Genomic DNA, 115,343 nt, shown 5'->3' on the forward strand with positions numbered 1-115,343 from the left:
CTGACCATCTGGACGAGCGGGTCGTCCTCTTGGGCATAGAGGAAAATCAAGCCATCCACACGCTTGCCCATGACCATCTGAGAGATGGCTTCCATGCGTTCTTCCTCATTTTTCCCAGTGGCAATCTGGATGGCGTAGTGATGCTCAGCTGCAGCTTGGGCAATGCCCCGAAAGACCGATGGGAAAAAAGGATTTTGGTAAAAAATATCCGAATCATCAGGCAACACTAGACCGATGACCTGCGTGTAGCTGCTGACCAGACTTCTGGCATTGAGATTGGGGTGGTAGTTGAGCTCCTTCATCGCCTTGCGGACCCGTTTTTTAGTCTCCTCGCTAATGCTGGACTTATTTTGCACCACACGGGTGACCGTTGAGGGAGAAACCCCAGCTACTTTAGCAACATCTTTGATGGTAACACGCATAAAAACCTCCTAATGACCCGATTTCTCATCGCGGAACTGAGTTTTGTAAAATAAAATCACGAGATACAGGACAAATAAAATATTTTGACAGGTGACCATAGTGGTCATTGGTTGTCCTAATAGACCCAAAATAAGGGCAATCAGGGTTGGTACTCCTAAGCAATTGAGAGTAAAGTGGTAGCATTCCTTGACAGTTTGAAAAGAAAACAGTTTCGATTTTTTAGTCAAGTAAAGGAAAAAAGTTGCCCCAAAAACTATGATAAAAAAGTTTAAGGATAATAAAAAGGCAGATAGTCCCATTAAAAAGAGACTGACGGTCAAACGATTTTGCTGAAACCAGTCTTGGTTAATCGCCTCTACCAAACTTTCCTTACTTTTTATGGCTTGGTTATCAATCGCTTGATAGGAGAGATTGGCCAAGCGTTTTCCTGCTTGACTGATGATGAGCTGCTCAGGTTCAAAGGCCAGTGTTAGATTTTGTCCTAGCTGAGTGTTCTCTTTTCCAATATGGACATCGCCTGCAGGGCTCGTATGCTTACCTGAATTTCCTGTGTAATGTAGCTGATGATTGGCAATTTCTGTATGCTGTACAAAATCTTGCAGAACATCGTCCGTTAAAGGTTCAAAAACTTCTTCAATAAAGGTTGTAAGCGGATAAGACGTTCGATCAGCATGCTGAATGGATAGCGGAATGAGCATCAGTGCAATCAAAAAGACACTCGTAAAGAATAGTTGAAACCAGCTGAAAGATTTACGATTGGCAAAAGGGCGACGAAAACCCCAGATATTTGCAAAATAAGAAAACGGGTAAGGAAGCATAGGCGTACTTTCTAATGTGAATGTAGTGTCAAGGAGGTTCGCAGATGAATGCTAGGAGAGAAGTCTGTTTTAAGTATAGTGAATGGAGAGAGGAATAGGACAAGGCAAGGGGCTGCAGAGAAAACCAGCGTTCATCAAAATGACTGAACGATGTTCAAATCCTTATGCAATTCACTATAAAAAACAGGGTGGGACAAGATTATCCCTTGTCGCCACCACTTGTTAAGCCTGATACAAAGTTCTTTTGTAGGAAGAAGAATAAAATACAGATTGGAAGAGCGGTAAGGATAGCTCCAGCCGCAAAGAAAGCGATTTTGAGGTTTTTCACATCGCTGACAAACGTTCTAAGCCCAACGGCTACTGTGTAGTATTCTTTTTCACGCAGTAAGAAACTGGATAAGATATAATCTCCGAAAGGTCCCATGAAGGCCCATAGAGCCTGTACGGCAATCATCGGACGCACGAGTGGCAAGACGATTTGCCAGAAACGTCTGAAATGACCAGCTCCATCTAGCTTTGCAGATTCGTCAAGAGAAATCGGAACGGTGTCAAAGTAGCCTTTCATCAACCAAGCATTCATCGGAATTCCTCCACCAACGTAAATCAGGATAAGAAACCAACTATGATTGAGGGCATTGAGCATGAGTGCCATCACAAAGAAGGCTGTCAAAGCTGCCATGGTTGGCACCATTTGAATAATTAAGAAGAAGACCAGACTTTGTTTTCTTGCCAGAAAATTGTATCGGCTGTAAGCGTAACCAGCTAATACTACTATACTGGTTTGGACAATCATTGTCAAGAAGGCAATGATGAGGGTGTTTAGATACCAAGTCCCATAGAGGGTTTCAGAAAAGAGTTTACTAAAATTATCCAAGCTAAAATTGATATTAGTGTCCAGTTTAAAGGCCACGACGTTCCCTGTTTTAAAGGCCGATAAAATGGTAATCAAAATGGGATAGAGGATGATGACAGATAAAGCAACTAAGTAAAAGTAAGTCAAAAAATGACTGAAGCGACGTTTTAATTTAACAGAATTCATCTTATACATCCTCCATTTCAAAAGCGTGTAATTTCTTGAAGGCAATCATGGAAATGGAAATGACAATGAGAGAGATAATCAAGGTTACAGCTGCTGCCATAGAGTATTGCGGAGCTGTTCCTGTTGTTAGACGATAGATCCATGAAATCAAGATATCCGTTGAACCAGCTCCTCCTCCGACACTACCAGGACCACCCCCATTAAAGAGGTACATAATAGAGAAATTATTAAAGTTAAAGGTGTATTGGCTGATGAGTGTTGGTGCTGCAACAGCGAGAATCATTGGGAAGGTAATATTGCGGAATTTTTGCCATGCATTTGCCCCGTCGATATAAGCTGCTTCGTAAAGATCATTTGGAATGGATTGCAAAATACCAAGGGTCAACACATAGATATAAGGAAATCCTAACCAACCTTGCATCATAATCAGAGCTACCTTGGTCCAAGTGGGATCTGTTTTCCAAGGAATGATATGCCCGTTTAGGAATGGTAAGACCTTACCCAGTAGTGGGATAACCTGAGTATTGATAGCTCCGATACTGTCATTAAACATATTGCTAAATGTCAAGATGGTAATAAAAGCCGGTACAGCCCAAGGAAGAAGGAAGATAACCCCAAATATGCGTTTTCCTTTTATGAAAGGTTGATTGGCCACGATAGCGGTAAAGATACCAATGACGATTTGTACCGTTGAGGCAGCAAGTGCCCAAATGATTGTCCAAGAAAGAACAGAGCCAAAGGCACTGCGGAAGGTACTTAAACGCCAAATATTGGAAAAGTTGCTAAAGCCAACCCAATCCAAGAGCTTGGTCGGTGGCAGGTGCTTAAAGTCATAATTCGTAAAAGCGATGAGGAGTGTCACCACCACTGGAAAGATGATGGCAGCTGTCATAGCGATGTAAGAAGGAATGATGAGGAGATATGGAAAACCATTGCTGTAAATTTCCTTCCCCATATCTGAAAGAGTGATAGGGACTTTGAACCCATCATTCCATCGTTTGGCAACTATGTAGGCATCTTTTAGATTTAAGGCGTAAAAAATGCCATAAACTACCACTAAAATCAAATGGAAAGAACCGCGGATCAACATAAATAAGGAATTGTCGCGAAACGGTCGTGTTCCCAAGGTTATTAGCCCCGCTAGTTCTGGGGCTGCAATAGCGACTAGGTAAATCAGAAAAACGAGTGTGACACCAAGGAAAATCAGCCCTTTTGCCCTTTGTTTATTATAGATTTGTCCAAGTCCTGGAATGAAGGAGAGCCATAATGCTTTGTTTGGATTTTGTTGTGTCGTCATAAAAATCTCCTTTGGGAAATCTTGATGAGCCTTAAAAGGCAATCATCAAGAGAGATAAGCAAGATAAAGAGAAGACCCGACTGGGAGTGCCTATCGAGTCTCATCTGCTATCTACCATCCTAGCGGTTAGTCAGGATTATTTGTCACCAAATTTTTGTTCAATGGTGTCTTTAATCAATTTAACAGCATCTTCAGCAGCAGTTTTAGCATCTTTTTTACCACTGACAGCATCAAAGAGCATTGTTTTTGCTGGATCCCAAATGGTACTCATTTCAGAGATATTTGGCATTGGATGAGCAGCCTTGAATTGTTGAATAACAGCACTAGTTAGCTCATCATTTTTACCTTCTGCATAGGTACGAGCTTCTGTATTTGCTGGGATTTCATTTGTCGCATCATAAAAAGCTTTTTGTTGTTCAGTTGTTGTCAAGAATGAGACAAATTTTTGAGCTAATTCTGGATTTTGGCTGCCTGCAGGGATGACCCAAGCTTTTCCTCCGCCAAAGGCTTCATAATTTTTACCATTTGGAAGAGTTGGGATGGTTGCTACTCCATAGTTAATTTTTGCATCCTTAAAGGCAGAAGCCTTCCAAGGCCCATCAATAATCGCAGCCGTTTTTCCTTCTTGGAATTGAGTTTGGATTAAGTTTCCTGCACCTTCAGCATCTTGCATTCCTTTTGGCCATTTTTCGTACCAAGTTTTAGCGTATTCGACACCTTTAATGGAGCCTTCGTTAGCAAGACCGACATCTTTAGGATCTTTTCCGTTATCTCCAAAGACATAGCCTCCATTACCAGCTAAGAGTCCGTAAGTATAGTAGAAGTTTGTCCAGTCTGCAAGAAAGGCAGTGGTTTTTCCATTTTCTCCTGCAAAGTTGTATTTACTATCTTTTGCAAGTTCCTCAACTTCTGCGAATGTTTTTGGTGCTTCAGAAATCAAATCCTTATTATAGTACATTACCAAAGTTTCAATAACAGCAGGAGCACCGTAAGTAGTTCCACCGACGGTTACGAGAGATTTCGTTGTATCATCCGCCATTCCTTCTTTTTCTAGCTTAACTTCAGCTAGTTGACCGTCTGTTCCAAGGCTACCTACACGGTCGTATGGAGACATCATCACATCGGGTGCCTTGCCGGATTGATTATCAAGCGAAAGGTTTTCTAGGCCGGTTAACTGATCTCCAGTTTTGATTGTTACCTTTGCACCACTTTCTTTTTCGAATGCTGCCGCTGCTTTTTCAGCGTATGCCTTGTACTGTTCTTCAACGTAGAAAGTCAGACTTTTGCCGTCACCTCCAGCATTATCAGTGGATTTTCCTCCACAAGCAACTAGCATCAAGCTAGCCAAACCAACAGTTCCAAGAACTGCAGCACTTCTAAACAATCTATGTTTCATGAATGTATTCCTCCTAAAGAAAATATAAGAAATGAGAGTAGTTTACGCAAACGTTTTCTTAAACTATAATCAGTATAGCAAAAAAAGAAAACGGTTGCAAGGATTTTTTGAAAAATTTTTTAAAAAAGTTTAGAAGCATTTTCTAGTGTATTTTATAGTTGAAAAACATAGAAAAAACATAGGTTTCTTAAAAAATTTGGAAAAAATTATAAAAACGGTTGCACTTCTCCCTGTTTTGAGATATAATCAAATCAACGCAAACGTTTTCATGAAAATCAAACGCTTGTTGAATAGACTACTATTGAGGTGATGATATGAAAAAACGACAAAGTGGCGTTCTCATGCACATTTCTTCCCTTCCAGGGAAATATGGGATTGGCTCTTTTGGCAAAAGTGCCTACGAATTTGTGGACTTTCTAGTGCGGACCAAGCAACGCTATTGGCAGATTTTGCCCTTAGGGACGACGAGCTATGGAGACTCTCCCTACCAGTCTTTCTCAGCTTTTGCGGGAAATACGCATTTTATCGATTTTGACCTCTTGATTGAGGCAGGACTGTTGACAGGAGAAGACTTGGCAGGCCGTGATTTTGGGGACAATCCTCATCAGGTAGATTATGCCAAAGTCTTTGAAGAAAGACGGCCGATTTTGGAGAAAGCCGTTCAAAACTTCCTATCCAGAGGAGACTTGGCAGACTATGAGCGTTTTGTCGCTGATAACCATGCTTGGTTAGAGGTATTCGCGGAATACATGGCCATTAAAGAGCATTTTGGCTTATTGGCTTGGACCGAGTGGCCAGACGAGGCAGCTCGCAGACGCGATACCGCTGCACTGGATGCCTACCGCAGAGATTTGGCAGACAAGCTGACCTATCACCGTGTTACCCAATATTTCTTCTTTAGCCAATGGCTGGCCTTGAAAGCCTATGCCAATGAGCGTCAGATTGAGATTGTGGGAGATATGCCGATTTATGTGGCGGCAGATAGCTGCGAAGTCTGGTCCCAGCCTCAATTTTTCAAAACAGATGAGGTCGGTCGTCCGACCGCTGTCGCAGGCTGTCCACCAGATGAATTTTCTGCCACAGGTCAGCTTTGGGGCAATCCAATCTACGACTGGAAGGCCATGGATGAAGATGGCTACCGCTGGTGGATTGACCGCTTGCGGGAAAGCTTTAAGATTTATGACGTGGTGCGTATTGACCATTTCCGTGGCTTTGAGTCTTATTGGGAAATTCCAGCGGATTCGGATGTGGCTTCGACTGGTAAATGGGTCAAGGGTCCAGACTATGCCCTCTTTAAGGCTGTAAAAGAAGCCTTAGGAGATTTGAACATCATCGCAGAAGACCTCGGCTTTATGACCAATGAAGTCATTGAATTGCGGGAAAAAACAGGCTTCCCAGGGATGAAAGTTACCCAATTTGCCTATAATCCAGACGATGAAAGCATCGATAGCCCACACCTAGCACCGAATAACTCGGTCATCTACACAGGTACTCATGATAATAATACCGTGATGGGCTGGTACAAGGATGAGATTGATGATAAGACCCGTTCCTACATGGCACTTTACACCAATCGAAAAGAGTACGAAACAGTGCCTCATGCTATGCTTCGCACCATTTTTAGCTCCGTCAGCTACATGGCCATTGCGACCATGCAGGATTTATTGGAGTTAGATGGCTCTGCTCGCATGAATTTGCCATCTACGATTGGTGGCAACTGGGCATGGCGGATGACAGCAGACCAATTAACCCCAGAGATTGAGGCAGAGTTGCTCAGCTTGACTACGACCTACCGTCGGATCAACGAAGGCATCTCAAACAACTAAAAAAATGGGAGAAACTATGTCAAACTTACAAGAATACATAAAAAAGCAGTATCATAAAGACTTAGCGACTTGTAGCAATGAAGAGCTGTATGTGGCTCTGCTAAACTACACCAAGGATTACAGTGCCACCAAGCCTGTCCATGACAGCAAGAAAAAACTATATTACATCTCGGCAGAATTTTTAATCGGAAAACTCTTGTCCAACAACCTCATCAACCTTGGCTTGTATGAGGCAATCAAGCAAGAACTTGCTGCGGCAGGCAAGGATTTATTAGCCGTGGAAGAAGTAGAGTTAGAACCTTCCCTTGGTAATGGGGGCTTGGGGCGTCTAGCAGCTTGCTTTTTAGATTCGATTGCGACCCTTGGTTTAAATGGCGATGGCATTGGCTTGAACTATCATTTTGGGCTTTTCCACCAAGTATTGCAAAACAACCAACAAACCACGGTGCCTAATTTCTGGCTGTCTGAGCAAAATTGGCTGCTGAAGTCAGAGAAATCCTACCAAGTGCCCTTTGCCAACTTTACATTGACGTCAACCTTGTACGATATTGATGTACCAGGTTATAAGACCGAAAAGAAAAATCGCCTACGCTTATTTGACCTTGATTCAGTGGATGCGGGTATTATTCATGATGGGATTGACTTTGATAAGACAGATATTGCACATAACTTGACCCTCTTTCTCTATCCAGACGATAGTGACCGTCAAGGGGAATTGCTCCGCATTTTCCAACAGTATTTCATGGTGTCAAACGGTGCCCAGTTGATTTTAGAAGAAGCACTTGAAAAGGGAAGTAATCTTCATGACTTGGCAGACTATGCCGTTATTCAAATCAATGACACACACCCATCGCTTGTCATTCCAGAAATGATTCGCTTACTGACAGAGCGTGGGATTGAGTTTGAAGAGGCGGTTCAGATTGTCAAGCAAATGACAGCCTATACCAACCATACGATTTTGGCAGAAGCACTTGAGAAGTGGCCGATGGATTTCTTGGAAGAAGTCGTACCGCACTTAGTGCCGATTATTCGGGAGTTGGACCGCCGCGTCAAAGAAACTTATAGCGATGCTTCTGTGCAAATCATTGATGAGTATAACCGCGTGCACATGGCCCACATGGATATCCACTACGGTTACAGTGTCAACGGAGTTGCAGCTCTTCATACAGAAATCTTGAAACATTCTGAACTCAAGGCTTTCTATGATATTTACCCTGAGAAATTTAACAATAAAACCAATGGCATTACCTTCCGCCGCTGGCTCATGCATATCAATCCTCGTCTGTCTAGCTATATCGATGGCTTGATTGGACGAGATTGGCATCATGACGCAACGAAATTGGAAGAGTTGCTGAGCTTTGCTGGTAAGAGCGAGGTCAAAGCAGAGCTGGAAAACATTAAGGCCCACAACAAACGCAAGCTCGTTCGCCATCTGAAAGAGCACCAGCATGTGGACATCAATCCAAACTCCATCTTTGATATCCAAATCAAGCGACTGCACGAGTACAAGCGTCAGCAGATGAATGCACTCTACGTCATCTATAAATATCTGGACATCAAGGCAGGCCATATCCCAGCCCGCCCAGTGACCGTTTTCTTTGGCGGAAAAGCGGCACCAGCTTACACCATTGCTCAAGATATCATTCACTTGATTCTGTGCTTGTCTGAGGTTATCGCCAATGACCCAGACGTAGCTCCACACTTGCAGGTCGTGATGGTTGAAAACTACAATGTAACTGCGGCTAGTTTCCTCATTGCTGCTGGAGACATCTCAGAGCAGATTTCCCTTGCTTCCAAAGAGGCGTCTGGCACTGGAAATATGAAATTCATGCTAAATGGTGCCTTGACTTTGGGAACATCAGACGGAGCCAATGTAGAAATTCACGAATTAGTCGGCGATGAGAATATTTATATCTTCGGGGAAGATAGTGAAACCATTATCCAGCACTATGCTAAGAGTGATTACATTTCACGCGATTACTACGAACGCGAAGCAATTAAACCTTTAGTAGACTTCATCGTGAGTGATCCCCTCAAGGCTGTTGGCCAAGTTGAACGCTTGGAACGCTTGTACGATGAATTGCTCCATAAGGACTGGTTTATGACCTTGATTGACCTAGAAACCTACATCGCAACTAAAGAACACATGCTCCAAGATTATGAAGATAGGGACAGTTGGTTGGAGAAAGTCTTAGTCAATATCGCTAAAGCAGGTTTCTTCTCAGCCGATCGCACCATCGCCCAATATAATGAAGACATTTGGCATTTGGGAGAATGATAGGGACAACCAGCATGGATAACAATAGCAAGTTTTTAAAAGCTTGCTATTTTAATATAATTGGTTTATAATACAATCAGATATTTCATAGAAATGGAGGCAAGTTTTATGAAAAAGAAACCGATTTATTTGTATGTGTTGCTCGCGATGTCTAGTCTACTCACGTTGTGGGGTGCTCTAGGTCAGTTTACAACCACACCAGATAGCGTGATAGGCGTTATCAAGGAATCCTATCAAAAGCAGAATATCCCCGAGACGCAGGTGGAGGAGTTTCTAAAGCTTTTTCGCAAGACCACAGAGTTTGACTTGAATACAGCCCATAAAGTGTTTGTAGTGGTGAGTTTGCTCTTACTCTTTGTCGCCCTATTTCTGCTGATTAAAAAGCGTCTTTTGCAGGCCAATTTGACCTACCTTGGTTATTTGCTTCTCAAAATACTCTTTATGATCTATAATTTTGTCGGCAAAAATGCCCTTATTCGTTCCGTTCAAACCAGTAATTCAGCACTCATCGAAGGAACTATTCAGCTCAATCGCATGAGTTCTATCATAGGAATTGTGTTTGTTTTCATTCCGATTAGCTTGGTTCTCTATAAGTTATGGCGGCAGCAAAAGGCAGTGGAAGAATAGCTCGTTTATAATAGGAATAGCCATAGTAAATAATTGACAAAAAACATCTATCGCTTTAGAATTTTAAGAGTGATAGATGTTTTTGTTATAGAATGGAGAAAAGATGAACATATCCCTTGTATATATTAGCCTTAGTGGCAATACAGAGAGTTTTGTAAAGCGGTTAGCGACTTATTTAGAAACCAAGCACCCAGATGTTGAAATCGAACGAGTGAATATTAAAGAGATGGTCAAGTATGACCAGCCTTTTTACCACATGACAACTCCCTTTGTCGCCTTTTTACCGACCTATCTCGAGGGTGGCAATGGGCTAGACAATGGAGATGTGGAAATTTTGACCAATGATTTGGGGCGTTTTATCGCTTTTGAGCAGAATTATGAGCATTGTTTGGGGATTGTCGGTTCGGGCAATCGCAACTTTAACCACCAGTACTGCCTAACAGCCAAGCAGTATGCCGAACGCTTTGGCTTTCCAGTCCTTGATACCTTTGAATTACGCGGCATGCAAGACGATATCAAACGCATTGGGCAAAGGATTGAAACCTTGTATGGCTTGGTGTGAGAAAACACCTAAAAAAGAGCAGGAAACTGCTCTTTTTTAGTATGAGACTTGTTCGGAAAGCTTCAATTTTGAAATACAAGCAGTTCAAAAACTCATTCCTACTGTCGGGGTTGATGCACTATAACAATTAAAATCTGACTAGGCAAGGAAATCACAGGTAGAACTAGAGTTCCGCAAGGTGAGCTAGCGACATCAGATTGACGAGTATAAGATTACCTAAGCGAGTTTCTGAACCAATCTATTACATTTTCTCTGGTGCTTCTACGCCAAGTAAGCGGAGAGCTTCTTTGAGAACGACACCTGTTGCATAGCTGAGGGCTAGGCGGCTCTCTCTTTCTGGACTGTCATCCAAAATCCGTGTGTGAGCATAGTATTTATTGAAACTTTGAGCCAAATTGATGGCAAATTTTGCTACTAGAGATGGGTCATAGTTATCTGCAGCCCGTTCCACAATGCGAGAGAAATCTTGCAAGAGTTTGATGATTTCCCAGCTTTCTGCATCGCTCAATTGGTAGTGAGCGTCTGGATTTGGTGTAAAGGCAGCCTTGCGAAGGATGGATTGGATCCGTGCATGGGCATACTGGATATAAGGCCCGGTTTCTCCTTCAAAGGATACCATGGCTTCAAGGTCAAAGTCGTATCCATTTCTACGGTCTGTTTTTAAATCGTAGAATTTAATCGCACCGACACCAACGGCTTGAGCAACGGCTTCTTTCTGTTCAAGGTCTGGATTTTTGGCTTCGATTTGATTTTTCGCACGTTCTACTGCTTCTGCAATCGTTGGTTCAAGCAGGATAATATTTCCCTTACGAGTAGAGAGTTTTTGCTTGTTCTTTGTTACCAAGCCAAACTCGACGTGTACCATATCATCGCTCCAGTCAAATCCCATTTCTTTCAAAACAGCTTTCAATTGGCGGAAGTGGTTAGATTGCTCTTGACCAACAGCATAAATGCTCTTTGCAAAATCAAAAGTGCGTTTACGGAACATCGCTGTGGCGATGTCACGAGTGATGTAGAGGGTCGTACCGTCTGATTTTTTGATCATCGCTGGTGGAAGATTGTAACCTTCTAAATCAACGATGCTAGCTCCTTTAGACTCGTGAAGCAAGCCCTTGTCCTCAAGAATTTGAATACCTTCATCCATCTTGTCATTGTAAAAGGCTTCTCCATGGTAGTGGTCAAAAGTAATGCCTAATTGATCGTAGATACGGTTAAATTCGACCAAACTTTCATCGCGGAACCATTGCCACAACTCAGTCGCTTCCTTGTCGCCGTCTTCTAATTTTTTAAACCAGAGGCGGGCTTCATCGTCTAGTTCTGGATTGGTTTCGACTTCAGCATTGATATGAACATAGAGTTTGAGCAATTCATCGATTGGGTTGGCTTCAACAGCAGCCTTGTCTCCCCATAATTTGTAAGCTGTAATCAAAAGACCAAATTGTTTTCCCCAGTCTCCCAAGTGATTGACCTTGACAGTGTGGTAGCCAAGTTTTTTGAAGATGTTTGATAGGGCATCTCCGATAACCGTTGAACGTAAGTGACCAACAGAGAATGGTTTGGCAATGTTTGGACTAGATAGGTCGATAACCACATTTTGCCCTTGGCCGACATTGCTATATCCGTAGTTGTCTTGTTCAGCGATGACTTGGTGCAAGACCGTATCAGAAATCACGCCTTTATCGAGGAAGAAGTTGACATAAGGACCTGTTGCTACGACTTTTTCAAAGTTTGTCGCGTCAATCTTTTCAGCAATATCCGCTGCAATCATTTGCGGTGCCTTGCGCTCTACCTTTGCCAGTGAAAAGGCAGGAAAAGCAATGTCTCCCAAATCTGAGCTTTTTGGCTGTTCCAAAAGATTGGCAATCGCTGTCAAGTCAAGGCTTGGAATGACGTTTGCCAACGCCTCTGCCACCATTTGTTTATTATCCATAGGATTCTCCTTTATGATCTATCTATCTTTCTTACTATTTTATCACAAGTTGGTGAAAAGAACCAATTTTTTTGGTATAATTGGAGTATAAATATACACATAATGAGGGTGAAATGAAAAAAAGCAAGCGTCATGAGTTAATCAAGCGAATGATTAAGGAAGAACAGTTGGGAACTCAAAAGGAAATCCAAGATCGCTTGGAGGCACAAGGAATTGTTGTGACCCAGACGACATTATCGCGAGATTTGCGGGAGATTGGTCTGACCAAGATGAAAAAAGACTCCAAGGTCTATTATGTCTTGGCGGATGAAACCGCCAAGATTGATTTGGTGGAATTTCTTTCCTACCATTTACAAGGAGTGGCACGGGCAGAATTTACCCTGGTCCTTCACACACGTTTGGGAGAGGCGGCCGTCCTTGCCAATGTGGTCGATGAAAATCGAGATGACTATGTTTTGGGCACGCTAGCAGGGGCAAATACCCTACTCTTGATTTGCCGAGATGTCGCAGCAGCCAAGCAAATGGAGGAACGCCTGCTGGAAAAAATGCAAGAACGATGAAACGAGCATGGGAGTGGGGCTCAATCGTGATTTCGAAGAAATCGATTTTCCTCACTTCTTTATTTCTAGGTTAGAAATAGAGCTAGCGAAATGTTCGCTAGCCTCTTCTACTAGAATGCTGATTTATCAGCGTTTTGCAAAGCAGACAACTATTGCGTCAAACTGTTAAAACTATAGAAGAAGCGAGGCTGGACACGTTTATCTCGGCCTCTCTCTATGTTTATAGATGGATTAGAACTAAAAAATGACAGAGAGGATGAGTATGGCAACAGAAAAAATTTCACCGGGGATGCAGCAGTATTTAGGGATTAAGAAGGATTATCCAGATGCCTTCCTTCTTTTTCGCATGGGAGATTTTTATGAATTATTTTATGAGGATGCGATTAATGCGGCTCAGATTTTAGAGATTTCGCTGACCAGTCGCAATAAGAATGCGGAAAATCCAATCCCGATGGCGGGGGTTCCTTATCATTCGGCTCAGCAGTATATTGATACCTTGGTAGAGTCAGGCTATAAGGTTGCCATTGCTGAGCAAGTCGAGGAACCGCAAAAGGCAGTGGGGGTGGTAAAGCGGGAGGTCGTGCAGGTCATCACTCCTGGAACGGTCGTGGATTCGAGCAAGCCAGATAGTCAAAATAACTTTTTAGTAGCCTTGGATAAAGAAGAAAGTCAGTACGGCTTGTCCTATATGGATGTGGCAACAGGGGAGTTTCAGGTGACGACCTTGACAGACTTTTCTATGGTCTGCGGTGAAATTCGCAATCTCCGTGCCAGAGAAATCGTGTTAGGCTATGCTCTGTCAGAAACAGAAGAGACGATTTTAGCACAGCAAATGAATCTTCTGCTCTCGCAGGTGGCAAGCGTCCTAGACGATGCTCGTTTATTAGGGGAGCAGTTGACGCCTCTTGAATATCAGACGGCTGGAAAATTGTTGGAGTATGTGCATCGAACTCAGATGCGTGAATTAAGCCATCTGAAAAAGGTTCATCATTACGAAATTCGTGATTTTTTGCAGATGGATTTTGCGACGAAAAGCAGTCTGGATTTGACGGAGAATGCACGGACAGGCAAAAAACATGGCAGTCTTTACTGGCTTTTAGACGAAACGAAAACAGCGATGGGAACGCGGCTCTTGCGGACTTGGATTCAGAATCCCTTGATTGATAAGGAGCGGATTTCCCATAGACAGGATGTGGTGCAGGTCTTTTTGGAGAATTTCTTTGAGCGTAGTGATTTGGCTGAAAGTCTTAAAGGTGTGTATGACATTGAACGTTTAGCCAGTCGAGTTTCTTTTGGAAAGACCAGTCCCAAAGATTTGTTACAGCTGGCTGCGACCTTGGGAAATGTTCCTCAGATCAAGTCGATCTTAGAAGGGTTGAGCAGTCCTATTCTTGCTCTGTTGATTGAACGCCTAGACCCCATTCCAGAGCTAGAAAGTTTAATCAGCTCTGCCATTTCCCCTGACGCACAAGCTAGTATCACGGATGGTAATATCATCCAGACGGGCTTTGATGAGCTTTTGGATAAGTATCGTGTGGTTTTACGAGATGGGACCAGCTGGATTGCGGAGTTAGAGGCTAGAGAGCGAGAAGAAAGCGGGATTACGAATCTTAAAATTGATTATAATAAAAAAGATGGCTACTATTTCCATGTGACGAACTCACAAATTGGCAATGTGCCAGCGCATTTCTTCCGCAAGGCAACGCTGAAAAATTCTGAGCGTTACGGAACCGAAGAGCTCGCTCGGATTGAAGGGGAGATGTTAGAGGCGCGTGAGAAATCCGCGAACTTGGAATACGAGATTTTCATGCGAATTCGCGCAGAGGTCGGAAAATACATCGGGCGGCTGCAAAAATTAGCCCAGACCCTGGCAACGGTCGATGTGTTGCAAGGTTTTGCAACGGTTGCTGAAAAACAGCAGTTGGTACGACCTGAGTTCACACAGAAATCTGCTATCAGCATTGCCAAAGGACGCCATGCAGTGGTGGAGAAGGTCATGGGAGCCCAGACCTATATCCCGAATAGTCTATCTATGGAGGAAGGGACCAATATTCAACTGATTACAGGGCCGAATATGAGTGGGAAATCCACCTATATGCGGCAGTTAGCTATGATTGCAGTCATGGCACAGATGGGCTCTTATGTGCCAGCAGAGCGGGCAGTTTTGCCGATTTTTGATGCGATTTTTACCCGAATTGGTGCAGCAGACGACCTCGTCAGTGGCCAGTCCACCTTTATGGTTGAGATGATGGAGGCCAACCATGCCATTCGTCATGCAACAGAGCATTCCCTCATTCTCTTTGACGAGTTGGGGAGGGGGACAGCGACCTATGATGGCATGGCCTTGGCGCAAGCTATTATTGAATACATCCATGATCGGACGGGTGCCAAAACCCTTTTTGCGACCCACTACCACGAGTTGACAGACTTATCTGCAAGACTGTCGCATTTGGAAAATGTCCATGTTGCCACCTTAGAAAAAGATGGTCAAGTCACCTTTTTGCATAAAATCGAGCAGGGACCAGCGGACAAGTCTTACGGAATTCATGTAGCGAAGATTGCTGGTATGCCAGATGAGCTCCTTGAGCGGGCGGACCATATTCTCACCCAGCTGGAAAATCAAGACAGAAAACAGCCAGAGCTTCTTGACCAAGCGGAAATCCATGAGCAAATAACCTTGTTTGAGGAAGCAAAACCAAGTGATGCAATTGCTGAAAAACTAGGTAATTTAGACATCTACAACATGACTCCACTGGATGTGGTGCGAGCAGTGGAGCGTCTGCAGCAAGAATTAAAACAAAGTTAAAACAGTTTTATCAGTTAAAATCCCTCTGGCTTGCATTCCACAACCAGAGGGATTTTGTGTCTAGGAGGTGATGAACCTTTTGAGAATAAAAGCAGCAACGGATTTCCTGTGGGAAAGAACCTAGCTATCATTTTTTGTCGTTGTTGCTTGCTTGAACTTTGCGGTATCCTTTGTTATAAAAAACACACCAAATAAGGATCTAAACCAATGCAAAGGTGGGAAATAGAACAAGTAAAGTCAGCCCATAGCGGGTCAGTGTCATTCTTAGTACGCTCCAATTTTTCTGAAAGATACGACTGCGAATACAAAAGAGGAAATCCAACCAAGAAAACGGTTACGGATGCCATATTCTCCAATAGGTGAAAAAGGGCTGAATAGATAAGACGGTAGTTCAAGTCCTATGAAAAAATAGAACTGTGAAAAGTTTCTGTTTGATCATAAATCTAGAGCTTTCCCTGATGTGAGATAACAAGGAGAAGAAAAAGGAGGATCTCCATCGTCAAAAAGATTTTTATCAGTCCATTTCTGGTAAAAGAGCGAGCGAATTTTCTCATGATCGCTTATTTCTGACTGAGAGATGTATAAGAAAGTTTTGGAGGGCACCTCCGTCAATGGATAAATACGTTTTTCCAGCCGATAAGATTTATCTTTTGTTTTGGTGCTAACGACCTTGTCTTTTGCAGCGATGTGAAAAATACCTTTGAGCTCTAAGACATGAATGTCCTGTTTTTGTAACATATAAATCCATATTGTCCCTGATTGACCTCAAGCTCTCCAGTTGCTAGCTACAGCAGGAATGGGAAGATAGTGCCAATCTTATCCCCAGGATGAGCCCCTAAACTCATCGCTCACAAGTGCTCTCCTTTTTTAAGAAATCGCTTTTTTCTTGAAAAATAAGCGAATTTTCCTATCTGCTCGGTTGTAGACTTCTTGTAGAATGCTGAAAGAAGTGCTATACTGTATATAGATAAAAACGCTTTAAAAAAGCGGGATTGCTCATGGCCTTATGGACGGTAAAAGCATTGGTAGAAAAGAAGTTAGTGCCAGAGTTGATCGATGAAAAGTCACTTCGCAGAAGTGATAGTCCTAGGAGAATTTCCTAGCTTAATCCAAGATGGGCAAGCTCTTTCAAAGGCTGACTTGCTAAGAGAGCTTGCGAGCGTTCTCGATATGACCTATCTAAATGGTGACGGCCAAGAGGTGCAATCTCGGGTCTTTGAGCTAGGAGGTATTCAGGAATGTCTAGCAAAGCTTGCTCTTCTTGAGCCAGTCGCAGAACTTTATGAATTCTTCTACTTTTTTGACAAAAAGGTGTCCAAAGAGGAATTTTTAGAACGGTACTTTTTTGATGATTTAGAAGGAGGCTGTTATGGATAAACGCAAAGATTGGTTGGCGATAGTTGCCTTGTTGCTAGCCCTTACCTATTTTCTTTTTCTTTTGATGCAGGGACCTTTATTGCAAGGGTTGGTTGTTCATATTAGTTTTCAGTATTTTCTCTATCAACTGCTACGATATTGGCTAAAAAAGAGAAATTGCAAGACTTATTGGAAATGGTTTTATCGGATTTTTCCCCTTTACATTTTTGGAACGCTAGGACTACACTTGTTTTTCTATCAGGATGCGGACAAATTGGGAGCCTTACTGCTGTGGTATCTGGCATTTCCATTTGTGATGTTTTATGATTGGACAAAGGAGAATGAGAAATGATGGAAAAAAGTCAAAGATTGGCAGGATAGTGGATATCTGGTCGGGTTTACTGTGATTTTTGACGAGTAGTAGGTTTTACAATCGTTATCCGCGTGTCTCACCCTTCGAAATTTTTCCGATATGCGTGGTAGTGTTTGGTGTGTCTGAAAAAGAAGTGCTTCGTGAAAAGATAGGGACTATCCTTGTGGAAAATTTTTTATCGATTTATCGGCTTCTGCTTCTTTTTACATTTAGTGATGGCAGTTGTAGTGGAAAAAGACAGAGGATTTTGCTTTCTTTATCGTTTGCCCTTTGTCTTGATGTTAGTGAGGCTGCATGCTGATGATGCAAAAGGAGGAAAAAGATGAAAAAAATCTGGTTGATTTTGGGAACTATGTTTATGGTGTTGGTGGCTATTCTTACACCGATTGGTATCTATGCCAGTTGGAAGACAGGCGAGCTAGATTTGAGAAAGGCTTCTTTTATTTTTCAAATCTACTATCTGTCCTATATTTATTTTCAACATCTAGGGCGTTATTTGGCCGAAAAAAGTGGTCGAGTGACAGTTCTTCGTTGGATTTATGTCGTGCATGCGGTGCTGGGATTTGTTCTTTATGGGCTTAGCATGTATGTGATTGGAAAAGTGGGATTGACCTTTTCGCTTGGATTGGGGACAATGCTGATTATCATCCTCATGTTGTTGGCAACCATGAATACACTTAAAATAAAAGACTAGATGGTCCAGTTTCTGCTGGGCCTTTCGTTTATGGTATAATAGAAGCGTTAGAAAAAGAGGCTATTTTCCATTTTTAACAAGCAAGTAGTGCTCTTTTTGATAAAAGCGTCTAGATAGACCTATTATGTCATCCTTTAGAAAGGGTAAAAATAAAAATTATGGCAACTATTATCGAATTACCGGAAGTCCTTGCCAATCAAATTGCAGCTGGGGAGGTCATTGAGCGACCTGCCAGTGTCGTCAAGGAATTGGTGGAAAATTCTATCGATGCCGGTAGCCGACAGATTACAGTAGAGATTGAAGAAGCCGGGCTTAAAAAAATTCAAATCACAGATAACGGAGAAGGGATTGAACATAGCCAGGTGGAGCTTGCCCTTCGTCGGCATGCGACGAGTAAAATCAAAAATCAAGCCGATTTATTTCGGATTCGGACCCTTGGTTTTCGCGGAGAGGCCCTGCCCTCCATTGCCTCAGTTAGTCTCCTGACTATTTTGACGGCTACGGAGATGGGCAGTCATGGGACAAAACTAATCGCACGTGGAGGTCATATTGAATCTTGCGAGCCTGCGACGAGTCCTGTCGGGACAAAGATGACAGTAGAAAATCTTTTTTTCAACACCCCAGCCCGCCTGAAATACATCAAGAGCCAGCAGGCAGAGTTATCGCATATTGTTGATGTGATGAATCGGCTAAGTTTGGCTCATCCAGAGGTGGCCTTCACCCTGATTCATGAGGGACGTGAACTCATGCGAACAGCAGGAACAGGCAATCTCAGACAAGCGATTGCTGGGATTTATGGGCTTGTTACCGCTAAAAAAATGATTGAAATTTCCACTGCGGATTTGGACTTTGAAGTCAGTGGGTTTGTCAGCCTTCCAGAGCTTACCAGAGCCAATCGTAACTATATTACCTTGCTGATCAATGGACGTTATATCAAAAATTTCTTGCTCAATCGAGCCATTTTAGAAGGTTATGGAAGCAAGCTTATGGTGGGACGTTTCCCGCTTGCGGTTGTCAACATTCAGATTGACCCTTATTTAGCCGATGTCAATGTTCATCCAACCAAGCAAGAGGTTCGAATTTCAAAGGAAAAGGAATTGATGACGCTGATTTCAAGTGCGATTGCAGCGAGTTTAAAAGAACAAGATTTAATTCCAGACGCCTTAGAAAATCTCGCCAAATCAACGATTAAGCGAGTTCAAAAACCAGAACAGACCACGCTTCCCCTAAAAGAGAATCGCCTTTACTATGACAAGGAACGCTCAGATTTCTTCTATCAACCAGAAGTGGCAGAAGAATCACTTGGTTTACAAAAAGTTGACGAAAGAAGCAAGGAAGTTGACGATGTTGACAATAAGGTTGACAAACCTCTTTCCATCAAATTTGCTGAGCGAAAATCCCCCAACTATGAGCAACTAGACCATCCAGAGTTGGACCAAGCAAGCATTGAAAAAGCCGTTGTCAAGCTGAGCGAAGAAGAGACTTCTACCTTTCCTGAATTGGAATTTTTTGGTCAGATGCACGGGACCTATCTGTTTGCACAAGGCAAAGAAGGACTGTATATCATTGATCAACATGCAGCTCAGGAGCGGGTCAAGTACGAATACTACCGCGAAAAAATTGGCGATGTGGATAGTAGTCAACAGCAGCTCTTAGTTCCTTATTTGTTTGAATTTCCTGCAGATGATAGAATTCGGCTGGAAGAGCGTCTGCCCTTACTAGAAGAAGTTGGAATTTTCCTAGAACGCTACGGAGAAAATCAGTTTATCCTTCGAGAACATCCGATTTGGTTTAAGGAAGAAGAGATTGAGACAGGGGTCTATGAAATGTGTGACATGCTTTTGTTGACCAAGGAGGTATCGATTAAGAAATATCGGGCTGAGTTGGCTATCATGATGAGCTGTAAACGTTCAATCAAGGCCAACCATGCCTTGGATGATCATTCTGCTAGAGATTTGATTTATCAGTTGTCCCAATGTGATAATCCCTATAATTGCCCTCACGGTCGCCCAGTCTTGGTGCAATTTAGCAAATCCGATATGGAAAAAATGTTTCGACGGATTCAAGAAAATCATACGAGCCTTCGGGAGTTAGGCAAGTATTAGAAAGTCAGGGAATGATTATGAAAGAGTTTTTTGCTCTGCCTAAGCAGATTCAAATTCGCGAAGGTTTTAAATTTTTAACGGCCATGTTAGGCAATACCATTTTTCCTTTTATGGCTCTCTATTATTCCCATTATTTCGGAAATTTCTGGACAGGAATTTTGCTCATTGTCACCCAGCTTGTCAACTTCGTGTCAACCTTGTACGGTGGACACTTGACAGACTCTTTGGGGAGAAAAAAGGTGACGGACTTTGGAAATCTAGGGGTTTGTTTAGGCTTTGTGATGGTTGTTTTGGCCAATATTCCTCACCATGTCTTTCCTTTATTGACTTTCTGGGGGTTTTTGGTAGTTGAAGCCATGCACCATTTTTCTCAGCCTGCTTATGAAGCTATGTTGATTGATTTGACGGATGAGAGTAATCGGAAGTTTGTTTACACGATTAGTTATTGGCTGGTGAATATTGCTGTTATGCTGGGAGCGGGTTTAGCTGGGTTATTCTATGAAAGTCACTTTTTTGAGTTAGTACTTGCCATGGCCTTGCTGTATCTGCTGATCTTTTACTATATGTGGAAACACTTTGAGGAAACGCAGCCTACGGATGCTATCTTTTCACACGGAACGGGTGTCTGGGATATTTTTCAAAATTACGGAGACATCCTAAAAGACAGGGTCTTTCTCATGTATGTGGCAGGTTGCGTTGGTTCGGCGTGTATTTGGTTGCAAATTGACACTTGGTTGCCCATTCACTATGCCCAAAATTTTCAAGTGACAAGCTTGTTTGGAGTGACCATCACAGGACCTAAAATGCTGAGTTTATCCGTCTTTATCAATACGTTTATGATCGTCTTTCTCATGACGCACGTTAGCAAATGGACCAAGAAACTGCCTGTTTTACCTCAATATATCATAGGTTTTTTGACCTTTGCGACGGGTATTTTTCTAGCCATGCAGTTTCGAACTTTGCTAGGAATTGCCTTGGCTGCTGTTTTATACACGATTGGAGAAATGCTTCAAGTACCTGCTAGTCAACTGCTTCGGATTGAGATGATGGATGAGGACAAGCTAGGTTCGTATTCTGGCTTTCTGGCTCTGGCCCAGCCCTTGGGAAATATCTTAGCCGGTATGATGGTCTCTTTGACTGCCCTAACAGGTCCGCTTGGTCTTCAAATCAGTTTTCTTATCATTGTCGAAATCAGTCTAAGCATGATTATCAAAGCAGAAAAATTGCATAGAAAGTAAGGAAAATGTACGAATATTTTAAAGGAATTATTACAAAAATTACCGCCAAATACATCGTGATAGAAGTAGGAGGCATTGGCTATTTGCTGAATGTAGCCAATCCCTATGCCTACTCGGACAAGCTTCAAGAAAGTCTAAAAGTGTATGTTCATCAAGTGGTACGAGAGGATGCAGAGACGCTTTATGGCTTTTCCTCAGAAGAAGAAAAGGAGTTGTTTTTAAGTCTTATCTCGGTGTCAGGGATTGGTCCAACGTCGGCTTTGGCTATTATTGCAGCAGATGACAATGAAGGCTTGGTGCGTGCTATTGATGAGAAAAATATCACTTATCTGACTAAATTTCCCAAGATTGGCAAGAAAACGGCTCAGCAGATGGTCTTGGACTTGGAAGGAAAAGTTTCAAGTGTAGCAGGAAAGAGTGAGAAACAGGCAGCTCCTCAGCTGGATGAGAATCAAGCCTTGGAAGAAGCTATGGAAGCCATGCTAGCACTAGGTTATAAGGCAGCTGAACTCAAGAAAATCAAGAAATTCTTTGAAGGAACGACGGATACGGCTGAAAATTACATCAAATCAGCCCTTAAAATGCTAATGAAATAGGAGTAAAAGCCATGAAACGATGCGGTTGGGTTAAGGAAGACAATCCCTTGTATGTCGCCTATCACGATGAGGAGTGGGGACGACCGGTCAAAGATGATCATGTGTTATTTGAACTTTTGTGTCTGGAAACTTATCAGGCAGGCTTATCTTGGGAGATGGTTCTTAATAAACGAGAAGCCTTTCGTCAAGCTTTTCATGCTTATGATGTTGACAAGCTTGTCAACATGACGGACAGTGAGCTGGAACAACTACTTGAAAATCCAGCTATTATCCGTCACAGGGCTAAGATTTTTGCGACACGACAAAATGCACGAGCCTTTCGAAAAGTTCAGGAGGAGTATGGAGCCTTTGCAGATTATCTCTGGTCTTGGGTGGATTTTACACCGATTGACAATCGTGTAAAGGACTATCGTGAAGTGCCTAGCAAGACAGCTTTGTCAGAGCGGTTATCAAAAGATTTGAAAAAACGAGGATTTACTTTCGTAGGTCCTGTCTGTGTCTATTCCTATCTTCAGGCGGCAGGGCTTGTAAATGATCATGAAGTGGATTGCTTTTGTAAAGGAGACTCTCATGAATGAAATAACTGTAAAACCCTTGGTCGCTCTAGCGCAGAACACCCATATTGAAACGGAGCGCCTCTTGCTACGGCCCATGACAGTGGCTGATTTGGAGGATTATCATGCTTTTACATCTGATGATAAGCTCTTGAAGTATAATTATCATGCGCATAAGGATAAGCGGGAAAGTTTGGAAGGTCTCGTCATGTACAATATGGCAAGTCCCCTTGGTCGTTATGCAATAGAGTTAAAAGAAACTCAACGGATGATTGGAAATATTGTCCTCTATTTGAACGAAGAGCAAGATGTAGCAAGCATTGGCTATACCTTGCATGCCGCCTACCATCATCGAGGTTATGCGACAGAAGCCGCCTTAGCCTTGAAGGATTTGGTGTGGGAAATAGCAGCCATCAAAACCTTAGTGGCTCACTGTGATTCTAGAAATACAGCTAGTGAGAAGGTGATGAAAAGGATCGGTATGACCTTCGTCAAGGCGCGCAAAGGAGCGACAAACCTGCGTGGCGAAGTTGTCACGATGCTCGATTATGAAATTAGAAAGCCTGGTTAAAGAAATTGGCAGGAAAAATCATTTTTTTACGAATAAGCATGTAGGAGGTTGTATGAAGGCAGAAATTATTGCGGTTGGAACTGAGATCCTGACCGGACAAATCGTCAATACCAATGCTCAATTTTTGTCGGAAAAGCTCGCAGGAATTGGGGTAGATGTGTATTTCCAAACGGCAGTGGGAGATAATGAACAACGGCTCTTGTCCGTCTTAGAAATTGCCCAAAAGCGAAGTGATTTGGTGATTTTAACAGGTGGTTTGGGGCCGACGGAGGATGATTTGACCAAGCAAACCTTGGCACGTTTTCTAGGTCGAGATTTGGTCTTTGAAGCATCAGCTGTTGAGAAATTGGATGCCTTCTTTGCCGAACGGCCGCCTAGTGCTCGCACGCCTAACAATGAGCGTCAGGCTCAAATTATCGCTGGGAGTACCCCGCTACAAAATCACACGGGTCTTGCTGTTGGAGGATTGATCCAAGTAGAGGGTGTGACCTATGTCGTCCTACCGGGTCCTCCGAGCGAACTAAAACCAATGGTGGTCAAGGAACTCTTGCCACTTCTCGACCAAGGCGAGCAATTGTATTCACGGGTTCTTCGCTTTTTTGGGATTGGGGAAAGTCGTTTGGTGACCATTTTAGCCGATTTGATTGACCAGCAGACGGATCCAACCTTGGCTCCTTATGCGAAAGTCGGAGAAGTGACTCTTCGGTTGTCCACCAAATCTAAGACACATGCCCTTGCCCAAGAAAAACTCAATCAGCTTGAACAGAAGATTCTTGCCAATGAAGAAGTCGCTGCCTGCCTTTACGGTTATGGCGAGGAGAATTCTCTCTTGCAGGTGACCGTAGAACTCCTGAAAGAAAGAAAGTTAACCATCACAGCTGCTGAAAGCTTGACAGCTGGGCTTTTTCAGGCCAATCTCGCGGATCAAGCTGGGATTTCCCAGATTTTCAAGGGTGGTTTTGTCACCTACAGTTTGGAAGAAAAGAGCAAGATGTTAGGTATTCCTAAAGAGGACTTGGAAAAGCATGGGGTTGTATCTGCTTTTACGGCTGAGAAAATGGCAGAGCAGGCTAGAAAGCTGACCGATAGCACCCTTGGTGTGAGCTTGACAGGAGTTGCTGGGCCAGATAGCCTAGAAGGACATCCTCCAGGGACAGTCTTTATTGGCTTGTCTTCGAGTAAGGCAAGGCAAGCTTATTTGGTCAGTGCCAGAGGGAGAAGTCGGCAAGATATTCGCCAAATCGCAGTCTTACACGCCTTAAACCTCGTACGGAAAACTTTATTAAATGCTGATGATTTGGTATAATAGAAGAGTTATGCAAGAAAAGGAGGCCAATGATGGCAAAGAAACAAAAAAAGTTAGAAGAAATCACCAAAAAATTTGGGGATGAACGAAAGAAAGCCTTAGACGATGCTCTAAAGACAATCGAAAAAGACTTTGGAAAAGGCGCGATTATGCGTCTTGGAGAGAGGGCAGAGCAGAAAGTGCAAGTCATGAGCTCAGGAAGTTTGGCTCTAGACATTGCTCTTGGTGCTGGAGGGTATCCAAAAGGTCGGATTATCGAGATTTACGGACCGGAATCTTCTGGTAAGACCACGGTTGCCCTACATGCTGTTGCCCAGGCTCAAAAAGAGGGAGGAATTGCGGCCTTCATCGATGCTGAGCATGCACTTGATCCAGCTTATGCCCAAGCACTTGGGGTTAATATTGATGAGTTGTTGCTGTCTCAGCCAGACTCTGGAGAGCAAGGTTTAGAAATTGCGGATAAGCTGATTTCGTCTGGAGCTATTGATTTGCTGGTTGTTGACTCAGTGGCAGCCTTGGTGCCTCGTTCAGAGATTGATGGTGATATTGGCGACAATCACGTTGGTTTGCAGGCACGGATGATGAGCCAAGCCATGCGTAAACTCTCTGCTTCTATCAATAAAACCAAGACCATTGCCATCTTTATCAACCAATTGCGGGAAAAAGTTGGGGTCATGTTTGGAAATCCAGAAACAACTCCTGGCGGACGTGCCCTTAAATTCTATGCTTCTGTGCGTTTAGATGTTCGTGGAAATACTCAAATCAAGGGTTCTGGTGCTGAAAAAGATGTCAATGTCGGTAAAGAAACCAAGATCAAGGTTGTGAAAAACAAGATTGCTCCGCCATTTAAGGAAGCTTTGGTAGAAATCATGTACGGAGAAGGGATTTCACAGACTGGGGAGCTGATTAAGATTGCCTCAGATCTTGAGATTATCAAAAAGTCTGGTGCTTGGTATTCTTATAAAGATGATAAAATTGGGCAAGGCTCGGAAAATGCCAAGAAATATTTGGCAGAACATCCAGAAGTGTTTGAAGAAATTGACCGCCTAGTTCGAGAGCATTATGGTATGCCAATAGGAGCAGAGCAGCCAGCAGAAAATGCTCCAGAGGCAGAAGAAAAGGACAAAAAATCTAAAAAAGCAGGCAAAAAAGACAAGGAAACCGTTGAAGAGGTAGCCGATACCGAAGAAATCACCCTTGAATTGGATGATGCGATTGAAATTGAAGACTAAGAACCTGTATTCACAGCTCAGCAATTCTATTCAGAGCTTATTTTTCGCTACTCATCGTTGCTTTTTTTCGAAATCCAGTCAGTATTCCTTCAAAAAGCTCCTTGATTATCGTAAAATAAGCTCCCGATTAGAATGACTTCGCTTATGAATTGCCATATATTTTTTAGAAAATGAGAAACAGATATTGCCTAAAAACACTCAAAAGCACAATATCTAGTAAAATTTACTCCAACAGACACAATAAATAGTAAAAAAATCCATAAAAAGTCAAAATAATTTCAAAAATAGGTCGCAAGACGGATAGGATTTGTGGTATAATTGTAGTATAGTATTGTTAGCGTGTAGCGAAAGGAGTACTTACATGATTACAATTTATACGGTCTCAAGTTGCACTAGCTGTAAAAAAGCAAAGACTTGGCTAAATGCCCATCAGTTGACTTACAAAGAACAAAATCTCGGAAAAGAGGGAATTACGAAGGAAGAATTACTGGATATCCTCACTAAGACAGAAAATGGGGTAGCCAGTATCGTTTCTTCGAAAAACCGGTACGCCAAGAGTCTTGGCGTTGATATCGAGGATTTAAGCGTGAACGAGGTGATTGATTTAATCATGGAAATGCCTCGTATTTTGAAGAGTCCGATTTTGGTGGATGACAAGCGTCTCCAAGTCGGCTACAAAGAGGACGATATTCGTGCCTTTTTACCACGTGCGGTGCGGAATGTTGAAAATGCGGAAGCTCGTCTTCGAGCAGCTCTATAATAGAGGGATGGTTGTGTTGTTTCGTCTAGCAAAGATTGGGCGAAATGGCAGAGCCATTTTTTGTGCTTTTGTAGTGTAAATTTTCCAAAAAAGGAAAGAAATATGTTAAAATAGGAGGTAAGAAAGGTGTCACGTATATGAAAAAAACAATCGTATTATTAGGTGTTGCTGCACTTGTTTTGACAGGCTGTGGCCAGAAGAAAGAAGCAGCCAAAGAGGGAACGAATAAAGAGCCCCTTAGTACGACCTTGCCTGTATTTGAAAATGCTGAAAAAAGTGCTGTGGTTACGAAAACATTAACCTTCCCTAAAAGTGCAGAAGGAGTTGAGCAAAAGCAGGTTGTAACGTATCAGGATAAGCAATTTTTGGAATTGGTCATCGAGCAAATCACACCAGCCAATGAGGATATCAAAAAAGCTATTGCTGAGATTGGTATTCCAGAAACCCAAAAACTGCTAGACGAATCTCTCGGAAAGGACGAAGCATTTACCAAGGCTAAGGAGTTGCCTGGTTTTTCAGCTACCATTGAGATTATCAATGACAATCAGCTTAAGCGGGTAAACAAGCTCGACTTTAAAACCTTAGATATTGACAAGGCGAGTCAGCTAGAGCTCTTGAAGGGCTTGAATTTGAAAGAGTTTATCAAGATTCCACCAGCAGATTACATTACCAATCAAGTGGCTGGTGGAGCGACTGTTACAGACAACTAATTTCTTGTCGGACGCTCCTTGTAGCTCTTGGATAGAACACCGTTGATTTTAGAGACTGAGCATGGGTGCTCGGTTTCTTTTTTTCTACGAGAAATCTTCACAATTGGGGCTGAAAAGTGCAGAAAATACACTCTTTAGTTTGTGAAAGTGCTGTGAATATGCTATAATGGAGGTATTCTAATGAAAGAGGGTGTAATTGTGGGATTTACAGATGAAACAGTACGGTTTAATCTTGATGATTCAAACAAAAAAGAGATTAGTGAAACCTTGACCGATGTCTATACTTCTTTGAATGATAAGGGTTATAACCCGATCAATCAAATCGTAGGATATGTACTCAGTGGCGATCCTGCCTACGTTCCTCGCTATAATAATGCACGAAATCAAATTCGGAAGTATGAGCGTGACGAGATTGTAGAAGAATTGGTGCGCTACTATCTGAAAGGACAAGGGATTGATCTGTAATGAGAATTATGGGACTCGATGTCGGCTCAAAGACGGTTGGTGTAGCAATCAGTGATCCGCTTGGTTTTACAGCCCAAGGCTTAGAAATCATTGCCATTGACGAAGAAAAGGGCGAATTTGGCTTTGACCGCCTGGCAGAGTTGGTCAAAGAGTATCAGGTTGACCGCTTTGTGGTAGGCCTTCCGAAAAATATGAACAATACCAGCGGCCCGCGCGTGGAAGCTAGTCAAGCTTACGGCCAGAGATTGATAGATGTTTTTCAACTGCCGGTTGACTACCAAGATGAGCGTTTGACCACAGTGGCAGCTGAACGGATGTTGATTGAGCAAGCAGATATTAGTCGCAACAAGCGTAAGAAGGTGATTGATAAATTGGCTGCTCAGTTGATTTTGCAAAATTATTTAGATAGAAATTTTTAAAGACATTAAGGAGATACAATGGCACACGATCATAATCATGACCATAATCACGAAGAACGTGAATTGATTACTTTGGTAGATGAGCAAGGAAATGAAACCTTGTTTGAAATCTTGTTGACGATTGATGGAAAAGAAGAATTCGGCAAAAACTATGTTCTTCTCATTCCAGCCAATGGTGAAGAAGATGAAAATGGTGAAGTAGAAATTCAAGCCTATTCATTCATTGAAAACGAAGATGGAACAGAAGGCGAATTGCAACCAATCCCAGAAGACTCAGAAGACGAATGGAATATGATTGAAGAAGTCTTTAACAGCTTTATGGAGGAGTAAAATAGCCCAGTGGGCTATTTTAGCCCTGTCCTAAGGAATTCTCCAGGACAGGAATGAAGGATGTTTTTAGCCTCGCTTTTGGAAATGAAATAAAGCGAGAAGTCCAGTGGGCTATTTTAGCCTTGTCCCAAGCAATTCTCCAGGGCAGGAATGAAGGATGTTTTTAGCCTCGCTTTTGGAAATGAAATAAAGCGAGAGGCCCAGTGGGCTATTTTAACCCTGTCCCAAGTAATTCTCAAGGGCAGAAGCTTTCTGATGGAGAGTTTTAGTCTTGCTTTTTTAAGAGCAGGGTGAAACAGTCTGGCAGATTTGTTACGCGAGTAACTTTAGGACAAAATAAAGAATACGAGGAGCGGAAGTTGATGTTAGCTAACCAAACTTTATCGCTCTTTTTTTGAAAGGAAAATCCATGAAAGAGATAGAAGATTGGCTATACAGCCGTGTGGGCTTGAATTTTCGCAAAGGGTTAGAGAGAGTTCAAGAAGCTCGTTTGCTACTGGGAAAGCCAGATGAAGCCTACCCAATTATTCATGTGACAGGGACTAATGGCAAAGGCTCGACTATTGCTTTTTTGCGTTCCTTGCTGATGGCTCATGGTCAAAAGGTGGGAACATTTACTTCTCCACATATAGTCACTATCCGTGATAGGATTTGCGTGGATGGGGAGCCGATTTCAGAAGCCGATTTTGTGAGATTGGTCCAGCAAGTAGAGGAGATGGAAGAAACTCTACGCCAAAGTCAGGATTCCTTGTCTTTTTTTGAAATTCTAACGCTTATGGGCTTCTTGTATTTTAAGGAGCAGGAAGTGGATGTGGTTCTACTAGAGGTGGGAATCGGTGGACTTCTCGATACCACTAACATCGTGACAGGAGAGATTTCTGTGATTAGCTCGATTGGGCTAGATCATCAAGAGACTCTGGGAAATTCCATAGAGGAAATTGCAGAGCAGAAGGCAGGGATTTTTAAGGCTGCTAAAATGGCCTTGATTGGGCCTTTGCCTAGTGTTGCTCGGGCTGTCTGTCAGGAGATTGCCCAAGATTTATCAACAGAATTACGGATGTATGGGGAAGATTTTCAGCTATCAGAAGGTTTCTTTAGGAATAAAGAGCGAGCGATAGCTATTCCTAGACTGGGTTTGCAAGGAGAGCATCAGAAAGAAAATGCCGCCCTAGCCATAGAGGCTTTTCTCGCTTTTATGGATAAGCGAAATTTGCCTATCCTTGTGGAGCAGATGGCACCTGCCCTAGAAGAAACGCGATGGGCGGGACGTTTGGAATTCATAGAACCTAATATTTATCTGGATGGTGCCCATAATCTCGCTGCGATGGAACGGCTCAGTCAGGTCATTTCCACCTATCCACAGGACACTGTAAGTATCCTTTTTGGTGCACTGAAGCGGAAAGATTATCAGGCGATGTTGGACTATTTGCAGGAAAGATTTCCACAGGCGGATTTGTACTTGACTAGCTTTGGGGATAGTGGCTCCTTGGGAGAGGGAGATGTGGCAGGTATTTCCTTTCTCCCTTCTTATCAATCATTTTTAGAGGAATTTCAAGAAGAAAAGCAAAAAACCTTGTTTGTCGTAGGTTCTCTGTATTTTGTAGCTGAAGTCCGGGCGTATTTGCTAGAAAAGCAAAAAAATTGACGGGACTAAAGTGGAATAGGTATAATAGAAAGGAGCATGTATCGGAATGTGCTCCAGAAAGGATATAACCATGAAATTAACCAAACGTACATTTGCAATCCTAGCTTCTTTAGCAGGTGTGTTGCTCCTTGCCGCTTGCTCGAATCAAGCAGCACCTGCAGCACCTGCCAATCAAGCTAACTCTTCTATGACAGCGACATCTTCTAGTGCCATGTCCACAACAGAATCCTCGGCAGCAAGCTCATCTAGTCAGGCAGCTCCTCAAACGACGGAGCTAGGTGGCACTTACAAAGGCATGGATGAGGGAGATGACATTACTTTAGTCATTACAGGTAATACAGGCACTTGGACTCAGGTAGAGCCTGACGGGGAGCAAGAAATCAAACAAGTCAGCATTGATGCAACGAACCAACGCATCGTCATCGGAGATGATGTAGAGCGCTATTTGGTCAATGGAAATCAACTGACTATCGAAGATTTGGACCAAGATTACGAACGAGATACGGTTGTTTTAACCAAACAATAAACCGTCACAGAAGGTGGCCAGTGAGAGAGGAAGACCAAAATTGTGAACAGCAAGAGAGGTTTCCTCTTTTTTGCTTGAAAACAGGAGATGATTTTCAAAAATAACTTGCTTTCTGTGCATTTCCTCGTTATACTAGAAGTTATAGTTATTTATGCATGTTCATACTATTGAAAAGGATTGAAGGAGGGAACGATGAATTTTCGGAAATTTCGGTTGCTGATGTCTAAATATGGCTTTAGTATCATCATTATGCTAGCAGAGCTGGCTCTGACTTTTTGGCTCTTCTTTCTTTTGGGACGTTTGACGCCGATTTTATGGATTGTTCTCGTGTTCCTGATGAGTGTGGCAACGGTTTTAGCCATTGTCAATCGCTCCATGGCACCTGAAAGTAAGGTTACTTGGCTCTTGGTCTCCTTTACTCCTGTCATTGGTCCTCTTCTTTATATCATGTTTAGCGAGCGACGTTTGTCAAAGACCGAGTTAAAGCAGCTTGAAAATCTTAACAAGATGAAGTTTCGAGAGGACAATAGTAAGCACCTGCGACAAACATTAAAAGAAGAAAACAAGTCTGCCTATGGGATTATCAAATCGCTCTTAGCCATGGATCATAATGCGGATGTTTATGATGGGACAGATGCCCAGTACTTTGATTTGGGTGAGGAGATGTTCGCATCGATCTTGGAGGATTTGAAACGAGCGGAAAAGTTTATCTTTTTGGAATATTATATCGTCGAAGAAGGCTTGATGTGGGATAGTATGCTCGAGATTTTGAAGGAAAAAGCTGCCCAAGGGGTAGAGGTCAAAATGCTCTATGATGATATTGGCTGTATGGCAACTCTTGCTGGAGACTATCCCAAGAGATTGCGAGCGATGGGTATTAGCACCCATAAGTTTAACAAGGTAATTCCCCGTATGACAGTGGCTTATAACAATCGGGATCACCGCAAGATTTTAGTCATTGATGGCCAAGTCGCCTATACTGGTGGCATCAATCTTGCCGACGAATACATCAATCATATCGAGCGATTCGGCCACTGGAAAGATGGAGGGGTCCGCTTGAACGGTCGGGCAGTGAAGGCGATGACGCGACTGTTTCTCATAAATTGGTACATCAACCGTGGAGAAATCACGGATTTTGATAAATACCATCTGGATAATCAAGCAGGGGAAGGTCAGGGGCTCTATATCCCCTACGGCAGTGGTCCTAAGCCCATGTACAAAGCTCAGGTCGGAAAAAAAGTCTACCAAAATCTTATCAGTCAAGCCACGGATTATGTCTATATTACCAGTCCTTACTGGATTATTGACTATGATTTGACGGAAGATATTAAAAATGCAGCCATGCGAGGGGTCGATGTGCGGATTGTCACTCCTTATATTCCAGATAAGCGTTTAATTCAACTGATTACAAGAGGGGCTTATCCTGATTTGCTAGAGGCGGGGGTACGGATTTTTGAATACAGTCCTGGCTTTATCCATAGTAAGCATGTGGTCGTAGATGATGAATTTGCGGTTGTTGGCACGATTAACTTTGATTACCGAAGCTTGGTGCACCATTATGAGAATGCGGTTCTCATGTATAAAAGTCCTGCCATGGAAGACCTGAAGGCAGATTTTGCAACGATTTTTGCAGTTTCAGAAGAAATCTATCCACATACCATCCAAACGAGTTGGTATCAGCGTTTGATGAAAGATATTGTGCAATTATTTGCCCCGATGTTGTAACCACAAGGCCGAATGAAGAGGTTGGGAAAGAAATCCAGCCTCTTTTCTTATAATAAGCTTGTTTGGGAACCTTTTTGGATCACAAGCAGTTTATACTCGTCAACAATCAACATCTGACATTCTTTCCTCACCTTGCTGAACTCTAGTTCTACCTGCAGTTTCGTTGCCTAGTCAAGTATTAAAAGCCCATTCCTATCACTTGGTTTATACTTATCCAAAGTCAAAGTTAGCATTTTTGCGACTTTCTTAGATGGTTCGGACGTAAACGACCTATTTTTTATGACTGTACGTTTCATCTGCTAAACACTCATCCTATTTGACTTACTTCACCAACTTTATTTTGTGGCAAAAATAAATAGGTTTATAGCAGAAACCTATTTTTAAAAAGTATACAAGTATTAAAATGAACTCATCGAGTTTTCAGACAAGTCTATTTTTTAGCTTGAGCGAATTGGATGCTATACCCAATGAAAATCAAAATTAGCATCTTGTTGCTTTCTTAGATGGTTTGGACGTAAACGACCTGTGTTCTATGACTATTCATCTTATTTACTGGAAAAGTATCCTGTTTAACTCATTTAGTTCTCTACATTCCAAGACCAAAATAAATATGTCTAGATAAAAAGGCTATTTTTGACATTAAATGAGTATTAGAGGATTTGTTCGTTCTATTTGGTCATGTGCTGAAATCCAGGATAAACATTAGTGCAGAAGGTTGAGTGACCAGTATGGGAATGATGTTAAAAACCGATAGCTTCAGATTTCTTCTTTTTCTTTTTTACGAATAAGCTAGAAAAGGGGGATTTGAGATGACAAATGAGGAGCGGGAGTTTTTGAAACAGTATCAAGAGCAGGAATTTCATTCTTTTTACGAGGTGGAGCGGTATGCCCTTCTAGTCCAGAAAATGGGGAAAGATACTCCGTCGGCTACATAGCGAGATGCTAGGTTATTCGAGCCTGTTTTGATTTGACTAGTCCGAGTACTTCGCTGATAGATTACATGCTCCATGTGAGAGCATACTATTCATCAACAATCAACATCTGACATTCTTACCTCACCTTGCTGAACTCTAGTTCTATCTGCGATTTTTAGGACACAAGCTACGCTAGTTTTATTGAACATCTTGAGGCTGGGTCCAAAGTCCCTGCTTCCATTATTTTTGTAGCTTTAACAGTTTGACGTAGTAGCTGTCTGGTCTGTAGAACGTTGATAAATCAACATTCTAGTAGAAGAGGTTAGCGAAATGCTCGCTAGCTCTATTTCTAACCTTCCACAATGCTCAATTGTGAAAGCTAGTCAACCTTGCGAGGGTGGGAGTAAACGAATCCAGTTGAGTAGTTTAGGCCGAACCTAGAAATAAAGAAGTGAGGTAAATAGATTTCTACGAAATCACGATTGCGTCCACTCCCCCTAGTCAGATGTTGATGTTTATAGAGCATAAACTTACTGAGCGAGAAGGGAGATGTAAAAACAGGCTGACAGAAAGTCTTGTTTTTGATATACTAGAGAAGAATAAATCAAGGAGTCTCTGAATGCAAGATAAGGTTTTAGATGAGTTGCAGCTTGAGCAACCAAAACAAGAAGAGCAAGAGTCAAAATGGAGAGAGCCAGTGTCTGTTCCATTCTTTCTACCCCTTTTATGGAGTGCCGTTCTCAGTTGCCTAAGCGTGGTGAATCCTTTTTTAACATCCTTAGCAACGAATCTTCAGTCCCAAAATTTATATACTGGCTGGGCTATGGCACAAGGCGATGTCATCTATGGACGCATTTATGGAACAAGTGGTCTGTTCTATTACCTTCTCAATTGGGCTTCACAGCTGGTTTTTGGAAATCTCCTCTTAGCAGTAGCACAGTTTGTTGCCCTGTTTCTGTCAGGTAGACTTCTGTTTAAAATAGCTTATCAGCTTACTCATGAAAACGATTCTGCCAAGCAAATGGTGCATATTTTCTACTTATTAACCTTTGCTTTGGGCTTGGGTGGTGTTTATGCTAGCCTCTTTGCTTTTCCGCTAGTATTTGCAGGGCTTTATTTCTTACTTCAGTATGTAATGGGTGAGATAGAGGATCATTTCTTTATTGCCTTTGGAGGCCTTCTTGCTCTGCTCTTTTTAGTAGAGCCTTTGGCAGGTTTCTTGTTTGCGACGTTGACCTTTTTGGTGTTATTGGTTTACAATATTTGGACGAAAAAGAAGGCACGTGGACTGTACCAATGGCTAGCTGCGGTTTTAGGATTTTCGCTTGTGTTTTATCCCTTGGGCTATATCACCGTGTGGAATGGGACCTTTGGTCTTGCCATTAGCCAGATTAGCTATCCTTTTGAAAGTCTAGCCTTTGGCCAGCATGTTTGGCAGCATGGGTTGCTTTATGGTGGCTTAGTTCTTGGTTTGGGATTTGTTTTATCGATTGGCCATTCTTTTATGGCTTCTAAGCAAGAGTTTGAAATTATCTTACAAGTGCTATCCAGTCTTGCTGTGGTGGGGGTCTTCCTCTTTTCAGTTTTTTTGCCTGAAACAGGAGCCTACCATCTCTTGCCAGCACTTCCCTTTGCAATGGTGCTCCTTCTTCTCTGGTTAGGTAAAGCGGGTCAAGAAAAAAGAGGGCGTCATAGCGGCCCTGTGGAGGAGACACCTTCGATTTTTAGTGCTTATTTTAAGAAGAGTTTCTTTCTACCGATCCTTGCCCTGCTGTATTTGGTGGTTTATCCTGTTGCTAATCACTATGCCTTTGATTCGGAGGAAATCGAGGAGCGAGGTACGGCAGCTGCCTATATTAAAAAGGAAGCGAAAAAAGGTGAGCGGATTTACGCTTGGGACAAGACCGCTAGTCTTTACCAAGCCAGTGGGCACCTAGCAGCTAGTCCCCTTCTAACCCCTAGCCTGTATGGCGATACAGCAGAAAATAAACTGATCTTAGCACATTCGATCACGCAGAATCATCCAACCTATATCTTAGTTCATCGAGAGGTTCCTCTTTTAGATGATGTGAAGAAGGAACTGAAGGAATCCTATCAAAAAGTGGATGTGAAGATGACGCATTTTACCCTTTATCAACTAAAATAAAAATCAATATCTTGTGTCTTTTTGATTAAATTGACACAAGATGTTGATTTTTTTTCTTAGAGTGTTATAATGGAGGTGTAGATTGGAGGAGTTTATGATTTCCTTAGACGAACACGAAATACATGATTTATCGCCCTTGCTTGTCTTGAAGCGAGATGGGCGTTCGGTGACTTTTGATGAGCAAAAGATTTTTTTAGCTCTTAATCGTGCTAATGCTGAGCTAGAGCAACCTTGTTCACAGGCGGTTCTTGAACACATTGTAGAAGCTGTACTCGAAGAAATTGGTCGCCGTTTTCATCAGGATATTCAAATTTATGAAATTCAGACCATTGTTGAACAAGAATTGCTAAAGGCACACTTGTATGAATTGGCAGAGGTCTATATTCAGTATCGGACCAGACGTGATTTTGAGCGTCATCAGGCGATGGACATTAATTTTTCCATTGAAAAACTCTTGAAAAAAGACCAAACGGTCGTCAATGAAAATGCCAATAAGGATAGCGAGGTTTTTAATACCCAACGTGATTTGACAGCAGGAATTGTGGGGAAATCAATTGGGCTCAAGCTCTTGCCAGCTCATGTGGCAAATGCCCACCAAAAAGGGGATATTCATTTCCACGATTTAGATTACAGTCCCTATACACCGATGACCAACTGCTGTTTGATTGATTTTAAGGGAATGTTGGCCAATGGCTTTAAAATTGGCAATGCTGAAGTGGAAAGTCCCAAGTCTATTCAGACAGCGACAGCTCAGATTTCGCAAATTATCGCGAATGTCGCCTCAAGTCAGTATGGTGGTTGTACAGCAGATCGGGTAGATGAGTTGTTAGCACCGTATGCAGAATTGAATTATCAGAAGCATTTAAAGGATGCAAGAGAGTGGGTATTACCTGAAAAGCAGGAAGAATATGCGCGTGAAAAGACTAAAAAAGATATCTACGATGCCATGCAGTCCTTGGAATATGAGATTAACACCCTCTTTACCTCAAATGGGCAGACACCGTTTACTTCTCTAGGATTTGGCTTGGGGACTTCTTGGTTTGAACGAGAAATTCAACAGGCTATTTTACAAATTCGAATAAAAGGCTTAGGGAGCGAAGAGCGGACGGCTATTTTTCCAAAGTTGATTTTTACCTTGAAACGTGGTTTGAACCTAGAAGAAGGAAGTCCAAACTATGACATCAAGCTCTTAGCCTTAGAGTGTGCAATCAAGCGCATGTATCCTGATGTTTTATCTTATGATAAGATTAAGGAATTGACGGGTTCTTTCAAAGCGCCGATGGGCTGTCGCTCGTTCTTGCAGGGCTGGTTGGATGAAAATGGGGAAGAAGTCAATTCTGGTCGCATGAATCTTGGCGTGGTCACGCTCAATCTACCGCGGATTGCGATGGAGTCTGGTGGTGATATGGACACGTTTTGGGCTATTTTTGAGGAACGAATGGCGATTGCTAAGGATGCCTTAGTTTATCGCTTACACCGTGTCATGGAGGCACGGACAGCCAATGCCCCTATTCTGTACCAATACGGAGCTTTTGGGCAACGTTTGGGCAAAGACGATGAAGTCGGGCAGCTGTTTATCAAACGTAGAGCGACCATTTCCTTGGGCTATATCGGTCTTTATGAAGTTGCTACGGTCTTCTATGGCAGTGAATGGGAAGGAAATCCAGCTGCGAAAGAGTTCACGCTTGACATTATTCGTGTCATGAAAGAGTGTGTCGGTACTTGGTCGGATGAATACGATGTTCATTTTTCAATCTATTCAACGCCATCTGAGAGTTTGACTGATCGTTTTTGTCGCTTGGATCGGGAAAAATTTGGCTTGGTCAAGGATATTACGGATAAGGAATATTACACCAATTCTTTCCATTATGATGTTCGGAAAAACCCAACGCCATTTGAAAAATTAGAATTTGAAAAGGCTTATCCAGAGGCAGGTGCGACAGGTGGATTTATCCACTATTGTGAATATCCTGTTTTGCAACAAAATCCTAAGGCTTTGGAAGCTGTGTGGGACTTTGCCTATGATCGTGTGGGTTATTTGGGGACCAATACACCGATTGATCGCTGCTATGAATGCCATTTTGAGGGAGATTTCACACCGACGGAGCGAGGCTTTGAGTGCCCAAATTGTGGCAACAGGGATCCTAAAACAGTTGATGTGGTTAAGAGAACCTGTGGTTATTTAGGAAATCCGCAGGCAAGACCTATGGTAAATGGCCGGCACAAGGAAATTGCTGCGCGTGTGAAACACATGAATGGCTCAACAATCAATAGAGAAGGAGAAAAAGATGGGGAAATACCAGCTAGATGACAAGGGAAAGGCCCTTGTTGAACGCTACCATGAAAAACAGTCGAAAGGTGGCACGACTAAAAAAGACAAGGTTGCCCAGTTACGGGAACAGTTTTTGAAAAAACAAGAGAAATAATAACAGAGGAGGGGCTAAAGCCCTTCTTGTATTATACTACCCTAAAAATGAAAATCTGACGTCGTTGCCTCACCTTGCTGAACGCTCGTTCTACCTATAGTTTTGTTACCTAGTCAGATTTTGATTTTTAGAGAGCTTAAGGAGGAGAGTGATGGAATTAAGACGACCAACCTTAGCAGATAAGGATACAATTTTAGAGATGATTGAGGAGTTTCGTCAGAATAATAGTCCCACGGATGGATTTTTTGCTGGGGAGAATTTTGCCTATGAAGAGTGGCTAGAAACCAATACTAATGCGGAAAGGGGATTAGGAATTCCAGAGGGATTTGTGCCGTTTATTCAGTATGTCTCCTTTGATGGGCATGGTCGAGCGTTGGGCTTTCTAAACCTTCGCTTACGGCTCAATGACAAACTTCTGCAACATGGTGGCCATATTGGCTATTGCATTCGTCCTAGCGAGCGTGGAAAAGGCTATGCCAAGGAGCAGCTACGCTTGGGTTTGCTAGAAGCGAAAGCCAAGGCTATTTCTCGTGTACTTCTGACTTGCCATGTGGACAATGAAGCAAGTCGCCGTACCATTCTTTCACAAGGTGGTCAGTTGGAAAATCAAGTAGATGGGACGGAACGGTATTGGATTGACCTAGAAAGGGAGTAGGCCATGGAGTTAAGACGACCAATTTTACAAGACAAGCAAGATTTTTTAGATATGCAAGTAGAATTTGAGCGATTTGGCTCACGGATGAGTGGTAATATTTACGCTTGGCAGAAGGCAGATGGTAATTTTGAAAAGTGGCTTGACTTGCTGCACCAACAAGAAACGAGGGATGTATTAGAAAGTGGGCTTGGTCCATTTGTCCTTTATTTATCCTACGAGGGTAATCGTCTGCTCGGCTTATTAGCTCTTAGGACAACGAATACCCCTACGGTACTGAGTGAATATGGCCATATTGGCTACTGCATTCGTCCTAGCGAACGCGGGAAAGGCTATGCCAAGGAGCAGCTACGTTTGGGCTTGATAGAAGCGAAGGCTAAGGCTATTTCTCGTGTACTTCTGACCTGCCACGTGGACAATGAAGCAAGTCGCCGTACCATTCTTTCACAAGGTGGTCAGTTGGAAAGTCAGATTGGGGAAACGGAACGGTATTGGATTGAGTTGGAGAAAGCATGAATCATCCCAAACCACAAGAGTGGAAAAGTGAAGAATTAAGTCAAGGACGAATTATCGACTATAAGGCCTTTAATTTTGTGGATGGCGAGGGGGTGCGCAATTCCCTCTATGTTGCTGGCTGCATGTTTCATTGCGAGGGCTGCTATAATGTGGCAACCTGGTCTTTTAAGGCTGGCATTCCTTATACAAAGGAGTTGGAGGAGCAGATAATGCAGGACCTTGCCCAGCCCTACGTACAGGGCTTGACCTTGCTAGGTGGTGAGCCCTTTCTCAATACGGGGATTCTTCTTCCCTTGGTCAAGCGGATTCGCAAAGAATTACCTGAAAAGGATATTTGGTCTTGGACGGGCTATACTTGGGAAGAAATGATGCTAGAAACACCAGATAAGCTAGAATTACTCAGCTATATCGACATTCTAGTCGATGGCCGATATGATCGGACCAAGCGCAATCTCATGTTGCAATTTCGTGGTTCGTCTAATCAACGGATTATTGATGTCCAAAAATCCCTAAGAGAGCAGCAGGTGGTGATTTGGGAGAAATTGCAAGACGGGACCAACCACTATGAACAGGTAGTGAGAGACACATAGGGGTGGAAATCAAAATCCACCTCTATTTTTATAAGTGTATAAGGAAGTATTTGTCAGATGCTTATACCCAATGAAAATCAAAATTAGCATCTTGATGCTTTCTTAGATGGTTTGGATGTAAACCACCTGTGTTCTATGACTATCCATCTTATTTACTGGAAAAGTATCCTGTTTAACTCATTTAGTTCTCTACACTTCAAACCCAAAATAAATATGTTTAGATAAAAAGGCTATTTTTGAAATTAAATGAGTATTAGGAACACGAAGGGATACCGCTATGTAGCTATGTTTATTTTTTAGCCAACACGGAACGAGTGAGTTCGTTTGATAAAAAATGATAAAATATACAGATGGTGTGAAAATATATCCTGAAAACGTTATTATTGATGGATTAAACCTACTTTAACTTGACATAATAGGTTTAAGGGCGTAGAATTAAAGTGAGATATTTTGTACAAAAGGATTAAAAAATCATGAGTCATAAAAAAGGGATGCGATTATCAAAAAAATCAAGGCGCTATCGGGTTATAAATAGTGCGCTTTTGCTGTTATTGCTAGCGATGGCAGCCTGGCTTATTTTTGTGATGTTCCGCTACCAGCTCTTGGCCTTTCAGTATGTTAATGTCATCTTGACAGCGGTGGCAGTCATCTTAGCCCTTCTATTTTTGATCTTGATTGTAAAAAATAAATGGCGTCTATTTACGACGATTAGTTTACTTCTTTTATTAGTCGTCAATGCTGGCTCGATTTATGCAGTGAAATCAATTTTAAATCTTTCTGAAGGTCTTCAAAATAATGCGGATTACTCAGAGTATGAGATGAGTATTGTTGTGCCGGCTGACAGTGAGATTACAGATGTTAGCCAACTGACAACAGTTCTTGCGCCGACAGGAAATGATTCTGAAAATATTACCAAGTTGGTGGATAACTTATCGCAGATGAAGCAAGTCCACCCTACAGTGGAGACGGCTCCGTCCTATGTGGCAGCCTATGAAAGCTTGAGTAAGGGTGAGGCACCTGCCATGGTCTTGAACAGTGTTTTTGAGAACATCATTGAAAGCGACAATCCAGACTTTGCTTCAAAAATCAAAAAACTTTATACCTATAAAATTACGAAAAAAGTGGAGGCAGCTCCTAGTCAGGTAGAAGGGGATGTCTTTAACATCTATGTCAGCGGGATTGATACCTATGGACCGATTTCGTCAGTCTCACGTTCGGATGTCAATATCATCATGACGGTCAATCGCAAGACCAAGAAAGTGTTGCTGACCACCACTCCGCGAGATGCTTATGTGCCAATCGCAGATGGGGGTAATAACCAAAATGACAAGCTGACCCACGCAGGGATTTATGGGGTTGAATCTTCCATTCACACACTTGAAAATCTCTATGGGATTAACATGAGCTACTATGTCCGCTTGAATTTCACCTCTTTCTTAAAATTGATTGACCTAGTTGGCGGGGTGGATGTTTATAATGACCAAGAATTTACAAGTCTACATGGGAAGCACCATTTCCCAGTGGGAGATGTTCACCTGAATTCCGATCAAGCACTGGGCTTTGTCCGCGAACGTTATTCGCTACAAGGTGGGGACAATGACCGTGGGAAAAACCAAGAAAAGGTCATTGCAGCCTTAATTAAGAAATTGACTTCAACGGATGCCCTTCGAAACTATCAAGGAATTCTTTCAGGTTTGGAAGACTCCGTACAGACCAATATGAGCTTTGAAACCATGATCGGTCTTATCAATGCGCAGCTGGAGTCTGGTCAAAGCTATACCGTTCATTCGCAAGCCTTGACAGGCCAAGGAACGATGGGCTTGCCATCTTATGCTATGCCTGGAGCTAATCTGTATGTCATGGAAGTCAACCAAGACAGCCTAGCGAGTGCCAAAGCTGCTATCCAAGAGGTCATGGAAGGAAAGTAAAGACATGATTGATATTCATTCTCATATCATCTTTGATGTCGATGATGGACCGAAAAATCAAGCAGATACTAAGGCATTGTTAGAAGAAAGCTATCGCCAAGGGGTGCGGACGATTGTTTCCACATCTCACAGACGCAAGGGGATGTTTGAGACACCAGAAGAGAAAATCGCCGCTAACTTTGCACAGGTCAAAGCCATTGCCAAAGAAGTGGCCGATGATTTGACCATTCTATATGGAGCAGAAATCTACTATAGTAGTGATGTCCTTGAAAAGTTAGAGCAAAAACGCATCCCAACCCTTGGTCAGACAGGCTATGCCCTGATTGAGTTTAGCATGAGCACCCCTTACAAGGAGATTCATGCTGCACTTGGGAAAATCCAGCGTCTAGGAATCACGCCTGTCGTGGCACATATCGAACGCTATCATTGTTTGGAAAATGATGAGAAAAAGGTCCGTGACTTGATCAATATGGGCTGCTATATGCAAATCAATAGTTCCAGTGTTTTGAAACCCAAGCTCTTTGGAGATAAGTACAAATTTATGAAAAAGCGGGCGCAATTTTTCCTGGAGCATGACTTGGTGCACTTTGTGGCTAGCGACATGCACAATCTAGACAGTCGTCCCCCTTATATGCAGGAAGCTTATCAAATCATCACCAAAAAATATGGCAAATCTTATGCTCGTAAACTCTTTAAAGAGAATCAAGAGCTGTTACTCGCAGACGAAATTATTTAGGAGAAACTATGAATAACCAAGCAAATCAAACCGTTGAAATTGATGTGTTGTCCCTCATCAAAACCTTGTGGAAGCGAAAATTTTTGATTGTCGTTACAGCCTTCGTGGTCGCTATCTTAGCACTAGGCTATAGCATGTTTGTCGCAAAGCCTAAGTATGACAGTACGACCCGCATCTATGTGGTCAATCGCCAGCAAGAGGGCAATACCCTGACCAACCAAGACCTCCAAGCAGGTGCTTACTTGGTAAAGGACTACAAAGAAATCATCCTATCCCAAGATGTGTTGAGCCGTGTTGCGGAGGAATTAAAATTACAAGAGGGAACAGAGGGGTTAGCGAGTAAAATCAAGGTAGTCGTTCCTGTGGATACCCGTATCGTATCAATTACCGTGACAGATGATAGTCCTGAGGAAGCGGCTCATATCGCCAATACTCTTCGTCAAGCTGCGGCTGAAAAGATTATCGACACAACCAAGGTCTCTGATGTAACAACGCTTGAAGAAGCCTCTGTGCCGACAGCCCCATCTTCACCAAATGTTAAACGAAATGTTGTCCTTGGCTTCTTGGCTGGTGGTGTTGTCATGTCTTTGGTGGTTCTAGTGGTTGAGATTTTAGATGATCGCGTGAAAAGACCAGAAGATATCGAAGAAGTGATGGGCTTGAGCCTTCTAGGCGTTGTACCAGATATTGAAAAAGTAAAATAGGGGAAGATTATGCCGACATTAGAATTAACGAAAGCAAAATTAGCTTCACAAAAGAAGGTCGAAGAGTATTACAATGCCCTTCGCACTAATATCCAGCTAAGTGGTGAAAATATCAAAACGATTGCTTTGACTTCTGTTCAACCAGGGGAAGGCAAGTCAACGACGTCAATGAACCTAGCGATTTCTTTTGCGCGTGCGGGTTATCGGACGCTGTTAGTCGATGCAGATATTCGAAACTCTGTCATGCTAGGAGGAGTTTTAAAGACACGTTCCAGCATTACAGGCTTGACGGACTATCTATCTGGAAATGCAGACTTGTCTAATGGCTTATGTGATACCAATGTGGAGAATCTCTTTGTCATTGATTCTGGTCAGACCTCTCCAAATCCAACGGGATTACTACAAAGCAAGAACTTTGCGACTATGCTTGAGGTCTTGGAGCAACATTACGATTACATCATTGTAGATACACCGCCAGTTGGTCTGGTGATTGATGCCGTAATTATCGCTCAAAAGTGCGATGCGAGTCTCCTTGTGACACAGGCAGGAAGCATTAAACGAAAAGCCATCCAAAAGGCAGTCGAGCAGTTAGAAAGCACAGGCACACCCTTCCTTGGCGTGGTCTTAAATAGATATGACTTGCAAGTCGATAAGTACGGTTCCTACGGTGCTTATGGCAATTATGGAAATTACGGGAAGCAGAAAAAATAGGAGATGGTTGTATGGGGGATAGGAGAGAATTTCAACAGTTAGTATTGGTTTTAATCCAGCTAGTTGTTGTCTTACTTATCGCGAGTGTTATCAGTATGATTTCGCATACCGATTTGACGCGAAGTGGCATTGTCATTTTATCCTTTTTACATATCGTCGCTTTTTACCTCAGTAGTTATAGCGAAAAAATTCTTCGAAGAGGGTATTTAGAAGAGTTTGTTCAAACCTTGAGATACAGCAGTTGTTATGCGATTCTAACGACTTTTGTGTCTTTCATGCTCAAGGATAACTTTTCTATTTCTCGGCGTGGTGTCCTGTATTTTATCGCAGCAAACCTGATAGGGCAATACATCCTTAATACCTTCATCAAACACTATTACCGCGAGTTGTATCCACGGTTAAAAAGTAGTCGAAAGATGCTGGTCGTAACGATTTTGGACCGTGCAGATGCCACCTTACATCGCTTGATGACTTCCCCAGCTTTCAATGGCACTATTGTCGCTATTTCTACCGTAGATAGCATCGCTTATAGAAATCCAGACATTCCCTTTGTCGTAAAAGAGCAGTTGCTTTCCTATGCTACAAAATCAGTGGTTGATGAGGTTTTGATCAATCTTCCAAGTGGCTATCCGATTCGGGATTATATTGCCCAATTTGAAAATATGGGAATTCAGGTGAATGTTGTCTTAAATGCCTTTAATTTTTATCCTGGAGAGAAAAAATTGCGTGAGGTCGGTGATTTTAATGTCGTGACTTTTTCGACCAATTTTTACAAACCAAGCCATATTTTCGCAAAGCGCCTGCTTGATATTTTAGGAAGCCTAGCAGGGCTTTTCCTGTGTGGAATTGCTTATCTTTGTCTCGCTTCCAAAATCAAGAAGGATGGCGGACCCGCTATTTTCAAACAAGAGCGTGTAGGGCAAAATGGCAGAATTTTTGATTTTTATAAGTTTCGCTCGATGTATATGGATGCCGAAGAGCGGAAAAAAGAGCTGATGGCGCATAATACTATGACGGGTGGGATGTTTAAAATGGATGATGATCCGCGGATTACTCCGATTGGTCAGTTTATCAGAAAGACTAGTCTAGATGAATTGCCTCAGTTTTACAATGTGTTAAAAGGGGACATGAGCCTAGTAGGAACACGACCCCCAACGAAGGATGAGTATGAGCACTACACTCCTGACCAAAAGCGCCGCTTAAGCTTCAAACCAGGGATTACAGGTCTCTGGCAGGTCAGTGGGCGTAGTGAGATTACAGATTTTGAGGAAGTTGTGAAACTAGATTTGGAATACATTGATGGCTGGACCATCTGGTCGGATATTAAGATATTACTAAAAACACTCAAGGTAGTGATGATGAAAGATGGAGCTAAGTAAGATGAAAATAGAAAGTTAGGTATGCAATGAATCGATATAGTTCAGTTCGAGTAAATTTTATTATGAATTTTATTCTAACGATTTCTAACTTTATTTTTCCCCTAATTACTTTTCCTTATGCTTCTAGAATCTTAGGAGCAAGCGGTGTAGGGACAGTTACATTTGCAACCTCAATCATTGCTTATTTTTCTATGATAGGAATGATGGGGATTCCTACTTATGGAATTCGAGCTTGTGCTAAGATTAGAGATGATAGAGAAGCCTTGAATAAAACAGTTCAAGAAATTGTGGTATTAAATTCCATTGTAATGTCGCTTGCGCTAATACTATTCTTCATGGTGGTTTTTGCTGTTCCTAAATTAGCAAATGAAAAATTACTATATCTATATATGTCATCTACTCTACTTTTTAATGTATTAGGAGTAGATTGGCTGTATAAAGCCTTGGAGAAGTATTCGTATATCACACTTCGTTCCTTGATTTTTAAAATTTTATCACTGATTCTATTATATTTAGCAGTTAAAACCTCGGATGATTATATAGCTTACGGGGTTATCACAGTCTTTGCTGGAGTCGGTTCTAATTTTTTAAATTTTATCAATTTACGCCGAATAATTGATTTAAAACCGGCTAAAGAATTGAATGTGAAGCAACATATTCGTCCGACGCTGACTTTTTTTCTACTGACAGTATCAACGACGATTTATACAAATGTAGATACGACGATGATAGGATTTTTAAAAGGTGACATTGAAGTTGGTTACTATTCAGCAGCGGTGAAGGTAAAGCAAATATTGGTTAGTGTAGTCACATCATTAGGAACCGTCTTGCTCCCAAGATTGTCATTTTATTATGAGCAAAAGAGATTTCAGGAGTTTAAAGTTTTAGTTCAAAAAGCTTTCACGTTTGTCTTGATTTTATCGCTACCTTTGACAGTTTATTTTATCCTGATGGCTAAAGAAAGTATTTTATTTTTGTCAGGAAATATTTTTTTACAAGCTGTATTACCTATGCAGTTAATTTTGCCGACGGTTATCTTTATCGGCTTGTCTAATCTTATGGGAATTCAAATTTTAGTCCCCATGAACAAGGAAAGATTGGTGGTTCAGTCTACAATAGTTGGTGCAGGACTTGATTTTCTTATCAATTGCTTTACGATTCCGCTATTTGGTGCAGCAGGTGCAGCAGTGGCAGGAAGTTTAGCTGAATGTTCGGTAGTTCTCGTTCAAATTTATTTTTTAAGAGATTTAATCATTCCGATGTTTAAATCAATTCCCTTGTGGAAGATATTGATGAGTATCATTATCTCTATTCTTATCACAACTGGGGTAAAAATGAATTTATCAGTAGGAACTTTTTTAACACTTGTATGTACAGCAGCTGTCTTTTTTACAACATATGGCAGTATGTTATTAGTATTAAAGGAAAAGTTTGTCTTGAGTATTAGTCACGCTGTTTTAGAAAAATTGAAGTAGGGTAGTATGTATGAAGAATTATGATTATTTAGTGGTAGGAGCAGGTCTTTTTGGTGCAGTATTTGCGCATGAAGCAGCTTTAGCAGGAAAAAAAGTAAAGGTGATTGAAAAGCGACATCATATTGCTGGAAATATCTTTACCAAGGAAGAAGAAGGTATCCAAGTACATCAATATGGTGCGCATATCTTTCATACCTCTGATAAGGAGCTGTGGGACTACGTCAATCAATTTGCGGAGTTTAATCGCTATACCAACACACCAATTGCTAACTATAAGGGAGAGATTTATAACCTACCTTTTAACATGAATACCTTTCATAAACTTTGGGGAGTGGTGACGCCCGAAGAAGCACAAGCCAAGATTGATGAGCAACGTGCGATTCTAGGCGGAAAGACACCAGAAAACTTGGAAGAACAGGCAATTTCTTTAGTTGGTACAGATATTTATGAAAAGCTGATTAAGGATTATACAGAAAAGCAATGGGGCAAGTCTTGTAAGGATTTACCAGCCTTTATCATCCGTCGTTTGCCAGTACGCTTGACCTACGATAATAACTATTTTAACGATACTTATCAAGGAATTCCAATTGGCGGTTACACACAGATTGTTGAGAAAATGTTTGCTCATGAGAATATTGATGTGGAAGTAAATGTTGACTTCTTTGCCAATAAAGAAGCATATCTAGCAGAGTTTCCCAAGATTGTCTTTACAGGGATGATTGATGAATTCTTTGATTATGAGCTAGGGGAGTTGGAATATCGGAGTCTTCATTTTGAAACAGAGACGCTTGATATGCCAAACTACCAAGGCAATGCAGTGGTGAACTATACAGATAGTGAAACACCTTATACACGAATTATCGAGCATAAGCATTTTGAGTTTGGAACGCAGGATAAGACGATTATCACGAGAGAGCATTCTAAGACTTGGAAACGGGGGGATGAGCCTTACTATCCAGTGAATAACGATCGTAATAATCACTTGTATAAGGCTTATAAAGAGCTAGCTGAACAGCAAGATAAGGTCATCTTCGGTGGACGCTTGGGGCATTATCGCTATTATGATATGCATCAGGTGATTGCAGCCGCTTTGCAGTGTGTACGGAGTGAAGTGAAATAATGTACAAAATTAGAATAAATTCTTTTCTATACTACTTTGCATTTTCTATTTGGATTTTTATCAACTTACTCTATACAACACGATTATCAGTTAATTTTAGCAGTCAATTGAATTGGGTTGTTTCTGGAATTACCTATTTAACTTTTTTATTACTGGTTACAAAGATTGTTGTAGAGAATAAAGTTCGAATATATTTTATCATTGGTATTGGAATTATTTTTCCAGTGATATTTATAATTGGCTTACAATCTGGTAAGTTGATGACTTTTATTAATCTCCTATTGTTGATTTGTTGTATACGAGATGTTAATTTGAAGTTAGTTGTTAAGATCCATGTGATTATTAGCTCGTTTATATTAATATTTACTCAAATACTGCTAATGTTGGGATATACATATGATGTTACTGTTGCAAATTCTACTGGGCAAGTTTTTCACTATATGGGTTATAGATATTTGAGTTATCCTCCAAACATACTTTTTCATATGGTTTGTGGACTTATTTATATAAGAGGAAGTAAAATTAAATATTTTGAGTTGATAGTTTTACTGCTTATTAATTATTTTTATTATCTTAAAACAGATGTGATAAGTGCGTTTTTCTTCACTATTTTAGTGATTCTATCTAGTGTATTTATTAAGATAAATAAAATAAATTTTTCATATTCTAATAGAATAATACTATTTTTAGAAAGATATTTAATTCCTATAGAGACATTGCTAGTTTATTTATTATCAAAGTGGTACAGTTCAGGTAACTATTTTTTTATAGTTCTAGATAAGTTTCTTTCTAATAGAGTGCGTTTAGGAAGTGATGCTCTCCAATTATACGGTGTGTCTATTTTTGGGAATAGAATTATTTGGAACACTCAGGATGTAGATGGCATATATAGAGGTAGGTATTTATTTGTAGACTCTTCTTTTTTGAATATATTAATAAATTATGGTTTGATAGCTATGTTTCTTATTATAATAGGTTATTACATTTTAAGTTGGTGTAACTACTATCGAACTATTTACTTTTCTGTAGCATTTATTGCTATAATTTTGCATTCTATGTGGGATCCACAATTTATTAATATATGGTACAATCCATTTCTCCCATTTTTAGGAATTTATTTTGTACAAAATGAGGTAGATAAATCAAGTGTACTGAGTGAGAGAGGATAATCTAATGAAGAGTTTATATATCATAGGCTCAAAAGGTATTCCAGCTAAATATGGTGGATTTGAAACCTTTGTCGAAAAACTAACCGAATATCAAAAAACATCAGATATCAAGTATTATGTTGCTTGCATGCGAGAAAATTCTTTGAAATCAAATATCTCTGAAGATTTTTTTGAACATAACGGAGCGACTTGTTTCAATATTGATGTACCAAATATCGGACCTGCACGAGCAATTGCCTATGATTTATTGGCTTTGAAAAAAGCGATTGCTATATCAAAGGAAAATCAAGACGAGCAACCGATATTTTATATTCTAGCTTGTCGAATTGGACCATTCATCCATTATTTTAAGAAACAGATTCATAAGATGGGAGGACAATTACTTGTCAATCCAGATGGGCATGAATGGCTCAGAGAAAAATGGTCTCGCCCTGTTCGTAGGTATTGGAAAATCTCCGAAAGTTTGATGGTGAAACATGCGGATTTATTGGTATGTGATAGCAAGAATATTGAAAAATATATCCAAAATGACTATAAAAAACATTCACCAAAAACAACCTACATTGCTTACGGAACGGAACTGGAAACCTCAAAACTATCATCTAGTGATGATAAGGTAAGGAGATGGTTCTCAGAAAAAGGAATTGTAGAAAATGAATATTATCTGGTAGTTGGACGATTTGTACCTGAAAATAACTATGAATCCATGTTGCGTGAGTTTATGAAATCAAACTCAAGGAAAGATTTTGTACTGATTACCAATGTTGAGAAAAATGCTTTTTATGAAAAATTAAAAGCAGAGACGGGATTTGACAAAGATAGCAGAGTGAAATTTGTTGGAACTGTTTATGACCAAGAACTGTTAAAATATATCCGTGAGCATGCTTTTGGATATTTCCATGGGCATGAAGTTGGCGGGACAAATCCCTCCTTATTAGAGGCATTATCATCAACTAAATTAAATATTTTGCTTGATGTTGGCTTTAACCGTGAGGTTGGAGCAGACGGAGCAATTTATTGGGAAAAAGATAATCTTCATCAGGTGATTGATGAGAGTGAGAAACTATCTGCATTAGAAATTCAGAAAATGGACGTTTTATCAACTGAGCAAGTTAAGGAACGATTTACTTGGGATTTTATTGTTGATGAGTATGAGAAAATGTTTTATGAGAGAAGATAGCAATGAGAGTATTAATACAAAGTAGAGCTAATTTTAACGAAATGCCTGGCGGAGATACTATTCAAATATTGAAAACTAAAGAACAGTTAGAGAAATTAGGTGTAGAGGTTGATATTAGTTTAGAGTTAGAGCCAGATTTGTCTAATTACGATCTAGTTCACTTAACAAATATTACGAGAATACATGAGACATATATTCAAATGAAGAATGCCAAAAGTCAAGGTAAGCCAGTTGCTCTATCTACTATTTTTTGGCCTATGGAAGAATTTGAACAGAAAGGTCAACATGGTCTTAGAAAATTATTATCTCGCTATCTAAATATTGATAATATTGAGAGATTAAAAATATTGGCACGAGGTTTGAAAAATTGGGGTATTTGGGATAAATCGACTGTGAACTTATTAACAGTTGGATATACTGATATGCAGAAATTCGTTATTGAGAATACAGATATTTTTCTTCCAAATGCTGAACTTGAGATGCAAATGCTCAACAAAGTATTTGGAGTACAGAAAAAAAATTACATTGTTGTCCCTAATGCTATAGATAAAGATATTGTAGAAAAGTATCGTGATGTGCAGGACACTGAATTTGAAGAATATAAAGATGCAATTATTTGTGTTGGTCGAATTGAAGCAAGGAAAAATCAATTAGCTTTATTGCAAGCTCTCCAAGATACAGATTATAAAGTAATATTAGTTGGTAAAGTGTCGGATAATTTTAAAAAATATTTTGAGAGTATCAAAGATATTGTAGATAAAAATGAAAATTTTTTCTATATAGAAAGTATACCAAATGATAAACTTTATAAATTGTTTAAACTATGTCGTGTTAGTGTACTTCCAAGTTGGTTAGATACTCCAGGATTAGTTAGTTTAGAGGCTGCTGCTATGGGTTGTAGCTTGGCGGTCAGCCACATAGGCACGACTGTGGAATATTTTGGTGAGGAAGCTTTTTACTGTTCACCTGATGATATAGAGAGTATAAAGAGAGCAGTAGATCAAGCTTATAATAAACGAGATAATTCTGTTTTGCAGAACAAGATTTTAACCTCATATACTTGGGAAGAGGCGGCTAAAGGGACTCTAGAAGCTTATAAAAAAATAACACAAAAGATATAATTGTACAACAAAACTATTATTTTTTAACCAAAATGTGTTGTTTTATAAAAATCTATTAGAAAGATATAATAGAAATTTTTTCTATATGTATAGTGAAAAATGAAGATACAGATAGTTGTTGATAATGAGTGTCATCAGAAACATGAAGAATATTATAAAACCTTTGCTTCTGATGTAGATGTTATTTATACTGATTATGAAGATTCACTTATTCGAAAAGTCAGAAATTACAGCATAGTAGGCAGTTTTTTATATCATGTATTGATGTGGAAAAAATCGATGAACTATGCTAAAAAAATTATAAAAACAGAAGGAGACAATGTTCTTTGTATCAATCCGTTAGTTGGATTGTTTTTGGGATTATTCAATAGAGGTCATAAAAACATTGTCCTAGCTGGTTTTTTATTTGAGCCAAAAAAGAATAAGCTTTATTACTCTTTAAGAAAAATTTTGGTAAATCTTTCTTTAAAAAATATAAAAGATATAGTTGTTTACAGTGAAAGGGAGGTATCATACTATGCAAGAATCTTCCCAAAATATAAACAGAAGTTTAAATTTATTCACTATGGTTTAGATTATACTGATGAAAAAACTTATGAAGGTTTTTTACCAAATGAATTTGTGTTTTCAGGCGGAGGTAGTAATAGAGATTATGATACATTGATAAAAGCTTATGAACTTTCTTATTTATCTGAGCCACTAATCATTGCAAATCAGCCATGGCGTATTCCTAAAACTGACGATTCACGTATAGAAATTCTTTCAGATGTAGTACTTGAAACTTTTGGAGATGTTTTGGGAAATTCAAAGATGTTAGTATTGTCTCTAAAAGATGTTGAGTTATCAGCGGGGCATATGGTTATGTTACAAGGTATGAGTCTGGGTGTTCCCATAATTGTTAACGATATTCCAGCTGTTCGTGACTATGTAGATGAGTCTATGGTCACATTTTATCAATCCGGAGATATTTTACAGTTAAAAAACTTATTGGAAAAGTTTGATCCTAATTCTATTGAGATAAGGAAGAAGGCGGATAATGCTAAATCTCAATACTGGAAAAAATATACGTCACGTGGTCTAATGGATCGTTTGGTTGCGTTGTTGAATTTATAAAAAATTTATCATCCAAAAATAATATGTTCGTGTTTGTCATCGGAGGAGAAAAATTCTAATGAAAAAAATCATGTTAGTATTTGGTACACGTCCTGAAGCAATTAAGATGTGTCCGTTAGTTAAAGAGTTAGAAAAGAATGAATATTTTCAAACAATTGTCTGTGTAACTGGACAACATCGTGAAATGCTACAACAAGTATTGGATGTTTTTGATGTAAAGCCTGACTATGATTTAGAAATCATGAAAGAAGAACAGACTTTATTTAGTATTACAACTAGTATTTTAGAAAAGTTAAAACCAATACTAGAACTTGAAAGACCAGATATTGTTCTTGTTCATGGAGATACATCCACGACATTCGCTACATCATTAGCCGCTTTTTATTTAGGTATCAAGGTGGGACACGTAGAGGCAGGTTTAAGAACCTATAATTTACAAAGTCCATTTCCTGAGGAATTCAATCGTCAAGCAGTATCTATTGTCTCTGAATTTAATTTTGCTCCTACAATTCAAGCTAAGAAAAATTTGCTTCGAGAAGGGAAAAAAGAATCGTCAATTTATGTTACAGGCAATACTGCTATTGATGCATTGAAGACGACTGTTAAAGAAGGATATCGGCATGAAATTTTAGATAAGTTAGGGAACTCTAGAATTATTTTATTAACAGCACATAGACGAGAAAATCTAGGAATTCCAATGGAGAATATGTTTAAAGCAATTAAACGTGTTTTGGATGAACACGATGATATCTATGTTATCTATCCGATTCATAAAAATCCATTAGTCAGAGGAACAGCTAATAAAATTTTAGGAAAAACAGATCGTTTATTATTAATTGAGCCCTTGGAAGTCCTAGATTTCCATAATTTCTTAAATAGAAGTTATTTGATTTTGACAGATTCTGGAGGTATTCAAGAAGAAGCTCCATCTTTAGGTAAGCCCGTCTTAGTAATGAGAGATACAACAGAACGTCCGGAGGGAGTAGAGGCAGGGACTTTAAAACTGGTAGGTACAGATGAAGAAAATATTTATAATGAGTTTACGCAACTACTCACAGTATCTGAAGAGTATGAAAAAATGAGTCAAGCAAGTAATCCGTATGGAGATGGAACTGCAAGCCAGCAAATTGTAAAAATTCTTCAAGAAAAATTATAAGTTAGTGAGAGAGAATGACTAGAATTGATTTTGTAGTAACATGGGTAGATGGGAACGACCCAATTTGGCAAAAAAACAGAGATAGTTACAAAGATGTCGTTAGTAAGGAATTAAATACGGATTCCCGCTATCGAGATTGGCAACTTATGAAATATTGGTTTAGAAGTGTTGAACGCTATGCACCGTGGGTGAATAAGATATTTTTTATCACGGAAGGTCATTTACCAGATTGGTTAAATACTGAACATCCTAAATTGGTTGTTGTAAAGCATAGTGACTATATTGATGGAGATTATTTACCAACATTTAATTCAAATGTGATTGAGTTAAATATTCACAAAATAAAAGATTTGTCAGAAAATTTTGTTTTATTTAATGATGATACGTTTGTTAATGGAGCGATAAAAGAAGAAGATTTTTTCATTGATGGAATTCCTAGAGATATTGGTATTTTTAGCCCACAAGTACCGAGTAGAGAGGGAATTGGTTTTATTTCATTGAATAATGTTGGAATTATAAATGATTATTATACCTCAAGAGCGGTATTACGGCAGAATTTTTTCAAGTATTTTAGAATAGACTATTCTAAACATCTGTTAAAAAATATAGTGGTTTTACCTTGGAAACCAATATTGGGATTTTATGATCATCACCTTCCTGTATCCTATAAAAAATCTACATTTGAAATGTTGTGGGAATTAGAGACTACTATACTAAAAAGTACAAGTGCTAATCGTTTTAGAACACGTGAAGATGTTAATCATTGGTTAATGAGGTATTGGCAACTTTGCAGTGGTGACTTTATGCCACGTACTGTAAAATTTGGTCGATCTTATAACATTGATTCTGATATGTCTAAAATTTGTTTAGATATACAGTTTCAGAAACATAAATTAGTATGCTTGAATGATGGAGATAAGGTGGTTGATTTTGAAGAAAAACGAGAGAAGTTAACATCGATATTTGAGTCTAGATATCCCGATAAATCTTTGTTTGAAATTTAGTAATTATTATGCGTGATATGTTTTATTGAAGTGGTATGTTGAGAAGATGAAATATTATTTAAAAGAGATTATTCAAAATAATTTCAATGAGAGAAATGCTGGAAGTAAGGCTCGCATAGATACGGACCATATTCTTGAGGCATTAGGTTATCAACCGTTAGAATCTTTCTTAGAAATTGCTACATCAAATTCTAAGTTATTGAAACTTACGAGTCAATTTTATAAGTATCAAGAGTTACAAACAGTTTTTTCAGAGATACAGGTTGGTGATGAGGTAGTTTTACAAATGCCGATTCAAAAGCAAACTTTACTATTGGCTAATTGTATTAGACATTTAAAGAAAAGAAATATAAAGATAACAATTCTTATTCATGATTTAGAGGCTATTCGAAAAATGACTATGGATAGTATTTCTTTTACAACTAAAATTCAAATTAGTCTTTCTGAATTGAAGATTCTTAAAATTGCTGATAAGGTGATTGCACACAATTACCGCATGAAAGAAAAATTGGTAGAGTTGGGAATTTCTGAAGATAAGATTGTAGAACTGGAAATATTTGATTACCTATTGCCTGAGATTACAAAATTAAAGAAAGCCCAAAAAAACAATCCGATTGTAATAGCAGGAAATCTAGATCCTGAAAAAGTAGGCTATATTGCCTCTTTACCTCAGAATATTGATTATAATCTTTATGGTGTGGGATTTACAAGTGACGTGAAGAATCCTAGAATAAATTATTTTGGTTCTTATTTACCAAACGAGTTACCCAGTCACCTTGAAGGAAGCTTTGGTCTGGTTTGGGATGGTGATAGTGCAACAACATGTTCAGGTCCTTTTGGGAACTATCTACGATATAACAATTCTCATAAAGCTTCGCTCTATCTGGCTTCAGGTCTTCCATTAATTGTTTGGGAAGCATCGGCGTTAGCAGCGTTTGTGAAACGATATCATTGTGGTATCTGTGTGAATTCTTTAACAGATATCGCTGATGAGCTAGCTTCGTTGACAGATGAAAGATTCGAGATTTTACTTCAAAATACATCTCATCTGGGAGATTTAGTGAAAAAAGGTTATTTTTTGACTAAATCTCTGGATAAATAGTGTTGTTATTAGTTTAATCAAAAAATTTTTTATCTATTTACTTGCAAAAATGATAAATTCATGGTATATATATATAACTTTTTAAGGAGATACAAATGAAAAAAATTAAAGGTTTGCTTGCTGCAACTGCCGCAGTAGCTTCTATTGCTGGTGTATCACATCTCGATGTTCAGGCGGATGAACTGAAATCTGACATGGAAGGACAAGTTTCAAATGAGACGTGTCAAGATAAAGTTTCATCATTAAAAGATAAATTAGATATGGCACAGAAAGATTTGCAAATTGCAAGCTCTGATGTTGCAACCGCTCAGTCACAGTATAATCAAGTTGTAGATTCTCATGCGAAAGAGTTGGCCGAAGAAAAAAATTTAAAAGAAGAAGTTGAGAAGTTATCTGAACAAGAGAGAACTTCCATAGGTACTGTAGAAAAGGCTCAGAAAGACTATGATGCAAATATCCATTCTGATGAAGACCTAGAAAAAGCAACGGCTGAACAAGAAAAAGCTAAGCAGGGAGTTTCAGATGCTCAAGCTAATCTAGATACGAGAGTATCTGATTTGGCTAACAAACAAAAAGTATATGAAAAAGCCGACACAGCTAAACAAGAGGCTACAACTAAGGAATCTGAAATTCAAAATTTGTTGAAAAAGGCTCAGGAGGAAAAGAATAAGGCAGATAATGCTTTGAACGCAGCGTTATTAAGTAATGCAAGTGGAGCGACGCTAGATAAATTAAAACAAGATGTAACTAATGCGAATGAAGCGTTAAAACAAGCAGACAAAGCGGTTCAAGCGAAAAAAGAGGAGATTGCTAAACTTGCTCCATCTTATGATGTGTCAGATGCGAATATTCGATTATCGAAAGCATATATGGATTTACTGAAGAAACGTACGGAGGATTTGCATTTAACGGATCGTTCAAAGAAGACTCAAGCAGGATTATCTATCAAGTTTGATCAATGGGATGCAGATAAAAAAGCTACCGTTATTTCAGGTATAACCAAAGATTCCACCTCAAGTGAGTATGTAAAAGTTATTAATGATTTAGTTAAGCAAGCTAAGATTGATGAAGCTAATAATATTTATGATACAAGTAAAGATACTAGACCAGTGGACTTTAGCTCTTTGACTAAGGAACAAAAAGAAGAGATTAACTTTTTTGCCTTAGAGCTTTTGAATCAGATTAGAGCACAGTTTGGTACGAGGGAGTTGAAAGCTACCAAGGGAATGTTTGACTTTGCTCAGGGAGTTGTCGGGAAATTGAAATATAGGCCTTCTAGAGATGAGCATGGAAGATACTTAGGAGGTGTTTATAAAGAGCTTAATGAAGAAGCAGGAAAGGTTGGTTTAAGGGTACATCCAAATCCTGAAAAACAAGCGTATCATGATACTGTAGGAGTAGGTGCTTTATATAATAAAGATATCCTCCCCACAACTGCTCCATACACGATGGGAGATTTGAAAGGCTTAGTTTATAAAGGGATTAAGTTTATGCTATTCAATAGGGTATGGGACGAGCTTGACAGAGATGCGTATCGGGCGTTTGAACGCGCTATGGATATCGCTGGATTAATATCGCATAAACAAACTACAGATATGGCTGCAACGGCTGTACATATTATGGTTAATCCTAATCCTGTGGATAAGGAGGTCTATACAGTTGTGGTTCACACCCTCTTGGCTGGAGATGATTATATTGATACCCCAGATAATTACATATGGAAAGATGTTAACGGCGACGGTCTTAAGCAAAGAAATTCGGAATTTTTTGAAAAAGATAAGAGCCAGCAAAAGTTTGATACGACTGCTTTGATAAATGATCCATCTCAAAGGACTAAGCTTGCTAATGACTTAAATGGATTAGAGAAAAAGCGTAACCAAGCAATGGCGGATTTAAATACAGCTCGGACAGCTTTGGCGAACGTGACAACAGTCGATATTCCTAGTTTGCAAAAAGCTGTTATGGAAGCAGATAAAAACGTAGCAACATATCAAACTCAATTATCAGCTACTAGTCAAGATTTAGTAAGAAAAATGCAAGATTTAACATTAGCTACTACAGATTTACAAAAGGCTAAAAAAGCTAAATCAGATGCAGAAGGAGATTTAGCTACTGCAAAGGCTGATTTGGATAAAATCGAGAAGAAATATGGACGAATTTTGAATTCTATTCAGAAACTTAAAGAAGCTAAAGATAATTTGCAAGATATTCAAGATAATTTAAGAAATAAAAAGGCTGATTTGAATAAGATTAGTCTCCAAGTACAGGAATTGGTGACTAAAGTGAATAAGGCTAAGGCTTATCTTGATGAAGTTACAGCTAAACATGATCGCTTGAGTGAAATTTATAAACAAGCTTTGGGAGCTTATCAAGCTTCTAAGGCAGAATGTGATCAAAAAATCCCAGGTGGTAATCAACCAAATGGAGTTTTATTAAAACCTCAAAAACCTATAGGTGGCTCAGTACGTCCTACTTATGGTTCGATTTCTAGCTACGTAGGTTTGAAACCAACTCATATTCGTCATTCAGTAGCGGTATCAACGGAATCAACATCAAAAAATCATAGTAATAAAACGTTACCAACTACGGGTTCAAAAGAGTTGAATTTAGCTACGCTAGGTCTAGCGATGTTGAGTATGGTAGGTTTTGTAAATAGAAAAAAAGATGAGAAATAATTTTTCTAGTTTCTGAATAATGAAAAAGTAGCCTCAATTCTGGTGGATTGAAGGGAAGCTAACATCTAGAGAGGACCAGCTTGGTCTTCTCTTTTTTGATGTTTAAGGCAATCAAAATCCGCTTTTTGAAGTTTTCAAAGTTCCGTAACCGCCCCATAACGAGGTGTCTATGATATTTTCCACGCCTCTAGTATACTGTTATCAGAAAACAGAACTGGAGGCTATTTTGATGTCACAACCTATTGTTCCCTTGAAAACACCACAATCTCGTCGATTTCCTCATAAATCCAGAAATGATCTGGTAATGAAAATGCGTATTGGAAAAGTTGAACTAAGCTTGTTCCAATCTCTTCATCAAGAAACACTTGAAACTATTTTAGATAAGGTACTTACTTATGAGCATCCAACTCAGTGATTTAGGGCAGGTCTATCTGGTTTGTGGCAAAACCGATATGAGACAGGGGATTGATTCGCTGGCTTATCTGGTAAAAAGTCAGTTCAACCTTGATCCCTTTTCTGGTCAAGTTTTTCTCTTCTGTGGCGGCCGCAAAGACCGGTTCAAAGCTCTTTACTGGGATGGACAAGGTTTCTGGTTGCTTTACAAGCGATTTGAAAATGGCAAACTCACTTGGCCTAATGATGAACATGAGGTAAAAGCCCTAACTTCCGAGCAAGTAGACTGGCTGATGAAGGGATTTTCGATAAGTCCTAAAATAAAATCTACAAAAAGTCGTGATTTCTATTGAAATCATGGCTTTTCTTTCGGTATAATAAAGAAAAATGGAGGGTGAGACTATGAAAGAGCTATTAGCCATTATTAAACAACAAGCAGCTGTTAACCAACAACTCACAAATGAACTTGCTCTCCTTCGTGAACAAGTAGCTTATCTGACACAAAAGCTTTATGGCAAGTCATCAGAGAAGGTTGTGTATCAACCTGGTCAGCTCAGCTTATTCGGTGAGGAAAGCCTACCTGAAGAAGAATCTGACTTGCCCAGTTGAAACTGAGACTATTACCTATAGACACAAGAAGGCTAAAGGCGTTCGTCAGGCTGTTTTCAGTCAGTTTACTCCAGAGATGGTTCATCATGAACTAAAAGGCGAAGACTGCACTTGTCCAGACTGTCACGGTCAGTTGACAGAGATTGGCTCAACCGTCCAACGGCAAGAATTGGTCTTCATCCCTGCACAATTGAAGCGGATTGACCATGTCCAACATGCCTATAAATGTCAAGCATGTAGCCAGAAGAATCTTAACGATAAGATTATCAAAGCTCCTGTTCCTAAGGCTCCTTTGGCACATAGCCTAGGGTCAGCCTCCATTATTGCCCACACCATTCACCAGAAATTCAATCTCAAGGTCCCCAACTACCGCCAAGAAGAGGATTGGAACAAGCTTGGCTTGCCAATCACACGGAAGGAAATCGCCAACTGGCACATCAAGTCTAGTCAGTATTATTTCGAGCCGATTTATGACCTTCTGCACGAGAAATTACTAGAACAACCTGTTCTCCATGCGGATGAGACTTCTTACAGGGTCTTAGAAAGTGATAGCCAGTTGACCTTCTACTGGACCTTCTTATCTGGCAAGCATGAAGAACAGGGCATCACTCTTTATCATCACGATAAAGGGCGGAGTGGCTTGGTTGTGAAGGAGTTTCTTAGAGACTATAATGGCTATGTCCATTGTGACATGTGGTCTGCCTATAGGCAGTTAGAACGAGCTCAGCTAGTTGGTTGTTGGGCTCATGTCAGAAGATCTTCTTCGAGGCGACGCCTAAAAAGGCAGACAGGACTTCCTTGGGTGCTAAGGGATTAGCCTATTGCGACCGCTTATTTGCTTTGGAGAATGACTGGGTTGACCTCTCTACTGAAGAGCGACTACATAAACGCCAGGCAGAGTTAGCCCCTTTGATGGACGAGTTCTTCAACTGGTGCCGCAATCAATCTATTTTACCTGGATCAAAACTTGGTCGTGCGATAGAATATAGCCTTAAATATGAAGAACTATTCAAGGCAGTTCTTCAAGATAGCCGCTTGGTTCTATCCAATAATGTAGCAGAACGCGCTATTAAGTCCTTGGTCATGGGTAGGAGTGAAAGAGTCCAGTGGACTCTTTCAGCCTGAGCTTAAAAATACAAAAGTGAAGGTGGTTGTTTTCCCAAAGTTTTGAGGGAGCTAAAGCAACTGCCATTATCCTGAGTTTACTGGAGACAGCTAAGAGGCATGGTCTTGATTCAGAGAAATACATCACTTATCTTCTGGAACATCTTCCAAACGAGGATTCACTCGAAAAAAAGGAGGTTCTAGAGGCTTATTTACCGTGGACTGAACGAATTCAGAACAACTGCAAATAGAAGAAGTTCCAGAGTCAAGCAAGACTTTGGAACTTTTTCAATATACCTCGTTATGGAGCGGTTACTTAGAATCAAGAAAACTATTCTTGATAAAGAAATTACTGGATATATTTTTAAGTAAATTTTCTATTCCCAAATAGCTAAGAACTGGCAGAGCCATCTCCTTTAAACCATATTTTTTCGACGAATAGTTTTCTAGAAATTCTAAATAATTAATGAGTTGCTCTTTATTGATGCCTTGACCTTCTAAATTTTTCTTTAAAATCCAAATGACCTTGTCAACTTCGAACATAGATGCAGTATTTTTATTGATTACAACCCCATTTCCCCTTTTTTTATACCATTTATTGTATTCTCTATCAATAATTTGAAAAGTAACAGAATCACCATATTTTTTAGTAGCATTCTGTTTTAATTTGAAATATCTTAATACTATACAAAAAGCCAATATTGTTGAAATTACTTGGATCATTTTCCCTCCTTGTAGTCATTCTATAAATTTATTTAATCCCATCATAATATCCGGTAATTTGACACCATTCTCCAAAAGCAAAACAGTCTTCTCTATAGATATATCAGCAATCTTTATGAAGCAATTTTTTAAGTTCAAAAGGTTCGTTTTATAGAATATTTTTTCTTCCGTCATATCTAGCTTTTGAACTGTGATAATCTTTTTAGCTTTTTTAGTAAACATCTGCTGGTTTTAAATTAATATGTGATATGCATAGTAGACTCCTCCTTAAAGCTATTATATCATTTTTAACTATGTTTGCATAGTTATATAGATAAAAATTATATAGGTGCTTTTGGACTAATCTGCAAGTTATAGCATACAGACGGACAACTGTCAAAACTGTTTAATTCTTTCGATAAATATTTCTTTCTCAATTTTTGAGAGCATTTCATATCTCCGTATTTATTTTTCATTAGCAATATACTGGAAGATTGTGAATTACGGTAGTTCCTCCTATTGTGGGATAGTTATTGATGATTTAGTTAAAATATTTTAAAAATACAATACTAAAATACATTGTTTTTGATGGAACGGATATAATTTTATATTATTTTTCACTTTCAGTCCTACTTATCTTTTTATGTGAAGTTTTAATTATCAAATATCGACTTTGATTGTTATTAAAAGATTGCTTATTTCATTATTGACAAAAACTAATTTTTGTCAATAATGAGAATGTCTCCTGTCTTTATTATGAACAAAATTCCCAATTTATTAATAATATTTCATATCCAAGATAGGAAAATTCTAATCCTGTATTTATTTCGTTGAATGTTTGTTGTCGCATGACATTTAAAAATCAAAAAACTCATCAACAATAATGTGTTTGGAAGGACGTTTAACAATTTTTGATAGATATCCAACATGTTCTAATTCTTCGATGCTTCTTTTTATACTTCGTTGTGAAAATTCGGAATGCTTTAGGAGGTCTAAAATATCATTATCGGTTAGATTATTTTCTGTATCTGGCATAAATAGCTGGGATTGGAGGAGGAGATATATGATATGTTTTTGCACTTCTGTGAGTGATAGATTCGACAATTTATCATGATAATACTCTAATAGTTCTATCTTTTGAGCTAATGTAGCAATAATTTCATGCTGTCCTTTGGTAATATATTTTAAGAGTGTATAGACAAAGGAAGTACCATCAGCTCTATTTAGTATATTTCCGGTATCTGAAAAAGCTTTGTAATAGCTTGATTTTGCTTCGTTTATTTTTTTAGAAATAATAAGTCCTGAAAATGGGTCTAATTTTCTAGAAAGGTAGTTTGCCAGGATATAGCGTCCAATTCGTCCATTTCCATCATAGAAGGGATGAATATTTTCAAAAAAATAATGTCCAAGTGTCGCCTTAATAAGAAAAGGTACGTTTTCGTCATTGATAAAATCAATCCAGCTTTGCAACATTTCTATTATTTTATCTTCTTTGCCAGGAGGGATATGTTCAATTTTCCCACTTTGATTATTGACAATAGATACGGTGTCTTTTCGGAACAATTTTCCATCTATTTCGTCCTCTCTATCAATTTCACCGTGAGTTAGTTTGTCATAGATTTCACGAATTTCTTCGATAGAAGCAATATGTAAGAAATCACCATTTAGAATATCTAAATACATTCTGACAGTGGAGACATACTTAGCGTTTTTCTTTTTATGTAGTGCTTCTATTGCTAACGCTATATCTTTCCTGGTTGTATGAATTCCCTCTATTTGGTTGGTAGAGATAATAGCAGTGTATAGGTGCTCTTGATAAAATTGTTTATGGGCTACTTCTGGTAATTTTGTTGCTAAATCTGAGATTTTTGTGGAATTTAAGATAATATTTTGCATCATCATAAGAATGTCTAGAAGAGGCATGACAAACAATGGATATTGATTTGACGCAAAACTCTCTTTCTTCATCAAATAAGGAAACATACTTGTTTTTATTGTTCCGATACTGTTTAACCGTTTAAAATATTCTTCCTCATAGCTGGAATAATCTTGATAATAAATACTTTTTAAGTTTTTATAATTCATTGCAAAATATCCTTTTTGGTAATAATTAAAAGACTTTTTTGTTTCATTATTGACAAAAACTGAGTTTTGTCAATAATGAAAATGTCTTCTATCTCTATTATGAACAAAATTCTCCATTTGTCAATAATGAGAGGTCAAAAGAGAGCAAGAAGCGTCTGGGATAGGATATTCTCTGCTGAAGAGCCTGCGACTGAAACCATCGTCACCGAGCCAGCTCCAGAAAGTGGAGGTTTTGTTTCTTCAGAAACGACAGAATAAGGAAGGTTAGCAGGATGGCTTGTACAGAACTCCACTGATACTAGGAATGTTGGATCGATGGAGGATTAAAAAGCTATTTGATAATGGATGTAGGGCCTGAAAATTGTTAAACTATGATAAATACAGAAAGAGTACTTAGTTCGACTAAGTGCTTTTTTACTCGAGAAATAAAGAAAAACAAAATAGTTTCAAGAATTACTAATTAGTGATAAAATAATTTTAACAAAAGAAAAGGAGTGATAATATGGTTAAATTAGGTATTTCTACGTTTGGAGAGACAACTCCGCTTGAAAAGACAGGGCAGGCAGTGAGCCATGCAGAACGGATATGGAACTTGGTAGAGGAGATTGAATTGGCAGACCAGGTTGGACTGGATGTTTATGCGATTGGGGAGCACCATCGAGAGGATTTTGCAGTTTCTGCACCGGAAATTGTATTGGCTGCAGGGGCGGTGAACACCAAGCAGATTCGTTTGTCTAGTGCTGTAACGGTCCTGTCATCGATTGACCCAGTTCGAGTTTATCAGCAGTATGCGACGATTGATGCCTTGTCCAATGGTCGTGCAGAAATCATGGCAGGACGTGGTTCTTTTGTTGAATCCTTTCCTTTGTTTGGTTATGACTTGAACGACTACGAAGAACTATTTGATGAAAAGTTGGACATGCTTCTTGCGATTAAAAATGATACTCTGCTCAATTGGACGGGGCGGCATACGCAAAGTGTGGCGAATCGACCAGTCTATCCAAGGGCTATTCAAAAAGATTTCCCGATTAAAATTGCAACAGGAGGAAATCCAGTATCAACGCAGAAAATTGCAGAATTGGGTTTGCCGATTGTTTACGCAATTATCGGAGGAAATCCTCGTTATTTTAAACCTTTAGTTGAGATGTACCGAAAGATCGGTCGGCTGAAAGGACATGATAGGACCAAAATGACCGTTGAGGCTCATTCATGGGGATGGATTGCAGAAGATAAGGATAAGGCAGAGCGGGACTATTTTTACCCTACCAAGCAGTTGGTAGATGCGATTAGTAAGGATCGGCCTTTTTGGAAACCATTGACCTATGATGCTTACTTGAAGAGTGTCGGTGAGGATGGTGCGATGTTCGTCGGCGATCCTGATACGGTGGCTAATAAAATCATTCGAGTGGTAGAGGAGTTAGGACTGGATAGTTTTATGCTCCATCTTCCAGTGGGGTCTATGCCGCATGAGGATACCTTGAAAGCTATTCGACTGTATGGCGAACAAGTCGCACCGAAGGTTCGTTCCTATTTTGCAGGTCAGAAATAATAGCTATTTTCAACAAAATAATCAACAAAGCTAGTTGACACAGAGTGCTGTTTATGGTATGATGATAGACGGTACTTTTTACTTTTGGTCTCTCAAAAGTGTACAGAGACGTGCTGACAAATAGTTGCAAAGTACACACGGATAGGGGCTGTCACCAAGCGCTCTATCATCCAAAAATAAAAAAATACAGGAGAATGTAGATGCCTACAATTAACCAATTGGTTCGCAAACCGCGTAAATCAAAAGTAGAAAAATCTAAATCACCAGCATTGAACGTTGGTTACAATAGTCTTAAACGTGTTCCTACTCGTGAAAACTCACCACAAAAACGTGGTGTTGCAACTCGTGTTGGAACAATGACACCTAAAAAACCAAACTCAGCCCTTCGTAAATTTGCCCGTGTGCGTTTGAGCAACTTGATCGAAGTAACTGCTTATATCCCAGGTATCGGACACAACTTACAAGAGCACAGTGTTGTGCTTCTTCGTGGTGGACGTGTAAAAGACCTTCCAGGGGTACGTTACCATATCGTTCGTGGTGCACTTGATACAGCAGGTGTAAATGATCGTAAACAAGGCCGTTCTAAATACGGTACAAAACGTCCAAAAGGGTAAGAAAGGGGATAAAGATAAATGAGTCGTAAAAACCAAGCGCCTAAGCGCGAAGTATTGCCAGATCCGCTTTACAATTCAAAATTAGTAACACGCTTGATTAACCGCGTTATGCTTGACGGAAAACGTGGTACAGCAGCGTCTATCGTTTACGGAGCTTTTGAGCAAATCAAAGAAGCTACTGGAAATGATGCACTTGAAGTATTTGAAACAGCAATGGAAAACATCATGCCTGTACTTGAAGTACGTGCCCGCCGTGTTGGTGGATCTAACTACCAAGTCCCAGTTGAGGTTCGTCCAGAACGTCGTACAACTCTTGGACTTCGTTGGTTGGTAACAATCGCTCGCAACCGTGGTGAGCATACGATGATTGACCGCCTTGCAAAAGAAATCATGGATGCAGCAAACAACACAGGTGCAGCTGTTAAGAAACGTGAAGATACTCACCGTATGGCAGAAGCAAACCGTGCATTTGCACACTTCCGTTGGTAATCTAAGATGTGAGGACGTTAAGAAAGTTCAAGGAAAAATAGAAAATCTTTGCAGAACGCTTGAGCGTTCAAGAAGATTTGTCTTTTTTCCAAAACTTTTAGTCCGAACTCAATTACATTGAGATACAGAGATGTAGGAAACAATGAAAAATAGGAAAACTAACAACGAAGCTTCAGCTTCTAGGAAGTTTTGTCCCTACTAAAGGGAGCCACATCTGTAATTAGCTAAAGCTAAAACAGTTGCGTCTCTTTTGGGCAGACATTTGTAGCCTGAGTTCAATTAAATAAGAACAGTATCTTTTTACCACTTTACAAAAAAGCATTTGAGAACGGGTAGGTCCTGCCTATCCGTTCTTTTCTAAAATATGCTATAATAAGATGTAACTAAATTTAACTAAAATAGGAGAACATAATGGCACGCGAATTTTCACTAGAAAAAACTCGTAATATTGGTATCATGGCCCACGTCGATGCCGGTAAAACAACAACAACAGAGCGTATTCTTTACTACACTGGTAAAATCCACAAAATCGGTGAAACACACGAAGGTGCGTCACAAATGGACTGGATGGAGCAAGAACAAGAACGTGGGATCACGATCACCTCTGCTGCGACAACTGCACAATGGAACAACCACCGCGTAAATATCATCGACACACCAGGACACGTGGACTTCACTATCGAAGTACAACGTTCTCTTCGTGTATTGGATGGTGCGGTAACCGTTCTTGACTCACAATCAGGGGTTGAGCCACAAACTGAAACAGTTTGGCGTCAAGCAACTGAGTACGGAGTTCCTCGTATCGTATTCGCCAACAAAATGGATAAAATCGGTGCTGACTTCCTTTACTCAGTAGGTACACTTCATGACCGTTTGCAAGCAAATGCTCATCCAATCCAATTGCCAATCGGTGCAGAAGATGATTTCCGTGGAATTATTGACTTGATCAAGATGAAAGCCGAAATCTATACAAATGACCTTGGTACAGACATTCTTGAAGAAGATATTCCAGCTGAATACCTTGACCAAGCACAAGAATACCGTGAAAAATTGGTGGAAGCAGTTGCGGAAACTGATGAAGATTTGATGATGAAATACCTTGAAGGTGAAGAAATCACAAACGAAGAATTGAAAGCAGCAATCCGTAAAGCGACTATCAACGTTGAATTCTTCCCAGTGTTGTGTGGTTCTGCCTTTAAGAACAAAGGTGTTCAATTGATGCTTGATGCAGTTATTGACTACCTTCCAAGTCCAGTTGATATCCCAGCCATCAAAGGGATCAACCCAGATACAGATGCTGAAGAAGAGCGTCCAGCTTCAGATGATGAGCCATTTGCAGCCCTTGCCTTCAAGATTATGACTGACCCATTCGTAGGTCGTTTGACTTTCTTCCGTGTGTACTCAGGTGTCCTTAACTCAGGTTCATACGTAATGAATACTTCTAAAGGCAAACGTGAACGTATCGGACGTATCCTTCAAATGCATGCTAACAGCCGTCAAGAAATTGAAACAGTTTACTCTGGAGATATCGCTGCTGCCGTTGGGTTGAAAGATACAACAACTGGTGACTCATTGACTGATGAGAAAGCAAAAGTTATCCTTGAGTCAATCAACGTTCCAGAACCAGTTATCCAATTGATGGTTGAGCCAAAATCAAAAGCAGACCAAGACAAGATGGGTGTTGCCCTTTCTAAATTGGCTGAAGAAGATCCAACATTCCGCGTTGAAACAAACGTTGAAACTGGTGAAACAGTTATCTCAGGTATGGGTGAGCTTCACTTGGATGTCCTTGTTGACCGTATGCGTCGTGAATTTAAGGTTGAAGCAAACGTAGGTGCGCCTCAAGTATCTTACCGTGAAACATTCCGTGCTTCAACTCAAGCTCGTGGATTCTTCAAACGTCAATCAGGTGGTAAAGGTCAATTCGGTGATGTTTGGATTGAATTTACGCCAAATGAAGAAGGAAAAGGATTCGAGTTTGAAAATGCGATCGTCGGTGGTGTGGTTCCACGTGAATTCATCCCAGCGGTTGAAAAAGGTTTGGTGGAATCAATGGCAAACGGTGTTCTTGCTGGATACCCAATCGTTGACGTGAAAGCAAAACTTTACGATGGTTCATACCACGATGTCGACTCATCTGAAACAGCCTTTAAAGTTGCAGCCTCTCTTGCCCTTAAAGAAGCAGCGAAAACAGCACAACCTGCTATCCTTGAGCCAATGATGCTTGTAACGATCACAGTTCCAGAAGAAAACCTTGGAGATGTTATGGGGCACGTAACAGCTCGTCGTGGACGTGTAGATGGTATGGAAGCACACGGAAACAGCCAAATCGTGCGTGCTTATGTACCACTTGCTGAAATGTTCGGTTATGCAACAGTTCTTCGTTCTGCTTCTCAAGGACGCGGTACCTTCATGATGGTATTTGACCACTATGAAGATGTTCCTAAGTCTGTACAAGAAGAAATTATTAAAAAACACAACGGTGAAGCTTAATCCCTTCCCGTAGCACCTGCCTAATGGCGGGTGCTTTTTGTCAGTTCATTGATTTGGGGGACGAGAAATATGGCGGGTTGCTGCTTTAGAAATACTCATACCCAATGAAAATCAAAATTAGCATCTTGATATTTTCTTAGATGGTTTGGATGTAAACTATCTGTGTTCTATGATTATTCATCTTATTTACTGGAAAAGTATCCTGTTTAACTCATTTAGTTCTCTACATTTTTAACCTAAAATAAATATGTTTGAATAAAATGGCTATTTTTGAAATGAGTATAAAACTACTGAGACAATTTATGTTTAGGATAAAAAATCGCAACAATTTTTCAAAAAAATAAAACTTTTTACGAATAGATAGGTAGGAAGAAATTTGTCAACAAATATGCTTTAAGAAAATGGCTACTGGTGGATTTTCCCTAAAAGGTATGCTATAATATAATTTAGAAATATTTTGATGAAATCATTAGGAGATTTATAGATGCGTAAAAAAATGTATAAAGTCAAGAAAAGATGGGTAGTTGCTTCGATTGCCATTGCGGGTATTTTAGGGCATTCCAATATGGCAGCGGCTGATACAGATAGTATCAATACCCAACCTATGACAGATGCTAATGCTACAGAGGTGAAAGCAATGGATGCATCATCTAGGATTCCAGATGAGGTATTATCTCTAGACGAGGAGGCTACTTTTGAAGCTGTTTCAGCATCGACAGCTGCAATCTCAGAAAGCAAGCCTGCAGTATCAGCGCCAGCACCTGTTACAGAAACTAGACCAGCGCCATCAGTAGTAGGTCAGCCGATTCCAGATGAACTTGTATCTACCTCGAAGCCCTCAGAAACGAAGCCAGTTGACCACCAGCCGTCAAATCCTGTAAGTCAACCAGTTGTTTCAACTCCAGTGGCTAAGCCAGTGTCTACTACTCCAGCAGAAAAACCAGTAGAAGCTAAGCCGACATCTCCAGCTCAAACCTTGTTGCCATCATCAGGTAGCTACACTTTCAAAAAGCGTACAGGTGTAAAAAACGAAGCTAAATTAAGCAGTCCAGACTTGGCTACCTATGAGATGGGTCAGCGTGTGAATTATGACCGTACTGTGACTTCCGAAGGCTATCAATGGTTGAGCTACATTTCATACAGTGGCGTTCGTCGCTATGTACCAGCCTTGAAATTACAAGAAATGGCTAAGCCGGTGGCAAGTCAGCCGGTATCTACCGCGAAACCAACGGCAACAAAACCAGCTGACCACCAGCCGACTACTCCCGTAGCTCAGCCAGTCGTTTCAACTCCAGCGGCTAAGCCAGTATCTACTAGCCCAGTTGTAAAACCAGCAGATACTAAACCAGCACTTCCAAGTCAAACCTTGTTGCCATCATCAGGTAGCTACACATTCAAAGAACGTACAGGAGTTAAAAACGAAGCTAAATTAAGCAGTCCAGACTTGGCTACCTACGAGGTGGGTCAGCGTGTGAATTATGACCGTACTGTAACTTCTGAAGGTTACCAATGGTTGAGCTATATTTCATACAGCGGAACTCGCCGTTATGTACCAGCCTTGAAATTGCAAGAAATGGTCAAGCCAGTAGAGGCTAAACCAGTGTCAAGTCAGACTGCTGCAAGTAAACCGGTATCCACCGCGAAACCAACGGCAACAAAACCAGCTGACAAACAGCCGACCACTCCTGTAGCTCAGCCAGTCGTTTCAACTCCAGCGGTTAAACCAGTGGCAAGTCAGCCTGCTGCAAGTAAACCGGTGTCCACCGCGAAACCGTCAGAAACGAAGCCAGCTGACAAACAGCCGACCACTCCTGTAACTCAGCCAGTCGTTTCAACTCCAGCAGTGAAGCCAGTGTCTGCTACTCCAGCAGAAAAACCAGTAGAGACTAAGCCGACCACTCCTGTAGCTCAACCAGTTGTTTCAACTCCAGCGGCTAAGCCTGTATCAACTACTCCAGCAGTAAAACCAGCAGATACTAAGCCAGTCTCTTCAAGTCAAACCTTGTTGCCATCATCAGGTAGCTACACTTTCAAAGAACGTACAGGTGTAAAAAACGAAGCGAAATTAAGCAGTCCAGACTTGGCTACCTATGAGGTGGGTCAGCGTGTGAATTATGACCGTACTGTGACTTCTGAAGGCTACCAATGGTTGAGCTACATTTCATACAGCGGAACTCGCCGTTATATACCAGCCTTGAAATTGCAAGAAATGGCTACGCCGTCAGAAGCACAGCCAATCTCTAAACCAGTGTCAAATCAGCCAGCTCCAAGTCAGCCGGTACCTACCACGAAACCGTCAGAAACGAAGCCAGCTGTAAAACCAGCAGATACTAAGCCAGTCTCTTCAAGTCAAACCTTGTTGCCATCATCAGGTAGCTACACTTTCAAAGAACGTACAGGAGTTAAAAACGAAGCGAAATTAAGCAGTCCAGACTTGACTACCTATGAGGTGGGTCAGCGTGTAAATTATGACCGTACTGTGACTTCTGAAGGTTACCAATGGTTGAGCTACATTTCATACAGCGGAGCTCGCCGTTATGTGCCAGCCTTGAAATTGCAGGAAGCGGCTAAGCCGTCAGAATCCCAGCCAGTTTCTAAGCCTGCGACTGTGGCAAAACCTGCGGAAAGTAAGCCAGTAGCTACTACTCCGTATTATTCTCAACGTGATGGTCGTTGGGCAGGTCGGGTTTATGGCATTGGAAATATGGATCAATTAGGTTGTGTTCCAACTGCTCTTGCCATGGTCTTTTCTAGTGTAACTGGGAAAGCAGTCTTGCCGACTGAAGTGGCAGACTATCTGTATCATCAAACAAATGAATTTAATAAGGTCAATTATGGAACGACTAGTCGCGGAATTATTAAGGCAGCAGAGAATTGGAATGTAACCGCAAACGCTCTTCATTCAACTGGTATGATTGCGAATGCTTTAGCTGCTGGTCACCATGTACTGGGAGCGGTTGGAACTAGTGTTTTTGCTAGTTATCCAATAACCCATGAACTCGTTTTCCAAGGTTATTCTAATGGTAAAACTTATGTCAGAGATCCTTATAATGCAAGAAATAATGGCTGGTATTCTTTAGATTATCTCTTTACCCATAGAAGTTTCGATCCGATTGACAATACAGAAGGAACGCCGTTCTTTGTGATTAAGAAGTAGGAAACTAGTCTAATCGAAACCCTATTTGAAAAAGGTGAAGTTCTTTCGCATTCGGATCGGATAGAAATATAAATAAAAAGGTTCTATAATTTTATGGTGGGGAGTTCCTGCTAATAAGATTATAGAACCTTTTTTGAGTACGGCAGATACTCTCTCAGTAAACGGAATGAACAGTAATGAAAAAATAGGTAGTTTATGTCTGAGCTATCTAAGAAAGTCGCAAAATTGTTAACTTTGATTTTTATTGAGTATTAGAAAAAGTTCATTCTGTTGGTCATTTTCTTAATGTTTACCCATGGGTTTTTACCCAGTACTTTTTCAGGAAAGGTCTTTTTGAGAAATAAAATGGGATTTTAAGGTCTGTACATGAGCTTTTGCATTTTTAAATAAGAGAAGTTGTACAATAGGTTTAGACGATTTTAACGAATAGACATTAGGTGAATGATGTAAACGCTTTAATTCTTGTAAATGACTTGATAATTTAGCTCTAAAGCGTTATCATAGGAGTGAAGAACAAAATGGAGGAAAGATATGACACATATTACATTTGATTATTCAAAGGTCTTAGATAAATTTGTAGCACCACATGAAGTGGACTACATGCAAACACAGGTTACCGCAGCAGATGAGCTCTTGCGAAAAGGGACTGGTGCAGGAAGTGATTTCTTGGGTTGGTTAGACCTTCCTGAGAATTATGACAAGGAAGAATTCGATCGCATTTTGCAAGCGGCAGAGCAAATCAAATCAGATAGTGATGTCTTGGTGGTGATTGGAATTGGAGGCTCTTACCTTGGAGCTAAGGCAGCGATTGATTTCTTAAATCATCACTTTGCAAATTTGCAAACAAAAGAAGAGCGTAAGGCACCGCAAATCCTATATGCTGGGAACTCTATTTCATCTACCTATTTGGCTGATTTGGTGGAGTATGTCTCTGACAAGGAATTCTCTGTTAATGTCATTTCTAAATCAGGAACAACGACAGAACCAGCGATTGCCTTTCGTGTGTTCAAAGAATTATTGATTAAGAAATATGGCCAAGAAGAAGCAAATAAACGGATTTACGCGACAACAGACCGTGAAAAAGGAGCTGTGAAGGTTGAAGCAGATGCAAATGGCTGGGAAACCTTTGTTGTTCCAGATGATATCGGCGGACGTTTCTCTGTCTTGACAGCCGTGGGCTTACTTCCTATCGCAGCTTCAGGGGCTGATATCAAAGCCTTGATGGATGGTGCAAATGCTGCTCGTAAGGACTACACATCTGATAAAATTGCTGAAAACGAAGCTTACCAATACGCAGCTCTTCGTAATATCCTGTACAGAAAAGGATATGCGACAGAAATTTTGGTGAACTACGAACCATCTCTTCAATACTTTAGTGAATGGTGGAAACAATTGGCTGGAGAATCAGAAGGAAAAGACCAAAAAGGGATCTATCCAACTTCTGCAAACTTTTCAACGGACTTGCATTCGCTTGGACAATTCATCCAAGAAGGAGCTCGTATTATGTTTGAAACGGTTGTCCGTGTTGATCAACCGCGTAAAAACGTGATCATTCCTGAATTTGAAGAAGATTTGGATGGACTTGGCTATATCCAAGGAAAAGATGTGGATTTTGTGAATAAAAAAGCAACAGATGGTGTGCTTCTTGCCCATACAGACGGGGATGTTCCAAATATGTTTGTGACTCTTCCAAAACAAGACGAATTCACACTTGGCTATGCGATTTATTTCTTTGAGTTAGCTATCGCTCTTTCTGGCTATTTGAATGCCATCAATCCATTTGACCAACCAGGAGTAGAGGCTTACAAGAAAAATATGTTTGCCCTTCTTGGCAAACCAGGCTTTGAGGAATTGAGTAAAGAATTGAACGCTCGTTTATAAGCAGACTGTCAACGACTTCCGTGAGGAGGTCGTTTTTTGAAGGGTTTGTTAGATTTACCATATTAATTGCACAGAATTCCCTTATCATGGAAATGGGGAGCAGTTAAAAAGGCTGTTGTTCTTGGATTTAGATAGAGGTGAATTTGCTACATCATAAATAGGACGGCGTTGTGAAAATATCGGAAAATTTTTCTTTCATTTTTCAAAAGTTTTTGGTAAAATAATTCAATGAATCAGTATCAGAAACGTATTTTCACAGGAATTTTCTATGCTTTATTTTCTGGAGTCATCTGGGGAATTTGTGGTATTTTAGGGGAGTATTTTTTTAATCACTATCAGGTTTCTTCCGGCTGGATTACCTCGACTCGTTTAGTCATTGCGGGAGTTTGTGTGCTCCTGCTATCTGCTCGTCAAAATGGAATGGCTATTTTTGACATTTGGAAGGATAAGGGGAACTACTTGCCTTTTTTGGCCTATGCAATTTTAGGGGTCTTTTCAGTTCAATTCTTCTTTTATCTCTGCATTGAATCTTCAAACGCTGCAACAGCAACGATTTTGCAGTTTATCAGCCCTGTTTTTATCCTTGTTTATAATCACTTGATGAAACGGCAAAGAGCCTCTAAATTGGCTGTTTGCTATATTGCCTTAGCCATGTTAGGGGTGACTTTGATGGCGACAAAGGGCGATTTTTCTAGTCTTGCAATCACTCCTTTTGCCCTAGCGACAGGGCTACTCAGCGCAGTAGCGGTCGGTTTTAATGTTATCTTGCCTCAACGGTTCGCAAAGCGCTATGGCTTTATCAATACAGTTGGTTGGGGGATGCTTCTAGCAGGTCTTTTGAGCAATACCTTGTACCCAGTTACGCGCCTAACCTTTTCTTTAGACTGGGTGAGTGTTATTATTATCTTAACGATTGCTTTATTTGGAACAGCCCTCTCTTTTTTAGTTTCGATGAAGGCGGCGTCTCTCGTTTCTCCGTTGATTGTCTCTGTGATTGGTGCGAGCGAGCCCTTGTCTTCTGCTTTGCTAAGTGTTCTATTTTTAGGCTTACAGATGGACTGGCTGTTAGTCACGGCGATGTTCTTGGTTGTAGTACCGATGGTTTTTCTTTCGATTGAAGAATCAAAAAGTGGTCAAAAAATCCATTAGAAAGTTAGGTTTTGCCTAGCTTTTTTTATTCAGGTAGGAAAAACCTTGCTCTTATTGGTTTTTTTGAAAAATATGGTATAATAGAGTTAATTTTGATAGATGGAGTTGAGTTTTGAGGAAAAGTTATCGCGTCAAGAGAGAAAAAGATTTCAATGCGATTTTCAAGGAAGGACAAAACTTCGCAAATCGGAAGTTTGTTGTTTATAGATTAGAAAATCACCAGGCTCATTTTCGGACAGGACTGTCGGTGAGTAAAAAATTAGGCAATGCAGTGGTGCGAAATCGCATCAAACGCAGGATTCGGCATGTTTTAATTGAGCATCGCAGCTATATGAAAGCGCTTGATTTTGTGGTGATTGCACGTAAGGGGGTAGAAGAGTTGACCTATCAAGAATTGGAAACGAATTTACTCCATGTATTAAAACTAGCAAAAATTTATCAGGAAGGTCATGATTGTGAAAAAGAAACGTAGCCTGTTGGGACTTGTACTGCTATCTCTCTTGTTTCTAACAGCTTGTGGAACGAGCGATGTTACAGCAAGTACACCAGACGCTTGGGGGAAATTTGTCTATTTCTTTGCAGAAATGATTCGCATTCTATCTTTTAATGGTAGTACTGGAATTGGGATTATTCTGTTTACCTTGGTCATTCGCACGGTTCTCTTGCCAGTTTTCCAACTACAAATCAATGCTTCTCGGAAAATGCAGGAGATTCAGCCGCAAATGAAGGCGCTCCAAGAAAAATATCCTGGACGAGATATGGAAAGTCGGACACGGTTGGAAGAGGAACGTCAGCGTTTGTTTAAGGAAGAAGGGGTGAAACCTTCGGCTGCCATGTGGCCGATCTTAATCCAAATGCCCGTTCTTTTGGCCTTGTTCAATGCTCTGACAAGAGTGGATTTCCTGCAACAAGGACATTTTCTGTGGCTGAATTTAGCTGAAAAAGATCCCTACTTTATCCTGCCAATTCTAGCAGCTGGGTTTACCTTTTTAAGTACTTGGCTCAGCAATAAGGGCTTGGTGGAAAAGAATGGTCTAACCACAGGAATGATGGTTGTAATGCCTGTTATCATCTTTATCTTTACCTTGCAGGTGGCTAGTGGTGTGGCTCTTTACTGGAGTACATCGAATGCCTATCAAGTTTTTCAGACTTTGATTTTAAGTAATCCCTTCAAGATGATTGCAGAAAGACAGGCAAAAGAAGAAGCGGAACGGGAGTTAGTTGCTAAGAAAAAACGTGCCATGAAAAAAGCACAGAAAAAGAAAAAGTAAAGGAGGACTCTTGCTATGGTAGTATTTACAGGAGCGAGTGTCGAAGAGGCCATCCAGAATGGTCTGCGTGAATTGGATATCCCACGGATGAAGGCGCATATTAAGGTCATCTCTCGTGAGAAAAAGGGCTTTTTAGGCTTATTTGGTAAAAAAGATGCCCAAGTCGATGTAGAGCCAATCAGTGAAATCACTGTTGTTAAGGCAAATCAAAAGGCTGTTAAGGGAGTTCCAGAGGAAATCAATGCACAAAATGAGCCTGTTAAAAGTGTGAGTGAAGCGACAGTCGATTTGGGACGTGTGGTTGAAGCCATCAAAAAAATCGAAGAAGAGGGTGAAGAAATTTCAGATGACGTTAAAACTGAAATTTTAAAACATGAAAAAGAACCGACTACAATTTTAGAGGAAACAGGAACGATGGATCTGTTTATCGAAAAAGTAGAAAGTCGTGAAACGGTTAATCTTGAAGATACCAATGTGATTTCTTTTGAACGTGCGATTGAAAAACGCAAAGAGCAGTCTATGGCTGAAGAATTGGGGATTGAAGTAGAAGAAGTTCCTGAAACAGATATTGAAGAGGTCGTTGAAAAAGTGACGGCTTATGTACAGACGATTGTCGATGAGATGGATGTCGAAGCGACCATTAGCAGTGAGAACAATCGCCGTAGTATCAATATGCAGATTGATACCAATGAACCTGGGCGGATTATTGGCTATCATGGCAAGGTCTTGAAAGCTCTCCAATTGCTAGCGCAGAACTACCTCTACAATCAATATACGAAGAGTTTCTACATTTCCATTAATGTCAATGATTATGTGGAACATCGGGCAGAGGTCTTGCAAAGCTATGCACAAAAATTAGCCGATCGCGTCTTGGAAGAGCGTCGTAGCCAACAGACGGATCCCATGTCGAATAATGAACGTAAAATTATTCACCGCATTGTTTCTCGGATTGATGGCGTAACGAGTTATTCTGAAGGTGATGAACCTAATCGCTATGTGGTGGTCGATATTGACAGAGATTAGTAAGGACTGAGAAGAATTTCTTCTCAGTTTGTCTTTTATAGTGGATGGAAAAAGGAATGGGACAAGGCAAGGAGCTGTAGATAAAACTGGGGTTCATCACAGCGATTTAACGATGTTCGTACCTGTATTTAATTCACTATATAGAGAGGAGAAAGCATGTTTCAAGCGTTAGAAGCCTTTTTACAGCATCAAGGAGAGAAGTATATCTCGCCTCAAAAAGCAGGAGAACTGGCAACTTATATGGAGAATTTGAAAGCAAAGGGACAGGCAGCTAGAAAAGAATTTCAAGCCCTGTCCAAAACTTTTCAGGCAATGGAACCTCAGTTGACTATGTTACAGACCAGTCAATGGATGAATCAGGCACAGATATTGCGTCCGCATTTTTGGACTTACTTTCAAGCAGAGGGAACGGAGAGCGAGCCCATGTTTGCCCTACGTTTGTATGGCACACCTGAAGATTTTGGGGTTTCAGTAGAGGTGAGCTTTCTGGAGAGAAAAAGAGACGATGAAAGCTTGAGGAAGCAAAATCGTGTGCTCGAACGTCCGCTTGTTTCACCTGTTTATTATGTGGTCCAAGGAGTGGATGCGGTAGAGAACTGGTCTGGAACAGAAGAGAATCGTCATCGCTTGAGAGAGTTGATCCTGCAAGGAGTAGTCAGAAAAGTGTTGCTAAGGGAGAATATATCTCTTAAAGGAAGGGCAGACCAAAGAACGGTTTTACAGGATTTGGCAAAAGCCTATGACCATCTAGAACCTTTTTATCAGTTGACTCGCCAGAAATCTTGAGCAGATACTTAAAAAAATGCTGGAACTGTGATATAATGAGAGGGATTGAAAAACACAGGAGAGAAACATGACAAAACCTATTCGTGTGCGTTACGCACCAAGTCCAACAGGGCTATTACATATCGGAAATGCGCGGACGGCGCTCTTTAACTATTTGTATGCTCGTCACCATGGCGGAACCTTTTTGATTCGGATTGAAGACACGGATCGTAAGCGCCATGTCGAAGACGGGGAGCGTTCGCAGCTGGAAAATCTACGGTGGTTGGGAATTGATTGGGATGAAAGTCCAGAAACCCACGAACAATACCGTCAGTCAGAGCGTCTTGAGATTTACCAACAATATGTCGATGAGTTGTTGGAAAAAGGCTTGGCCTATAAGTCTTATGTTACTGAAGAAGAATTAGCGGCTGAGCGTGAGCGTCAAGAAGCAGCTGGTGAAACGCCGCGTTATATCAATGAGTATCTTGGTATGTCAGATGAAGAAAAAGCGGCTTACGTTGCAGAACGTGAGGCGGCAGGGATTGTGCCGACCGTTCGTCTAGCTGTAGATGAAGCTGGTATCTACAAATGGACAGATATGGTCAAGGGTGAGATTGAATTTGAGGGTGGTAACATCGGTGGCGACTGGGTTATCCAGAAAAAAGATGGTTATCCAACCTATAACTTTGCTGTTGTGATTGACGATCACTTGATGGCGATTTCCCACGTTATCCGTGGGGATGACCATATTGCCAATACCCCTAAACAGCTCATGGTCTATGAGGCCCTTGGCTGGGAAGCACCAGCATTTGGTCACATGACTTTAATTATCAATTCTGAAACGGGTAAAAAGTTGTCTAAGCGTGATACCAATACGCTTCAGTTTATCGAAGATTACCGCAAGAAAGGCTACCTACCAGAAGCTGTCTTTAACTTTATTGCCCTTCTTGGTTGGAATCCTGGTGGAGAGGATGAAATCTTCTCTCGTGAGGAATTGATTCAGCTCTTTGATGAAAACCGTCTCAGCAAGTCTCCAGCAGCCTTTGACCAAAAGAAACTGGACTGGATGAGCAATGACTACATCAAGAATGCCGATTTTGCAACGATTTTTGAACTGGCTAAACCATTCTTGGCAGAGGCAGGTCGTTTGACAGATAAGGCTGAAAAATTGGTGGAATTATACAAACCACAAATGAAGGCAGCTGATGAAATTGTGCCATTGACCGATCTTTTCTTTGAAGATTTTCCAGCTTTGACAGAGGCTGAAAAAGAAGTCATGGCAGGAGAAACCGTACCGACAGTTCTGACAGCTTTCAAGGAAAAATTAGAAGCCATGACCGAGGAAGACTTCAAATCTGAAAACATCTTCCCACAAATCAAAGCGGTTCAAAAGGAAACAGGTATCAAGGGGAAAAACCTCTTTATGCCAATCCGTATCGCTGTTTCAGGCGAGATGCACGGACCAGAACTGCCAGATACCATTTATCTACTCGGTCGTGAAAAATCAATCCAGCATTTGGACAATATGCTGGCAGCTATTGGAAAATAAACAGATGCAAGTCTAGAAATCAATTCTAGGCTTGTTTGCCTATTGTCGGTCTTGGGACGGATTTTCGAAAAAAGTAAGCGAATTCTCTTGACTATTTTTGACCAAATGATATAATAAAACCATAGAAATTAGCACTCACCTAGAAAGAGTGCTAAACGAATTCTTGGAGGTAAGATATGCTAAAACCATTGAACGATCATGTGGTCGTAAAAGTAGCAGAAAAAGAAGAACAAACTGTTGGAGGCTTCGTCCTTGCGGGAAATAGCCGTGAGGCGACTAAGGTTGCTGAAGTCCTTGCAGTAGGACAAGGGATCCGTACCTTAACGGGCGAATTAGTCCCATCAAGTGTCAAAGCTGGGGACAAGGTTGTCCTTGAAGACCACGCAGGAATTGAAGTCAAAGATGGCGAAGAGAAGGTCTTGCTCGTTCGCGAGGCAGAAATTTTAGCAATTGTAGAGTAAGAAAGGGAAAAAGATGGCAAAAGAGATTAAATTTTCATCAGATGCCCGCACGAGCATGGTGCGTGGAGTTGATATTTTAGCAGATACAGTCAAAGTAACCTTGGGACCAAAGGGTCGTAATGTCGTGCTTGAAAAAGCATTTGGTTCACCCCTTATCACCAATGACGGTGTGACTATTGCCAAGGAAATCGAACTGGAAGACCATTTTGAAAATATGGGTGCTAAATTGGTATCCGAAGTAGCCTCTAAAACCAATGATATCGCTGGTGACGGAACAACCACTGCAACAGTTTTAACTCAGGCAATTGTCCGTGAAGGGATTAAAAACGTGACCGCAGGTGCAAATCCAATCGGTATTCGCCGTGGGATTGAAGTGGCGGTCAGTGCAGCTGTAGAAGCTCTTAAAGCGAATTCAGTTCCTGTTGCCAATAAAGAAGCCATTGCCCAAGTTGCGGCTGTATCTTCTCGTAGCGAAAAAGTGGGTGAATACATCAGTGAAGCCATGGAAAAAGTGGGCAAAGATGGCGTTATCACCATTGAAGAGTCCAAAGGGATGGAAACAGAGCTGGATGTCGTAGAAGGTATGCAATTTGACCGCGGTTATTTGTCTCAATACATGGTGACTGATAATGAAAAAATGGTGGCAGACCTTGATAATCCATATATCTTAATTACAGATAAGAAGATTTCAAATATTCAAGAAATCTTGCCATTGTTGGAAAGCATTCTCCAAACGAGCCGTCCGCTCTTGATTATCGCAGATGATGTGGACGGCGAAGCTCTTCCGACCCTTGTCTTGAATAAGATTCGTGGAACTTTCAATGTTGTAGCTGTAAAAGCACCAGGATTTGGTGACCGTCGCAAGGCTATGCTGGAAGATATTGCAATCTTGACAGGTGGTACAGTTATCACTGATGATTTAGGTCTTGAATTGAAAGACGCAACCATTGAAGCACTTGGTCAGGCTTCTAAAGTAACAGTTGATAAAGACACAACCGTTATTGTAGAAGGTGCGGGCGATGCGACAACGATTCGCAACCGTATCGGCATCATCAAAGCACAAATCGAAACAACAACCTCTGATTTTGACCGTGAGAAATTACAAGAACGCTTGGCGAAATTGTCAGGTGGTGTGGCAGTCATTAAAGTCGGTGCTGCGACAGAGACTGAGTTGAAAGAAATGAAACTCCGCATTGAAGATGCTCTCAATGCCACTCGTGCAGCTGTTGAAGAAGGAATTGTAGCCGGTGGTGGAACAGCCTTTGTCAATGTTATTGATGCTGTAGCGAGCCTTGAGGTGGAAGGTGATGAAGCGACAGGACGCAATATTGTCCTTCGAGCTTTGGAAGAGCCAGTTCGTCAAATTGCTTTGAATGCAGGTTTTGAAGGCTCTATCGTGATTGACCGCTTGAAGCATTCAGAAGCTGGAACAGGCTTTAATGCAGCAACAGGCGAGTGGGTCAACATGATTGAAGCAGGGATTATTGACCCCGTTAAAGTAACGCGTTCTGCCCTTCAAAATGCAGCCAGCGTTGCCAGCCTTATCTTGACAACAGAAGCAGTTGTCGCAAACAAACCAGAACCAGCTGCTCCAGCTCCAGCAATGGACCCAAGCATGATGGGCGGTATGATGTAATAATCAACTCTCGTAGAAGCTATTCTGCGAGAGTTTTTGCATACTAATACTTATCAAAAATCAAAGTCTGACGTTGTTATACTTATTTAATTTCAAAAATAGTCATTTTATCTGAAGATATTTATTTTAGTCTTAAAATGCAGAGGACTAAATGAGTTAAATAGGATACTCTTTCAGTACATGGAATAGACAGTAATAAAAAAATAAGTGGCTTATGTCTGAACCATCTAAGAGAGTAGTAAAAATGCTAACTTTGATTTTCATTGAGTATTAACTCACCTTGCTACACTCTAGTTCTACCTGCGGTTTCATTGCCTAGTCAGATGTTGATGTTTATAAAGTATTGCTTACGGATAGAACGGAAGCTAGAATGGCGTAATGCGACTTTCTTATACTTAACAAAAATCAAATTCTGATGTATAATAGTCCTATGAACGCTACACAAGAACAAATCACAGAACTCAAATCAGCTCTCAAGGTAAACACCTCTCTGCCTATCACAAACGGATTCAAGCGGTCTATTTACGCTCTCAAAAGTTGACCTACAAGGCCATTTCTGACTTAATCGGTTTATCTCATGATACGATTTGGCGTTTGGTGAAAAAATATGAACAAGAAGGCCTCTCTGCCCTTACCCATGATGCACGAGGGGGTCGTCATCGTTCTTATCTTACTTACGAAGAAGAAAAAGCATTCTTAGAAGAACAGTTTGTTGGTAGTGCTTCAGGACAATTTGTCACTATTGCAGAAATGCACGAGGCTTACCAAACTAAAATTGGGAAACAAACAACGCGAGAAGGGTTTTATGCACTGTTGAAGCGTCACGGTTGGCGCAAAGTAACACCAGGACCTGAACACCCTAAAAAAGCAGATGCCAAAACGATTTTGGCGTCTAAAAATAAAATCTACCTTCAAGAAGACGAGAAAGCGCTTTAAAAATAGTAGAGGTTACCAGAAGGTCAGACTCATGTATCAAGATGAAGCAGGATTCGGACGGATTAGTAAAATTGGGAAGTCTTGGGTGCCAAAAGGAGTACGACCTCATGTTCACAGCCACTATATTCGAGAATATCGCTACTGCTATGGAGCTGTCGATGCCCATACAGGGGAATCTTTCTTTATCATTGCTGGGGGATGTAACACCGATTGGATGAATGAATTTTTAAGACAACTGTCTCAAGCCTACCCTAATGACTATATCTTACTCGTGATGGATAACGCCGTATGGCATAAATCACGAACGTTAGAGAAACCTACCAACATTGGCTTTGAGTTCATTCCACCTTATACGCCTGAGATGAATCCCATTGAACAAGTCTGGGCTGAGATTCGTAAGAGAGGTTTCAAGAATAAGGCCTTTAAGACGCTAGACGATGTCATTAACAAGCTGCAAGAGGTGATTCAATGTCTGCATTGGTCTGTGTTAAAACCCATTGTTCATAGAAATTGGCTCTTTTCAGATTTTGATGTTAAATGAGTATTAGATACTTTAGATGTAAATTCCTTCGATCACAGATCAGTTCATTTACTGAAAACACACCCTATTTAATTTGATTTGTAAATATATTTTTGTTGTAAAAATAAAAAGATATAGAGGAAATGGGATGGGTGAGTTTGGGGTAAAAAGATTTTCACGTTAGAAATTCTATAATTTCATATCGTATCTTTTGTAACCGCCCCATAACCAGGTGTCTATGATATTTTCCACGCCTCTAGTATACTGTTATCAGAAAACAGAACTGGAGGCTATTTTGATGTCACAACCTATTATTCCCTTGAAAACACCACAATCTCGTCGATTTCCTCATAAATCCAGAAATGATCTGGTAATGAAAATGCGTATTGGAAAAGTTGAACTAAGCTTGTTCCAATCTCTTCATAAAGAAACACTGGAAACTATTTTAGATAAGGTATTGCTCTATGACCATTCAACTCAGTGATTTAGGGCAGGTCTATCTGGTTTGTGGCAAAACCGATATGCGTCAAGGGATTGATTCGCTGGCTTATCTTGTTAAACGTCAATTTGAATTAGATTCCTTTTCTGGTCAAGTTTTTCTTTTCTGTGGTGGTCGCAAAGACCGTTTCAAGGCCCTTTATTGGGATGGACAAGGTTTCTGGTTGCTTTACAAGCGATTTGAAAACGGCAAACTCACTTGGCCTAATGATGAACATGAGGTCAAAGCCCTCACTTCCGAGCAAGTAGACTGGCTGATGAAGGGATTTTCGATAAGCCCTAAAATAAAATCTACAAAAAGTCGTGATTTCTATTGAAATCATGGCTTTCTTTTCGGTATAATAAAGAAAACTGGAGGGCAAAACTATGGAAGAGTTATTAGCCATTATTAAACAACAGGCTTCTACAATTGATAACCTGACCAATGAGTTGACCCTCCTTCGTGAACAGGTGGCTTATCTGACACAAAAGCTCTATGGCAAGTCATCAGAAAAGGTTGTGCATCAAACTGGTCAGCTCAGCTTATTCGGTGAGGAAAGCCTACCTGAAGAAGACGCTGACTTACCCAGGTGATACAGAAACGATTACCTATCAACGCAAGAAAACTAAGGGAGTTCGTCAGGCTGTTTTCAGTCAGTTTACTCCAGAGATGGTTCATCATGAACTAAAAGGCGAAGACTGCACTTGTCCAGACTGTCACGGTCAGTTGACAGAGATTGGCTCAACCGTCCAACGGCAAGAATTGGTCTTCATCCCTGCACAATTGAAGCGGATTGACCATGTCCAACACGCTTACAAGTGCCAGAACTGTAGCGAGAAGAATTTTAACGATAAGATTATCAAGACTCCTGTTCCTAAGGCTCCTTTGGCCCATAGCTTGGGGTCAGCCTCCATTATTGCCCACACCATTCACCAGAAATTCAATCTCAAGGTACCGAACTACCGCCAGGAAGAGGATTGGAACAAGCTTGGCTTGCCAATCACACGGAAGGAAATCGCCAACTGGCACATCAAGTCTAGTCAGTATTATTTCGAGCCGATTTATGACCTTCTGCACGAGAAATTACTAGAACAGCCTGTTCTCCATGCGGATGAGACTTCTTACAGGGTCTTGGAAAATGATAGCCAGTTGACCTATTATTGGACCTTCCTGTCTGGCAAGCATGAAGAACAGGGAATCACTCTTTATCATCACGATAAAGGGCGGAGTGGCTTGGTTGTGAAGGAGTTTCTTAGAGACTATAATGGCTATGTCCATTGTGACATGTTACGGCAGTAACTTGGAACTTCAGTTCCTTAGTTCTGCCTATGCGATAGCAGTCCAAGCTTGAGGAACGAAGTGAGGATAAGCTTGGTTAACTGCGAACCGCTGAGTGCCTATAGACAGTTAGACAAAGCTCAGCTAGTTGGTTGTTGGGCTCATGTCAGAAGAAAGTTCTTCGAGGCCACTCCTAAAAAGGCAGACAAGACTTCCTTGGGTGCCAAGGGATTAGCCTATTGCGACCGCTTATTTGCCTTGGAGAATGACTGGGTTGACCTCTCTACTGAAGAGCGACTACATAAACGCCAGGCAGAGTTAGCCCCTTTGATGGACGAGTTCTTCAACTGGTGCCGCAATCAATCTATTTTACCTGGATCAAAACTTGGTCGTGCGATAGAGTATAGCCTTAAGTATGAGGAACTATTCAAGGCAGTTCTTCAAGATGGTCGCTTGGTTCTATCCAATAATGTAGCAGAACGGGCCATTAAGTCCTTGGTCATTGGACGGAAAAATTGGCTGTTTTCTCAAAGTTTTGAGGGAGCCAAGTCAACAGCTATCATTCTGAGTTTATTGGAAACAGCTAAGAGGCATGGTCTTGATTCAGAGAAATACATCACTTATCTTCTAGAACATCTTCCAAACGAGGAGTCACTCGCCAAAAAGGAAGTTCTAGAGGCTTATTTACCGTGGGCTGAAAAAATTCAGAATAACTGCAAATAGAAAAAGTTCCAGAGTCAAGCAAGACTTTGGAACTTTTTCAATATATCTGGTTATTGGGCGGTTACTATCTTTTACTAATAATATATACAAAAAAGCGAACAAAGAGAGAGTTTTAAGATTTTAACTCTTCCTTTGTTCGTTTTTGATTTGTAGAATTGGACTTTTATCCCAGCTTTTTGCTAGTCAATTTTTTCAACGTAAAGTTGCTTGGCAATGTTGCTGCTGATTTGTAACTCCTTTTCACCCGTTTGGATAGAATAAAGCTCGGTGAAGGGATCATATTGTGTCAAAAGGATAGTGTCTCCGAGTTTCAAATCTTGTTTTTCAAGGTAACGAAGTAGCTCGAATTCATCGTGAACCCGTGTCAATTGATAGGTTCCTATTTGGCGTGCAGCATCAAGCGTTTGGGCATATTGCTCTACTAAAATGCTTCCTTTTTCTGGGATCGTTCCCCCATGTGGGCACATGGTAGGATAATCAAGAAATTGATTCAGTCGTTCGACAAAAAGGTCGGAGATGGTGTGCTCTAAGACTTCGGCCTCATCGTGGATTTGGTCGGTTGTGTAACCGAGCTTATCCAGCAGAAAAACCTCAATCAAGCGGTGTTTACGGTAGAGATCAGACACCAAGCGAAGACCTAAGTTGGTCATGAGATAGCCGGCCTTGCTGTCTTTGATGATCAAGCCTTCTTCAATCATGCGTTTGACCATTTCGGTCACAGCTGGAGGGGAAACTTGCATCCGAGCAGCGATTTCTTTATTGGTAATCTTAGCTGTATGAACACTAATCTCATAAATGCATTTTAGGTAGTCTTCTTTATTTGGGGTCATCTGTCTCTCTTCCTGTGGATAATTCTTTAGAAAAGAGTGTTTCCTTTCCTAAAGTTGTTGAAGGGCATGCAGTGCAGCCTCGTAGTTGGGCTCTGAATTGATATTTTCCAGATACTCGACATAGGTAATCTTGTTGTTTTCGTCTAGGACGAGGATGGCGCGGGCCAAGAGGTGCCATTCATTCATAAGAAGGCCATAGGTTTCTCCAAAAGAATGGTCGAAATAATCCGATAAAAGCACAGCCTTGTCCAAGCCTGCAGCACCACACCAACGTTTTTGGGCAAAAGGTAGATCCATGGAAATGGTAATCACGACCGTATCTTCCTTTTCAGATAGCTCTTGATTAAAGCGGCGTGTTTGAGTGGAGCAAATCCCTGTATCAATCGAAGGGACAATGCTCAAGACTTTTTTCTTGCCTGCAAAGTCAGATAAGGAAATTTTTTCCAATTCTGGGTTAATCAGAGTAAAGTCAAGAGCAGTGTCGCCGACTTGTAGTTGCTGGGTTGCAAAGGTAACTGGTTGTCCGAGAAAAGTTGTCATAGGATACTCCTTTTTCTTTCTATTGTAGGAAAATTTTGACAACATTGCGAATGATTTGTTTTTTATTTTGCTAAGCCTTCTGCGATTTTGTCCAAATTCCATTTCATCATGGCGTAGTAGCTGTCTCCTTCTTCCCCTTCTTCAGCGATAGAGTCTGTGAAGATTTTTTCATAAATCGGGATATTAGTATCTTTTGAGACAGTTTTCATTGGACGATCATCGACACTGCTTTCAACAAATAGGGAAGAAACCTTAGTTTGGCGTAGTTTTTCTACTAAACTCTTGATTTGGTCAGGAGTGCCTTCTTCTTCCGTATTGATTTCCCAAATGTAAGCAGATGGGACTTGGTAAGCTTTAGAGAAGTATTTGAAACAACCTTCACTAGTGACAATCATTTTCTTTTCAGCAGGAATGTTGTTGAATTTTTCTTTTGCTTCCTTGTCGAGAGTGCTGAGTTTTTCAAGATAGGCAGCTAAGTTTTTCTCGTAGGTTTCCTTGTTGTCAGGGTCTTTGGCAATCAATTGTTTGGCAATATTTTGGGCATACATCATCCCGTTTTCTAGGTTCAACCAAGCATGTGGGTCTTCCTTGCCTTTTTCATTTTGTCCTTCAAGGTAGATGACTTCAATGCCATCACTCACAGCAAAATAATCTTTGTTTTCTGTTTTCTTAGCATTTTGGACTAATTTTGTGAACCAAGCATTTCCACCGGTTTCAAGGTTAATACCGTTGTAGAAAATAAGGTCTGCTTGTGATGTCTTTTTCACATCTTCAGGCAAGGGTTCGTATTCGTGTGGGTCTTGCCCGACAGGTACGATACTGTGCAAATCAATTTTATCACCTGCGATATTTTTGGTCATATCGGCAATGATGGAATTAGTGGTGACAACCTTTAATTTGCCGTGTTCAGTTGTTTTGTTGCTACTGCTTGAGCAAGCTGCAAGCCCAAAAATTGCAAAGATTGCAAGGGCTAAGATAGAGAGTTTTTTCATTCTGTTCTCCTTATGAATGAGACGACTTTTTGATAGAGCGTATCAAGATTCCCTGTTTTGGGGCAAAGAGAAAGCTTATCAAAAAGAAAGTGGCTGAAGTCAGCACGATACTGGAACCTGCGGCAATATTAAAACTATATCCGATAAAGAGTCCAACAATAGAAGCAAGGGCTCCCAAGGTGGAGGATAGGAAAATCATGGTTTTAAGACTATTTGCATAGAGATAAGCAGTAGCGGCTGGAGTAATCAGCATGGCGACAATGAGAATGGTTCCGACACTTTGCATGGCTGTGACCGAAACCAAGGTCAGCAAAATCATGAGCAAATAATGGTATGCATTAACAGGCATGCCCATGGACTTTGCAAGTAAGGGGTCAAAAGAGGTTATCAAGAGTGGCTTAAAGAAGATGAGAATGATTAGAAGAACGACAATGGCGACGCCAATTGTAATCCATTTATCCACATCTTGTACGGCCAAGATATTCCCAAATAAAATATGGAATAAATCAGTCGAGCTATTGGCGACACCGATGAGAATGACCCCTAGAGCCAAAAAAGCTGAGAAGGTAATCCCGATAGCGGTATCGCTCTTGATAATACTATTTCCCTTGATATACGTAATCATGACCGATGCGAGAAGGCCAAAGGCTATCGCACCGATGAAAAAGTTAATGCCTAAGATATAAGAAAGGGCAACGCCTGGTAAAACGGCATGAGAAATCGCATCTCCCATGAGCGACAAGCCCCGTAAGATAATAAAACAACCAACCGCTCCAGCGACAATACCAATAACAATGGCTGTTATCATCGCATTTTGCAGAAAGTGAAAGCTATGCAAGCCATCGATAAATTCTTGAATCATTTTGCTTCATCCTCCATTAGTATCACATGGTTGCCATAGGCTACTTGGAGATTCTTCTTGGTGAAGGTAGTCTCTGTTTCTCCAAAGGCAATGAGTTTACGGTTTAGAAGAAGCACGTGGTCAAAATAGTGTTTGACCTTGTCCAAGTCATGGTGGACAATCAAAATGGTTTTTCCGTCTGCCTTGAGTTGTTGAAGCGTTTTCATAATAATTTCTTCGCTGACAGAATCAATTCCTATGAAGGGTTCATCTAGAAAGATGTAATCTGCCTCTTGCACCAAGCAACGTGCGATGAGAACGCGTTGGAATTGCCCCCCAGAAAGCTCACTAATTTGACGGTCGGCGTACTCTTTTAAGCCAACTAAATCAAGAGCTGTTTCGACCTTTTTCCAGTGGCTTGCTTTCAGGCGTTCAAAAAATGTAATTTTAGGATAAAGACCTAGTGATACACATTCTTTGACGGTAATCGGAAAGGTAAAGTCAATCGCAGCTTTCTGCTCAACATAGGCAATTTTGCCACGCTGCTTCCGAATATCCTTGCCGTTTAGAATGGTTTTTCCGTCATGGTCAATAATATGGAGCATGGCCTTCAATAAAGTTGATTTCCCCGCTCCATTTGGCCCTAAAATTCCAGTAATAGTCGGACCTTGGATCCGTAAATTGATTGTGTCCAGCGCTAAGACCTGATGGTAGCGGACACTAAGTTGTTCTATTTCGATCATCATTCATACCTCGTATATTTTTTAATATACCTTAATTTAAAAATTAAGTCAAGTTAATTTTTAAGAAAAATAACATTTTTTTCAATTTTAACAGGCAGAAAGTGAGGTATGTAAGCATTTTCTGCTTTTTGGGTGCAAATCAGGTAAAATGTGAGGAAATATCTGCAAATTTTCCTGCTTTTTGCTATCATAATAGATAGAAAAAAGAAAAGAGGTAACACATGGTACGGTTACAAGATGATTTTTATGAAGCGATTAATGGTAGTTGGGCAGAAACAGCCGTTATTCCGAATGACAAGCCTGTAACAGGTGGTTTTATCGATTTGCATGATGAGATTGAGGACTTGATGCTGTCAACAACAGCCAAGTGGTTAAAAGGTGAAGAAGTGCCTGAAGACAGCGTGCTTCAAAACTTTATCAAATACCACCGCTTAGCAGCAGACCATGAAAAAAGAGAAGCACTTGGGATTACTCCAGCCCTTCCCTTAATTGAAGAGTACAAAAATCTCCAGTCTTTTGCAGACTTTGTGGAAAAAATGGCTGCATTTGAATTGGCTGGAAAACCAAATGGTCTGCCGTTTGGCATTGCACCTGACTTCATGGATGCTAAGACCAATGTCCTATGGGCAGGTGAGCCAGGCACGATCTTACCAGATACGACCTACTATGCAGAAGATCACCCACAAAAAGCAGAGTTATTGGCTCTTTGGCGTCAGTCAGAGACAGATGTGCTTCGCAAATTTGACTTTTCAGAGGAAGAAATTACGGATTTATTAGATAAAGTGGAAGAGTTGGACGCGCGTGTGGCAAAAATCGTTCTTTCAAACGAAGACAAGGCGGAGTATTTCAAACTCTATCATCCCTATGCATTTACGGATTTTGCAGCACTTGTTCCAACGCTTCCGTTAGACAGTTTCTTTAGGCAGGTCATTGGTCAAGTCCCAGACAAGATTATTGTGGAAAATCCTCGTTTCTGGGAAGTTGCCAAGGATTTTTACTGCGAAGAGAATTGGGAATATTTAAAAGCGAGCTTGCTTGTCAATGCAGTTGGTTCGGTAACAGCTTACGTGACAGATGAAATCAGGGTCTTGTCAGGAGCTTATGTGCGCGCCTTATCAGGTACGCCAGAGGCACAAAATAAGGAAAAAGCAGCTTTTTATTTGGCTCAAGCTCCGTTTGACCAAGCCTTGGGCTTATGGTATGCAGGAGAAAAATTCTCACCGGAAGCCAAAGCTGATGTGGAGCACAAGGTTGCTACCATGATTGAGGTTTATAAAGAGCGTTTGGCAGCCAATGATTGGTTGACAGAAGAAACCAAGCGACAAGCCATTGTCAAACTTGGAGTCATCAAACCCTATATCGGTTACCCTGAGAAATTGCCAGAGCGATATTATGACAAGGTTATTGATGAGAATCTTTCTCTCCTTGAAAATGCCCAGTTCTTGAAAGAGTTATCTATCAAGTATTCATGGAGCAAATGGAATCAGCCTGTGGACGATAGTGAATGGGGTATGCCAGCCCACATGGTCAATGCCTACTACAGTCCACAGCAAAACAAAATCGTCTTTCCAGCAGCCATTTTACAAGCACCTTTCTATTCATTGGAGCAAACGTCCTCTGAAAACTATGGCGGAATTGGTGCAGTGATTGCCCACGAAATTTCGCATGCTTTTGATACCAATGGGGCTTCCTTTGATGAAAATGGGAGCTTGAAAAACTGGTGGACTGAGGAAGATTATGCAGCCTTCAAAGAAAAAACGCAAAAAGTCGTCGATCTTTTTGAGGGACAAGATTCTTATGGGGCTAAGGTGAATGGGAAATTGACAGTATCTGAAAATGTGGCAGACCTGGGCGGACTTGCCGCAGCACTCGAGGCTGCAAAACGCGATGAGGATTTCTCATCAGAAGAATTCTTCACTAACTGGGGGCGTATCTGGCGCATGAAGGCACGGACAGAGTATATGCAGTTGTTGGCAAGTGTTGACGTTCACGGACCTGCTAAATTGCGTGTCAATCTCCAAGTACCAAACTTCGCAGAATTCTTTGAAACCTTTGAAGTGACAGAAGAAGACCGCATGTGGCGTAAACCAGAAGACCGCGTGGTTATTTGGTAAAAACATCTTTAAATAGCAAAAATGCATACAATCAAGTTCTAGAAGACACTGATTGTATGCGTTTTTACTATTTGCCTAGCTTCGTTTTAGATAGAGATAATTTCCCAGAGCAAGTAAGCTCAATGCGAGACTGGACAGGAAATAAATGAGTGGGGTTGGCTGAATGGGTTCTGCTGAGATGACGTCCCAAATTGGCTCTAAAATGAAAATCAGGCTGATAGCGATGAAGAAACGATAGCGGAGCTTGGTTTTCATTTTGCGGTTGAGAACTAGCGGAAAAGTAAAGAAATTAACGAAAGGTGAGAAATGCAAGGTTGGCTGTATATGTGGAAAGATGAGCATGGTTAGGGCAAGAGCTCCACATAACAAGGCGTTTAGCAGGCAGAAGTGTTCCCAATAGTAAAACAATTCTTTTTTCATGGTGATAGTCTCCTTGGCTTTTAAAAGTAGCTACTGGCTAGAAAAGTAAAGGTTGAGATGTCGGTGAGAGGAGATGGTAGTCAACGTGGCCGGGCAACTTTATAGCAGGACACTTTTCTCTTTAGTATATCGCTTTCAAGAGTGGAAATCAAGAAAATCCTGAATTTTATCTCTCGTCTCCTATCGCAAATGCTCTACAAAATGGTATAATAGGAATATCATACAAAATTGGAGAGAAATAGCTATGAGTTTTTACAATCATGGAGCGATTGAGCCTAAGTGGCAAAAATACTGGGCAGAACACCATACCTTTAAGACAGGTACAGATAAAGAAAAACCAAATTTCTATGCCCTTGATATGTTTCCGTATCCGAGTGGAGCTGGTCTTCACGTTGGCCACCCAGAAGGCTATACAGCCACAGACATTTTAAGCCGCTATAAGCGTGCCCAAGGCTACAATGTCCTTCACCCAATGGGGTGGGATGCTTTCGGTCTACCTGCTGAGCAATACGCTATGGATACAGGAAATGATCCAGCAGAATTTACGGCACAAAATATTGCCAATTTCAAACGCCAAATCAATGCGCTTGGCTTTTCCTACGATTGGGATCGTGAGGTCAATACAACAGATCCAGGTTACTACAAGTGGACCCAATGGATTTTCACGAAATTGTACGAAAAAGGCTTGGCTTACGAGGCTGAAGTGCCTGTTAACTGGGTTGAAGAGTTGGGAACGGCTATTGCCAATGAAGAAGTCTTGCCTGATGGGACTTCTGAGCGTGGGGGCTATCCTGTCGTTCGAAAACCCATGCGCCAATGGATGCTAAAAATTACAGCCTATGCAGAGCGCCTTTTGACCGACTTGGAAGATTTGGACTGGCCAGAGTCCATTAAAGATATGCAGCGTAACTGGATTGGAAAATCAACAGGAGCAAATGTGACCTTTACCATTAAAGGTACGGATCAGACTTTCACTGTCTTTACCACTCGTCCAGATACTCTTTTTGGTGCAACCTTTGCGGTTCTTGCACCTGAGCATGAACTGGTAGACCTGATTACGACAGCTGAACAGGCTCCAGTCGTTGCAGACTACAAGCACCAAGCAAGTCTCAAATCAGACCTTGCTCGGACGGATCTTGCCAAAGAAAAAACAGGTGTCTGGACAGGTGCCTATGCGATCAATCCAGTCAATGGTCAAGAAATTCCAATCTGGATTGCGGACTATGTGCTAGCCAGCTATGGGACAGGTGCGGTGATGGCAGTACCTGCGCATGATAGTCGTGACTGGGAATTTGCCAAAACCTTTGGATTGCCGATTGTAGCAGTCATTGAAGGTGGGGATGTCACAGAAGCTGCCTATACAGAAGACGGTCTACACCTCAATTCTGATTTTCTGAATGGATTGAATAAGGCAGAAGCGATTGAAAAAATCGTTTCTTGGCTAGAAGAAGCAGGTGTTGGTGAGGAAAAAGTGACCTATCGCTTGCGAGACTGGCTCTTTAGTCGTCAGCGTTACTGGGGAGAGCCAATTCCGATTATTCATTGGGAAGATGGAACGTCAACAGCTATTCCAGAAAGTGACTTGCCACTTGTCTTGCCAAAAACAAGCGACATTAAGCCGTCTGGTACAGGAGAAAGTCCACTTGCTAACTTGACAGATTGGCTTGAAGTAGTACGTGAAGATGGTGTTAAAGGCCGTCGTGAGACCAATACCATGCCGCAATGGGCAGGTTCAAGCTGGTATTACCTCCGCTACATTGATCCGCACAATACAGAAAAACTGGCAGATGAAGACTTGCTAAAGGCTTGGTTGCCAGTAGATATCTATATTGGTGGTGCAGAGCATGCAGTGCTTCACCTCCTCTACGCACGTTTTTGGCATAAATTCCTCTATGACCTTGGTGTCGTACCAACCAAGGAGCCGTTCCAAAAGCTCTTTAACCAAGGGATGATTTTAGGAACAAGCTACCGAGATGGTCGTGGAGCTCTTGTGGCGACTGATAAGGTGGAAAAACGGGACGGTTCATTCTTCAACATTGAAACAGGAGAAGAACTGGAACAAGCTCCTGCCAAGATGTCTAAATCCCTCAAAAACGTTGTCAATCCAGATGACGTGGTGGCACAATATGGAGCCGATACCCTTCGTGTCTATGAAATGTTTATGGGACCGCTTGACGCTTCGATTGCTTGGAGTGAAGAAGGCTTAGAAGGCAGTCGGAAATTCCTTGACCGTGTCTACCGCCTGCTAACTTCAAAAGATATTGTAGCAGAAAATAATGGCAACTTGGACAAGGTTTACCATGAAACGGTGAAAGCCGTGACCGAGCAGATTGAGACTCTCAAGTTTAATACGGCGATTGCCCAACTCATGATTTTTGTCAATAGTGCCAACAAAGAAGAAACACTCTATGTGGATTATGCAAAAGGCTTTGTTCAATTAATCGCTCCATTTGCACCGCATTTGGCAGAAGAACTGTGGCAGATTTTAACTGGCTCCAATGAGGGCATTTCCTATGTGCCATGGCCAGTTTATGACGAGGCCTTCCTAGTGGAAGATGAGATTGAAATCGTTGTCCAAATCAAAGGCAAGGTTCGTGCCAAATTAGTGGTTGCCAAAGACCTCTCTCGTGAGAAATTGGAAGCAGCAGCCCTAGCAGATGAAAAAATCCAAGCAGAAATTGCTGGCAAGGACATCGCAAAAGTCATTGCCGTACCAAATAAATTAGTCAATATCGTTGTAAAATAGAACACAGAATCGCCTTGCTATGCAGGGCGGTTTTTGCTAGAATTTCAAAGTCATTTTTCGTCAATCTAAGGAAAATCTAATTTTTGTAAAATTTTCTAACAATTCTCAGAAAACACTTTACAAGAAATCAATAGTAATATATAATAAATATGTTATAGGAGGAATGAACATGAAAAAAACATGGTTAGTAGCTGTTTCGGCATTGATGTTGACCGCTTGTGTCAATCCTAAAGGAACCCAGACAGCTCCAGATGCGGCTGGTCAAAAAGGCAGTGAAAAAGTAACGCTTGGGTACAACCTATTACCTGCAAACCTAGACCCTGCTGCGGATTACAATGGTTGGTTTACCATTCGCTTTGGCTCAGGGGAGACCTTGTTTAGATTAAATGATGATTTGGAACCAGAACCTTGGCTTGCAAAGTCTATTGAGCAAACCAGTCCGCTAGAGTGGGTTGTCACCTTAAAAGATAAGATTACCTTCCAAAATGGGGTGGCTCTAACTGGAGAAAAGGTCAAGGCTTCTTTGGAGCGCTTATTGGCAGAAAATGAGCGTGCAAAAGGAGACATGCCGATTGAAAGCATAACAGCGACGGACAACCAAGTTCGGATCAAAACAACTCAGGAAGTACCGATTATGGCCAATCTTTTGTCAGAGCCTTATGCAGCGATTGTCGATACCACAGGTAAGTCAGACAGCGAAAAGGCCTTGGTGGGAACAGGTCCATACGCCGTGACAAAATTTACAGCAGAAAGCGGTGTTGAGTTAAAAGCCTATGATGGTTACTGGAACGGCAAACCAAAAACGCCAGCACTTTCTGTCAAGTATTTTGCTGACGCTAATGCCTTGTCCTTGGCTCTTCAGTCAAAAGAAATTGATGTGGCTTATGGCGTTGCTTATGCAAATCTAGCTTCTTACCGCTCCAACACAGATTACAAGATTTCAGAAGTAGGTGGAACGCGTTTTGTCAACTTGATGTATAACTTTGACAAGCCGTTGATTGCTGATAAGGCCTTCCGTCAAGCCTTGGATACCTTAGTAGATAAGGAAACCTATACAAAATCCCTCTTTGCAGGCTCAGCAGAAGTGGCGAAAAGTGCCTTTACGGAAAATCTAGATTTTGCTATTCATTCAAGCGTCCACGAATACAATGTTGAAAAAGCAAAACAATTGCTGGATGAGGCTGGCTACAAAGACACTAATCATGATGGTTTAAGGGATAAGGATGGCAAGAATATCCAATTGGAATTGCTGTCTTATAACCGCCTAGCAGAAATTCCATTAGCCATGCAGGCCTTGCAACAACAATTAAAAGAAGTTGGTATTGATTCTACCGTTAAAACCGTTGAAAAGATTGCACCAGCCTTGAAGGAAAATACCTATGATATTTCCCCATATACCATGGTTGGGGCTCCGATTGGAGATGCCTATGCGTACTTTGCAGGCTCTGTAGCTTCAGATGGTGTGGTCAATCTGGGCCATTATAAAAATGCAGAAGTCGATGCAAAAATCAAGGAATTGGCGACAACAGTCGGCGCTGAAAAAAGAAATGAGCTCAGCAAAGAAATCGAAACACTGTTAGATAAGGACTATGTCTTTACCTATATCGGTCACTTTAAGGTAGCCTTGATTATGGACAAGAATGTCAAGGGAATTGCTTCTCATCCGACAGACTATTACCATGTGACCAATGAAATCGCAAAGGATTAAAGCATGTTAAGGATTGAAAATATCAGTATTCAATCTCCGCAAAAAACGATTTTAAACCGAGTGTCTCTCTCTCTTTCCGAGAGAGAGTCTCTTTCTATCGTAGGAGAAAGTGGGAGCGGGAAGTCGACCTTGCTAAAAAGCCTTTTAGGCTTTCCTTTTGGCGATTTGGAACAGACTTCGGGGCATATTTTCTTTGAAGGTCAGGAAATTCAGGTTCAAAAAAGGCGACAGGAACTTCCTTTTATCGGTACAGAAGTAGCTTGGGTCAGCCAGCATGCTAATCTCAGTTTTAATCCACGACGAAAAATCAAAGCTCATTACCGAGACTTAATCAAGAGCTATGCCAAAAAAGGGAAAGCATTGAGAAGTTTGGAGGAATGTTTGCGTCTGGTAGAATTCAAGAATCCTGAGAGGATTATCGATAAATATCCCTTCGAATTAAGCGGAGGAATGATGCAACGTGTCAGCATTGCCCTTGCCCTTGTTGCCCATCCAAGGCTGATTGTGGCTGATGAGCCGATGAGCTCTTTGGATGTTGTGAGTAAGCACGAGTTAACTCAGTTGTTCAAGCATTTGCGGGAAACAGAGGAAATCGCCTTTCTTTTTACAACGCACGATATCAGTTTAGCTTATGAGCTGTCAGACCGTATCCTTGTCATGAAGAGTGGGGAGTTTGTTGAAACAGGGGCTACCAGAGAGGTATTACGAGCACCAAGTCATCCCTATACCAAGCAACTCCTGCGTGCTGTTCCAAGATTAGAAAAGGAAAAGAGGTTGTATGAGTAGTGTATTATCGTGCCAAGGATTGGCTCATGCTTATAGTCGATCTGTTGGTGTATCTGGAGTTTCGTTTGAGTTGGAAAAGCAGACAGCTCTTGGGATTGTAGGCGAAAGTGGAAGTGGGAAGAGTACGATTGCCCATACCATTTGTCGCTTTTTAGACCTAGAGAGCGGAGAGGTTTTGCTAGATGGAAAGAATATTGAAGAGTATTCTTTAAAGGATTATTACAAGCGAATTCAGTATATTCCCCAACATCCTCAGCTATTTTTTCATCCCAAACGGACGATTTACCAAAGTTTGGAAGAGGTCTTGCTCAATTTTGGATTGGCTGAAAAATCATCTTGTGACAGTTTGATTCGTGAGAGTTTGGAGTCTGTTGGTTTAACGCGTGCTCACGGTGACTTGTTTCCCTTGCAATTAAGTGGTGGTGAATGCCAGCGTGCTAGCATTGCCCGTGCCTTATTGGTTGAACCAGAGATTTTGGTCTGCGATGAGATTACCAGTGCCTTAGATGTGACGGTTCAGGCGGAAGTCATGGAATTGCTTGAAAAAATCAAGCAGGAGCGAGAAACGACTTTTCTCTTTATTTCGCATGATATCGCCTTGGTTCACGCTTTTTGCGAGTATTCTCTGGTCTTAAAGGACGGTCGTGTCATCGAGCAAGGAGAAACTTCTCATCTAGTGGAGCATCCACAGGCGGACTATACAGCCCTTTTGGTCAATCAATACAAATCATTTGAATATAATCAATAGGAAAAATATGACGACACTCAAAAAGATAATCGAGAAGATGACGCCTTACTCCTCTTACCAAGGAGAGTTACAGGTTTCCCAAGACGTTAGTCTTCCCTTTACCCTTTTGAAGGGAGCCAGTTTACATCCTTTCGTGACCCTGACAGCTGCTGTTCATGGCAGTGAGTATGTAGGTGTACGCGTGCTGATGGATTTAGTCGAGGAGATAGATCTTCTGTCGTTACAGGGAACTCTCTGCCTCGTTCATGCGGTCAATCCAAGTGGATTTTGGGCTCGCAGTCCCTATCTCGTTCCGGAGGATCAAATCGATCTGAACCGCATTTTTCAGGATGATCAGACGAGCGATACCTTGAGTTATCGCATCAAGAAAGTTCTGCAAGAGGAGGTCTTTTCACTGACGGATGCTCTCCTTGATTTACACGGTGGTAATGCCTTGGAAAATCTAGTGCCCCATGTTTATTATTCGACCTTAGCCTTAGAGGAAGTGGTGGAAAAGTCAAAAAATATGGCGCTAGCAAGTGGCATTCCCATTCTCTACGCTTCTAGGGCGCGTGGAGGTTTGTATCAATCTGCTGCCATAGATTATGGTATTCCGAGTATTATTCTGGAGCAGGGTGAGCTTGGGCTCTGCCCAAAAAGCGACGTTATAGCGATGAAAACCGCAGTTTATGGGGTATTACATTATCTATGGATGGGGGAACTTCCGCAAGTGAAGGCTCAGCTATTTGAAGAGTCCTATACCCTTTACAGTAGCTATCAAGGCTGCTGGTTCTCCTTTATAAAAGCAGGCGATGTTGTCGGTTGTGGGCAGAAACTGGGAGAAATCCGGTCTATATATGGAGAACTGTTGGAAGAAGTAGTGGCTCCATCTGCAGGTCTGGTCTTGTACCAGAAGGTAGTTGTCGCAGTGGAAGCAAAAGAACAGCTCATGTTTGTTGTTCATACAGGAAAGGAAGCGATATGCGAAGAGGAATTATGAAAGCTGTTTTGCAATTTCTGATGATTTTGCTGTGTGTCAGTTTTATTTCATTTTTATTTATCTATCTAGCTCCGGGAGATCCGGCAGAGAGCATTTTATCGGCGCAGGGAATTCCTTACACAAAGGAATTATTGGCTCTAAAACGGGAGGAATTTGGTTTTAATCAGCCCTTTCTTGTCCAATACTGGAATTGGCTCGTCAAGATTCTCAGAGGGGATTTTGGGGTGACCTATAATTCTGGGGCTCCTGTATGGGATCAGCTGGTTTTTTACTTCCCTAATTCTGTTTACTTAGCGATCTATGTTTTGTTGACAACCTTGGGAATTTCCCTCCCCCTTTCCTTGTTAGCTGCCTACTATGAGGAATCTCGCTTGGATCGGATGATTTTAGGAATTACAGGCTTTGTGAATGCGATTCCCAATTTTGTTATCGGGATTTTATTGATTATTTTCTTTTCGGTGCAGCTAAATTGGTTGCCTGTTCAAGCGACAGCCAATGAATGGGGGCTTGTTTTGCCAGTGCTAACCCTGAGTTTAACCATGTCCACTCGCTATATTCCTCAAATTCGGACTTATTTTATTGATGAATTTCATTCACCAGCTATCGAAGGGGCTAGAGGAAGGGGCATTCCGGAGTGGCGCTTGATTGCCTATGATGTGATGGGAAATGCTTCGCCTTTTATCTTCACTTTGATTAGTCTGTCGCTCGGCTCTTTGCTTGGTGGGGTGGCCATTATTGAAAATCTTTTTTCTTGGCCTGGGATTGGAAAAATGTTGATTGGTGCAGCAGGAAATCGGGATTTTCCTTTGATTCAGGGGGCGGTTCTCTTTATCACGGCAGGAGTTTTAACGGTTAATCTCCTCTTTCAAGTGATCATTGCTAGCTTGAATCCTCGGACCCGTAAGGAACTGCTTTTTGGATGGAAAAAGGAGGTGGACTAGATGAGCCAAGCCAGACATCAACGCTTAAAATTCTTAGTGCTTATCACGATTGCTTTTTTAGCCATTCTTTGTATCGCACCGTTGGTATTTGGAGAAAATATCACCAAGGTAGATTTAACGCGAGCTTTTCAGGCTCCCAATGCTCAGGAATGGTTTGGAACGGATGCTTTAGGGCGTTCTGTGTTTCAACGAACCTTGAGTGGGGGTATTCAGACCGTTTTGCCAGCCATTTTGATTCTAATGATTGTTGTAACCATCGGCTCCTTTATTGGGATTAGCAGCGGTTTACTCGGCGGAAGGATAGACAAGGCGATTCTTTTATTGATTACAGCCTTTCAGGCCTTTCCTTCCATTATCTTTGTGATTATGCTGGTGGGGATTTTAGGAGTTGGTTTGGAGCAGACCATTCTAGCGATTTGTATCACGACCTGGGCCAAATATGCTTATTTGACAAGGTCCATGACCCTGCAACTAAAAAAGGAACCCTATATTCAAAGTGCGGTCATGTATGGCAATGGTTTTTTCCAAACAATGACCCATTATTACCTGCCCAGCCTCTTTCCTCAAATTTTAACCACGATGATGTTTGATGTGAGCACCGTCATCATGGAAATCGCAGGGTTGAGTTTCATCGGCTTGGGTGCACAAGTGCCTAGTCCCGAATGGGGAGCCATGATTAATGACGGTCGGACATATATCCAAGAAGCACCCTGGATTGTCTTTTTCCCCTGCTTGATGATTATTTTGACCGTTCTACTATTTGCTCGCTTGGGAGAAATTTTGAAGCAGACCGTTTAAAAACCTGATGGATAGACCATTGGGTTTTTATCATTTGTGTGACGTGTGGATTTAGAAAAGCTTGCCTGAGTTTGATATCTCATACTCTATAAACATCAAAATCTGATCAGGTTTCATAATTGATAATGGTGGAAGGTGATAGATAAAACTAGCCTGGCTTACAGCCTAAAAACCGCAGGGATAACAGAGGTTATGCTGAGGGCTATTTCATAATCCTTATTTCCAACCTTCAACAGTCTGCTGGATCGTTGAAGCAAGGTGAGTTAACGACGTCAGATTTTGATGGTTGACGAACATCAAATAATTGAATAAGGCAAGATTGATAGATAGTTATAGACCAATTTCAAAACTTGACAAGATAAAATCAAATGTTTATAATGTTTTTACTGATTTTATGGAAATCAAATTAGACTATACCAATTTTTGAAAGAGGAGGAGATGGCAGCAAAAAGTGTCATCGTGACAAGCTATGTGTGGAATTGTTGGCGTTGTTGGAAATGAAAATGCAACGGATATTTTAATCCAAGGATTGGAGAAGTTGGAATACCGTGGTTATGATTCGGCTGGTATTTTTGTTGCTGGTAAAGGAGCAGGGAGTCTCGTGAAATCTGTGGGCCGTATTGCAGACTTGTCAGCGAAAGTTGGAGACAAGCTCGAGGGAACGGCTGGAATTGGTCATACACGTTGGGCAACTCATGGAAAACCAAGTGAAGTGAACGCTCATCCGCACCAGTCGCAGACAGAACGTTTGACGCTGGTTCACAATGGTGTGATTGAAAATTATCTTGAAATCAAGGAAAAATATTTGGCTGACCATGAGTTAAAGGGGCAAACAGATACCGAGATTGCTGTGCATTTGATGGGTCGGTTTGTGCAAGAAGGCTTGTCCACTCTTGAGGCATTTAAAAAAGCCCTGCACCTTATCCAAGGTTCCTATGCCTTTGCTTTGATGGATGCTGAGGATGCAGATACCATTTATGTGGCGAAAAATAAATCCCCGCTCTTGATTGGTTTGGGGGATGGTTATAATATGGTCTGCTCCGATGCTATGGCTATGATTCGTGAAACCAGTGAATACATGGAAATCCATGACAAGGAATTGGTCATTGTGAAAAAAGACAGTGTTCAAGTGATGGACTATGAAGGGAATGCTATCGAACGTGGTAGCTACATAGCGGAGCTGGATCTGTCTGACATCGGAAAAGGGACTTATCCTTACTATATGTTGAAGGAAATTGACGAGCAGCCAACGGTAATGCGGAAATTGATTCAGGCTTATACCGATGAAAACGGTGCTGTGGCCGTTGATTCGGCTATTATTTCAGCTGTGAAAGAATGTGATAGAATTTATATTATTGCAGCCGGAACTTCTTATCATGCAGGATTTGCCTCTAAGATGATGCTGGAAGAGCTTACTGGTAAACCTGTCGAATTAGGAATTGCTTCTGAATGGGGTTATGGCATGCCACTTTTAAGTCAAAAACCCCTGTTCATTTTCATTAGCCAGTCTGGAGAAACGGCAGATAGCCGCCAAGTCTTGGTGAAAGTTAACGAACTTGGTTTCCCAAGCTTAACAGTGACCAATGTACCAGGTTCGACCCTTTCTCGCGAAGCTAGTCACACCATGATCCTTCATGCAGGACCAGAAATCGCTGTGGCCTCAACCAAGGCTTATACGGCTCAAATTGCGACTCTTGCTTTCCTAGCCAAAGCAGTTGGAGAGGCAATGGACAATGAAAAAGCGAAATCCTTTGATTTGGTTCATGAACTGTCCCTTGTGGCCCAGTCAATTGAGTCAACCTTGTCTGAAAAAGAACTCATTGAAGGGAAGGTCAAAGAACTGTTAGAGACGACTCGCAATGCCTTTTATATCGGCCGTGGGAATGATTACTATGTAGCTATGGAAGCGAGCTTAAAATTAAAAGAAATTTCCTACATCCAGTGTGAGGGATTTGCGGCAGGGGAGTTGAAGCACGGGACAATCTCTCTGATCGAGGACGGGACACCTGTATTAGCGTTGATTTCAGCCAATCCAGTCATTGCTTCTCATGCACGTGGCAATGTCTCTGAGGTTGTGGCGCGTGGGGCTCAGGTGCTGACGATTGTAGAAGAAGGCGTGGAGCAAGAGGGAGATGATATTATTTTGAACAAGGTTCATCCGTACCTGTCAAGTATTTCCATGGTCATCCCAACGCAACTTATTGCCTATTATGCTTGTTTACACCGTGGGCTGGATGTCGATAAACCACGTAATCTCGCAAAATCTGTAACAGTAGAGTAGAGCCGACTAGATACTCATTATCAAAAGAAACACCATCGCTAGGTAAGATAGACTTACTTAGCGATTTTTCTTTCTATAAAAAATAGTTATCTTTAACAAAATTCATAAAGTTATCATATTGCTATTTATGAATTTTACCAAGGATAAGAAAAAATGGGCAATCAGTGCAGCGATTTGAATCATGGAAAATGCATCCAGACAAAATCAAAAGGATTTAGCCCTGTTTAATATGGGACTAAATCCTTTTAACAATTTATTGTTTAGAAATCTGTAGTGATTTTCCTTAGTATTAATCTATAATCTTAGTACTAATTACCTGAAATTTCGCGTGCGGCATCGTCCATAGAAAGAACTTCGTGGAAGACACGTTGTGTCAATTCAGTTTTTTGTTCCTTAGTGAGGTATTTAGTGTTTACACAGTAACCTGAGATACGTACGATAACATCTTCACCGTTCATAATCTTGTCATAAACATCTTGAAGGTCCATAACGTTCAAGTTAACGTGTTGTCCACCATTTTCAAAGTAACCATCAAGGATTGTGACCAAGTTGTTGACTTGTTCATCGAATGTTTTACCGAGTGCTTTTGGTGATACTTGAGTTGTCAATGAAATTCCGTCATTTGCATGTTTGAAGTTCAATTTAGACAATGAGTTCAAGTTTTGTAACCAACCACCACGAGATTTAGATGTTGGGTTTGCACCTGGTGGGAAGAATTCCACTTTAGAAGTGTTGACAGAACCATCTTCGTTAAGGAATACGCCACGGTGAACAGGTGAGTTAGCGGTTTGTTTAGAATAAGCAACGTTAGAAGTGATGGTCAAGATAGAAACAGTTGCTTCTGCGTTCTTGTACAATTTATGTTTGTTCAAGCGTGAGAAGAATGCTTCCATGAGCCATTTTGCAATGTCATCTACACGGTCATCATCTTCACCGTAACGTGGGAAGTCACCAGTTACTTCGTAGTCGTAGATAAAGCCATCTTCGTCACGAATAGGTTTTACTTGTGCGTATTTAATCGCAGAAAGTGAGTCAACTGTATTGGCAAATCCACAGATACCAAATCCCATGTTTGCACGAAGGAAGGTTGGCAAGAAGGCCATTTGGACTGCTTCGTAGTTGTACTTGTCAGTCATGTAGTGGATGATGTTCATCGCATCTACATAAGTGTCAGTCAACCAGTCAAGCGCTTTTTCAAAGTTTTTGATAACTTCGTCGTATTCGAAGACTTCAGAATTGTTTGGCTCTACACAGTCAAATACTTTGTAGTCTTTGTGCACATCGTCATAACCGTTGTTCCAGCTTGAAAGAAGGGCTTTAAGAACGTTTACGCGAGCTCCGAAGTATTGGATATTGTGGCGTTTGTCTTCGCTTTCTGGGTCAAGTGGTGATACACAGCATGAGATACAGCTCATTTCACCATATCCGTCTTTAGCCATTGTTGTCACACCTTCGTATTGGATAGAAGAGTGTTTGTGGCTCATTGACATACAGTAGCGACGGAATGAATATGGAAGTTGGTCAGACCAAAGAACAGTCAAGTTTGGTTCTGGAGAGTTACCGATGTTGTCAAGCGTGTTCAAGAAACGGTAGTCCATTTTTGTAACACGGTGACGACCGTCGTTACCCATACCTGCCATAGAAGTAGTAAGGAAAGTTGGGTCTCCTGAGTAGATTTCGTCAAATGCTTTTGTACGTGCAAATTTAACAGTACGAAGTTTCAATACGAAATCATCTACAAATTCTTGGATTTCTGATTCAGTAAAGGTACCGCGAGCCAAGTCACGTTCTGCATAGATGTCAAGTACGATTGGCACACGTCCAAGTGAAGTTGCAGCACCGTTAATCACACGACATACTGCCATGAAAGCGATGTTTACCCATTGGATAGCTTCTTTTGTATTCAAAGCAGGACGGCGTACATCTACACCATAGTGGTCACCCAATTTTACAACTTGTGCAAGGGCTTGGTATTGTAGATTGATTTCTTCACGAAGGCGGATAGATTCTTCGTCGATTTCGTTGATAGAGTTCCAGTCTGTAACCTTTTCTGCCATCAAGTAGTCTGCTCCATAAAGGGCAAGACGAGCGTACATACCGATAATACGTCCACGTGAGTAAGCATCTGGAAGACCAGAAACGTGGTGAGAGTGGCGGGCACGACGGATGTCAGCAGTGTAAGCACGGAAGATACCGTCGTTTACAGTTGTGGCATGTTTTGTATAAATTTCATGAAGAAGTGGGTCAGGAGTATAGCCGTTTTCAATCAATGTAGTTTCAGCCATACGGATACCACCACGAGGCATGAAGTTCAATTTGAACAACTCGTCGTTTTGGATACCGAAGATTACTTCATTATCTTTATCGATGAAACCAGCTGGGATATCGGCGATAGAAGTCGCACGGTCAATATCCATTGGGAAACGAGTGTCTTCGTATCCTGCTTTTGTTTCTTCGATGATTTTCTTGATGTGGAGAGAACGTTCCGTTGGTCCTGCTAGGAAACTTTCGTCTCCGTCGTATGGAGTGTAGTTTGCTTGAACGAAGCGAGTGACACTAGCTTTATCACGCCAATCATCGCCTTTAAAACCTTCCCAAGCCTTGTCAAATACGTCTTGAGCTTCAACAACTGTTTTAACAACCATATTTATTTCCTCTTTTTTTCTAGTAACACGTCATCTGTTACATTTACAAAACAAGTATATCATACAGTAATCGCTTACACAATAAAAAGATGCGTTTTCAAGCGTTTTTCTTTTATAATACAGATGGGAACAGAGGTAATAACTGTACTATATTTTTGAAAATTCCTTTTGCTTTTCAATTATTTTAGAAAATCAGAGAAAAAAGGTATAATAGAAGGGAGTAAATGAGATTGCTAGGGGGTGAGAAAATGTTAATTTTCCCTTTAATCAATGATACGTCACGGAAGATTATTCATATCGATATGGATGCTTTTTTTGCAGCGATTGAAGAGAGGGACAATCCTAAGCTGCGTGGGAAGCCGGTCATTATCGGACATGACCCTCGTTTATCAGGTGGTCGCGGAGTGGTTTCAACCTGTAATTATGAGGCTAGAAAATTTGGCGTCCATTCGGCCATGAGCAGTAAAGAAGCCTATGAGCGTTGTCCACAGGCGGTATTTATCCACGGAAATTATGCAAAGTATGTCGAGGTTGGTCAGCAGATTCGTGAGATTTTTAAGCGTTATACGGATTTAATTGAACCGATGAGTATTGATGAAGCCTATTTGGATGTAACGACCAATAAAAAAGGAATCCAGTCGGCAGTTAAAATCGCCAAGCTTATTCAGTATGATATTTGGAATGAGCTTCATCTGACAGCTTCTGCAGGGGTTTCTTATAATAAATTTTTGGCAAAAATCGCTAGTGATTACGAAAAGCCGCACGGTCTGACCGTGATTTTGCCAGGTGAAGCGGAGAGTTTTTTGGCGAAAATGGACATTGGAAAATTTCACGGTGTTGGGAAAAAATCTGTGGAAAAACTCCATGCCATGGGGGTTTATACTGGAGCTGATTTGCTGGAAATTTCTGAGATGACCTTGATTGATACCTTCGGTCGTTTTGGTTATGATTTGTATCGTAAGGCGAGAGGGATTTCCAATTCTCCTGTAAAAAATAATCGTATCCGAAAATCGATTGGCAAGGAGCGAACCTATGGCAAACTCCTCTATCTGGAAGAAGATGTCAAAAAAGAGCTGAGTAGTCTTTCGCAGCAGGTCGTGCACAGCTTGCTCAAGCATGAAAAGAAGGGGAGAACCATTGTGTTAAAAATTCGTTATGCTGATTTTTCCACCATGACCAAACGACGGAGTTTGGATAAGGGCACGCAGAGTTTGGATGAAATTGAACGAACTGCATTTGACATTTATGATAGCTTGGAGGACAATCATAAAGGAATTCGCCTGCTGGGTGTGACGATGACTAATTTTTTATGAAGACTGTATGTACAGGTGGTTTGAAAGTTAGTCTGTTGAGGGATAAAAAGAGACCGTTTGGAGGAAAAGTCCCTCTTTTTTTATTTTCTCGCTATACTAGGGATAGAGCATAAGAAAGTAGGAAATCATGATGACGATAAAAATGGAAAAATTATTTAAATTGGGTCTGTTTGTTGCCTTGCTACAATTTTTGATTTTACTTTTTGTACATCCAAAAGAGACTCAAGTTCACTTTCAAGTGTCTAGTTTCTGCTTTGTGATTTTGTTGATGGGCCTCTCCATTTGTTACTTCTGTTATTTTTCTAGAGAGCTAAGTCCGATTAAGTTAGAGCTGAAACGTTCCCATTATGGTTGGTTATTCAAGGTTTCCTACTTTATGCTTGTTGGTGTGAATGTGGTTGGAGCTTATTTGATGATGGGGGAGCAAGCATCAGGACTTTCTTCAGAGCAGCTGCGCTGGATTCAGTTGTTTAGTCAAACTTCCTTGTTTTTAGTTGGATTTGATGTGGTTAGTTTACTTCCTTTTATGAGAAAGATTTCTTTCAGCGGGAAAAATGGCAAGAAACTCTTTGCTTGGATGGGACTCCTTTTTTTCCTTAGAAATCCTGTTGGAATGACTTGTTTTTTACTTTACGCTGGCTTGGGCTATGGTTTTTCACGATTGGCTCAAAGGACAGGAATTGGTCGAGAACTTTCTTTTTTAAGCCATGTGGTAAGAGATAGTATCTTACTAGTCTTACTCCTGATGATTTGGTAAATATTCTCTTTTAGAAAATCCTGATTTGTGCTAAAACATAGGGATTTGTAAGAGCAGTTAAAACAGGTATATAAATATCTGTAATCTGAAACATCCAGTAACTTGGATGTTTTTAAATATCATTTTTACAGGCTCAAATGCTGCTTTGAGTGCTGAGTAGTCATCCTATGTGTAGATGTTTAGCTTGGGTGGTTACTTAGAATTTTCGGGATAATCGACTAAAAAACGGCAAAAGTTTTTTTAAAAAAAAGCATGCTCTCATCTTTTCAGGCTTTGAATTCCATGGTATAATAAATGAGAATTTTTAGAAAAAAGGGAACAAGATGGAAGAACAAAATTGGAAGGCTGGGATCAGGGCTGGCATGCCCACTGCCTTGGGGTATATAGGAATTGGTCTGGCCTGTGGGGTGATTGCGGCTCCTTATCTCAATCCTCTTGAGATGTTTTTGATGAGTGTATTGGTCTATGCTGGAAGTGCTCAATTTGTTATGATTGCTATGATTGCCTTAAAAAGCAGTTTGACTGACATTGCCTTGACCGTTTTTCTCATCAATATTCGATTTTTTTTACTGAGCCTGCATACATCGACCTTTTTTAGGAAGGATAGCCTTTGGAAAAATCTGGCGATTGGAAGTATTTTAACGGACGAAAGTTATGGGGTGCTGCTTGCTGCCCAGTTGAGAGGAGAGGAGCCTGATTCGGCCTGGATGGTTGGAAATAACATTGTTAGCTATGTCTCTTGGGCCTTGTCCACTACTTTAGGAACTCTTTTGGGGCATTTATTGCCGAATCCAGAAATGTTTGGTCTTGATTTTGCCTTGGTTGGGATGTTTCTTGGAATTTTTAGTTCTCAATTTTTGGTCATGGTGAAAAAGGAAAAACTCGTCAAAATTATGCTAATTTTAGCGGCTACGGCAATCAGTTTTTTTGGATTGACAATGGTGGTATCTCAGTCCTTAGCCGTGCTATGTGCTACGCTACTAGGCTGTTCTGTGGGGGTGATGTTAGATGGAAAGTAGTTACATCTTAAAAGCGATAGCTTTGGCAGCTCTCGTTACGTGGCTGCCGCGCGTGATTCCCTTTGTGTTAGTAAAATATCGTGGCTTGCCAGATTTGGTCATGCGATTTTTACGATTTCTACCTGTTACAATCATCTTTGTTTTGATTTTATCCAGCTTAACGCAAGGAAGTGTAGGGCATTTCCCTAGTTTTAAATGGGTAGATATTTTTGCTGCCATACCAACCTTGTATGTCGCTTTCCGCTATCGCAATCTGCTGGGAAGTGTCATCTTTGGAGTGGTGTTATTGGCTCTGTTACGATTTTTATGGTGAGAAAGGAGATTTATGGCTGAAGCAGGACACACTTTACTGGCTCGTTTGGGAAAGAAACGGTTGCGACCGGGAGGTAAAATAGCAACTAACTGGCTGTTGAAAAAAGGGAACATATCAAAGGATTGTCAGATTTTGGAAGTGGCTTGTAATATGGGGACCACCAGTATTGAACTGGCAAAGACCTATGGCTGTCAGATACAAGCAGTTGACTTGGATAAAAAAGCTTTGGAGCAGGCAGGTGTGAATGCAAAGGCAGCAGGGGTCTCGGATTTAGTGATGTTTAAACAAGCCAATGCCATGAAGTTACCTTTTCCAGATGAATCTTTTGACGTTGTTATCAATGAAGCTATGTTAACCATGCAGAGTGAAAAAGGCAAACAAAAATGCTTGCAGGAATATTACCGAGTTCTAAAGCCGAACGGTCTTTTATTAACTCATGATGTGATGTTAAGGGAGAATGATGAGGAAGTTCGAGCTAGGCTGTCAAAGGCTATCCATGTCAATGTTGCTCCTTTGACCAAAGAAAATTGGAAAAGCTTAGTCAAGGAGCAAGGATTCTCAGCTATCGAAAGTTTATCAGGTGAGATGACCTTGATGAGTCCGAAGGGAATGATTTATGATGAAGGATTGTTCGGTACGCTTAAGATTTTCAAAAATGCTTTAAAAGCTAAAAATCGCAGTCATTTCTTCACCATGTTTCAAACCTTTAGAGAACAAAAGGATCGACTTGGCTTCATCGCTATGGCTGCTAAAAAATAGAAAACCAGTGTTGGTTGATTTCCGACACTGGTTTGTTTTTGTTGAAAAGACACGATAATCTCTAGTTTTTCGATGCACTAGGATGTTGAACATCTAATAATGAGGGCTTCCAGCAACCCAGCCGGTGCAAAGGGCAGAAGTGATGTTAAAACCACCCGTATGGGCATTGATATCCATCACTTCTCCAGCAAAATGAAGGCCTGATATGAGCTTGCTTTCGAGGGTTTTGGGGTTGATTTCTTTCAAGTCAACTCCACCTTTAGTCACAAAGGATTTAGCGAGGGACATTTTTCCAGTGACAGGAATTGGAAGTTCTTTGATGAGGGAGATAATCTTGTCCAACTCCTGTTCTGTCAGCTGTTTTACCTTTTCAGGGAAATCTTGACTGAGAAAGTCTGCGACGCGTTCAGGAAGGAGCAGTTTGAGGGCATTTTTGAGAGACTTTTCCCGTTCCTGCTGAAGGAAATTGGCAAGTTCTTTTTGCGTCAGGTGAGGCAGAAAGTCAAGGCTCAGGGTTTCGCCTCCTTGAACAAAACTAGATAGCCGCAAAGCGGCAGGTCCAGATAGACCAAAGTGGGTAAAGAGCAGATCGTGGGTGATGTGATGTTTGTCGTAGCTGAGGCAAATATCATCTAGGGAAATACCTTGGAGAGCCTTGTGGGGGAAGTCAGTCAAGAGAGGACTTTCAGCTGCTTCGAGCGGTGTAATGGTATGTTTAAAGTGTCTGGCAATATCGTGTCCAAAACCTGTGGATCCTGTGGATGGATAGGATTTCCCCCCTGTGGTCACAATAAGTTTATCACAGGTCCATGTTTGTTCGGCTGATTTGAGGAGAAAGTGGTCTTCTACTTTTTTAACAGAAACGATCTCCGTTTGCGTCAAGACTTGTCCTCCTAATTCTTGGATTTTTTTCTCCAGAGCTTCGATAATGGTCCGAGACTTATCAGACTTGGGAAAGACACGTCCGTGGTCTTCTACTTTTAAAGCTACTCCATTTTCAGTAAAAAAGTTGATAATATCATGATTGTCAAATTGGGAAAAAACACTATACAAGAATCGTCCATTTCCAGGGATTCCAGCTATCAGATCGTCCAAATTCCCATTATTGGTGACATTGCAACGTCCGCCTCCTGTTCCAGCTAGTTTTTTGCCAAGTTTTCGATTTTTTTCGATGAGAAGGGTCTTTTGACCATAAAAACTGCTAGCGATAGTAGCCATCATCCCAGCAGGTCCTCCTCCGATGACGATTGTTTCAAAATGTGCCATGATTTTCCTTTCCATAGAGTGGGTTTATTCGGTGAGATAATCCTTTTCATTGTACCATAAAAATCTCAAAAAACCTTGATTGTTAGATGCTTCCCACGCTGTACGCATGAAGAAAATGTCGTTTCTAGATAACTTTTTCATAAAAATTACAACGTTTTTACAACGTTTATTATGAAATTTTAGTATAATGCAGATGAAAACGAGAGTGAACCAATAAATATATGAAAACATCTTGAAAAATGCATGTAGATAGAAAATAGCTGTATGCATTTTTTATATGTAGGCTTGTGGAGGATTAGCGAGCAAGATTTGACAGGCTAGCCTTGTTATGTTAAGATTTAGGTAGCTATATCAAGAAAAAGTTTCAGAGGATATTATGACGATTGAAAAAACAGTCAGCGAACTAGCCGATATTTTAGGAGTTAGTCGCCAAGCGGTCAACAATCGGGTCAAGGCTTTGCCGCCTGAGGATACCGAGAAAAATGAAAAAGGTGTGACCGTTGTCAAAAGAAGCGGTTTAATCAAGCTAGAAGAGCACTATAAAAAGACGATTTTTGAAGACGAACCAGTCAGTCAAGATGTGCAGCACCGAGAATTGATGGAGATTTTGGTCGATGAGAAAAATGATGAAATTGCCCGTTTGTATGAGCAATTGAAGGTCAAAGATGCCCAGCTAGCTGAAAAAGATGAGCAAATGCGGATTAAGGATATCCAAATCGCTGAAAAAGATAAGCAATTGGATCAGCAGCAACAGTTGACCCACCAAGCTCAACAGTTGGTCACCGAAGCTAAAAATGATCAGGAAGTCTTACTCTTAGAGTTGGATGAAGCAAAGAAAAAAGTCGAAGCTCAAGAAAAAAAAGGTTTCTGGGCACGTTTATTAGGAAAATAAGAACTGGCTTTGGGTCAGTTTTTCTAGTATGGAGGAAAAATGGAACATTTAGGAACCTATATTGCCTTTGATTTGGAGTTTACGGAGTACAAGGGACAATTTCATTTGATTCAGGTATCAGCGGTGAAGATGCAAGACGGTCTAGAAGTGGGGCAATTTGATAGCTATGTCCACACAGACGTCCCTCTCAAAAGTTTTATCAATGGTTTGACTGGTATTACTTCCGAGCACCTTTTACATGCACCATCAGTGGGCACAGTCTTAGCAGATTTTCAGCAGTTTATAGGCGAGACAGCCTTGATTGGGTACAATGGGAAAAAGAGCGATATTCCTATTTTGTTAGAAAACGGCTTGGATGTGGCAGCTCTGTACCAAGTGGACGTATATGAAGAAGCTTTGGAGCGTAGAAGCACAGACTTACATGGTATTGCAAATCTTCGCTTAGCGACTGTTGCTAGCTTTTTAGGCTTGAAAGGACGAGCTCACAATAGCCTTGAGGATGCTCGAATGACAGCCCAAATCTACGAAAAATTCAAGGAAGTAGATGAAAGTAAGTCCTGGCTAAATGAGCAGGACAAAGATTTCCAAGGCACCTTTAACGGCTTGGATCTGTCTGCCTTTTTCGGAGGAGATGATGCTTGAGAAAAGGGGAAAGCTTGTGTAGGAAAAAATGACAAATGGAACTTGTCTAGGATGCTTGGCATTTTAGGAGATAGGAGAGTTCCCATTGAACGGACTGTCGGTTTGTTGATAATATTTGTCAATAATCAAAATCTGACGTTGTTAACTCACCTTGCTTCAACAGTTCAGCGGACTGTTGAAGATTGGAAATAGAGCTAGCGAAATGTTCGCTAGTCTCCTCTACTAGAATGTTGATTTATCAACGTTCTACAAACCAGACAACTACTGCGTCAAACTGATAAAGCTACAAAAATAATGATATGAGGGACTTTTTATACGTAATCTTCCAGATTATATTCTTTTATGGGTGATCGCATCGCGCTCATCCTGGTTTGTCCCAGCCTCTCAGCGAACTTCCGGTACCCTGCGGTTTTTAGGACATAAGCTACGCTGGTTTTATCTGTCACCTTCCACAATTCTCAATTGTGGAACCTAGTCAGATTTTGATTTTTATGGAGTATAAAATAAAAAGAAGTTGAATAGGTATTCAACTTCTCAGATTGAAGACAAAGTCCTAGAAATACTTGTTTCTGAGGGCTTTTTTTGATGTCAAGGAGTATAATAGAGGTAAGAAGAATGTGAGGTGTTGGCTATGTTTCACAAAGAAAATCCCGATTATAACCGTCGTCAAGTAGGCTTCTATACGCTTGAAGAGTTAGTTCCAAAGGACCACTTTCTGCGTCAGTTGGAGGAAACTGTCGACTTTTCTGTCATCTATGACTTGGTGGAGGATAGTTATTCCTCAGACAAGGGTCGTCCTAGCCTTGACCCTGTTATGCTGGTCAAAATCCCTCTGATTCAGTGCTTCTATGGCATTCGCTCCATGCGTCAGACCATCAAGGACATTGAGGTCAATGTTGCCTATCGTTGGTTTCTGGGCTTGAGTCTGGACGATAAGGTGCCTCATTTTACCACATACGGTAAAAACTACAGCCGTCGTTTCGCTGAAACAGAAGTGATCACGCGTATCTTCGAACATGTCCTCAATCTCTGTTTGACTGCTGGATTAGTGGATACAGATGAGATTTTCATCGACGGAACGCACATCAAAGCAGCTGCCAACAACCATAAATACAGACGACAAGAGGTCGAGGCTCAAGCTAAATGGATGAGTGAACAACTCGAAAAAGAAATCGCACAAGATCGGGTAACACATGAAAAAAAGCCCTTAAAGCCCGCCGCAAAAGGCGAGGCTAACACTAAAAAGATGTCCACGACTGACCCTGATAGTGGTTGGTTTCATAAGGGGGAGCATAAGGAGGTTTTCGCTTATGCAGCACAGGTGGCTTGCGACAAACACGGTTGGGCATTAGCCTATACTGTTGAAGCAGGCAATGTCCATGATAGTCAAGCTTTCCCTGCTTTCGCAAAGCTAGAACCGTTTCACCCCAACTATATCATCGCTGACTCTGGTTATAAAACTCCCAGTATTGCCAAATGTCTACTGGATCAGCATATCACACCTGTCTTTCCCTACACCAGACCTCGTGGCAAGAAGGGCATGTTACGACCGAATGATTTCATTTATGACGAGCATTATGACGTCTACCTCTGCCCTGAAAACCAAGTCTTGTCTTACAGCACTACCAACCGTTCTGGCTATCGAGAATACAAGAGTGACCCTAAGACTTGTGCAACCTGTCCACTCCTAAAGAGTTGTACTGAAAGTAAGACCAATCAGAAGCTAGTCACCAGACATATCTGGAAAGGTTACATGGAGATTTGTGAAGAGATTCGCCACCAAAGAGGGATGAAAGAGCGATATCAGCACCGCAAGGAGACGATAGAGCGACTCTTTGGGACGGCTAAAGAATACCATAATCTCCGCTATACAAGAGAAATTGGTAAGCCCAAAATGCGAGATAAAGTTGGGCTGACTTTGGCGTGCCTTAATCTCAAAAAACTGGTGAAAATGAGGGCAGGAAGGCCTTTTTATGTTGCCCTAATCTACTCTTTTAGACTACTTTTTTCAAAAATAACACAGCAAACAAAAAGACAAACTAGTTTAAGGGCTAGTTTGTCTTCAGTCTGAGAAGTTGAATAGGTATTCAACTTCTTTTTGCTTGGATTAGAATGGTAATTTGCCAGCGAATGCACCGAGTTTTTTCTTGGTAGCTTCGTCAATTTGTGTAAGGGCATGGTTGATGGCTTGGGTGGTCAGCTCTGACAAGGTTTCGATATCATCTGGGTCAACGATATCTGCTTGAAAGTCAATCTTAACCAACTTCTTATCGCCTGTAAAGGTAGCAGTAACCAAGCCTTGAACAGATTCCCCGAAAAATTCAGTGGCAGCCAATTCTGCTTGACTTTTTTCCATTTGTTTTTGCATTTTTTGGGCCTGTTTCATGATATTTTGCATATTCATCATAGTTCTTTGTTCTCCTTTTTTGGCTTATTTGTCTATTATACCATAAACCGAGCTGATAGAAGGAGTAGCTGCTACAAAGTTAGCGAATAATAGCAAGAGTATTGTCCTTGAGGACAAATAAAGTTTGAGAATGGATATTGATTTGTCCTAAGGCCAACATGGATGCTGATTTTCATCTAAATCTAAAAGATGCCAACCGGTAAAAAACGGCTGAGGCGGAGGCATCTAGCCACTATCCTTACTTCAAGACTAATTGATGTATAAAGTCATAATCCTTGGAAAACTAGTCTTTTGGCTAATCCTTTTGCATGTTGCGTAAGAGCTGAGAATTCTTTTTGCTGAGCTTCTTAACTTACTTTTGTTTCTTGTATCGCTTTTAAAACAGCTTGTCTATTAGAAAAAGTTAAATGAGATAAGAATAGCTTTAGCTACTCTTTTTGATGACTGTAGGCTCTCTTAAAGCACTGAGAAAAATGGTGTCGGGCCTATGTAGGCTATCTTTTCTTTTTCAAATAAAATTTTCCAATGTAATTCCTATTTTATAGGTCGTTCTAGCTCATTCTACACCAAGTGTTCATTTGTTTTTGGGATAAAGGTGTGCTAAATCTCATTAGGAATTGTGATAGATGAAGCACTCAAGTCCACACTCAATTGGTAGTCTGTTTGGTCACGCACGGTATGTTCGAAGTCTGTCGTATAAAGGACAATTCGGATCTGGTCTCCTTTTTTCATGCGATAAATCGTTGGCTGCAAGCGAAGTTGGCAATCCATCCATTCTTGAGGATGAACATTTTCGATAGTCAATAAATCCGTACGATTTTGCATATTCAGATGGCCTTTGCTGATGACGCGATGGGGCATTTCCACAAATGGCAATTCCCACAAATGCTCCTGAGCAAAATAGCGTCCGTTATCAAGAGAGCGTGACTCAACGACTTTCGGCAGAGAAAGCAGGCGTTTTTGCTTGCCTAGATCAAGGACCTGTGCGGAAATCAAGCCTTTATTGCTAGAAGA

Annotated in this window: 102 protein-coding genes and 3 pseudogenes (2 of these 105 running past the window's edge); 86 read left to right on the forward strand and 19 right to left on the reverse strand. The window is 40.9% G+C overall.

Annotated elements, in window-relative coordinates:
• The 5 genes from BFM96_RS03390 to BFM96_RS03410 all read right to left on the reverse strand — a co-directional run.
• Positions 1 to 422: the beginning of a LacI family DNA-binding transcriptional regulator gene (locus BFM96_RS03390; RefSeq protein WP_068990320.1), read on the reverse strand. 565 nt of this gene lie to the left of the window's left edge; the window shows 422 of its 987 coding nt (coding positions 1–422); its start codon is at positions 420 to 422; its stop codon lies off the left edge, out of view.
• 9 nt (positions 423 to 431) lie between these two features.
• Positions 432 to 1,241, reverse strand: coding sequence for a DUF1189 domain-containing protein (locus tag BFM96_RS03395; RefSeq protein ID WP_068990322.1), 810 nt, complete (start codon positions 1,239 to 1,241; stop codon positions 432 to 434).
• Between the two features lie 199 nt (positions 1,242 to 1,440).
• Positions 1,441 to 2,289, reverse strand: a complete 849-nt coding sequence (locus tag BFM96_RS03400) for a sugar ABC transporter permease (protein ID WP_188595253.1) — start codon at positions 2,287 to 2,289, stop codon at positions 1,441 to 1,443.
• Positions 2,282 to 3,577, reverse strand: coding sequence for a sugar ABC transporter permease (locus BFM96_RS03405; RefSeq protein ID WP_068990328.1), 1,296 nt, complete (start codon positions 3,575 to 3,577; stop codon positions 2,282 to 2,284). Before BFM96_RS03405 ends, BFM96_RS03400 begins: the two co-directional genes overlap by 8 nt.
• 136 nt (positions 3,578 to 3,713) lie before the next feature.
• Positions 3,714 to 4,973 (reverse strand): extracellular solute-binding protein, encoded by a 1,260-nt coding sequence (locus BFM96_RS03410; RefSeq protein ID WP_068990330.1) that lies wholly within the window; start codon positions 4,971 to 4,973, stop codon positions 3,714 to 3,716.
• A 314-nt stretch (positions 4,974 to 5,287) separates the two neighbouring features.
• Between BFM96_RS03410 and malQ the strand changes: the two genes are divergently transcribed.
• From malQ to nrdI, 4 genes are all read left to right on the forward strand, one after another.
• The gene (malQ, locus tag BFM96_RS03415; RefSeq protein WP_068990333.1) at positions 5,288 to 6,799 is read left to right on the forward strand and encodes a 4-alpha-glucanotransferase; all 1,512 of its coding nucleotides are present in this window, start codon (positions 5,288 to 5,290) and stop codon (positions 6,797 to 6,799) included.
• A gap of 16 nt (positions 6,800 to 6,815) precedes the next feature.
• Entirely contained in the window at positions 6,816 to 9,077 is a 2,262-nt protein-coding gene (locus BFM96_RS03420; RefSeq protein ID WP_068990336.1) for a glycogen/starch/alpha-glucan phosphorylase, read from the forward strand.
• Positions 9,078 to 9,185: 108 nt separating this feature from the next.
• Positions 9,186 to 9,704 carry an ABC transporter permease gene (locus BFM96_RS03425; RefSeq protein ID WP_068990338.1) on the forward strand — a complete coding sequence of 173 codons (519 nt, stop codon included), beginning with the start codon at positions 9,186 to 9,188 and terminating at the stop codon, positions 9,702 to 9,704.
• 103 nt (positions 9,705 to 9,807) lie between these two features.
• Positions 9,808 to 10,266, forward strand: coding sequence for a class Ib ribonucleoside-diphosphate reductase assembly flavoprotein NrdI (nrdI, locus tag BFM96_RS03430; protein ID WP_068990339.1), 459 nt, complete (start codon positions 9,808 to 9,810; stop codon positions 10,264 to 10,266).
• 241 nt (positions 10,267 to 10,507) lie between these two features.
• On the opposite strand, the gene argS is transcribed toward nrdI, so the two are convergent.
• Entirely contained in the window at positions 10,508 to 12,196 is a 1,689-nt protein-coding gene (argS, locus tag BFM96_RS03435; RefSeq protein ID WP_068990341.1) for an arginine--tRNA ligase, read from the reverse strand.
• A 113-nt stretch (positions 12,197 to 12,309) separates the two neighbouring features.
• Here argS and argR point away from each other — a divergent pair, with 113 nt between their 5' ends.
• Positions 12,310 to 12,756, forward strand: coding sequence for an arginine repressor (argR, locus tag BFM96_RS03440; protein WP_068990344.1), 447 nt, complete (start codon positions 12,310 to 12,312; stop codon positions 12,754 to 12,756).
• 262 nt (positions 12,757 to 13,018) lie between these two features.
• Positions 13,019 to 15,562 carry a DNA mismatch repair protein MutS gene (gene mutS / locus BFM96_RS03445; RefSeq protein WP_068990347.1) on the forward strand — a complete coding sequence of 848 codons (2,544 nt, stop codon included), beginning with the start codon at positions 13,019 to 13,021 and terminating at the stop codon, positions 15,560 to 15,562.
• A 435-nt stretch (positions 15,563 to 15,997) separates the two neighbouring features.
• On the opposite strand, the gene BFM96_RS03450 is transcribed toward mutS, so the two are convergent.
• Positions 15,998 to 16,300 carry a LytTR family transcriptional regulator DNA-binding domain-containing protein gene (locus tag BFM96_RS03450; protein ID WP_068990349.1) on the reverse strand — a complete coding sequence of 101 codons (303 nt, stop codon included), beginning with the start codon at positions 16,298 to 16,300 and terminating at the stop codon, positions 15,998 to 16,000.
• Between the two features lie 318 nt (positions 16,301 to 16,618).
• On the opposite strand from BFM96_RS03450, the gene BFM96_RS03455 reads away from it, so the two are divergent.
• From BFM96_RS03455 to tnpC, 44 genes and pseudogenes are all read left to right on the forward strand, one after another.
• Positions 16,619 to 16,939, forward strand: a complete 321-nt coding sequence (locus tag BFM96_RS03455; protein ID WP_068990352.1) for a hypothetical protein — start codon at positions 16,619 to 16,621, stop codon at positions 16,937 to 16,939.
• A complete protein-coding gene (locus BFM96_RS03460) occupies positions 16,932 to 17,270 on the forward strand; it encodes a hypothetical protein (RefSeq protein ID WP_068990354.1) in 339 nt (112 codons plus the stop codon). Before BFM96_RS03455 ends, BFM96_RS03460 begins: the two co-directional genes overlap by 8 nt.
• Positions 17,271 to 17,613: 343 nt before the next feature.
• Positions 17,614 to 17,985 carry a hypothetical protein gene (locus BFM96_RS03465; RefSeq protein WP_068990356.1) on the forward strand — a complete coding sequence of 124 codons (372 nt, stop codon included), beginning with the start codon at positions 17,614 to 17,616 and terminating at the stop codon, positions 17,983 to 17,985.
• A 158-nt stretch (positions 17,986 to 18,143) separates the two neighbouring features.
• On the forward strand, positions 18,144 to 20,090 hold the full coding sequence (mutL, locus tag BFM96_RS03470) for a DNA mismatch repair endonuclease MutL (RefSeq protein WP_068990358.1): 1,947 nt from the start codon (positions 18,144 to 18,146) through the stop codon (positions 20,088 to 20,090).
• A gap of 17 nt (positions 20,091 to 20,107) precedes the next feature.
• Positions 20,108 to 21,328, forward strand: a complete 1,221-nt coding sequence (locus tag BFM96_RS03475) for an MFS transporter (RefSeq protein WP_068994141.1) — start codon at positions 20,108 to 20,110, stop codon at positions 21,326 to 21,328.
• 5 nt (positions 21,329 to 21,333) lie between these two features.
• Entirely contained in the window at positions 21,334 to 21,924 is a 591-nt protein-coding gene (ruvA, locus tag BFM96_RS03480; RefSeq protein WP_068990361.1) for a Holliday junction branch migration protein RuvA, read from the forward strand.
• 11 nt (positions 21,925 to 21,935) lie between these two features.
• Positions 21,936 to 22,502, forward strand: coding sequence for a DNA-3-methyladenine glycosylase I (locus BFM96_RS03485; protein ID WP_068990364.1), 567 nt, complete (start codon positions 21,936 to 21,938; stop codon positions 22,500 to 22,502).
• Entirely contained in the window at positions 22,495 to 23,049 is a 555-nt protein-coding gene (locus BFM96_RS03490; protein ID WP_068990366.1) for a GNAT family N-acetyltransferase, read from the forward strand. The genes BFM96_RS03485 and BFM96_RS03490 overlap by 8 nt, the downstream gene beginning before the upstream one ends.
• A gap of 52 nt (positions 23,050 to 23,101) precedes the next feature.
• Complete coding sequence (locus BFM96_RS03495) at positions 23,102 to 24,355, forward strand: competence/damage-inducible protein A (RefSeq protein ID WP_068990369.1); 1,254 nt, start codon at positions 23,102 to 23,104, stop codon at positions 24,353 to 24,355.
• A 32-nt stretch (positions 24,356 to 24,387) separates the two neighbouring features.
• Positions 24,388 to 25,587, forward strand: coding sequence for a recombinase RecA (gene recA / locus BFM96_RS03500; protein WP_068990372.1), 1,200 nt, complete (start codon positions 24,388 to 24,390; stop codon positions 25,585 to 25,587).
• Positions 25,588 to 25,948: 361 nt separating this feature from the next.
• Complete coding sequence (spx, locus tag BFM96_RS03505) at positions 25,949 to 26,347, forward strand: transcriptional regulator Spx (protein ID WP_068990375.1); 399 nt, start codon at positions 25,949 to 25,951, stop codon at positions 26,345 to 26,347.
• Positions 26,348 to 26,484: 137 nt separating this feature from the next.
• Positions 26,485 to 27,057 (forward strand): SP0191 family lipoprotein, encoded by a 573-nt coding sequence (locus BFM96_RS03510; RefSeq protein ID WP_068990378.1) that lies wholly within the window; start codon positions 26,485 to 26,487, stop codon positions 27,055 to 27,057.
• Positions 27,058 to 27,255: 198 nt separating this feature from the next.
• Positions 27,256 to 27,522, forward strand: coding sequence for an IreB family regulatory phosphoprotein (locus BFM96_RS03515; protein WP_068994144.1), 267 nt, complete (start codon positions 27,256 to 27,258; stop codon positions 27,520 to 27,522).
• Complete coding sequence (ruvX, locus tag BFM96_RS03520) at positions 27,522 to 27,941, forward strand: Holliday junction resolvase RuvX (RefSeq protein WP_068990381.1); 420 nt, start codon at positions 27,522 to 27,524, stop codon at positions 27,939 to 27,941. Before BFM96_RS03515 ends, ruvX begins: the two co-directional genes overlap by 1 nt.
• 18 nt (positions 27,942 to 27,959) lie before the next feature.
• A complete protein-coding gene (locus BFM96_RS03525; RefSeq protein WP_068990383.1) occupies positions 27,960 to 28,271 on the forward strand; it encodes a DUF1292 domain-containing protein in 312 nt (103 codons plus the stop codon).
• Between the two features lie 409 nt (positions 28,272 to 28,680).
• A complete protein-coding gene (locus BFM96_RS03530; protein ID WP_068990385.1) occupies positions 28,681 to 29,916 on the forward strand; it encodes a bifunctional folylpolyglutamate synthase/dihydrofolate synthase in 1,236 nt (411 codons plus the stop codon).
• 70 nt (positions 29,917 to 29,986) lie between these two features.
• Entirely contained in the window at positions 29,987 to 30,442 is a 456-nt protein-coding gene (locus BFM96_RS03535) for an SP_0198 family lipoprotein (protein ID WP_068990390.1), read from the forward strand.
• A gap of 192 nt (positions 30,443 to 30,634) precedes the next feature.
• Entirely contained in the window at positions 30,635 to 32,167 is a 1,533-nt protein-coding gene (gene cls, locus BFM96_RS03540; RefSeq protein WP_068990396.1) for a cardiolipin synthase, read from the forward strand.
• Positions 32,168 to 32,976: 809 nt separating this feature from the next.
• On the forward strand, positions 32,977 to 33,102 hold the full coding sequence (locus BFM96_RS11440; RefSeq protein WP_262981930.1) for a hypothetical protein: 126 nt from the start codon (positions 32,977 to 32,979) through the stop codon (positions 33,100 to 33,102).
• A gap of 598 nt (positions 33,103 to 33,700) precedes the next feature.
• On the forward strand, positions 33,701 to 35,227 hold the full coding sequence (locus tag BFM96_RS03545) for a heme transporter CcmD (RefSeq protein ID WP_068990399.1): 1,527 nt from the start codon (positions 33,701 to 33,703) through the stop codon (positions 35,225 to 35,227).
• Positions 35,228 to 35,321: 94 nt separating this feature from the next.
• Positions 35,322 to 37,538: an anaerobic ribonucleoside-triphosphate reductase gene (gene nrdD, locus BFM96_RS03550; RefSeq protein ID WP_068990402.1), complete on the forward strand. Its 2,217-nt coding sequence runs from the start codon at positions 35,322 to 35,324 to the stop codon at positions 37,536 to 37,538.
• Positions 37,516 to 37,653: a hypothetical protein gene (locus BFM96_RS11210; protein WP_188595251.1), complete on the forward strand. Its 138-nt coding sequence runs from the start codon at positions 37,516 to 37,518 to the stop codon at positions 37,651 to 37,653. Before nrdD ends, BFM96_RS11210 begins: the two co-directional genes overlap by 23 nt.
• A gap of 151 nt (positions 37,654 to 37,804) precedes the next feature.
• A complete protein-coding gene (locus tag BFM96_RS03555) occupies positions 37,805 to 38,308 on the forward strand; it encodes a GNAT family N-acetyltransferase (protein ID WP_068990405.1) in 504 nt (167 codons plus the stop codon).
• A 3-nt stretch (positions 38,309 to 38,311) separates the two neighbouring features.
• Positions 38,312 to 38,821: a GNAT family N-acetyltransferase gene (locus BFM96_RS03560; protein WP_068990407.1), complete on the forward strand. Its 510-nt coding sequence runs from the start codon at positions 38,312 to 38,314 to the stop codon at positions 38,819 to 38,821.
• Positions 38,818 to 39,411, forward strand: coding sequence for an anaerobic ribonucleoside-triphosphate reductase activating protein (gene nrdG / locus BFM96_RS03565; protein ID WP_068990410.1), 594 nt, complete (start codon positions 38,818 to 38,820; stop codon positions 39,409 to 39,411). The genes BFM96_RS03560 and nrdG overlap by 4 nt, the downstream gene beginning before the upstream one ends.
• 473 nt (positions 39,412 to 39,884) lie before the next feature.
• On the forward strand, positions 39,885 to 41,339 hold the full coding sequence (cpsA, locus tag BFM96_RS03570; protein WP_068990411.1) for an LCP family glycopolymer transferase CpsA: 1,455 nt from the start codon (positions 39,885 to 39,887) through the stop codon (positions 41,337 to 41,339).
• Positions 41,340 to 41,343: 4 nt separating this feature from the next.
• The gene (cps4B, locus tag BFM96_RS03575; protein WP_068990414.1) at positions 41,344 to 42,075 is read left to right on the forward strand and encodes a capsular polysaccharide biosynthesis protein Cps4B; all 732 of its coding nucleotides are present in this window, start codon (positions 41,344 to 41,346) and stop codon (positions 42,073 to 42,075) included.
• Between the two features lie 8 nt (positions 42,076 to 42,083).
• Entirely contained in the window at positions 42,084 to 42,779 is a 696-nt protein-coding gene (locus BFM96_RS03580) for a Wzz/FepE/Etk N-terminal domain-containing protein (RefSeq protein ID WP_068990416.1), read from the forward strand.
• A gap of 9 nt (positions 42,780 to 42,788) precedes the next feature.
• The gene (locus BFM96_RS03585; RefSeq protein WP_068990418.1) at positions 42,789 to 43,490 is read left to right on the forward strand and encodes a tyrosine-protein kinase; all 702 of its coding nucleotides are present in this window, start codon (positions 42,789 to 42,791) and stop codon (positions 43,488 to 43,490) included.
• Between the two features lie 11 nt (positions 43,491 to 43,501).
• Positions 43,502 to 44,869: a sugar transferase gene (locus BFM96_RS03590; RefSeq protein WP_068990423.1), complete on the forward strand. Its 1,368-nt coding sequence runs from the start codon at positions 43,502 to 43,504 to the stop codon at positions 44,867 to 44,869.
• A 26-nt stretch (positions 44,870 to 44,895) separates the two neighbouring features.
• Positions 44,896 to 46,344 carry a flippase gene (locus BFM96_RS03595; protein WP_068990425.1) on the forward strand — a complete coding sequence of 483 codons (1,449 nt, stop codon included), beginning with the start codon at positions 44,896 to 44,898 and terminating at the stop codon, positions 46,342 to 46,344.
• A 10-nt stretch (positions 46,345 to 46,354) separates the two neighbouring features.
• On the forward strand, positions 46,355 to 47,464 hold the full coding sequence (gene glf, locus BFM96_RS03600; RefSeq protein ID WP_068990426.1) for a UDP-galactopyranose mutase: 1,110 nt from the start codon (positions 46,355 to 46,357) through the stop codon (positions 47,462 to 47,464).
• On the forward strand, positions 47,464 to 48,633 hold the full coding sequence (locus tag BFM96_RS03605; protein WP_068990429.1) for a hypothetical protein: 1,170 nt from the start codon (positions 47,464 to 47,466) through the stop codon (positions 48,631 to 48,633). The genes glf and BFM96_RS03605 overlap by 1 nt, the downstream gene beginning before the upstream one ends.
• A gap of 4 nt (positions 48,634 to 48,637) precedes the next feature.
• Positions 48,638 to 49,813 carry a beta 1-4 rhamnosyltransferase Cps2T gene (gene cps2T / locus BFM96_RS03610; RefSeq protein ID WP_068990432.1) on the forward strand — a complete coding sequence of 392 codons (1,176 nt, stop codon included), beginning with the start codon at positions 48,638 to 48,640 and terminating at the stop codon, positions 49,811 to 49,813.
• A 2-nt stretch (positions 49,814 to 49,815) separates the two neighbouring features.
• Positions 49,816 to 50,934: a glycosyltransferase gene (locus tag BFM96_RS03615; RefSeq protein ID WP_068990441.1), complete on the forward strand. Its 1,119-nt coding sequence runs from the start codon at positions 49,816 to 49,818 to the stop codon at positions 50,932 to 50,934.
• 99 nt (positions 50,935 to 51,033) lie between these two features.
• Positions 51,034 to 52,047 (forward strand): glycosyltransferase family protein, encoded by a 1,014-nt coding sequence (locus BFM96_RS03620; protein WP_068990443.1) that lies wholly within the window; start codon positions 51,034 to 51,036, stop codon positions 52,045 to 52,047.
• A gap of 58 nt (positions 52,048 to 52,105) precedes the next feature.
• Entirely contained in the window at positions 52,106 to 53,203 is a 1,098-nt protein-coding gene (gene wecB, locus BFM96_RS03625) for a non-hydrolyzing UDP-N-acetylglucosamine 2-epimerase (RefSeq protein ID WP_068990446.1), read from the forward strand.
• A 14-nt stretch (positions 53,204 to 53,217) separates the two neighbouring features.
• Positions 53,218 to 54,207: a stealth family protein gene (locus tag BFM96_RS03630; RefSeq protein WP_068990449.1), complete on the forward strand. Its 990-nt coding sequence runs from the start codon at positions 53,218 to 53,220 to the stop codon at positions 54,205 to 54,207.
• 46 nt (positions 54,208 to 54,253) lie between these two features.
• On the forward strand, positions 54,254 to 55,309 hold the full coding sequence (locus BFM96_RS03635) for a hypothetical protein (RefSeq protein WP_068990452.1): 1,056 nt from the start codon (positions 54,254 to 54,256) through the stop codon (positions 55,307 to 55,309).
• 95 nt (positions 55,310 to 55,404) lie between these two features.
• Complete coding sequence (locus BFM96_RS03640; RefSeq protein ID WP_068990455.1) at positions 55,405 to 57,984, forward strand: SEC10/PgrA surface exclusion domain-containing protein; 2,580 nt, start codon at positions 55,405 to 55,407, stop codon at positions 57,982 to 57,984.
• Positions 57,985 to 58,213: 229 nt separating this feature from the next.
• On the forward strand, positions 58,214 to 58,399 hold the full coding sequence (locus tag BFM96_RS03645) for a hypothetical protein (RefSeq protein WP_068990457.1): 186 nt from the start codon (positions 58,214 to 58,216) through the stop codon (positions 58,397 to 58,399).
• On the forward strand, positions 58,380 to 58,730 hold the full coding sequence (gene tnpB / locus BFM96_RS03650) for an IS66 family insertion sequence element accessory protein TnpB (protein ID WP_068990460.1): 351 nt from the start codon (positions 58,380 to 58,382) through the stop codon (positions 58,728 to 58,730). The genes BFM96_RS03645 and tnpB (BFM96_RS03650) overlap by 20 nt, the downstream gene beginning before the upstream one ends.
• 49 nt (positions 58,731 to 58,779) lie before the next feature.
• Positions 58,780 to 58,986 (forward strand): IS66 family transposase, encoded by a 207-nt coding sequence (locus BFM96_RS03655; protein ID WP_068990463.1) that lies wholly within the window; start codon positions 58,780 to 58,782, stop codon positions 58,984 to 58,986.
• Positions 58,889 to 60,341: pseudogene (tnpC, locus tag BFM96_RS10800) on the forward strand (IS66 family transposase). The gene BFM96_RS03655 and the pseudogene tnpC overlap by 98 nt, the downstream one beginning before the upstream one ends.
• Positions 60,342 to 60,402: 61 nt before the next feature.
• Here tnpC and BFM96_RS03670 read toward each other — a convergent pair.
• A complete protein-coding gene (locus BFM96_RS03670; protein ID WP_068990465.1) occupies positions 60,403 to 60,813 on the reverse strand; it encodes a hypothetical protein in 411 nt (136 codons plus the stop codon).
• Between the two features lie 834 nt (positions 60,814 to 61,647).
• Positions 61,648 to 62,877 (reverse strand): Fic family protein, encoded by a 1,230-nt coding sequence (locus BFM96_RS03680; protein WP_068990471.1) that lies wholly within the window; start codon positions 62,875 to 62,877, stop codon positions 61,648 to 61,650.
• A 502-nt stretch (positions 62,878 to 63,379) separates the two neighbouring features.
• Here BFM96_RS03680 and BFM96_RS03685 point away from each other — a divergent pair.
• The 19 genes and pseudogenes from BFM96_RS03685 to BFM96_RS11445 all read left to right on the forward strand — a co-directional run.
• Positions 63,380 to 64,426, forward strand: coding sequence for an LLM class flavin-dependent oxidoreductase (locus BFM96_RS03685; RefSeq protein WP_068990474.1), 1,047 nt, complete (start codon positions 63,380 to 63,382; stop codon positions 64,424 to 64,426).
• A 200-nt stretch (positions 64,427 to 64,626) separates the two neighbouring features.
• On the forward strand, positions 64,627 to 65,040 hold the full coding sequence (gene rpsL / locus BFM96_RS03690; RefSeq protein WP_068990477.1) for a 30S ribosomal protein S12: 414 nt from the start codon (positions 64,627 to 64,629) through the stop codon (positions 65,038 to 65,040).
• A gap of 18 nt (positions 65,041 to 65,058) precedes the next feature.
• Positions 65,059 to 65,529 carry a 30S ribosomal protein S7 gene (gene rpsG, locus BFM96_RS03695; protein WP_068990480.1) on the forward strand — a complete coding sequence of 157 codons (471 nt, stop codon included), beginning with the start codon at positions 65,059 to 65,061 and terminating at the stop codon, positions 65,527 to 65,529.
• A gap of 411 nt (positions 65,530 to 65,940) precedes the next feature.
• Positions 65,941 to 68,022, forward strand: coding sequence for an elongation factor G (fusA, locus tag BFM96_RS03700; protein WP_068990483.1), 2,082 nt, complete (start codon positions 65,941 to 65,943; stop codon positions 68,020 to 68,022).
• Between the two features lie 484 nt (positions 68,023 to 68,506).
• Positions 68,507 to 71,179: an SH3 domain-containing protein gene (locus tag BFM96_RS03705; RefSeq protein WP_068990486.1), complete on the forward strand. Its 2,673-nt coding sequence runs from the start codon at positions 68,507 to 68,509 to the stop codon at positions 71,177 to 71,179.
• A gap of 531 nt (positions 71,180 to 71,710) precedes the next feature.
• Entirely contained in the window at positions 71,711 to 73,060 is a 1,350-nt protein-coding gene (locus BFM96_RS03710) for a glucose-6-phosphate isomerase (protein WP_068990489.1), read from the forward strand.
• Positions 73,061 to 73,288: 228 nt separating this feature from the next.
• Positions 73,289 to 74,209, forward strand: coding sequence for a DMT family transporter (locus BFM96_RS03715; protein WP_068990492.1), 921 nt, complete (start codon positions 73,289 to 73,291; stop codon positions 74,207 to 74,209).
• A 112-nt stretch (positions 74,210 to 74,321) separates the two neighbouring features.
• Entirely contained in the window at positions 74,322 to 74,681 is a 360-nt protein-coding gene (rnpA, locus tag BFM96_RS03720; RefSeq protein WP_068990495.1) for a ribonuclease P protein component, read from the forward strand.
• Complete coding sequence (locus BFM96_RS03725) at positions 74,659 to 75,480, forward strand: membrane protein insertase YidC (protein WP_068990499.1); 822 nt, start codon at positions 74,659 to 74,661, stop codon at positions 75,478 to 75,480. Before rnpA ends, BFM96_RS03725 begins: the two co-directional genes overlap by 23 nt.
• A gap of 15 nt (positions 75,481 to 75,495) precedes the next feature.
• Positions 75,496 to 76,503 (forward strand): RNA-binding cell elongation regulator Jag/EloR, encoded by a 1,008-nt coding sequence (gene jag / locus BFM96_RS03730; RefSeq protein WP_068990501.1) that lies wholly within the window; start codon positions 75,496 to 75,498, stop codon positions 76,501 to 76,503.
• 156 nt (positions 76,504 to 76,659) lie between these two features.
• On the forward strand, positions 76,660 to 77,289 hold the full coding sequence (locus BFM96_RS03735; protein ID WP_068990504.1) for a ribonuclease P: 630 nt from the start codon (positions 76,660 to 76,662) through the stop codon (positions 77,287 to 77,289).
• 67 nt (positions 77,290 to 77,356) lie between these two features.
• Positions 77,357 to 78,817: a glutamate--tRNA ligase gene (gene gltX / locus BFM96_RS03740; protein ID WP_068990507.1), complete on the forward strand. Its 1,461-nt coding sequence runs from the start codon at positions 77,357 to 77,359 to the stop codon at positions 78,815 to 78,817.
• A 176-nt stretch (positions 78,818 to 78,993) separates the two neighbouring features.
• The gene (gene groES, locus BFM96_RS03745; RefSeq protein ID WP_067087286.1) at positions 78,994 to 79,278 is read left to right on the forward strand and encodes a co-chaperone GroES; all 285 of its coding nucleotides are present in this window, start codon (positions 78,994 to 78,996) and stop codon (positions 79,276 to 79,278) included.
• A gap of 13 nt (positions 79,279 to 79,291) precedes the next feature.
• Entirely contained in the window at positions 79,292 to 80,914 is a 1,623-nt protein-coding gene (gene groL, locus BFM96_RS03750; protein WP_068990508.1) for a chaperonin GroEL, read from the forward strand.
• Positions 80,915 to 81,344: 430 nt separating this feature from the next.
• Positions 81,345 to 82,391 (forward strand): annotated as a pseudogene (locus tag BFM96_RS10805) (IS630 family transposase).
• A 277-nt stretch (positions 82,392 to 82,668) separates the two neighbouring features.
• A complete protein-coding gene (locus BFM96_RS03765) occupies positions 82,669 to 82,854 on the forward strand; it encodes a hypothetical protein (protein WP_068990511.1) in 186 nt (61 codons plus the stop codon).
• On the forward strand, positions 82,835 to 83,185 hold the full coding sequence (gene tnpB / locus BFM96_RS03770; RefSeq protein WP_068990513.1) for an IS66 family insertion sequence element accessory protein TnpB: 351 nt from the start codon (positions 82,835 to 82,837) through the stop codon (positions 83,183 to 83,185). Before BFM96_RS03765 ends, tnpB (BFM96_RS03770) begins: the two co-directional genes overlap by 20 nt.
• Before the next feature lie 49 nt (positions 83,186 to 83,234).
• Positions 83,235 to 83,441: an IS66 family transposase gene (locus tag BFM96_RS03775; protein WP_068990516.1), complete on the forward strand. Its 207-nt coding sequence runs from the start codon at positions 83,235 to 83,237 to the stop codon at positions 83,439 to 83,441.
• A pseudogene (locus BFM96_RS11445) lies at positions 83,344 to 84,846 on the forward strand (IS66 family transposase); the annotation flags it as partial. The gene BFM96_RS03775 and the pseudogene BFM96_RS11445, both read left to right, overlap by 98 nt.
• A gap of 182 nt (positions 84,847 to 85,028) precedes the next feature.
• On the opposite strand, the gene BFM96_RS03790 reads toward BFM96_RS11445, so the two are convergent.
• The 5 genes from BFM96_RS03790 to BFM96_RS03810 all read right to left on the reverse strand — a co-directional run bounded on the left by BFM96_RS03790 (position 85,029) and on the right by BFM96_RS03810 (position 88,795).
• The gene (locus tag BFM96_RS03790) at positions 85,029 to 85,679 is read right to left on the reverse strand and encodes a metal-dependent transcriptional regulator (protein WP_068990523.1); all 651 of its coding nucleotides are present in this window, start codon (positions 85,677 to 85,679) and stop codon (positions 85,029 to 85,031) included.
• 48 nt (positions 85,680 to 85,727) lie between these two features.
• Positions 85,728 to 86,219 carry a thiol peroxidase gene (gene tpx, locus BFM96_RS03795; RefSeq protein WP_068990527.1) on the reverse strand — a complete coding sequence of 164 codons (492 nt, stop codon included), beginning with the start codon at positions 86,217 to 86,219 and terminating at the stop codon, positions 85,728 to 85,730.
• Between the two features lie 62 nt (positions 86,220 to 86,281).
• The gene (locus BFM96_RS03800) at positions 86,282 to 87,211 is read right to left on the reverse strand and encodes a metal ABC transporter substrate-binding protein (protein ID WP_068990531.1); all 930 of its coding nucleotides are present in this window, start codon (positions 87,209 to 87,211) and stop codon (positions 86,282 to 86,284) included.
• A 10-nt stretch (positions 87,212 to 87,221) separates the two neighbouring features.
• Complete coding sequence (locus BFM96_RS03805) at positions 87,222 to 88,073, reverse strand: metal ABC transporter permease (RefSeq protein ID WP_068990534.1); 852 nt, start codon at positions 88,071 to 88,073, stop codon at positions 87,222 to 87,224.
• The gene (locus BFM96_RS03810; protein WP_068994147.1) at positions 88,070 to 88,795 is read right to left on the reverse strand and encodes a metal ABC transporter ATP-binding protein; all 726 of its coding nucleotides are present in this window, start codon (positions 88,793 to 88,795) and stop codon (positions 88,070 to 88,072) included. Before BFM96_RS03810 ends, BFM96_RS03805 begins: the two co-directional genes overlap by 4 nt.
• Positions 88,796 to 89,016: 221 nt before the next feature.
• On the opposite strand from BFM96_RS03810, the gene BFM96_RS03815 reads away from it, so the two are divergent.
• Positions 89,017 to 90,909 (forward strand): M13-type metalloendopeptidase, encoded by a 1,893-nt coding sequence (locus BFM96_RS03815; RefSeq protein WP_068990536.1) that lies wholly within the window; start codon positions 89,017 to 89,019, stop codon positions 90,907 to 90,909.
• Between the two features lie 75 nt (positions 90,910 to 90,984).
• Here the strand turns inward: BFM96_RS03815 and BFM96_RS03820 are convergent, their stop codons facing one another.
• On the reverse strand, positions 90,985 to 91,329 hold the full coding sequence (locus BFM96_RS03820; RefSeq protein ID WP_068990538.1) for a hypothetical protein: 345 nt from the start codon (positions 91,327 to 91,329) through the stop codon (positions 90,985 to 90,987).
• Between the two features lie 244 nt (positions 91,330 to 91,573).
• Here BFM96_RS03820 and leuS point away from each other — a divergent pair, with 244 nt between their 5' ends.
• From leuS to glmS, 8 genes are all read left to right on the forward strand, one after another.
• A complete protein-coding gene (gene leuS / locus BFM96_RS03825) occupies positions 91,574 to 94,075 on the forward strand; it encodes a leucine--tRNA ligase (RefSeq protein WP_068990540.1) in 2,502 nt (833 codons plus the stop codon).
• Between the two features lie 169 nt (positions 94,076 to 94,244).
• Complete coding sequence (locus BFM96_RS03830; protein ID WP_068990543.1) at positions 94,245 to 95,783, forward strand: ABC transporter substrate-binding protein; 1,539 nt, start codon at positions 94,245 to 94,247, stop codon at positions 95,781 to 95,783.
• A 3-nt stretch (positions 95,784 to 95,786) separates the two neighbouring features.
• Positions 95,787 to 96,569, forward strand: coding sequence for an ATP-binding cassette domain-containing protein (locus BFM96_RS03835; RefSeq protein ID WP_068990546.1), 783 nt, complete (start codon positions 95,787 to 95,789; stop codon positions 96,567 to 96,569).
• Positions 96,562 to 97,317, forward strand: coding sequence for an ABC transporter ATP-binding protein (locus BFM96_RS03840; protein ID WP_068990547.1), 756 nt, complete (start codon positions 96,562 to 96,564; stop codon positions 97,315 to 97,317). The genes BFM96_RS03835 and BFM96_RS03840 overlap by 8 nt, the downstream gene beginning before the upstream one ends.
• Positions 97,318 to 97,324: 7 nt before the next feature.
• On the forward strand, positions 97,325 to 98,296 hold the full coding sequence (locus BFM96_RS03845) for a DUF2817 domain-containing protein (protein WP_068990548.1): 972 nt from the start codon (positions 97,325 to 97,327) through the stop codon (positions 98,294 to 98,296).
• The gene (locus tag BFM96_RS03850; protein WP_068990549.1) at positions 98,278 to 99,237 is read left to right on the forward strand and encodes an ABC transporter permease; all 960 of its coding nucleotides are present in this window, start codon (positions 98,278 to 98,280) and stop codon (positions 99,235 to 99,237) included. Before BFM96_RS03845 ends, BFM96_RS03850 begins: the two co-directional genes overlap by 19 nt.
• Positions 99,238 to 100,035, forward strand: coding sequence for an ABC transporter permease (locus BFM96_RS03855; RefSeq protein ID WP_068990551.1), 798 nt, complete (start codon positions 99,238 to 99,240; stop codon positions 100,033 to 100,035).
• A gap of 469 nt (positions 100,036 to 100,504) precedes the next feature.
• Positions 100,505 to 102,316: a glutamine--fructose-6-phosphate transaminase (isomerizing) gene (gene glmS / locus BFM96_RS03860; RefSeq protein ID WP_068990554.1), complete on the forward strand. Its 1,812-nt coding sequence runs from the start codon at positions 100,505 to 100,507 to the stop codon at positions 102,314 to 102,316.
• A 308-nt stretch (positions 102,317 to 102,624) separates the two neighbouring features.
• Here glmS and pflB read toward each other — a convergent pair whose 3' ends face one another.
• Positions 102,625 to 104,961, reverse strand: coding sequence for a formate C-acetyltransferase (gene pflB / locus BFM96_RS03865; protein ID WP_068990558.1), 2,337 nt, complete (start codon positions 104,959 to 104,961; stop codon positions 102,625 to 102,627).
• A gap of 248 nt (positions 104,962 to 105,209) precedes the next feature.
• Between pflB and dinB the strand changes: the two genes are divergently transcribed.
• The 5 genes from dinB to BFM96_RS03890 all read left to right on the forward strand — a co-directional run bounded on the left by dinB (position 105,210) and on the right by BFM96_RS03890 (position 109,122).
• Entirely contained in the window at positions 105,210 to 106,274 is a 1,065-nt protein-coding gene (gene dinB / locus BFM96_RS03870) for a DNA polymerase IV (RefSeq protein ID WP_068994149.1), read from the forward strand.
• Between the two features lie 127 nt (positions 106,275 to 106,401).
• A complete protein-coding gene (locus BFM96_RS03875; RefSeq protein WP_145939706.1) occupies positions 106,402 to 107,031 on the forward strand; it encodes a hypothetical protein in 630 nt (209 codons plus the stop codon).
• 323 nt (positions 107,032 to 107,354) lie between these two features.
• Positions 107,355 to 108,050: an AzlC family ABC transporter permease gene (locus tag BFM96_RS03880; RefSeq protein ID WP_068990563.1), complete on the forward strand. Its 696-nt coding sequence runs from the start codon at positions 107,355 to 107,357 to the stop codon at positions 108,048 to 108,050.
• Positions 108,040 to 108,363 carry an AzlD domain-containing protein gene (locus BFM96_RS03885; protein WP_068990564.1) on the forward strand — a complete coding sequence of 108 codons (324 nt, stop codon included), beginning with the start codon at positions 108,040 to 108,042 and terminating at the stop codon, positions 108,361 to 108,363. The genes BFM96_RS03880 and BFM96_RS03885 overlap by 11 nt, the downstream gene beginning before the upstream one ends.
• Before the next feature lie 12 nt (positions 108,364 to 108,375).
• The gene (locus BFM96_RS03890; RefSeq protein WP_068990567.1) at positions 108,376 to 109,122 is read left to right on the forward strand and encodes a class I SAM-dependent methyltransferase; all 747 of its coding nucleotides are present in this window, start codon (positions 108,376 to 108,378) and stop codon (positions 109,120 to 109,122) included.
• 93 nt (positions 109,123 to 109,215) lie between these two features.
• Here the strand turns inward: BFM96_RS03890 and BFM96_RS03895 are convergent, their stop codons facing one another.
• Positions 109,216 to 110,388 (reverse strand): BaiN/RdsA family NAD(P)/FAD-dependent oxidoreductase, encoded by a 1,173-nt coding sequence (locus BFM96_RS03895; protein ID WP_068990573.1) that lies wholly within the window; start codon positions 110,386 to 110,388, stop codon positions 109,216 to 109,218.
• Between the two features lie 376 nt (positions 110,389 to 110,764).
• Between BFM96_RS03895 and BFM96_RS03900 the strand changes: the two genes are divergently transcribed.
• The 3 genes from BFM96_RS03900 (at position 110,765) to BFM96_RS03910 (ending at position 113,993) form a co-directional block, all read left to right on the forward strand.
• The gene (locus BFM96_RS03900; RefSeq protein ID WP_068990575.1) at positions 110,765 to 111,280 is read left to right on the forward strand and encodes a DUF536 domain-containing protein; all 516 of its coding nucleotides are present in this window, start codon (positions 110,765 to 110,767) and stop codon (positions 111,278 to 111,280) included.
• A 39-nt stretch (positions 111,281 to 111,319) separates the two neighbouring features.
• On the forward strand, positions 111,320 to 111,922 hold the full coding sequence (locus BFM96_RS03905) for a 3'-5' exonuclease (RefSeq protein WP_068990581.1): 603 nt from the start codon (positions 111,320 to 111,322) through the stop codon (positions 111,920 to 111,922).
• Between the two features lie 631 nt (positions 111,923 to 112,553).
• On the forward strand, positions 112,554 to 113,993 hold the full coding sequence (locus BFM96_RS03910) for an IS1182 family transposase (protein ID WP_068990582.1): 1,440 nt from the start codon (positions 112,554 to 112,556) through the stop codon (positions 113,991 to 113,993).
• 36 nt (positions 113,994 to 114,029) lie between these two features.
• Here the strand turns inward: BFM96_RS03910 and BFM96_RS03915 are convergent, their stop codons facing one another.
• Both BFM96_RS03915 and BFM96_RS03920 read right to left on the reverse strand, forming a co-directional pair.
• On the reverse strand, positions 114,030 to 114,329 hold the full coding sequence (locus BFM96_RS03915; RefSeq protein ID WP_068990584.1) for a YbaB/EbfC family nucleoid-associated protein: 300 nt from the start codon (positions 114,327 to 114,329) through the stop codon (positions 114,030 to 114,032).
• A gap of 600 nt (positions 114,330 to 114,929) precedes the next feature.
• On the reverse strand, positions 114,930 to 115,343 hold the end of the coding sequence (locus tag BFM96_RS03920) for a Xaa-Pro dipeptidyl-peptidase (protein WP_068990586.1). Its footprint extends 1,857 nt past the window's final position; 414 of the gene's 2,271 nt are visible here — the last part of the coding sequence; its start codon lies beyond the right edge, outside the window; it ends in the stop codon at positions 114,930 to 114,932.

It is taken from the genome of Streptococcus himalayensis, from assembly GCF_001708305.1.
Lineage (GTDB): Bacteria > Bacillota > Bacilli > Lactobacillales > Streptococcaceae > Streptococcus > Streptococcus himalayensis.

What these genes read in the sequence shown, in the direction of transcription:
- BFM96_RS03395 (WP_068990322.1), bottom strand. Translation starts at nt 1,241, where the DNA reads ATGCTTCCTTACCCGTTTTCTTATTTTGCAAATATCTGGGGTTTTCGT.
- BFM96_RS03400 (WP_188595253.1), bottom strand. Translation starts at nt 2,289, where the DNA reads ATGTATAAGATGAATTCTGTTAAATTAAAACGTCGCTTCAGTCATTTT.
- BFM96_RS03405 (WP_068990328.1), bottom strand. Translation starts at nt 3,577, where the DNA reads ATGACGACACAACAAAATCCAAACAAAGCATTATGGCTCTCCTTCATT.
- BFM96_RS03410 (WP_068990330.1), bottom strand. Translation starts at nt 4,973, where the DNA reads ATGAAACATAGATTGTTTAGAAGTGCTGCAGTTCTTGGAACTGTTGGT.
- malQ (WP_068990333.1), top strand. Translation starts at nt 5,288, where the DNA reads ATGAAAAAACGACAAAGTGGCGTTCTCATGCACATTTCTTCCCTTCCA.
- BFM96_RS03420 (WP_068990336.1), top strand. Translation starts at nt 6,816, where the DNA reads ATGTCAAACTTACAAGAATACATAAAAAAGCAGTATCATAAAGACTTA.
- BFM96_RS03425 (WP_068990338.1), top strand. Translation starts at nt 9,186, where the DNA reads ATGAAAAAGAAACCGATTTATTTGTATGTGTTGCTCGCGATGTCTAGT.
- nrdI (WP_068990339.1), top strand. Translation starts at nt 9,808, where the DNA reads ATGAACATATCCCTTGTATATATTAGCCTTAGTGGCAATACAGAGAGT.
- argS (WP_068990341.1), bottom strand. Translation starts at nt 12,196, where the DNA reads ATGGATAATAAACAAATGGTGGCAGAGGCGTTGGCAAACGTCATTCCA.
- argR (WP_068990344.1), top strand. Translation starts at nt 12,310, where the DNA reads ATGAAAAAAAGCAAGCGTCATGAGTTAATCAAGCGAATGATTAAGGAA.
- mutS (WP_068990347.1), top strand. Translation starts at nt 13,019, where the DNA reads ATGGCAACAGAAAAAATTTCACCGGGGATGCAGCAGTATTTAGGGATT.
- BFM96_RS03450 (WP_068990349.1), bottom strand. Translation starts at nt 16,300, where the DNA reads ATGTTACAAAAACAGGACATTCATGTCTTAGAGCTCAAAGGTATTTTT.
- BFM96_RS03455 (WP_068990352.1), top strand. Translation starts at nt 16,619, where the DNA reads ATGAAAAGTCACTTCGCAGAAGTGATAGTCCTAGGAGAATTTCCTAGC.
- BFM96_RS03460 (WP_068990354.1), top strand. Translation starts at nt 16,932, where the DNA reads ATGGATAAACGCAAAGATTGGTTGGCGATAGTTGCCTTGTTGCTAGCC.
- BFM96_RS03465 (WP_068990356.1), top strand. Translation starts at nt 17,614, where the DNA reads ATGAAAAAAATCTGGTTGATTTTGGGAACTATGTTTATGGTGTTGGTG.
- mutL (WP_068990358.1), top strand. Translation starts at nt 18,144, where the DNA reads ATGGCAACTATTATCGAATTACCGGAAGTCCTTGCCAATCAAATTGCA.
- BFM96_RS03475 (WP_068994141.1), top strand. Translation starts at nt 20,108, where the DNA reads ATGAAAGAGTTTTTTGCTCTGCCTAAGCAGATTCAAATTCGCGAAGGT.
- ruvA (WP_068990361.1), top strand. Translation starts at nt 21,334, where the DNA reads ATGTACGAATATTTTAAAGGAATTATTACAAAAATTACCGCCAAATAC.
- BFM96_RS03485 (WP_068990364.1), top strand. Translation starts at nt 21,936, where the DNA reads ATGAAACGATGCGGTTGGGTTAAGGAAGACAATCCCTTGTATGTCGCC.
- BFM96_RS03490 (WP_068990366.1), top strand. Translation starts at nt 22,495, where the DNA reads ATGAATGAAATAACTGTAAAACCCTTGGTCGCTCTAGCGCAGAACACC.
- BFM96_RS03495 (WP_068990369.1), top strand. Translation starts at nt 23,102, where the DNA reads ATGAAGGCAGAAATTATTGCGGTTGGAACTGAGATCCTGACCGGACAA.
- recA (WP_068990372.1), top strand. Translation starts at nt 24,388, where the DNA reads ATGGCAAAGAAACAAAAAAAGTTAGAAGAAATCACCAAAAAATTTGGG.
- spx (WP_068990375.1), top strand. Translation starts at nt 25,949, where the DNA reads ATGATTACAATTTATACGGTCTCAAGTTGCACTAGCTGTAAAAAAGCA.
- BFM96_RS03510 (WP_068990378.1), top strand. Translation starts at nt 26,485, where the DNA reads ATGAAAAAAACAATCGTATTATTAGGTGTTGCTGCACTTGTTTTGACA.
- ruvX (WP_068990381.1), top strand. Translation starts at nt 27,522, where the DNA reads ATGAGAATTATGGGACTCGATGTCGGCTCAAAGACGGTTGGTGTAGCA.
- BFM96_RS03525 (WP_068990383.1), top strand. Translation starts at nt 27,960, where the DNA reads ATGGCACACGATCATAATCATGACCATAATCACGAAGAACGTGAATTG.
- BFM96_RS03530 (WP_068990385.1), top strand. Translation starts at nt 28,681, where the DNA reads ATGAAAGAGATAGAAGATTGGCTATACAGCCGTGTGGGCTTGAATTTT.
- BFM96_RS03535 (WP_068990390.1), top strand. Translation starts at nt 29,987, where the DNA reads ATGAAATTAACCAAACGTACATTTGCAATCCTAGCTTCTTTAGCAGGT.
- cls (WP_068990396.1), top strand. Translation starts at nt 30,635, where the DNA reads ATGAATTTTCGGAAATTTCGGTTGCTGATGTCTAAATATGGCTTTAGT.
- BFM96_RS11440 (WP_262981930.1), top strand. Translation starts at nt 32,977, where the DNA reads ATGACAAATGAGGAGCGGGAGTTTTTGAAACAGTATCAAGAGCAGGAA.
- BFM96_RS03545 (WP_068990399.1), top strand. Translation starts at nt 33,701, where the DNA reads ATGCAAGATAAGGTTTTAGATGAGTTGCAGCTTGAGCAACCAAAACAA.
- nrdD (WP_068990402.1), top strand. Translation starts at nt 35,322, where the DNA reads ATGATTTCCTTAGACGAACACGAAATACATGATTTATCGCCCTTGCTT.
- BFM96_RS11210 (WP_188595251.1), top strand. Translation starts at nt 37,516, where the DNA reads ATGGGGAAATACCAGCTAGATGACAAGGGAAAGGCCCTTGTTGAACGC.
- BFM96_RS03555 (WP_068990405.1), top strand. Translation starts at nt 37,805, where the DNA reads ATGGAATTAAGACGACCAACCTTAGCAGATAAGGATACAATTTTAGAG.
- BFM96_RS03560 (WP_068990407.1), top strand. Translation starts at nt 38,312, where the DNA reads ATGGAGTTAAGACGACCAATTTTACAAGACAAGCAAGATTTTTTAGAT.
- nrdG (WP_068990410.1), top strand. Translation starts at nt 38,818, where the DNA reads ATGAATCATCCCAAACCACAAGAGTGGAAAAGTGAAGAATTAAGTCAA.
- cpsA (WP_068990411.1), top strand. Translation starts at nt 39,885, where the DNA reads ATGAGTCATAAAAAAGGGATGCGATTATCAAAAAAATCAAGGCGCTAT.
- cps4B (WP_068990414.1), top strand. Translation starts at nt 41,344, where the DNA reads ATGATTGATATTCATTCTCATATCATCTTTGATGTCGATGATGGACCG.
- BFM96_RS03580 (WP_068990416.1), top strand. Translation starts at nt 42,084, where the DNA reads ATGAATAACCAAGCAAATCAAACCGTTGAAATTGATGTGTTGTCCCTC.
- BFM96_RS03585 (WP_068990418.1), top strand. Translation starts at nt 42,789, where the DNA reads ATGCCGACATTAGAATTAACGAAAGCAAAATTAGCTTCACAAAAGAAG.
- BFM96_RS03590 (WP_068990423.1), top strand. Translation starts at nt 43,502, where the DNA reads ATGGGGGATAGGAGAGAATTTCAACAGTTAGTATTGGTTTTAATCCAG.
- BFM96_RS03595 (WP_068990425.1), top strand. Translation starts at nt 44,896, where the DNA reads ATGAATCGATATAGTTCAGTTCGAGTAAATTTTATTATGAATTTTATT.
- glf (WP_068990426.1), top strand. Translation starts at nt 46,355, where the DNA reads ATGAAGAATTATGATTATTTAGTGGTAGGAGCAGGTCTTTTTGGTGCA.
- BFM96_RS03605 (WP_068990429.1), top strand. Translation starts at nt 47,464, where the DNA reads ATGTACAAAATTAGAATAAATTCTTTTCTATACTACTTTGCATTTTCT.
- cps2T (WP_068990432.1), top strand. Translation starts at nt 48,638, where the DNA reads ATGAAGAGTTTATATATCATAGGCTCAAAAGGTATTCCAGCTAAATAT.
- BFM96_RS03615 (WP_068990441.1), top strand. Translation starts at nt 49,816, where the DNA reads ATGAGAGTATTAATACAAAGTAGAGCTAATTTTAACGAAATGCCTGGC.
- BFM96_RS03620 (WP_068990443.1), top strand. Translation starts at nt 51,034, where the DNA reads ATGAAGATACAGATAGTTGTTGATAATGAGTGTCATCAGAAACATGAA.
- wecB (WP_068990446.1), top strand. Translation starts at nt 52,106, where the DNA reads ATGAAAAAAATCATGTTAGTATTTGGTACACGTCCTGAAGCAATTAAG.
- BFM96_RS03630 (WP_068990449.1), top strand. Translation starts at nt 53,218, where the DNA reads ATGACTAGAATTGATTTTGTAGTAACATGGGTAGATGGGAACGACCCA.
- BFM96_RS03635 (WP_068990452.1), top strand. Translation starts at nt 54,254, where the DNA reads ATGAAATATTATTTAAAAGAGATTATTCAAAATAATTTCAATGAGAGA.
- BFM96_RS03640 (WP_068990455.1), top strand. Translation starts at nt 55,405, where the DNA reads ATGAAAAAAATTAAAGGTTTGCTTGCTGCAACTGCCGCAGTAGCTTCT.
- BFM96_RS03645 (WP_068990457.1), top strand. Translation starts at nt 58,214, where the DNA reads ATGTCACAACCTATTGTTCCCTTGAAAACACCACAATCTCGTCGATTT.
- tnpB (WP_068990460.1), top strand. Translation starts at nt 58,380, where the DNA reads ATGAGCATCCAACTCAGTGATTTAGGGCAGGTCTATCTGGTTTGTGGC.
- BFM96_RS03655 (WP_068990463.1), top strand. Translation starts at nt 58,780, where the DNA reads ATGAAAGAGCTATTAGCCATTATTAAACAACAAGCAGCTGTTAACCAA.
- BFM96_RS03670 (WP_068990465.1), bottom strand. Translation starts at nt 60,813, where the DNA reads ATGATCCAAGTAATTTCAACAATATTGGCTTTTTGTATAGTATTAAGA.
- BFM96_RS03680 (WP_068990471.1), bottom strand. Translation starts at nt 62,877, where the DNA reads ATGAATTATAAAAACTTAAAAAGTATTTATTATCAAGATTATTCCAGC.
- BFM96_RS03685 (WP_068990474.1), top strand. Translation starts at nt 63,380, where the DNA reads ATGGTTAAATTAGGTATTTCTACGTTTGGAGAGACAACTCCGCTTGAA.
- rpsL (WP_068990477.1), top strand. Translation starts at nt 64,627, where the DNA reads ATGCCTACAATTAACCAATTGGTTCGCAAACCGCGTAAATCAAAAGTA.
- rpsG (WP_068990480.1), top strand. Translation starts at nt 65,059, where the DNA reads ATGAGTCGTAAAAACCAAGCGCCTAAGCGCGAAGTATTGCCAGATCCG.
- fusA (WP_068990483.1), top strand. Translation starts at nt 65,941, where the DNA reads ATGGCACGCGAATTTTCACTAGAAAAAACTCGTAATATTGGTATCATG.
- BFM96_RS03705 (WP_068990486.1), top strand. Translation starts at nt 68,507, where the DNA reads ATGCGTAAAAAAATGTATAAAGTCAAGAAAAGATGGGTAGTTGCTTCG.
- BFM96_RS03710 (WP_068990489.1), top strand. Translation starts at nt 71,711, where the DNA reads ATGACACATATTACATTTGATTATTCAAAGGTCTTAGATAAATTTGTA.
- BFM96_RS03715 (WP_068990492.1), top strand. Translation starts at nt 73,289, where the DNA reads ATGAATCAGTATCAGAAACGTATTTTCACAGGAATTTTCTATGCTTTA.
- BFM96_RS03725 (WP_068990499.1), top strand. Translation starts at nt 74,659, where the DNA reads ATGATTGTGAAAAAGAAACGTAGCCTGTTGGGACTTGTACTGCTATCT.
- jag (WP_068990501.1), top strand. Translation starts at nt 75,496, where the DNA reads ATGGTAGTATTTACAGGAGCGAGTGTCGAAGAGGCCATCCAGAATGGT.
- BFM96_RS03735 (WP_068990504.1), top strand. Translation starts at nt 76,660, where the DNA reads ATGTTTCAAGCGTTAGAAGCCTTTTTACAGCATCAAGGAGAGAAGTAT.
- gltX (WP_068990507.1), top strand. Translation starts at nt 77,357, where the DNA reads ATGACAAAACCTATTCGTGTGCGTTACGCACCAAGTCCAACAGGGCTA.
- groES (WP_067087286.1), top strand. Translation starts at nt 78,994, where the DNA reads ATGCTAAAACCATTGAACGATCATGTGGTCGTAAAAGTAGCAGAAAAA.
- groL (WP_068990508.1), top strand. Translation starts at nt 79,292, where the DNA reads ATGGCAAAAGAGATTAAATTTTCATCAGATGCCCGCACGAGCATGGTG.
- BFM96_RS03765 (WP_068990511.1), top strand. Translation starts at nt 82,669, where the DNA reads ATGTCACAACCTATTATTCCCTTGAAAACACCACAATCTCGTCGATTT.
- tnpB (WP_068990513.1), top strand. Translation starts at nt 82,835, where the DNA reads ATGACCATTCAACTCAGTGATTTAGGGCAGGTCTATCTGGTTTGTGGC.
- BFM96_RS03775 (WP_068990516.1), top strand. Translation starts at nt 83,235, where the DNA reads ATGGAAGAGTTATTAGCCATTATTAAACAACAGGCTTCTACAATTGAT.
- BFM96_RS03790 (WP_068990523.1), bottom strand. Translation starts at nt 85,679, where the DNA reads ATGACCCCAAATAAAGAAGACTACCTAAAATGCATTTATGAGATTAGT.
- tpx (WP_068990527.1), bottom strand. Translation starts at nt 86,219, where the DNA reads ATGACAACTTTTCTCGGACAACCAGTTACCTTTGCAACCCAGCAACTA.
- BFM96_RS03800 (WP_068990531.1), bottom strand. Translation starts at nt 87,211, where the DNA reads ATGAAAAAACTCTCTATCTTAGCCCTTGCAATCTTTGCAATTTTTGGG.
- BFM96_RS03805 (WP_068990534.1), bottom strand. Translation starts at nt 88,073, where the DNA reads ATGATTCAAGAATTTATCGATGGCTTGCATAGCTTTCACTTTCTGCAA.
- BFM96_RS03810 (WP_068994147.1), bottom strand. Translation starts at nt 88,795, where the DNA reads ATGATCGAAATAGAACAACTTAGTGTCCGCTACCATCAGGTCTTAGCG.
- BFM96_RS03815 (WP_068990536.1), top strand. Translation starts at nt 89,017, where the DNA reads ATGGTACGGTTACAAGATGATTTTTATGAAGCGATTAATGGTAGTTGG.
- BFM96_RS03820 (WP_068990538.1), bottom strand. Translation starts at nt 91,329, where the DNA reads ATGAAAAAAGAATTGTTTTACTATTGGGAACACTTCTGCCTGCTAAAC.
- leuS (WP_068990540.1), top strand. Translation starts at nt 91,574, where the DNA reads ATGAGTTTTTACAATCATGGAGCGATTGAGCCTAAGTGGCAAAAATAC.
- BFM96_RS03830 (WP_068990543.1), top strand. Translation starts at nt 94,245, where the DNA reads ATGAAAAAAACATGGTTAGTAGCTGTTTCGGCATTGATGTTGACCGCT.
- BFM96_RS03835 (WP_068990546.1), top strand. Translation starts at nt 95,787, where the DNA reads ATGTTAAGGATTGAAAATATCAGTATTCAATCTCCGCAAAAAACGATT.
- BFM96_RS03840 (WP_068990547.1), top strand. Translation starts at nt 96,562, where the DNA reads ATGAGTAGTGTATTATCGTGCCAAGGATTGGCTCATGCTTATAGTCGA.
- BFM96_RS03845 (WP_068990548.1), top strand. Translation starts at nt 97,325, where the DNA reads ATGACGACACTCAAAAAGATAATCGAGAAGATGACGCCTTACTCCTCT.
- BFM96_RS03850 (WP_068990549.1), top strand. Translation starts at nt 98,278, where the DNA reads ATGCGAAGAGGAATTATGAAAGCTGTTTTGCAATTTCTGATGATTTTG.
- BFM96_RS03855 (WP_068990551.1), top strand. Translation starts at nt 99,238, where the DNA reads ATGAGCCAAGCCAGACATCAACGCTTAAAATTCTTAGTGCTTATCACG.
- glmS (WP_068990554.1), top strand. Translation starts at nt 100,505, where the DNA reads ATGTGTGGAATTGTTGGCGTTGTTGGAAATGAAAATGCAACGGATATT.
- pflB (WP_068990558.1), bottom strand. Translation starts at nt 104,961, where the DNA reads ATGGTTGTTAAAACAGTTGTTGAAGCTCAAGACGTATTTGACAAGGCT.
- dinB (WP_068994149.1), top strand. Translation starts at nt 105,210, where the DNA reads ATGTTAATTTTCCCTTTAATCAATGATACGTCACGGAAGATTATTCAT.
- BFM96_RS03875 (WP_145939706.1), top strand. Translation starts at nt 106,402, where the DNA reads ATGATGACGATAAAAATGGAAAAATTATTTAAATTGGGTCTGTTTGTT.
- BFM96_RS03880 (WP_068990563.1), top strand. Translation starts at nt 107,355, where the DNA reads ATGGAAGAACAAAATTGGAAGGCTGGGATCAGGGCTGGCATGCCCACT.
- BFM96_RS03885 (WP_068990564.1), top strand. Translation starts at nt 108,040, where the DNA reads ATGGAAAGTAGTTACATCTTAAAAGCGATAGCTTTGGCAGCTCTCGTT.
- BFM96_RS03890 (WP_068990567.1), top strand. Translation starts at nt 108,376, where the DNA reads ATGGCTGAAGCAGGACACACTTTACTGGCTCGTTTGGGAAAGAAACGG.
- BFM96_RS03895 (WP_068990573.1), bottom strand. Translation starts at nt 110,388, where the DNA reads ATGGCACATTTTGAAACAATCGTCATCGGAGGAGGACCTGCTGGGATG.
- BFM96_RS03900 (WP_068990575.1), top strand. Translation starts at nt 110,765, where the DNA reads ATGACGATTGAAAAAACAGTCAGCGAACTAGCCGATATTTTAGGAGTT.
- BFM96_RS03905 (WP_068990581.1), top strand. Translation starts at nt 111,320, where the DNA reads ATGGAACATTTAGGAACCTATATTGCCTTTGATTTGGAGTTTACGGAG.
- BFM96_RS03910 (WP_068990582.1), top strand. Translation starts at nt 112,554, where the DNA reads ATGTTTCACAAAGAAAATCCCGATTATAACCGTCGTCAAGTAGGCTTC.
- BFM96_RS03915 (WP_068990584.1), bottom strand. Translation starts at nt 114,329, where the DNA reads ATGATGAATATGCAAAATATCATGAAACAGGCCCAAAAAATGCAAAAA.